Consider the following 115343-nt stretch of genomic DNA (forward strand, 5'->3'; position numbering starts at 1 on the left):
TCTAGCGGTCACTTCAGCAACAAAAAATTCAAGAAGCTTTTTCTGCAAAGATTTCTTTAATTTACAATGGGTTATCTTCATTTTTGTAGTATAGCAGTGATGCTAATCTACTACAGCCCCAAATCTAATATGTTTTTCAATGCCACATACAGCATGGTTATTAGATAGGAGAGTTAAAGATCACTACTTTAGGTGCTTCCTCCATAAACTTTTCCACTTGCACCGTTGTGGTATTTGGTGCATTACCCTGCCCGAGTTTGGAAGATCCTTCGTTACGAGTGAGTACATTCGGGTTGCCGTTTTTACATAATGGCGATTTGGTTTTGCCTAAATCTTGCGGATCATACCAGCCACCTTCGTATAAGGCAACTGTGCCTTGAATAATACCATCGGTAACGACTGCTCCTGCTAACACTTGCCCTCGTTTGTTAAAAATTCGCACAATATCACCGCTTGTAATGCCTCGTTCAGTAGCATCTTTTGTATTAATCAGCACAGGTTCTCTGCCGTTCACTTCGTAGTATTGGCGGAGTGAAGAATAGGCTAATTGGCTGTGCAAACGGTATTTAATATGTGGGGTAACTAACGCAAGGGGTTCAGCTTCGTTTGTTTTGCCTGAATATTCGTGATGTTCAAACCACGTTGGGTGCCCTTTGCAGTCATCATAGTTCATCTTCGCCACCGTTTCAGAGAAAATCTCAATTTTGCCTGATGGTGTTGCAAGCTTATGTTTAATTGGATCATCACGATAATCTTGATAGCGAACGAAAGTATTGTTTTGATTTTCTTCCTCAAAACTTAATACTTTGTTTTCTGCCCAAAATGCCTCAAAGGTTGGGAATGGCATATTGATTTTTTCCGCAGCATCGTTGGCAATTTGGTAGAACTCTCTCAGCCAATCCATTTCGCTTTTACCTTCGGTAAATTCTAGCTCTTTGCCTGCTCGTTTAGCTAGTTCAGCAAAAATATCGTAGTCGTTTTTCGCTTCAAATTGCGGTTCAACCACTTGTTTCATTGGAATAATATGCTTAACCACATAATCCCCTGCGACGGTCAAATCATTACGCTCATAGCTTGTGGTAGCTGGTAGCACAATATCTGCCATTCGAGCGGTTGGCGTCCAATAGCACTCGTTCACGATTACCGTTTCAGGCTGCTGCCACGCTTTGACCAAATAGTTGGTATCAGGGTGATGAGCAAACGGATTACCACCCGCCCAATAAACCAATTTAACATCAGGATAAACTAAAGTTTGCCCGTTATAATCGTAAGGCTGATTTGGCTTAAGCAAAGCATCAGCAATGCGTGCCACAGGGAAAAACGGCATATTTGGGTTTGGCTTGCCTGCATTTATTGCCCCTAAACGAATGCCTGAATTGGCGTTCAATCCATCAGTTGAATAACGATAATTTAAGCCAAAACCACCACCCGGCAAGCCAATTTGCCCGAGCATTGCTGCTAGGGTAACTAATGCCCAATGGCTTTGTTCGCCGTGTTGTAAGCGTTGTAATCCCCAGCCCGACATTAACATTGTACGGTTTGCCACAAATGCGTGAGCGAGTTCTTGAATAGTATTGGCTGGAATGCCACAAATTTGGCTCGCCCATTCTGCCGTTTTGGGTTGATTATCGGTTTTACCTAACACATAATCGGAAAATTGCTCGAAACCAACGGTATATTTCGCTAAAAAGTCGTTATCTTGCTTGTTTCCGCTAATTAATGTGTGAGCAATACCAAGTATTAACGCAACGTCAGTGCCTGTATTAATTGGTAACCACTCTGCCTCTAAAAATTGGCAGGTTTCGCTTTTTACAGGGTCGATACAAATAATCCGTTTGCTGCTGGCTTTGATTTTTGCCAGATAATCAATCCCTTCAGGCTCTGCTGATGTCCACGCAATGCGAAGTGTATTCAGCGGATTAGATGACCAAATCACTAATAATTCGGTATTTTCTACAATGGTATGCCAGCTGGTTTGTTGGGCGTAAACTTCGATATTGCCTAACACATAAGGCATAATCACTTGTACCGCACCTGTGGAATAATCCCCTTTGCTGTTAATAAAACCGCCTGTTACGTTTAAATAACGTTGCAATAGCGTACGAGAGGCGTGTAACGAGCCGCAACTATACCAGCCGTAAGAACCACCGAAAATCGACTCGCTGCCATATTGCTGGCGTACACGTTGAATTTCATTTGAAACCAGCTCAAAGGCTTTATTCCAAGAAATACGTACCCATTCATCACACCCACGCAAAGTGGTGTCTTTGTTGCCTTCTAAGTAGCCTTTTCTGACCATCGGATACTTCACTCGCACAGGGCTATAAAGCTGATCAGCGACTACATTTTGTAATTCGTTTTGATGGTTTTTCACTAAACTACCTTCTGATTTTACTACTCTACCGTTTTCAACCGTAACATTTAATGCTCCCCAGTGGGCAGCGGTGGTAATAGTATTTTCTGGTTTGTCGAGAAAAATAAATTTGCCTTGTTCTAATGCTGTGTTCATTTAATACGTGCCTTTTAAATATACAAAATTGAATGGAATTTACTAGATTAAGAGTGAAGTTGCAACTACAAGCGACCACAAAAAGCATTGCTTTTTGAACGTTGGCTTTACAACGGCTGCGAAGCTGTGAACAATCCTGACAAGGATTGTGAATAATTTTTATGGAAAATTTGCAAATAAGAAACCCACCTAAGAAGGTGGGCTTGTTCATCTATTAAACGGCAACTTGCACAATCACATTATCCGCTTTTTTCACATAACTATTGATTTGGTCAAAGTTCATATAGCGGTAGATGTCATCTTTCTCTTGCTGTAATCCGTTTACATAGTTTAAGTACTCTTCTGGTGTTGGTAACTTACCTAACAAGGCAGAAACGGCGGCTAATTCCGCTGAGGCCAAGTACACATTTGCCCCCTGCCCTAAACGGTTCGGGAAGTTTCGGGTAGAAGTTGAAACGACTGTAGCGTTATTTGCAACCCGTGCTTGGTTACCCATACAGAGTGAGCAGCCCGGCATTTCAACCCTTGCCCCACTTTTGCCGTAAATGCTGTAATAGCCTTCTTCGGTTAATAATGCAGCGTCCATTTTGGTTGGTGGAGCAATCCACAGTTTAGTCGGTAACTCCCCTTTCACTTGACCAAGCAATTTACCTGCTGCACGGAAGTGCCCGATATTCGTCATACAAGAACCGATAAAGACTTCGTCAATCTTATCACCTTGCACTTCTGAAAGCAGACGAGCATCATCAGGATCATTAGGCGCACAGAGAATCGGCTCTTTGATTTCATCTAGGTTGATATCAATAATTGCCGCATATTCTGCATTTTCATCCGCTTCTAATAGCTCTGGGTTATCCAACCACGCTTGCATATTAGCAATACGGCGTTCAAGGGTGCGTTTGTCATCATAACCTTCGGCAATCATCCATTTTAATAGCGTAATGTTAGAGTTTAGATACTCGATGATTGGCTCTTTATTTAGCTTGATGGTACAAGCCGCTGCTGAACGTTCTGCTGAAGCATCTGAAAGCTCAAAGGCCTGTTCAATTTTCAGATCTTCTAAACCCTCAATTTCAAGAATACGCCCTGAGAAGATGTTTTTCTTCCCTTTTTTCTCAACAGTCAGCAAGCCTTGCTGAATTGCATAATATGGAATAGCGTGGACTAAATCACGTAAGGTAATGCCCGGTTGCATTGTGCCTGAAAAACGCACTAAAACAGATTCCGGCATATCCAGCGGCATTACGCCCGTAGCGGCTGCAAAGGCAACCAAGCCTGAACCGGCAGGGAATGAAATACCGATTGGGAAACGAGTATGCGAATCGCCGCCTGTGCCTACTGTATCAGGCAATAACATACGGTTTAACCAAGAGTGGATAACGCCATCGCCAGGGCGAAGTGAAACACCACCACGATTCATAATAAAATCAGGCAAAGTATGGTGCGTTACCACATCAACAGGTTTTGGATAAGCTGCTGTGTGGCAGAATGATTGCATAACCAAATCTGCAGAGAAGCCTAAACAGGCTAAATCTTTTAACTCATCTCTCGTCATTGGGCCTGTGGTATCTTGTGAGCCAACAGAGGTCATTCTTGGTTCGCAGTATTGACCCGGACGAACCCCCTCCACGCCACAAGCTCGCCCTACCATTTTTTGTGCTAATGTATAGCCTTTATCACTATCAGAAACCGCTTGAGGTTTAATGAAAACATCACTTTCAGGCAAACCGAGAGCTACTCTGGCTTTGTGGGTTAAACCACGACCAATAATTAGCGGAATACGTCCGCCAGCTCGTACTTCATCGAGCAATACTTCCGTTTTCAGCTCAAATTCCGCTAGCACTTCATCAGAGTTATGCTTACAAATTTTGCCTTGATATGGATAGATGTCGATTATATCTCCCATATTGAGTTGGGTAACATCAACCTCAATTGGCAAAGAACCTGCATCTTCAAGAGTATTAAAGAAAATTGGGGCAATTTTACCGCCTAATACCACACCGCCAGCACGTTTATTTGGAATGTATGGAATATCGTCTCCCATAAACCAAAGTACCGAGTTTGTTGCAGATTTACGAGAAGATCCCGTGCCTACCACATCGCCCACATAAGCTAGTGGGAAGCCTTTTTCTTTCAACGCTTCTAGCTGTTTAATTGGGCCAACCTGTCCGTTTTCATCAGGGAAAATACCATCACGTTCATTTTTCAACATTGCTTGAGCGTGGAGAGGAATATCAGGACGAGACCAAGCATCTTGAGCTGGAGAAAGGTCATCAGTATTGGTTTCGCCTGTTACCTTAAATACCGTAACCGTCAGTTTTTCCGCCAGTTTCGGGCGAGAGGTAAACCAATCCGCATTTGCCCAAGATTCTAATACTTGTTGTGCAAATTCATTGCCTTGTTCTGCACGCTCTTTCACATCGTGGAAATTATCAAACATCAATAAGGTTTTAGATAAAGCTTCAACGGCAATAGGAGCAAGTTCTGGCTTATCTAAGGCGAGTAACAAGGTTTCAATATTGTAACCACCCTGCATTGTGCCTAATAATTTTACGGCATTAGCAGGCGAAATAAGCGGCGATGACGTTGCCCCTTTTACAATATCGGCAAGGAATGCCGCTTTCACATAAGCGGCTTCATCAACCCCCGCCGGAATACGATTGGTAAAAAGATCCAATAAAAAGACCGCTTGTTCAGCCAGTGGGTTTTTCAATAATTCAACCAGTTGAGCCGTTTGTTCCGCAGAAAGTGGCTGAGGCACAACACCCAGTGCCGCACGTTCATCAACCTGTTGTTGATAATTTTCTATAAAATTTTCCATCATCATTCCCTCTCCAACTTTACATATTGGCAATAATGTCTTGTGCAAACTCTGATGTTGAACGTAAGGTTGCACCTTCTAACATTTCAGCAAAATCAAAGGTTACTGTTTTATCCGCAATGGTTTTGGATACTGCTTTTACCACTAAATCAGCCGCTTCAACCCAACCCAAATGGCGTAACATCATTTCACCACTTAAAATTAATGAACCGGGATTACCTTTATTCTGCCCTGCAATTTTTGGTGCTGTGCCGTGAGTAGCTTCAAAAATAGCCGCTTCATAACCGATATTCGCCCCTGGAGAAATTCCAATTCCCCCCACTTGAGCCGCTAAAGCATCAGAAATATAGTCGCCATTTAAGTTAAGGGTTGCAATAACATCATACTCTGCTGGGTGTAATAAAATTTCTTGTAAAAACGCATCGGCAATGCTGTCTTTAATAATGATTTCTTCGCCTGTTTTTGGATTGGTTAAGCTCATCCAAGGGCCTTTATCAATAAGTTTTGCCCCAAATTCTTCTGCAACTTGATAGCCCCACTCTTTAAATGCCCCTTCGGTAAACTTCATAATGTTACCTTTATGTACAAGAGTAAGTGATTTGCGGTTATTATCAATCACATATTGTAATGCTGCACGCACCAAGCGTTGTGTACCTTGTTTAGAAACAGGTTTAATACCGATACCACAATCTTCCGTAAAGCGGATTTTCTTCACACCCATCTCTTTTTGTAAGAATTCAATCACTTTATTAGCTTCAGGCGAACCAGCTACCCACTCTACCCCTGCATAAATATCTTCCGAATTTTCACGGAAAATCACCATATCAATTAATTCAGGGTGTTTTACAGGACTTGGTGTGCCATCATAATAGCGAATTGGGCGTAAGCAGTTATATAAATCCAAACCTTGACGCATTGCCACATTTAAAGAACGAATACCGCCACCTACTGGTGTCATTAATGGGCCTTTAATCGCAACATGATATTGGCGAATAAGCTCTAAGGTTTCATCAGGCAGCCAAGTATTTTCGCCATAGAGTTTGTTTGCTTTTTCGCCTGCATAAATTTCCATCCACGCAATTTTACGCTTGCCTTGATAGGCTTTTTCAACAGCAGCGTCTAATACCGCTTTCATCGCAGGTGTTACATCAACACCGATGCCATCGCCTTCAATAAATGGAATAATAGGATGATCAGGAACTTGGAGTGAACCGTCTTGGTTCAGTTGAATGGTTTCGCCTTGTGGAATTTGGACTTGTGTTTGCATTTTCTCCCCCTTAAATCGAAAATAACGACAAAAAATGAATTTTTACGATTTAATAACAAATCAACTATAAACAGTAAATATGCAAATGTAAATAAAGAGAAACTTCTCTACATTAAGATTTGTGATCCACCGCACATTTTGTAAATGAATTATAAAAAAATATTGTTATTCTGTTAAAAATCATCTAGTTTATTTACAAACCTAAAATAAAAAAGGAGTATATATGTCAGCAGCAACATTAACGCTAGAAACAGGCGAAAAAATTGAACTCGAGATGAAAAAGGGGTCACTAGGGTATCAAAACGTTGATATCCAACCTTTTTTAAAGCATAAACTATTTGCTTACGATCCGGGCTTAGTTTCAACTGCCGTTTGCGAATCTAACATTACCTATGTAGATGGCGATGAAGGTGTTTTACTCTATCGAGGCTACCCAATCGATCAATTAGCAAAAGACTCTGATTATTTAGAAGTAAGCTATATGCTCTTATTCGGCGAACGCCCTACCAAAGAAGAATACAAAGACTTCGTTCAACTCATCAAAAAACACACCTTAGTACACGAACAACTAACCAAATTCTTCTCCGGTTTCCGTCGAGATTCACACCCAATGGCGGTAATGTGTGGGGTAAGTGGTGCGTTAGCCGCTTTCTACCACGATGCTATCGATGTAAATAACCAAGCCCACCGTGAACTTACCGCAATTCGTTTGTTAGCTAAAATCCCAACCCTTGCTGCGATGTGTTATAAATATTCCATCGGTCAGCCGTTTATGTTCCCACAAAACCACTTATCTTATGCAGGCAACTTCTTATATATGATGTTTGCAACCCCTTGTGAACCTTACGAAGTAAATCCTGTACTAGAACGTGCATTAGACCGAATTTTCATCTTACACGCAGATCACGAGCAAAATGCCTCTACCTCAACGGTGCGTACCGCTGCATCTTCTGGTGCAAACCCATTTGCGTGTATCGCAGCAGGTATTGCCTCGCTTTGGGGACCGGCACACGGTGGGGCAAATGAAGCCTGTATCAATATGTTAGAAGAAATCGGCACAGTTGATCGAATTCCTGAGTTTATCGCCCGTGCTAAAGATAAAAACGACCCATTCCGCTTAATGGGCTTCGGGCACCGTGTATATAAAAACTACGACCCACGAGCCAAAGTAATGCGTGAAACCTGCCACGAAGTATTAAAAGAGCTCAACATCGATAATCCATTATTTGAAGTTGCGTTAGAGCTAGAAAAAATTGCATTAAGCGATCCTTACTTCATTGAGCATAAACTATATCCAAACGTGGACTTCTACTCAGGCATCGTATTAAAAGCAATCGGTATTCCGACCTCAATGTTTACCGTGATGTTCGCTTTAGCAAGAACCGTTGGTTGGATTGCACACTGGAAAGAAATGTATCTACAAGGCAATATCAAAATCGTCCGCCCTCGCCAAATCTACACAGGTGAAACCAAACGTGATTTTGAACCAATGGATAAAGCATAACTTGCAAAAAATCGAAAAAATTAAACCGCTTGTTTCTACAAGCGGTTATATTTTGCATAAAATTTGCAAATTAGGCTAATTTATTTAGCAGCTGTGTTCTAACATCTTGACCATTTTCATCGCTTTTTACAGCCATAATAAATAAGCCTTTTCCTTGACTTAATTTCTCCCAAAGATTGCCAATTAAGGCTTTTTCTTTAGAATCTTCATTACTTTTTAATTGTTCCCCTTTATATTCCACAATTAGAATTCGACCATCAATAAGCTCTACAATAAAATCAGGATAAAAATTCTGATGAGCTAATGGTAAAGAAAACCCTCTTTTTACAGGATTTCTTACCCAATATTTCACTTGAGGCAATGAATCAATCGCAACGGCACAATCAAATTCTTCCCCACTTGCTTTCAACTCTTCAATTTGAGCAAAATAGTGTTTGTTGAATTTGTAACGTCCTACATAAAAAGGCGGTTGTGGTGCTAGTTTTTCTGGTGTAAAACTAAATTGATACTGCTCATTTAGGCAGATTTCTACTTCTTCATTATCACCAAATAGCGTTTGTTGATAGCAATTTTTTTGAGCTAAAGCCCGATAACGATTAATCAAATCTGAAATAGCCCGAGCCAATGCAAATTTATGTTGAACTAACTGCGTTAAAGTGATTTCTACATTTTTCAGTAAATCTGAAATCAATAATTGCAAAAATCTTAACATTATAGGTTGAGGAATATCCGTTAAACGCACTTGTTTATCTAACCAACGGATAAAATCTTGCTCGGTTAGTTCCAGCCAATCATCAGAAAAGCTAAGTTGTTGATTAAAATGGTAAGAAACCCGTTTATCTTCCACATCAATTTCAAAACTTTGGCTATTCTCTTGTAATCTAAAGCCATCAAGTTTGGCGGGGTAATCCAATAAATTCCAACTCTGGTAATCTAATAGCACTTGTGAATCAGCTAAGTCTAACTCGCCTTGAATATTCATACAAAGTTGAGGTATTACTTTAAATATTTCACCCTTTTCGGCAGGAGAAGCGAATATTTCAACTCTATTTTGGTGAATTTGTAATTGTTGCTCAATTTGTTCTTTTTTCTTACCGGTTGCAGTTTGGATCAAGGCTTTTTCTAACTTTTCACTTAAATTACCTTTTACTTGCACTAAAATGCTACCTTCTTGCTCGGTAATTTTGAGTTGAGAACGTTCTGCTTCGCTTAAATCCATCATTATAGGAAGTTGTGTTAATGCTAAAACTGTTGTCGGCGTATAGAATAAATCCCCTTCATTCTCACTAATCCAATTCTCTTGTTGTGGAATGCGGAGCATTTCAGCTACTTCTAATGCTTCAAACCCCATTCCAATCAATTTATCTTGTAAATTACGAGCCGTTTCGCCGAACGATTTAGAGGAAAGATGAGCATAAGCACGGTTTAAATCTTCAATTTGACGGCGTTTAGCATAAGGCATTCGCAATACTCGCCCTAACAACTGCTCCGCTTCCTTACTTGAGGAAACATTTTGCACCGAGCAAAAAATATAGGCAAACGGGCAATCCCACCCTTCTTTCAATGCCTCAACCGTGATGATGTAATTGATCTTACATTGTGGATTAAATAAATCGATATTATCTAATTCGTGCTGATTACCCGTAACAATGGCAATCTCTTCTTCATCAATTTTTAATTCATCAATTAAATACTGTTTTAAGACTTCTACTGTTACTTTGCCGTTTTTCGGCTCAGCTTGGAACAACACAAGCGGACGAACATAATCGCTCTCATACTGTGCTTTTTGTGCTAATGCTCCTCTGTTAATTACTGCGCCATCTATTGCTTGCTGCCAGTTGTGATGTTCGGTCAGCACAATCGGTAATTTGATCATCTCTTCTGATTTTAGATGACTTGCCGAAACGTGATACAACACATTACTCCCTGTTTTTCTATCCGTGTTTGGTGTAGCAGTAAATTCTAAAATAGCCGCCGGGGAAAGTTGAGATAACACATCAAAAGAGAGTGAGGTTCGAGCGTTATGAGCTTCATCAACAATGACCAAAGGTTGATAAGCTCGCAACAAATTTGCAAAAGAACACTTAATTTTGCCCGTTTGTTTGGAGGTTAAACCGTTCTCTTGTAGATCAGTAGTGGAAATCTTTTCTAAATTTGCCTGAATATGGGGTGGTAAACGCTCAAAATGAGCTGTTAATTTTTCATTAAAAGCATAGATTTTTCGCCCATCTTGATTTTCTACCCGAAAATTTTGAATGGTAGAAACAATTACAATCGCCTTATTACCGAAATCTTGTGGGCGAAGTAAATCAAAATCTTCAGACTCAATAACTATTACTTCTCGGTTAAAAGTTTTATCAAGTGCCGCACGGTAAGGGTGTTGTGGATTTTTCAACGCTTCTGCAGTTTGGGTTTTAATTGTGCGAGAAGGTACTAGCCATAAAGTAACAGGGAAATCGCAATCCAAATATTGCTTTGCAATACGGGCAATGCTATGCGAGGCTAACAATGTTTTACCGCCACCCGTTGGAATTCGTACACAAACATAAGGCACATCACGCAAATTACTGTGCTCACTTGGAATCTTGTAACTATATTCAGGTTGGATTTGGCTAAAAGCGGTTTTTGCATCAGATTGCAAGCAAGCCGGAAAATAGTGGCTGACACGGTTTAATGCTTCATTTTGGTAATTTTTTAATTTCATTTTTTCTCCCACTATTAACGCGCTGTTACATCATACGGAATCTGTTTAAATGTAATTTTCTTTTCAGCTAACTGTGCCTCTCCTAAACGACATGCTTCGCCATATATCACAATCTCTACTCCCTGTTGAATAAATTCAGCAAAGTATGGTAACTCCGTCATTAATTTTCGTGTCAGAACATTACCACTCTGCGGACGTTTATCACCTAAAATTCCGTTATATAACAAATAGTAGGCTTTGCCGTTGAAAGTGCCGACAAGCGGTGATTTTCCGCTGTTTTTTTGCAAAGGGAAATGATTTTCTAAATACCAAATATGGGCGGCTAAATCGTCAAAACGAATGTTCGGATTAAGTGAACCGAATGCGTCAAATACTTCCTCGCCTAACTCACAAAAGCGAAACGATCCGCCACCTTGCCAATTTACTGCTTTTGAAATACCGCCTTGCTCACCTTCAATTACTTTTTTCAACCTTGGGACAACATGGGTTTTAGCATGTTCGCCAATCTCAATACCGATATAACGACGGTTCATTTTATGAGCAACTGCTGCAGTTGTACCTGAGCCAAGAAAGCTATCGAGAACAAGATCATTTTCTGATGTGGCTATCTGCAAAACACGTTGAATTAAGAGTTCTGGCTTAGGGGTTTCAAAGAATGCTGAATTAAAAATATTTTTTATTTCATTATTTGCATCTCTTGTTGTTCCCACTTCTTTACCAAACCAGATTGTCTCAGGAATTCTTCCTTCTTGTTCTGACAAATAAATCTTTCTTAAAACTTTTGTTTCATTTTCAATGAAAGAAATTTCACCTGTTTTAACTTTTTCAAAAAATGTATCTTTACTCCAACGCCAACCTTTTTCTGGAGGCGATATAGTATTTCCATTAGGTGTAACAATATCATAACGTAAATTTTCTCTTAAATTGGGACTTCTAAAATCTCCTGAACGCCAAGCTCCTCTAGGATCATTATCTGGATTTTTATAATTAATATTATGCTCCTCTTGTCTTGGCAATAGATTACGTCGAAAACTGTCGCTTTTTCTGAACACTAATAATTGGTTATGATGGATAGATAATAATTTAGAGTCATTTTTTCCTTGAATACTATGTTGCCATACCACATTCGCCACAAAATTCTTCCGCCCGAAAATTTCATCAAGCATAATTTTCAAATAGTGGCTTTCGTTATCATCAAGCGTGATCCAAATTGAACCATCTTCGGCAAGTAACTCTCGCAGAATTTCAAGACGTGGATACATCATTGAAAGCCAAACGGAATGCTCTAAATTATCATCGTAGTGGGTAAATGCAGATTTTGTATTATAGGGAGGATCAATAAAAATACATTTGACTTGCCCGGCATAAAAGGGCAAAAGGGATTTTAGGGCTGATAAATTATCGCCTTGAATAATTAAATTTTGCTTGACATCAGATAAGGTTTCAGCAGAAGCTGAGCTGTCGGCTGTCGGCTGTCGGCTGTCGGCTGTCGGCTGTCGGCTGTCGGCTGTCGGCTGTCGGCTGTCGGGCAATATTATGCGAAAAATCCGGCAACTCACGCAATAGACAATATGGGGTTTGTTTGGCTTTTTTTACGGCTTCTTCTTTGCCGTACCAAGTAAGGGTTGTCATAAAATGCACCTGAAAGATAAAAATGCATTATTGTAACTGTAACAAGCGGTTAAAAAAATAGAAAATTTTGCAAAAAATTGAATAATTATAACCGCTTGTAAGAAAAAAGCACAGAGTTTACTCTGTGCTTTTGTTTTGTCACTATTTGCCGTTAAGCCTCTGTATATTTAGGCTCTTTAAAGACAGTTACTTCCGGCGCTTTACCGGTAAACTTCTCAACTTGTACTATCGCCGTATTTGGAGAGTTACCTTGTGCTAGTTTTGATGTGCCTTCATCACGGGTTAATACATTAGGGCAGCCAAACTTACATAATGGTTTGTCGCTTTGACCTGCGTCTGCTGGGTCATACCAAGCCCCTTCGTGAATAGCAACTGTTCCTTTGATAATGCCATCAGTTACTACTGCTCCAGCGAGAATCTGACCACGAGCGTTAAATACTCGCACAATATCACCATCAGCAATGCCACGAGCGGCTGCATCCTCTTTGTGAATTAAGACAGGTTCACGATCTTTTACCGTATATTTACTACGCAGAGAGGTATGAGCCAGCTGACTGTGTAAACGGTAGTATGGGTGCGGTGTAACTAAAGCCAACGGTGCTTCAGCGGTTACATTACCTGCATACTCTTCCGGTTCCATCCAAGTTGGATGCCCTTTACAGTCATCGTAATTCATTTTAGCAATAACATCGGAGAAGATCTCAATTTTACCTGATGGTGTGCCAAGTGGGTTGAGTAATGGATCGTTACGGAATTCTTCATAACGTACCCATTTTTTCGCTTTATCACTAACTTTAAAGGTGACAGGTTTATTTTCTGTCCAGAATTTATCGAAATTCGGCATAATCACTCGGTTTTTACGAGCTGCGTCAAAGGCGGATTGGTAGAAGCCCTTGAGCCAATCCATTTCCGATTTACCTTCGGTAAATTTATCTTCTACACCCGCACGTTTAGAAAGCTCCGCAAAAATATCATAATCGCTTTTCGCTTCAAATTGTGGTTCAACCACCTGTTTCATTGGGAAAATATTCATCATTGAATAGTCGCCCGACATTGTTAAGTCATTACGTTCGTAACTCGTTGTGGCTGGTAATAAAATATCTGCCATACGAGCAGTTGGTGTCCAATAACATTCGTTCACTATGATTAAATCTGGTTTTTGCCACGCTTTTACCATCGTATTCGTATCTTGATGATGAACTAATGGATTACCACCTGCCCAGTAAATGACTTTGATATCCGGATAAGTAATTTCTGTTCCGTTGTATTGAATGGTTTTACCCGGATTCAGTAACGCATCGGAAATACGGGCTAATGGGAAAGAAGCTTTTGAAGTATCATCTAACCACGTTTTCTCTCCCACATCTCCACTAGCATTTGCCGATATTGCACCAACAATGCCACCGGTTGCCGTTGGCACACCACCATTTGCATAATGGTAACTTAACCCAAAACCGCCTCCCGGTAATCCGATTTGTCCTAACATTGAAGCTAGAGTAACTAACATCCAGTGAGTTTGTTCACCGTGACGTTGGCGTTGCATACCCCAACCACCCATTAATATCGTACGTTTAGAGGAGAAATCAGCGGATAATTGTTTAATTTTCTCTGCCGGCACACCGCAAATTTTCGCTGCCCATTCTGCATCTTTTGGCTGATTATCACTTTTTCCTAAAAGGTATTCTTCGAATTTATCATAACCCGTAGTGTATTTTTTCAAGAATTCTTTGTCGTGCTTATCCTCACTCACTAAAGTATGTGCAACACCTAACATTAATGCAACGTCAGTGCCTGTATTTACTGGTATCCACTCTGCATTTAGATATTCAGCAGATTCATTACGTTCAGGCGTAATACAGATAATACGTTTACCTGTTTCTTTAAATTTTTTGAAGTATTCAATACCTTGTTGATCGGTTGATGTCCACGCATTACGTAGCGTTGTTAATGGGTTTGCTGACCAAAGCACGATAATATCGCTACTTTCAAGTAAAACTTCCCAGCTGGTTTGTTGCTCATAAACCTCAATAGTACCAAGTACGTGTGGCATAATAACTTGAGCTGCACCGGTCGAATAATCGCCTTTTACCCCAACAAAACCGCCGGTTAAGTTCATATAGCGATGTAATAATGTACGTGCTGCGTGTAATGAGCCTGAGCTATACCAACCATAAGAGCCTGCAAAAATACTGGTTGCACCGTGCGTATCACGGGCTGATTTTATTCCTCCGTGAACTAATTCAAAGGCTTTCTCCCAAGAAACTCGAACCCATTCATCACGTCCACGTAAGGTTGTATCTTTATTACCTTCTAAGTAGCCTTTACGCACCATCGGATATTTCACACGAGCTTCGCCGTGAACTTGATCTGCCACAACGTGCTGCAGTTCATTTGGCACAGAAATATCAATAGCCGAATCAGATTTAACCACTTTTCCGTTCTCAACCACAACGGCTAATGGTCCCCAGTGAGCGGCAGTTAGAACCGCATTCATTTCAGCAGCTTTTGCACTGGTTGATGCTAATGCACCCACTACCCCTGTGGTACCGGTTGAAAAACCTGCACCGGCAGCTAAGCTAAGTGATGATTTTTTTAGAAAACCACGACGACTTACGTCAATATTGTCTTGCTTTTTCATAATAAACCTCATTTGAAGTTAAGTTAAAAATAGACACCTTTCTGAAGTCGAGTGGATAAACCATTTCTCGCTTATCCATTGGTAAAGTTGCTAGATCTTTTTGCAAAATTTTCGCAAAAAACGACCGCTTGTTTTGCATCTTTACGGCTTGCTACCATATCCCACATAGAGACTTAGGTTCACAAGCTCGGTATCCTCTAAGTTAAAAATTAATGTGAACTACCTGCAATATCTTTAGCGTTACGTTGTAAATAAATAGTGACCGCTCTGACATCATCTGCAGACATTGATGTTCGATCTTTCATTGAATTTACTACCCCAATCCACTGATTAGCCGTGTAATGACCTGCTCCGATAGGTGCATGGCAACCACTACAATGTGTTTGATTCAAATTATCTCCAAACTGATTTAATGCCATAATATTTGCGGTTACTGCAGTTTTAGGCGCAATAATCTCAACATTAATTTCTTTCCAATTCGAGTTAGTCACATTATCAAAAACCGTGTTTACGATATTCACTTTACTTTGAGCCTCATCAGGTAATAACGCCACCATAATGCGTTTACCTAAATCCATATATACAACAGATTCTGCTCCTTCTTGTTGCCAGCCCTTAATTGTCGCTTTTACTTGCTCCCCTTCTTCTTTCCACTGATGTAATTCAGCATAAGGCAATAACCGAATTTCTCCTCCTTGTGGAAGTTGAGCCGTGGTCATCGCAAGCGTGTAAAGCGTTTTATCACTGGTAGTAAATTCTGCACCATGTTTTGATAATTCCCCTGCTGCTGCGACATTATCTAATTGAATATCTGGCATAAAATGAGCAACACCTTTATGGCAATCAATACAAGTTTGGTTAGTTTCTTGTGCAAGTTTGTGCATCTTCTGAGCAGATTCTTTTTGATCTGACAACACCATAGCATCAAAACTATGGCAACTTCTGCAAGTCATAGAATCATTTGCTTTCATCTCTTCCCACACTCGTTGAGCCATTTCCAGACGATGAGCTTCATACGCTTCCTGATCGGGTAATTTGTTAGTCACAAAAGTGTGCCACACATCTTTTAATGCTATTACTTTTGCTTTTACATAATGCAAGGTATCTTGTGGAACGTGGCAGTCTGAACATTCGGCACGAATACCTTTCCGATTGGAAAAGTGTACGCTTCCTTCCCATTCCGCTTGCGGATGGGTCATTGAATGGCAACTGACACAAAATTCTGTTGAGTTTGTAGCTTTCATTGCATATTGAGAACCACCCAATAAAATTGCCCCCAGCCCCATAACGCCAACAAAAGCCGCTATTTTTTTCATCTTAGACATAACTACCCCCACTAAAAACGCTAAAAATTAAAGACGAAAACATTCTATTAATTAATTAGAGGTATAAACAATAAGTAAAAATGCGTATTAACTCAAAAGAGTTAATGAAGTTTGATCTAAGGCAAAAAATAACAAATAAAAAAAGGAGATAACTCTCCCCCAATATCATTTATAAGAAAACCAAGCTGGTAATACGAATTGTGAATCTGCAAATAGCTCTGGCGCGATAACTGCACTTCTGCCTTGCTGAATTTGATAGATAAGCTGTGGCAAGCTAATGGATAAGTCTTTTGTTTCTGGGTAAGTTAAACCAATTTGGCTATCTGTATTAAAATAATAAGTGCCATTTACGCCATAATGTGGCTGCTGACGAATAATATTTGACACCGCTTTAAAATGGCGAGGAGATACACTTTGCTTCCAAGCATTGGCTAAAATATTGGCTTGATCATAAGCAATGCTGGCTTGTGAATAGGTCGGTTTTCGTTCAAATAACTGCTCATAACATTGACAAAATTGCCGTCCTAGATAGTTATCGCTTAGTCCACTATTAGTACTCCACAACACCCCTTCACAAGGTTGTTCGTGCGGTAAAAATGCAGAAGGTGCGTAAATACTGTAAATAATTGCATTAGTAGGGTTTTCAATAAAGGCTTGATAAAAATGAACAATATCCTCTGCAAAATAAGAGGCAAGCACAATAATCGATGGCGAGACATTATGAATTTGCGTCATCAAATGTTGATAAATCGTTGGATCTTGCTCTAGTTCTATATATTCAACATTCCAACCTTGTTTATGCAAATTGTGCGTTAAATTATCGATACCAATATCCACTTTTTGCCATTTTACGCTCACGATCATTACCGTTTTATTTTGCACAAAATCGGCATAGTAATAACGGTAATATTGTAGAAAATTTAAAATCCCCAAACTGTAAGTAACATCGCTTGCACAAACTTGGAACATATTCTCAATACGCTTATTTGACAAATTTTGTGCAAGTTTATTTGAACCACTATGAGTAGCGATATGCAAATAGGGAATGCCTTCGGTTGCAATCAGTTCGTGAATTTCAGGCAAATAACACGCATAGGCGGTAGAAATCGCATCAACTTCTTGATCTAACAACGCATTGTAAGCCTTCAAAATGCTGGATTTATCTTCTACACAAAAACCAGCTGTAGCAATTTGCACCTCTCGCCCATTAATACCACCTTGTCGATTTATATTTTCTACCGCAAGTTGAGTGCCATTTAACAGCTCTTTGGTATCAATTTGCCCAATACCTTGCTCCACATAAGGTACGCCAAAAATAATAGGACGATGGCTATAATTATTAATCGAAAAAGCGGCAGGCTTATCCATTGCAAGCGGTTGTTTTTTGTTTGCAATTTGCAAAGCGAGTTGTTCGATTTTAAAGGTAGCAAGAAAAGATTGTGCTAATTTACCTGGTGTTGGCAAGCAGATTAAATGCTCGGTTATGGCAAAAACAGCCAGTAAAGTTCGACTTTCAGTTTTCGTTTTAGAAAAAATATTTTCAATATGTTTATCAACAGTGCGCTTACTGATATTCAATTCATTTGCAATTTCTTCATTGCTAAGTCCACTACTTACTAAGGTTAATAACTCAATTTCTCGTTTACTGAGTTCAAACGGTAATTTGCTCTGCTCTGCGTGTATTAGTGCAAAATCTTGATGGCGTTTGAACAGAACTTTTAGCCAATGCTGAGTAGGCAAGCAATAGAAAAAAGATAATGAAGTTTGTTCTGAATAGAGAAATGCTCGAGCATAGAGGCAGAGTTGTTCTAACTGCGTTAAATACGCTACCCCTGCTTTATTTTCCCATTCTAGAATCTCGCCCTGCTTATTTATCAAGCAAGACCATTGATTATTTTCAGCCATTCTTTTTCCTAAGTAAAAATTGCCACGCTAAAATAACAAAATTAACTATTCCAAAAAATGATATAAATCAAACCAACCTGATTTAGTTACAACTTACTATTAAAATATACCACTATATACCCCTTGCTTAATCAGCATTCTCCCCCTACAATAAAACCAATTTTATTTAAGACTCCGAGCATTATTTCCTAACTCTAAAAATTAAAGACAAATTTTTGATATGGAACTTATGCCAGTAACAGCATTGCTGTTCAAAGGATAACTTAGAAATGGGTTGTCCTCTCGTGTTTAGAAAGGTGTCAAATGCAGTCTATTATCCCAATTAAAAACGTGGGTAATGAGATGGTTTCTGGGCTTGTTGATCGTTTTCAGCGTCAATATACCTATTTAAGGCTATCTATTACCGATGTTTGCAACTTCCGTTGTAACTATTGCTTGCCTGATGGCTATAAACCGCCTTCGCATAAGCAAACATTTCTGAGTGTTGATGAAATTCAACGCATCGCTAAAGCCTTTGCTAATCTAGGTACAGAGAAAATCCGTATTACAGGCGGAGAGCCTACCCTCCGCAAAGATTTCGTTGAAATTGCTCATACTATCTCTCAAACTACCGGCATTCGTAAAGTTGCCTTAACCACTAACGGCTACCGAATGGAGCGTGATGTCGAACTCTGGCAACAGGCAGGCATTACCGATATTAATGTAAGTGTGGATAGTTTAGATACTCGCCAATTTCAACTGATTACGGGCGAAAACAAGCTGCAATCGATTTTAAACGGTATTGATAAAGCCTTTGCAATTGGCTACAAGAAAATTAAAGTTAATGCGGTGCTGATGAAGCAGTATACCGCCCCTGAATTGGATAAATTCCTCGCTTGGATAAAAGACAAGCCGATTCAAATGCGGTTTATTGAATTGATGGAAACCGGCGAAATGGATACTTTCTTTCAAGCTCAGCATCTCTCCGGGCAATCGGTAATGACCCGCTTATTACAAGAAGGCTGGCAATTACAACCCAAAGCGATGTCTGACGGCCCGGCAAAAGTGCTTTCTCACCCTGATTTTAAAGGCGAAATCGGCTTAATTATGCCTTACGAGAAAAATTTCTGTGCCTCTTGTAACCGCTTGCGTGTTTCCGCCCTCGGTAAACTGCATCTGTGCTTATTTGGTGAAGAAGGGATTAATATTCGTGATTTACTGGCAAGCGATGAACAACAATTACAGCTTGAAACACGGCTAAAATCTGCCTTACAAGGCAAGCGAGAACACCACTATTTGCATATCGGGGATAGTGGGGTTAGGAATAATTTGGCGAGTATCGGTGGTTAAGAGTTTTATGTTACTTTCTTTGCTTGTGCAAAGAAAGTAACCAAAGAAAGCACACCCTACTTCACCGCTACCTTTGCTTTATTTGAATTTGTTTAACGAAAAAATTTAAAACTCGCCAACTCCGTTGGCTCAAACACTAAATTTTTCCTACAAATTCAAAGTCGCTCAGGCGGTTCAGAAGGGAGTAATTGGAGCGTTACAAGCGGTTATTTTTCACTGAAAACTTGTAAAAAATCTTAAATAGTGCACCTGCTCCCCCTATTTTCCTCTGTAGCGGTTGCGTCAACTTTTGAGGACAACTTTTCGTGTTTGAGCCAACAAGGTTGGCGAGTTTGAAAAGTTCGTCCCAAAAGTTAGCAATAAGCGAAGGAATAAGGAAAATCTGGGGTCGCCTTTATTTTGGTTACTTTTCTTTGGCGAAGCAAAGAAAAGTAACAAGCAAAACTCTCGATATTAATTTTTCAATCAAATTCAAAGAGACAAAATAAATGACAACATTCACCCATATCAACCAAAATGGCGAAGCTAATATGGTTGATGTTTCAATGAAACAAGAAACCGTACGAATTGCCCGTGCGGAAGCCTTTGTGCGAATGAATGCCGAAACATTACAAATGATCGTCAGTGGTAATCATCACAAAGGTGATGTATTCGCAACCGCTCGAATTGCCGGTATTCAGGCAGCGAAGAGAACTTGGGAGCTGATTCCACTCTGCCACCCGTTATTACTTTCTAAAGCCGAAGTTCAGCTTGAAGCTTTACCTGAAACCAATCAAGTGCGTATTGAAAGCCTATGTAAACTAACGGGTAAAACAGGCGTGGAAATGGAAGCTCTCACCGCAGCAAGTGTGGCAGCATTAACAATTTATGATATGTGCAAAGCGGTACAAAAAGATATGGTAATTGAAAATGTCAGACTGCTGAGTAAAAGCGGTGGAAAATCGGGAGATTTTAGCGTTGATTAAGGTATTATTTTTCGCCCAAGTGCGAGAGCTTGTGGCAACCGATATGTTAGAGGTTGAACCAACATTTGCGACTGCAGAAGAACTGCGTGAACATTTAAGCCAGCAAGGTAAAAAATGGCAATTAGCGTTAGAAAAAGGCAAACTGTTAGTTGCAATCAACCAAACCATCTGCCCGCTTGAAACAGCAATTAAAGATGGCGATGAAGTGGCATTTTTCCCACCTGTAACAGGGGGCTAAAATGCACGCTACATTGATTGAAGTACAAGAAGCTGAATTTGACCAAAACAAAATCTATCGTTGGCTCAGTGAATACAATAGTGTTGGGGCAACTACGCTTTTTATCGGCAAAGTGCGTGAAATGAATTTAGGCGATAATGTGTCGGGTTTATTTCTTGAGCACTACCCTGCAATGACGAAAAAAGCCCTGCAAGAAATTGTTGATGAAGCCCGAAACCGTTGGGATTTACAACGTGTTGCAGTGATTCACCGAATTGGACAACTCAACACAGGCGATGAGATTGTGTTAGTGGGTGTAAGCTCTGCTCACAGAGGCGATGCTTATCATGCTAATGAATTTATTATGGATTATCTCAAAACCAAGGCACCTTTTTGGAAGCGTGAGCAAACCCAAGAGGGCGAGCGTTGGATTGAAGGACGTGAGAGCGATCAACAAGCGGTCCAAAAGTGGCAATAATTTGCAAAAGGTAACCAATGGAAAATTTATATATTGATTTGCAGATCGCCTGCGAAAATACCGAAAACTTACCAAGCGAACAACAATTTTATACTTGGGTACAAAAAGCCCTTGCAGTTGAGGCAAAAACTGATGATTTCCCTGAAAGTGAGATTACCATTCGGATTGTCGATGAGGCAGAAAGCCACGAGCTAAATCTAACTTATCGTGGTAAAGACAAGCCAACCAATGTGCTATCTTTCCCGTTTGAAGTGCCTGAAGGTATAGAAATGCCCCTATTGGGCGATTTGGTTATCTGCCGACAAGTGATGGAAAAAGAAGCCAAAGAACAGCAAATTAGCGAGGAAAGCCACTGGGCTCATTTAAGCGTACACGGCACGCTCCACCTACTCGGCTACGATCACATTGAAGAAAATGAAGCGATTGAAATGGAAAGCCTTGAAACCGAAATTATGATTGCGTTGGGGTATGAAGATCCGTATTTAAGCGAGAAAATGTAGGTTGGGCATTTATGCCGAATACAGAAAAGTCGGGCAAAATTGCCCGACCTACACATTAGATTTTCACTTCGTTTGACCAAGAAAACATCAATTTATCACCAATATAAAATCGTCTTTCTGCATATAAATAACCATAAGAATCTTCATCATCTTGTAATCGTTTGGCTAAAATTTCCAAACGTTGACGAAGTTTTTTCATTCTTTCTGGCGGAATTGCATAAAAATAACGTTCATTTTCTTCACTCATTCGGAAATTGATACTTTCAATTCTACCAATAGGCGGACTACAGAACTGCCCTATATTTTGCAGCACTAGATCAATATCTGTTGGATTAGTCAATGCCTGTTGCTCTGCTTCTTGAACTTTTTTCTCTGCACGAAGATCTTTGGGCGATTTACCGTATTGATTATCGCCTTCCGTCCCTTTTGCAAACGCAAAATATAACCAGACAAATGGAATAATGACAGCCCAAGACCATACAGGATCTTTTCCCATATCTTTTAATCGACCATCGGAAAGATAGATAATGATTCCTGATTGAATAACTATCATCGTAATAGTAATACGCCATATTTGACTATTATATTCATCCCAAGAATGAAAATCATAAGGAGAAATTTCATTAAGCAATAAAGGCGTAATTATCGCAAAGAAAATCCAAGTAGTTATTGACCATAAAATATAATTTCGCCGAGATCTACGCATTATTTCCTCCCACTAATTCACCTTCAGGCGTTAGCCACATACCGTCTGCTAGATAAATATTATCAAAACCGTTTCCACCGATTTCTGCATAAATATCTAACATTTCTTCCTCAGCCAATAGAGCTTCCATTTGAGAGGTTGTCAAATCCTTATATTTAAGCCAATCATCGAAGGCATAACCAGCATCCTTTATCTCTTGAATGGTAGTAAAGCCCATTTTTTCACACAAAGATTCCAAATCGTGAATCCAAATTTTGTCATCTTTTATAAAATAAGAGCCGTTATAAGCATACTCATCGGTACATTCTTCATAATCAGCTAAGATAGCTTTTTCACAACTCTCTTTATAGTTCCATTTTTCAGCCATATAAAATCCTATAAATGTTAGTCAGTATTAATTGTTCTTCCACTGTCAAGTGGAAGAACACAGATAGTACTATCTGTTCGTGAGCAAACTTTATTCAAATGAAAAATCATCATAATGGTGGGCTATATAAAAAATACTCACCAGCGGTTGTTTTAGTAGAAAAATTTACATTCAATTTATCTGTTATTGTTTATGTAGAATTATGTATACTTACATAATTCTACATAAACAATAAAATGCTAAACCAAACGAACAATGAGAAAACTGGTTATCGTAAACAGTCAAAATGGAAAACTCATGCAATGTGTCCCTAAGTTTGTATCATCTGGAATTTATCTACCAAGTACCCCATCCCCTACCCCCGTTTCTAACGCAAAATCTCTGCTTGGCAATGAATACCCTTTTGCCATTTACGATATGCGTGCGGAAAACGGTGTGAATTTTAACCTTGAGGCATTTGCCATTCTAGCCGGTACAATTCAAGAAAATGGTACGCTCTATCTGCTCTGCCCTGATTGGGAAAATATAGAAAATCTAATCGATTTAGATAGTCTTAGGTGGAATGCTGGTAAAGCAGTTACAGCACCAAATTTTTATCATTATTTCAAGCAGTTAGTAACCCAATATCAATTTGAATGTAGGGGCGAATTACATTCGTCCTTCAATTATTGTAGTACAAAGGGCAAATGTCATTCGCCCATACAATTAACCGAAGGACAGCAAAAAATCTTAAAAAATCTACCGCTTGATCTTACTGATATCCATTTAATTACTGCCCCTCGAGGGCGTGGGAAATCCACTTTAGCGGGTTTGCTTGCGACAGAACTCACGCAGCAACACAATGTATTGATTACTGCTCGTTCCTTATCTGCTCTTCCAAGTTTTTGGCGTTCGGCTGAGCAAAAAATCCCGTTTTTCGCCCCTGATAATTTAATCGAGCAAGTCAAAAACAAAGCTATTTACCCTAACCAGTGGCTATTTATTGATGAAGCTGCAAGCCTACCTTTGCCAATTCTTCAACAACTTTGTGATTATTTTGAAAAAGTTATTTTAACTACCACTACACAAAATTACGAAGGCACAGGTCGAGGTTTTGAACTGAAATTGCCGAAGATGTTAAATAAACCATTCAAACATTGGACATTATCGCAACCACTACGCTGGGGGGAAAATGATCCGTTAGAGCATTTTATTAACGATTTACTCCTGTTAAATGGCGATACCGTAGGGGAAAATTGCAATTTTCCCCTACAATCTGTGGAAGTAGCATTAATACAACGCAGAATTGAATTTTACCGCTTACTTGCCAACGCCCATTACAAAACTACCCCAACGGATTTACGCCGTTTATTTGATGGTGAAAATCAAATTTTATTGCAAGAAATAGAGAATGACCAACTGATTGGCGGTATCTGGGCTATGCTTGAAGGCGGATTAGGCGAGGAATTAACCCACGCAATTTGGCTAGGTGAACGTCGCCCTCAAGGTAACTTAGTAGCTCAATATCTCTGCTTTCAAGGAAATTTACCAGAGGCTTGCAAACTGCATTCAGTTCGTATTTCTCGTATTGCAGTTAAGCCTGAAAAGCAAAATCAGGGCGTTGGCAAGCGGTTGATTTCTCGCTTTATTTTGCAAAATTCTTCAGCAAAACGACCGCTTGATTTTATCTCTGTTAGCTTTGGGCTAACTGCTCCACTCTACGCCTTTTGGAAATCTTGCGGTTTCCGGCTTGTGCAAATCACACCGAATAAAGAAGCAAGTAGCGGTTATCAAAGTGCAATGATGCTTTACCCAGTTTCAGAACAAGGAAAGTTATTTGCACAGCAGGCAACCCAAGCCTTTGCCAGAGATTTCGCCCTTCAGCCATTTTTCACGGAAATTTGTGAAGAATTGCAAAATTTTGAGCAATTTCGACCGCTTGCAGCAAGTAATTTAGATGAACGTGATTGGCAGAATTTAGCGGCTTTTGCTAATGGCAAGCGTACATTTTCCGCAGTGTATGTGAGTTTAAAACGGCTTTATTTATCGGATAAAGTACGCTTCTCAGGGCTAAATATATTTGAACGAGAAGGGCAAAAAATCACCAAAAATGAGGTGGAAAAATATCGAAAACTTGTTCTTCAGGTTTTAAATTAAAATAATTTATAGGTTTTATTATATTTTTTATGTTTTCCCTCTTGCTAAATTTTTCATTTAGCCGTATAAATTCACTGTTGTTTTTTTTAATTATTAAGAGGATTTCCAATGTCAATGTTCAGCCATATTCAAGCAGCACCGGCAGACCCAATTTTAGGTTTAGGCGAAGCATTTAAAGCAGATACCCGTGAAGGAAAAATCAATCTTGGAATCGGTGTTTATATGACCGATGAGGGTAAAACCCCGATCGTTAAAGCGGTAAAAGAGGCGGAAAAGCGCTTATTAGATACCGAAACCAGCAAAAACTACCTTACTATTGATGGCGTTCAAGCCTTCAATGTGGCAACACAAGCGTTATTATTTGGTGAAGGGGCTGAAGTAATTACCTCTAGTCGTGCAAAAACCGCTCAAAGCTTAGGTGGTACAGGGGCATTGCGTATTGCAGCAGAATTTATCAAACGCCATACCAATGCAAAAAATGTGTGGATTTCCACCCCAACTTGGCCAAACCACAATGGTATTTTTGATGCGGTTGGAATGAATGTAAAAGGTTATCGCTATTACAATAAAGACACCAATGGCTTAGATTGGGATAACTTAATTGCAGACTTAAGCCAAGCAGAAGCGGGCGATGTGGTTTTACTACACGGCTGCTGCCACAACCCAACAGGAATTGACCCAACTCCAGCACAATGGGAAGAATTAGCGGCATTATCAGCCGAAAAAGGTTGGTTACCATTATTTGACTTCGCTTATCAAGGCTTTGCAAATGGTTTAGAAGAAGATGCTTACGGCTTAAGAGCATTCACCCAAAACAATCGTGAATTATTAGTGGCAAGCTCATTCTCGAAAAACTTCGGCTTATATAACGAGCGTGTTGGGGCATTTACCTTAATTGCGGATAACGCAGATGATGCGAACCGTGCATTTACACAAATTAAATCAATTATTCGTGTACTCTACTCTAATCCATCAGCTCACGGTGCAAGTGCGGTTGCGGTAGCATTGGCAGATCCTGAACTTAAAGCATTATGGATTGAAGAGCTAGATGAAATGCGTAACCGTATTAAAGATATGCGTACGCAATTAGTTGAAAAACTGAAAGAGAAAGGTGCGAATAAAGACTTCTCTTTCATTACCGAACAAAACGGTATGTTCTCATTCAGTGGCTTAACCCCTGAGCAAGTAGATAAATTAAAAGATGAATTTGCGATTTATGCAGTGCGTTCAGGTCGAATTAATGTGGCAGGTATTACCAGCAAAAATATTGATGCCTTAGCTGATGCAATTGTGAAAGTGCTTTAATTAACAAGTTAAAATATAGATGGCGCAAGCGTCCACGCTTGTGCCTCTATTTTTTATCATTTTAGGGTACAAGCGTGGACGCCTGCACCATCATTTAGCTATCGTAAAACTACTTTTCCAACCACAGCATAAAATCTGCTACCGTATGGAATGAGCCAAACACTAGCACGATATCTTGTTCGGTTGCTTTTCCAAACAATGCAAGGCTTGCTTGAGCCACGTTTTCATAGCTGTAAGCGGTCGAATTTGGTAAAACTTTTACCAATTTATTCAATACCGTTTCGCCACTTTGCCCTCGCCAGCAATCTAAACCTGCACAATGCCATTCATCAATCAAATGTTCTAACGGCTCAACAATGCCAGATAAATCTTTATCTTCCAATGCACTAAATACCGCATAGATTTTTTGATTGGCTTGTTTTAACTCTGCAAGTTTGTCAGCTAAATAGCGTGCAGCGTGTGGATTATGCCCTACATCAATAATCACTTTTGCAACGGGCTTTTGCCCTGAAAATTGAGCGAAATCTTTATCTGAAAGCGTTTGGAAACGCCCTGTCATTTGAGCTTCACCAAAGGCTTCACGAATAACTTGCTCATCAATTTCAAACGGTAATTGCATTAATGCTGCAAGTGCCGTGCCAGCATTTGGGATTGGCATTAATGGCAGCGGTAAATCGTTAAAGGATTTCTGCTCAGAAGTCCAATGAAATAAGTTGTTTTTAATTTCAAACTGCCAATCTTTACCTCGATAAAAAGCGTTACAATTTAACGATATTGCCATTTCTTTAATAGAATTAGGGCAATTCGGCTCGCCAATAATCACAGGAATATGTTTACGGAAAATACCCGCTTTTTCACGCCCAATATCTTCTCGATTGTCCCCTAAAAAAGCGACGTGGTCGATGTCAATAGAAGTAATAATGGCAAGGTTTGGATCAACAATATTTGTGGCATCTAAACGCCCACCCAAGCCAACTTCTAAAATTACAATATCTAACTGATTTTGCTTAAATAATTCGAACGCAGAGAGTGTGCTAAACTCAAAATAAGTGAGTGAAGCGGTCTTTTTTTCATTAATTTTTGCAAATGACTGAACGTGATCACTATCTGGCAGCACATCACCATTAATTCTTACCCGTTCATTGTAATGAATTAAATGGGGGGAAGAATAAACCCCCACACGAAAACCGGCTTTTAATAAAGTCACTTCTAATAATCGGCAAGTTGAGCCTTTGCCATTTGTACCTGCAACGGTAATCACATAAGGGGCTGGATTGAGCAAATCCAACGCCTTTACAACTGCAGTAATACGTTCTAAACCCATATCAATCGGCTTAGAATGAGCTTGTTCTAAATAGGAAAGCCACGTTTCCAAAGAATCCGTGGCTTTAGGGGTAATTAATGTATTCATTCGTGATTATTCTACATCTTCAACAATCAATTCTGCCGTTTTAAATGGCGTTGGCTGATTGGTTAATTTTGCACAAAGGCGAGAAAGCGTATCACGCATCTCTTTACGAGGAACGATCATATCAATAGCCCCGTGTTCTAATAGAAACTCAGCACGTTGGAAACCTTCCGGCAGTTTTTCACGCACAGTTTGTTCAATAACACGAGGGCCTGCAAAGCCGATTAAGGCTTTAGGCTCGGCGATATTCACATCGCCTAACATTGCAAGACTTGCGGAAACACCACCTAATGTTGGGTCAGTTAATACAGAAATAAACGGCACGCCCTGCTCTTTCATTTTAGCAAGAATTGCACTGGTTTTTGCCATCTGCATTAATGAGAATAACGCTTCTTGCATACGAGCACCACCTGAAGCGGAGAAACAGATAAATGGAATTTTTTCTGCTAAGGCTTTTTCTGCCGCTTTTACAAATTTCGCACCAACCACAGAACCCATTGAACCACCCATAAACTCAAAGTTAAAGGAGGCAGTCACAACAGGCATATTGTGTAATGTGCCAGAGAAAACAAGGAAAGAATCTTTTTCGCCTGTTTGCTTTTGTGCGGCAGTTAAACGATCTTTATATTTTTTCAGATCTTTAAATTTAAGCACATCTTGCGGTTCTAAATCAGCCGCAAGTTCAACCGCTGAATCTTTATCTAATAAGTTCAACAAACGTGTACGAGCATCAATACGCATATGATGATCGCATTTTGGGCAAACGTGCTGATTACGTTCTAACTCCTCGCTATAAAGAACCTGCTCACAGCTTGTACATTTTGTCCAAACGCCTTCAGGGATTTTTGATTTTGCAGTACTTGATGATGAATCTCTACCTAAAATTCTGTCTAACCAGCTCATTTTTAGTCCTTCTAGATTGAGTTGTGGGATAAATAAAATTCTTGCTATTAAAGCATAAATTACCGTTTTTTGATATGTTTTATTGACATATCAGATCACTAACTGTGCGTATAAGTTCGATAAAAAAACGCAATCAGAAGAATGACGAGCATTATCACAATTTGAATTAAACGTTTTTTAGTTAATTTTTCTGCTGCCATTTCGTTCCTAATTTTGCTAAAAATTGGCTTATTATAAGCGAAAAGAGCGTTATTATGCTAGAATTTGTAAAATTTTGATAAAAATTGACCGCTTGTAAAAGGAAAAATATGGCCACTATCGAACAATTTCTTGAAGTCGTAAACCAACTTCGCCACCCTGAACACGGCTGCCCGTGGGATTTAAAACAAAATTTCGACACAATGCTCCCCCATCTGCTAGAAGAAACCTATGAAGTTGCTGAAGCTATCCATACTCAAGACCGTTCTGCTCTACGAGAAGAGTTGGGCGATTTATTACTTCAAGTGGTGTTCTTAAGCCAACTAGCGAAAGAAGAAGGCTCATTTACCTTTGATGATGTGGTAACTGATATTCACGATAAATTGATTTACCGCCACCCTCACGTTTTTGGTGATGTGAAAGCAGAAAATAGCGAAGAAGCATTAAAAAGTTGGGAAGCTCAAAAAGCCAATGATGAAAAACATAAAAATCAAGACTCTATTTTAGATGACCTCCCTTTTGCCTTACCTGCTCTAACTCGAGCCAATAAATTGCAGAAACGATGTTCGAAAGTGGGGTTCGATTGGGATAATCCAGACGATGTTTTAGAAAAAGTGGAAGAAGAACTCGATGAAGTCAAAGCAGAAATTGCCCAATATCCTAATCGTTCTGCCGAATTAGCTGAAGAATTAGGCGATTTATTATTTGCGATTGTAAATTTATGTCGCCATTATCAGACAGATGCTGAAGAAAATTTACGCAATGCTAATCTTAAATTTGAAACACGCTTTAGGAAAGTTGAACAGGCAGTTAGAGATATAGGGAAGTCTTTAAAAGAGTGTAAATTAGCCGATCTAGATGCCATTTGGCACCAAATAAAAAAAGTAGAATAATTCATTTCACTTGTTATAATAAGAAATATTCACTATTCTATCTTATCTATATTCGATATTTTATAGGGAGTGTTCTATGTCAAGAATCTTAGTAATAGATGATGATGTTGAACTAACTGACTTACTAGAAGAACTACTCTCCTTAGAGGGGTTCCAAATAAAAGTCGTTCATAATGGTCAGGAAGGGCTAAATGAGTTAGATGTCAATCAATATGATTTAGTATTACTTGATGTTATGATGCCTGTATTAAATGGCATAGAAACATTGAAAAGAATTAGACAAAAATATGTATTGCCAGTTTTAATATTAAGTGCCAGAGATGAACAAATTGACCGCATTCTAGGTCTAGAATTAGGTGCTGATGATTATTTACCAAAACCATTTAACGATAGAGAATTAGTTGCTCGAATGAAAGCAATTTTAAGACGAACTACTGTTACATCTATAAAAAATAATATTAGTACTGATAGTTCTACTGCAGAGCAAGGAACAAAACTGCTACAATTTGCCGGCGTAGAATTAAATCCTGGACATCAGCAAGCATTTTATCAAGGTAACGATTTAGATCTAACCGGTACTGAATTTGCATTATTGAAACTATTAGTATGTAATCCTGGTGAAATTTTATCAAGGGAGCTATTAAGCTTAGAAGTGCTGGGTAAACAATTAACACCTTATGATCGTGCTATTGATATGCATATATCTAATCTTCGAAAAAAATTACCTGAACGAGAAGATGGTTTATCTTGGTTCAAAACATTAAGAGGAAAAGGCTACTTATTAGTAACCGAAAAGTAATGCGAAAATCCCTAGATAGAAATTATTTTAGGGATTTTTATATTTTTAAATTATGTCAAGCTTATTAAATAAATATTTACAATTTAGAAAACGTTTAGCTTATAAACTTATTACCTATTATGGGCTATTACTTATATTATTTATCACAATTACTTTTAATTTAGATAAATTTGATTCAAGAAAATTTTCCTCTATTTCTCAAAAAGATCAAATCTATTTTAGAAATGAGAGTCGTGAAACAGAAAAAAGTCTTAACCTAGACGAAATATTTGAGAAAAACATTTCTGTTGAAACTATAAATGGCTATGATGTTATTCTGGAAGATAAAGAGACTGGGAACTTAAGTGGTGTAAACCAAAGTAATATTAAGTCATTACAATTTTTTATCTATCAATCACAGCAAACAGAGGGACCATTACAACGTCGATTCGAAAACATTGAAATATATGGACCTTTTATTATTAGGTCATCTGCACATACTTATAATCAGTATTTTATTAAAGCGGTAGATGCTCAAGAAGAATGGCTTAATGCTATTCTAGATTCCCCATTCCTAATGACATTAATCTTAATGTTTTCAGGTATGCCATTATTATTATGGCTATCTTTTAAAATTACTAGACCAGTCAAAAATCTTACTGATTCTGCAAATGAAATCGCTGTAGGAAATTTAGTAACAAACCCTAAACTAGAAAAAGAAGGAATTTATGAAATAAGAGAAGTAGGGAAAAGTTTTAATCATATGGTAAAGAGCCTAAAAGATTTAACAGAACAACAACAACGGATGATTTCTGATATTTCCCACGAATTAAAAACTCCATTAGCAAGATTACAGCTTGCTACTGCTATTCTACGCAGAAAAATAGGCGAAATTTCAGAAATTAATCGCATCGAGACTGAAATCGGGAAACTTGATCAAATGATTAAAGATTTATTAGTTATTTCTCGGCAAAAACTTAATTATCAGACTCATACTAAAATATTTAAAGTTGATGAAATATGGCAAGATGTAATTGAAGATGCAAAGTTTGAAACATCTCAAAACAATATTATTTTGATTATTAAACAGAATATTAAAAACCCACGCTTTTATTCTATTAATGGTTCAGTAACCTCCCTCTCTAGTGCATTGGAAAATCTAGTTAGAAATGCACAAAAATATGCAAATAAAATTATTTCTATTTCAATGGATATCCAAAATGGAAAGTTAATTTTAGTAGTTGAAGATGATGGAGCCGGTGTTCCTGAAAATGAATATGAGAATATTCTAAAGCCTTTTTACCGTATAGATGAAGCCAGAACACGAGAAACCGGCGGAACCGGGTTAGGTCTCTCTATCGTTTATAATGCGGTACAACAGCACCAAGGCTATATCCGCTTAACAAAAAGCAATATGGGGGGATTAAGAGTAGAATTAGAAATTCCTATTTGGACACAATTTTACTAAATTTGTAAAAGCAGCTGAAGAACATCACAAATATGAAATTAATTGAAATTGAAGGTCTAAATAAATATTTTGGCTTGGGAGAAAGCCAAGCCCATATTTTAAAAAATATTAACCTCACTATAGAACAAGGTGATTTTGTTGCAATTATCGGAGCTTCAGGCTCTGGCAAATCCACTTTGATGAATATTATCGGCTGTTTAGATACAGCTAGCTCAGGCATTTGTCGCATTGATGGCAAAGAAACCCAGCAAATGAGTGCTGATGAACTCTCCGATTTACGCCAACGCAAATTCGGCTTTATTTTCCAACGCTATAATCTATTGCCTGCCCTTACAGCCAATGAAAACGTGGCTCTTCCTGCTATTTATGCGGGAATGGATACAATCTCTCGCAAACAACGTGCCGATAACTTATTGGCTAAACTGGGATTAGATGATAAAACACGCAATCGTCCAAACGAACTTTCTGGTGGACAGCAGCAGCGTGTGAGTATTGCCCGTGCCTTAATGAACGGTGGCGAAATTATTTTAGCTGATGAACCCACAGGAGCATTAGATTCCAAAAGTGGCGAAACAGTACTAGAAATCTTGCGAGATCTGCATAGCGAAGGTCATACCATTATTATGGTAACGCACGATCCTAACATTGCTGCCCAAGCCAGCCGTGTGGTTGAAATTAAAGATGGTGAAATTATTCGAGATGAACGCCAGAAACCTTACTCAAACGAACTTAAACTTAATAAAACGCCCCACAAACCACCACGTTTTTTTGACCAATTAATTGAATCGTTCAAAATGGCAAGCAGTGCTATTTTAGCTCACAAAATGCGAGCATTACTCACAATGCTGGGGATTATTATTGGTATAGCCTCCGTTATTTCTGTAGTTGCATTAGGACAAGGTTCGCAGCAGCAAATTTTGGCAAATATCAATAACTTAGGAACAAATACAATGGATATTATGAACGGCATGGGCTTTGGCGATCGACGGGCAAATCTTACCAAAAACCTGACCATTAGCGATGCCTTAGCATTAAGCCGACAAAATTATGTTGAAAGTACCACACCATCAAGTAACGTGAATGCCACATTAATTTATGGTAATACCGCAGTAACAGGCTCGGTGCGTGGTGTTGGTGAAGAATTTATCGACGTAAAAGGGCTTAAGCTGATTTCAGGACGTTTTTTTACGGCTGGAGAAGTAAGAAATGTGGCACAAGTTATTGTTATCGACCCTAACACGCAAAAAGACTTAGGCTTACCAGCTCCAGTCGAAGGCGAAATTATTTTGGTGGATAAAAAACCGCTTCAGATTATCGGCGTAGCTCAACAAGCCAATGCTATGAACCAAACCAGCCTTACGCTTTGGTCGCCTTATACCACTATTATGCAGCGTGTTTCAGGGGCGAAGCAGATTGATTCTCTGACAGTTAAAGTGAAAGATAATATCGAAAGCCAAACCGCAGAAAAAAGTATTACGGAACTACTCACAGCCCGACACGGCAAAAAAGATTTCTTTATTATTAACAGTGATAGCATTAAACAAACCATTACCGATACCACTAATACAATGACATTGCTGATTTCTTCCATTGCACTTATCTCATTGATTGTAGGTGGCATTGGGGTAATGAATATTATGTTAGTTTCAGTTACCGAACGCACTCGTGAAATCGGTGTAAGAATGGCAATAGGTGCTAAACAACGCAACATTTTGCAACAATTTCTGATCGAAGCCATTGTAATTTGCTTGATTGGTGGCGTGATTGGGATTTTATTAGCAGGTGGCATTATTTGGGCATTTAATAGCTTAGGCTCAAGTTTTAAAATGATCCTTTCGCCAGAATCCGTTATTATCGCAGTACTCTGCTCTACTCTTATCGGCATTGTGTTTGGCTATATTCCTGCTCGCAATGCCTCAAGGCTTAATCCGATTGCTGCTCTTGCTCAAGAGTAAATCCATCTCATATATGTTACATTGTAGGGGCAAAAAATTTTTTGCCCCTACGCATATTACCACTCAATTTTAAGGAGATAAAATGACAATAACCAATTTTGAACTAGAACAAATTCTTAACACAAAACTAAACAGCTCTGCGATTAATGACTACGCTCCAAACGGCTTGCAAGTTGAAGGTAAAAAAGAGATTAAAAAAATCATCACAGGTGTAACAGCTTCACTCCCACTCATTGAAAAAGCAATCGAGAAAAATGCCGATGCAATTTTAGTCCATCACGGCTATTTTTGGAAAAGTGAAAACCCGTGCATTAGAGGTATGAAAGGTAAACGTATTAAACAACTATTAGTGAATGATATTAACTTGTTCGGTTACCATTTACCACTTGATATCCACCCAGAACTAGGGAATAACGCCCAACTAGCGAAGCATTTAGGTGTAATCAATTTACAAGGTTTAGAAGATAATCCAAACTCTATTCCAATGTATGGCGAATTAGAAACACCAATTTCTGCCGAAGAACTACAACAGAAACTTGAAAAAACGTTACAACGCACCGTTATTTTATGTAATGAGTTTACTTCATCGCCACAAAAAATGATTAAACGCATTGGTATCTGTTCAGGTGGCGGACAAGGTTATATCGATCTTGCTTTTGAAAAAGGCTGCGATGCCTTTATTAGCGGGGAAATTTCCGAACAAACCACCCACTCAGCCCGTGAGCAAGGTATTTACTACTTCGCCTGCGGACATCACGCAACAGAGCGAGACGGCGTAAAAGCTCTTGGCGAATGGCTGGCCCAACAATATGGCTTAGAAGTAGAATTTATTGATATTGATAATCCTGCATAATAAAAGCCAAGAATAGTAAAAAACAAAGGCGGACTAATATGTCCGCCTTCTTTCCATTTTTAGATAATTGCAAAAAATCAGCAAAAATTTAACCGTTTGTTTGCTTATTTTCCTTGCCTTCCACATAAGTAATATACACCGTTGCGGCAATAATAATCGCAGCGCCTAGCCATAATTTGCCCGGTGGCACCCAGTTAAAAACAAGCCAGCCAGCTAAAACATTGAGGGGTAATTTGATAAAATCGAACGGTTGAATGTAAGAGGCATCGGCTAGATTATAGGCTTTTGCTACCGCTAATTGAGCGAGAGCGGTTAAAAAACCAAGCAAAATTAGGAAACCGAAATCGCTCCACGAAGGAAAGCTAAATCCACTCGGGCTAAGATTGGTTAAAGCAATTAGTAAGTTAAATGGCGTGATTAAAATAAACAGATAAGCCACCATTGTGGTTGGGCTGTCGTAGCGAGAAAGTTTTTTCACCATCAATGAATAACCTGCCCAGAAAAAGGCGGCTGCAAGTGGTAATAATGCAATCAGGTTAAAATTATCGCTCCACGGCTCTAAAATAATCATTGCTCCCACAAAACCGAGTGCGGTGGCAATCCAGCGTCTTTTACCGACGTGTTCTTTCAAAAATAGCCCTGAGCCGATGGTAACAAAGAGCGGCGATGTCATCAGTAATGCAATGCCTTGCCAAATCGGTAATTGGTTAGCTAATGCCATTGTCCAGCATTGAATACCGATTGCCGAAAGAAAAATGCGAAAACAATGCTGCCCAAAATATGCCGTCTTTAGTGATGAGAAAAAGCCAACATTATTCATACTTGGCACAAGAAACACAAAAGCAATCAAGTATTGCACTAAGGCAATCACGCTAGAGTCAATCGGGGAAATAGAAGTCAACTTGGGAATAAGTGTATTAATACAGGCAAACAATACACCTGCAGTAATAATTGCAACTGCCCCTTTAATTGGTTGATGGTTTTTCATAGATGTAATAAATTCTATTTAGTGAGATAAAATGAATGTATATTTTGACTGATCTGCCCTGCCACCACTTTTTCTGGCAATCGCTTAATTTCCGCCAGCTTTTGGATTACGACAACGAGTTGCTGAGTAATTTCTACAGACTTAAATCCCTCGTGCTGCCAAGGGGCATCAGTTTCAATTAGTAGCCGTGATAACGGAAACTGCTGAGCCACTTTTTGCGTTTTCGGGTTAGTCAAAATATCGGGCGTAAGACTAACAAAATAAGGGGTCAAAAGCAATTTTTCCAACGTCTCATCACTTGCCTTAAACCAATGAAAATGGGCTTTTTGAATTTGATGTTTTGCTAGCAGTTCAAGGGCAATTTCTGTGTCCTCATACACAATATGCAAATTTAACGGCAAATCATACTGCTTGCTTGCCGCAATAAAACTCTCTAACAAATCAATATATGGCTGATAATCTAATGCTGGATTTTCTCGCTTCAGATAATGCGGCAACCCAACTTCTCCACAAGCGGTCAACTTTTGATGGTTTTTTGCAATAAAATCGAAGAGTTTTTCGATTTCCTTCTCCGAAGGTAATACTTGCTCTGGGTGAAAACCTGCCGCAATGTAGAGATTAGAATACTGCTCTTTTAAGCTCAATAACCGTTCACAACTAGCTAAATCCGTTGCAACAGCAAGCACACCTTGTAAATTAGGTTGCTGTAAAATTTGCTCGATTTCTTTATCCGAAAATTGATCGAGATGGATATGGGTGTCGAAAAGCATATTTCCCTCCTCCGATAACACAAATTTCTTCACAGAATAAATCTAAAATCAAGCAATAAAAACAAATTTTTCGATCTCACTCGCAAAAATCAATTTCTCCCAATTTCTCCGCTTGTACAAACCATTTTCCTCGTTATTCTATCTATACAATCAATAAATTGTTTACAAATGTAAACAGTTATGTATAATAGCTAATTAGGAACATCTATGGGAAAACACCCCAATAAACATATTCAAGCTGCATTAGATTATGCCGTGCAAAATGGCTGGGAGATTGTGAAATCAGGAAAATCTGCTCACTCATACTGCCGTTTACGCTGTGTTCTAGGGCATAGTGAACATCAAATGAGTGTATGGAGTACGCCCCGAAATCCTGAAAATCACGCCAAACAAATTATTCGTAAAGTAAACGAATGTGGAGAATAACCGATGACACTTTATCATTTTTCAATTTTGATTCGAGATGCCGACAAAAGCACCGAAAACCTTGAAGATCGTCTTTTTGACGCAGGATGTGATGATGCCTTGATCTGTTTTTACAACCAAAGTGTCTATTTGGAATTTGACAGAGAAGCCGAAACAGCACAAATCGCTATTCAATCCGCCTTTGATAATCTCCGCCAAGCAGGGTTTTCAGATTTAGTATTGCAAGAAGCTGGTGTCAGTTCGTTAAGTGAAATCGCCACCCGAACAGGCTTAACCCGTGCAGCCATTTCTAATTACGCCAATGGCAAACGAGCCAAAGATTTCCCCCGCCCTGTTTACGGCGTAGCGAGCGGTTCCGCACTCTATTCGTGGAAAGAGGTTGCAAACTGGCTTTATCAACGAAATAAACTCTCAAAAATGCAATGGGAAGTGGCTGAGTGTGGGGCTGTGAGTTAATTTGTAAAAAATGGAAGAAATCTGACCGCTTGTTAGATTAAAGAATGAGGTTGATACGATAAAACCCTTGAACAATTTATGGAAATTGATAGAATTTAATTCGTCTTTTAATTCTTATAGGAGAAAAATATGCAAAACTCTCGTTCAGCGTTTCAGCGTTAGCTTAACTGCTTGTCAAGGTGTAAATGATGTATTGAGTGCTGTGAATAACACTCTTGGTTCTGTAAATTCTGCCTTATCTTCCTCTACTGTTCCTATTGATACTCAAACTAAAACATCTGCTGTGAATGCTATTAATAGGGCAAATGCAAGTAATGATGTCAAAAAAATGTTTAATGAAGCGAAACCAACTATTGAGAAAATGGTTTCAATGACAGCTTGTACTACACAACAATCTCCTCTTAATCAATTTAGTGATCCTAATAGTGGCTTAGGTTTACCTGTCCCTCTATCAGTTAGTTATAAGCTTAAATACCACAAATCAGGTTGTTTGAAGGTGCTTAGAATAAACAATTTCAAACGACAAGCGGCTAACACATTTACCTTCACAGTTTATTATCAATCTCCTCAAAGTGAAGAAACCGACAGTTATGGCTATGCTGCTATCAAACAACCTGATGGTGAATGGTTATTTAAATGGAATTAACTCGTAGGTTGGGTTAGCGAAGCGTAACCCAACAAAATGTCTAAAAATAGTGTTGGGTTTTCGCAAGCTCAACGCAACCTACCTGTTATATTAAATTTCCAACAAATACGCCTTCAACTGCCCAATTTTATCCCTTACCGCAGCCGCTTTTTCAAATTCCAGATCTTTCGCAAAATCACGCATTTGTTGTTCCAGCGTTTTAAGTTCTTTTTCCAGTTCTTTACGGGATTTCGGCTTGTAGTCGGTTGCAGAATTTTCGGCTTTTTTGACCGCTTGTTTGCCCCGTTTTGGCTTGTCGGATTGCCCGATGTCGAGCAATTCACCGACTTTTTTGTTCAACGCTTGCGGAGTGATGCCGTGTTCTTCGTTGTATTTCATCTGCTTTTCACGGCGGCGTTCGGTCTCAGTAATTGCTTTTTGCATTGAGTTGGTAATGCGGTCGCCGTATAAAATCGCTTTGCCGTTGAGGTTTCGGGCGGCACGTCCGATGGTCTGAATTAACGAGCGTTCGGAACGTAAAAATCCCTCTTTATCGGCATCAAGAATGGCAACCAGCGACACTTCGGGCATATCCAAGCCTTCACGCAATAAGTTGATTCCCACCAGCACGTCAAACATTCCCATTCGTAAATCGTGGATAATTTCCACCCGCTCTACTGTGTCAATATCGCTATGCAGATAGCGAACTCGTACGCCGTGTTCGTCCAAATAATCGGTGAGATCTTCCGCCATTTTTTTGGTGAGTGTTGTCACCAGCACTCGTTCGTCCACCGCCACTCGCTTGTGAATTTCAGACAGCAAATCGTCCACCTGCGTGGCAACGGGGCGAACTTCGATAATCGGGTCGAGCAAGCCGGTTGGGCGAACCACTTGATCCACCACATCGGGATTTTTCTCCAATTCGTACGCACCCGGTGTGGCAGAGACATAAATCGTCTGTGGCGAAAGGCGTTCAAACTCCTCGAATTTGAGCGGGCGGTTATCGAGAGCAGACGGCAGGCGGAAGCCATATTGCACCAGCGTCTCTTTTCTCGCTCGGTCGCCCCGATACATTCCGCCGATTTGTGGCACAGTAACGTGGCTTTCATCAATAACCAAAATACCGTCTGCCGGCATATAATCAAACAGAGTTGGCGGAGCTTCTCCCTCTTTTCTGCCCGACAGATAGCGTGAATAGTTTTCAATGCCCGAACAGTAGCCCAGCTCGTTCATCATCTCAATATCAAATTGGGTGCGTTGAGCAATTCTCTGCTCTTCCAGCAATTTGTTTTCGTGAATAAAGTAGGTACGGCGTTCGGCAAGTTCTGCTTTGATCTGCTCAATCGCCTCTAAAATTCGCTCTCGTGGCGTGACATAGTGGGTTTTCGGGTAAATGGTATAGCGAGGCACCTTGCCCAAGCTATGCCCTGTAAGCGGATCAAACAGCGACAGATTTTCGATTTCATCGTCAAACAGCTCTACCCTTAACGCTACTTCATCGCTTTCGGCAGGGTAAATATCAATCACATCGCCCCGCACTCGGAAAGTCGAACGTTGGAACGCCTGATCGTTACGGGTATATTGCAATTCGGCAAGGCGAGTCAGAATTTCCCGCTGCCCGATCATCGCACCTATTTGTAAATGTAACATCATCTGCATATAGGCATCAACATCACCCAAGCCGTAAATGGCGGAAACGGAAGCGACCACAATGGTATCTCGGCGTTCGAGGAAAGATTTAGTTGCCGATAGTCGCATCTGTTCGATCTGCTCATTGATGGACGCATCTTTCTCAATAAAGGTATCACTTGCCGGCACATAGGCTTCGGGCTGGTAGTAGTCATAGTAGGAAACGAAATACTCTACCGCATTTTCAGGGAAAAAGGCTTTCATCTCCGCATAAAGCTGAGCGGCTAGGGTTTTATTCGGGGCAAGCACCATCGCAGGGCGATTGAGCTCGGCAATCACATTGGCAATCGTAAAAGTTTTGCCCGACCCCGTTACGCCGAGTAAGGTTTGGTGAGCAAGCCCGTCATTTAAGCCTTCGGTGAGTTTGGCGATTGCGGTGGGCTGATCGCCTGAGGGTTTGAATGGAGAATGGAGAATAAAGGGTTTGTGCTGTTTGCTCATAAAATAGAAATCCTGAAAACTTTTAAAGCATTTTAGCACAAGCAAGCGGTCTTTTTTCGTGAAAAATTTACAAATTAAAATGTGATTTAGATCACAAAATCCTTACTTTATTTTTGAGAATAGTTCGTAATAGTATTATCATTCTGTGCAAATATTTAATTTATGGAGACTATTATGCGTTTAACTAAACTTGCTTTTGCCTTTTCTAGCTTTTTTATCGCCGCTCACGTTTCTGCATTAGATTAAATCTTCTTATTTTATTATTACTCATTCCAATTAGCACAAGTGTGGGGGTTGCTGATTTTAGTTGGCGTGAGGTATTTAGCTCTGCCGAGCAAAGCCAGCTCTTTTTTGTTAGCCGTTTACCTAGAACGCTTGCGGTATTGTTAGTGGGAGCAACCCTTGCCGTTGCTGGAATGGTGCTGCAGATCGTTTTAAAAAATCGCTTTATTGAACCAAGTATGATTGGGGCAAGCCAAAGTGCAGCTATTGGCATTCTTATTGCGAGCTTAATGTTCCCAGCCTCTACGTTAATGCTAAAAATGTCTATTGCCACCGTTAGCACCTTAATTGGCATTAGCATTTTTATACTACTTATTCGCAACTTACCGCCTTACCAACAATTAATGTTACCTTTAGTCGGCATTGTGTTTGGTGGCGTAATTGAAGCAATTTCAACTTATATCGCTTATGAAAACGATAGCCTGCAAGTGCTAGCAGTTTGGTTCTCGGGCGATTTCTCTGGCATTTTAGCAGGGCATTATGAATTACTCTGGCTGACTGCAATTTTAGCGGTGGTTGTATATGTAATGGCAGATAAGCTAACCATTGCGGGACTAGGCGAGAACATTAGTACCAATTTAGGTATAAATTATAAACAAATGACGTGGCTGGCGTTGATTGTGGTTGCGATGATTACCTCCATCGTTGTGGTAAAGGTTGGGCAAATCCCTTTTATTGGTTTGGTTGTACCAAATATTGTTTCTCGAATTGCGGGCGATAGATTACGCCAAAATCTGCCTACTGTGGTGGTATTAGGTGCGAATTTAGTCCTTATTTGTGATATTTTAGGGCGTTCAGTTAATGCCCCTTATGAAGTGCCGATATCCACTATTTTTGGTATTGTGGGAACTATTATTTTCCTCTATTTATTAATAAGAGAAAAACGCATTTATATAATTAAAACAGCTCCCAAATCGGCTTGCACTCTTTCGGCAGTTCTAAACTTCTTCCGAGTTCAATCCAGCCTGTTGGATAGTGGAAATCAGAGCCAACCGAGCCATATAAATCAAATTCTTTCGCCCAGCGAGTGAGTAATTGGCGTTGGTCTGGCGTTTGTCCGCAGCCTGCCACTTCAATTCCATCTCCGCCTGCTAGTTTGAAATCGACAATCAAACGGCGAATCCAGCGAGAAGTCATTTTATAACGCAATGGGTGGGCAATATTAATGACCCCTCCAGCCTTGTGTGTAACCTGAACGGCTTCTTCTAAACTGCTCCATTTTGGCTTAACATAAGCGGGCTTCCCCATTCCTAAATAGCGTTTGAAAGCGTGTTCTATGTTGCGAACGTGTCCGTTTTCATATAAAAAACGACCATAATGAGCTCGGGTTATTTCACCTGTGGCAAGAGATTTTGCCCCTTCATAAGCATTAGGAATACCTGCTTTTGCTAATTTTTCACCAATTTCGACCGCTCGTTCTTCACGCAATTTAGCTTGGTTATCTAAAAATTGAATTAACTCTTCATTATTTTCATCAATATTGAGGGCAGCAAGATGAATGCTTTTGTCTTGCCATAATACGGAAATTTCCACCCCAGAAATAAATTTGATTGGCTGAGTTTGAGCAAATGCTTTGGCTTCACGAATGCCGGAAATGGTGTCGTGATCGGTTAAAGCAAGCATTTCAACGCCCTGCTCAACCGCTCTTTGGACTAATTCGGTGGGCGAAAGTACGCCATCGGAAGCCGTACTATGCGAATGTAAATCGTATTTCATTATTAATCCTTAATTAGCCCTGTTTGAATGAAAAATTGGCGATAGGCTTCAGTCTTTTTCTCCAAACTTAATGGATAAGCTCTTGAGGTAGAAGGCAACCGATATAAATAAAGCTCTCTTGATTTGGCATAAGGATACACCACCCACTCATTAGTTTTCGGGGCTTTTATTTTCTCTGGCAGAAGGTCTAATAACACATCTGTTGCCAAACCGCCTGTTGTGAATAGCCATTTCATTTTGGGTAGCTGAGTTAATAACTCGTCCATATCCACAGGCTCAACAATTTTGAGATCTTTATCTGCCGCATTACCTTTTAAACGAATTGCCGTTTTAGCCGATGAACAAAGTGCAATGCCCTTTTCTCGCAAAAAGGCTTCAATGCGAACAGGGTCAAACCGTTTTTCATCATTTACTCGGAAGTAATTCACATTATCAAAAAACACCTTGCCCATTATCCTCCACATATCATTCTGAAAGTTTGGATAATGAAATTCCATACAGCGTTTTTCGGACGTTGGTGGAAATGACCCCATCATCACAACGGTGGCGTGTTCAGGCAGAATCGGCTCAAAAGGGTGATGTTCTAATTCAAGCGTTTCCATTCTATTTGATTAATTCCTTTAATAACTTTAATTTTGCAGCTTTATCTAATGATTGCTCTGCCACTTTATTTAAATCATTCACTAATTTTTCATCATCACTTTTTGGCGAATAAACAACCGTCTGTTTTTGTGAGACTTGCTCTGCGTAAGCGGTCAAATTTTCCAATAATTTTACCATTTCTGGATTGTCGTGATGTTGTTGGAACAATTCATCAATAGATTTGGCAAACTGCTCGGCTTTTGCATCAATTTGTTGATGGCAATATTTCTGCCATTTAATCTGCTCTGCCCTTGTTAGCGTGTGTGGATAATGCCTTGCTCGATAATGGAATAAAAGTTGCTCTACTCGATGGTCTTCAAATTTCAACCCATGCTTAGCTAAACTTTCAGGCGGTAAGGTGCGTAAAATCGCCATATTGTTTTTATCCGCGGTCGAGAAAAAGCCATCATAGAGTGTGGTTTCTACATTGGCTGATGGCTCAAATGTGCGTTCGTCAGTAAAGATTTCTAGTACTTTTTCTCGCACAAGCGATTTCTGAGCTTTTAACGCTTTCAAATTTTCTAAACATAATGCTCGATCAATGCCTAGTCGTTCTGCATTTTCAGGCAACAAGGTTTTGGCAGGGGCTAAAATCGGGCATTTATTGATATGCACTAATTTCAACGGTACAGGGAGTTCATTTTCTGCTAATTCTTCACGTTTGGTATATAAACGTTGGCGTAAGGTTTCTGCATTTTCATTCAATAACCCCTGCATATCGCCCGATAAATCACACACAATTACCGCATTTCGATTAGTCGAGTGCCAAGCTAAAGGCACAACCCAAGTAGTGTTACCACGATAATTCCCAAGCATACCCGAAACGTGTACAAGTGGTGTCATCTCGCCCGTATCAATTAGTTTTTCTACTTCTTTTTTAGTACGTAAATTAAAGAAGAATTGAAACAGTTTTGGTTGCTTTTCTTTAATCAGCTTCGCCATTGCAATGGTCGCATAAACATCTGACATCGCATCATGTGCATTTTCGTGGGCAATGCCGTTCGCTTTGGTTAAATTTTCCAATTTAAAGCTCGGCATACCATTTTCATCTTTAGGCCACTCTATGCCCTCTGGACGTAACGCATAACAAGCTCGGACTAAATCCAATAAATCCCAACGAGAGTTACCATTTTTCCAGCTATATTCATAGGGATCGTAAAAATTGCGGAAAAAGGTATAACGAGTCATTTCATCATCATAGCGGATATTGTTATAGCCGATAGTACAAGTATTGGCTTGGCTAAATTCAGCGTGAATACGAGTGGCAAATTCAGGCTCAGGCAAGCCTTCAGCGTTACATTGTTGCGGTGTAATGCCTGTAACCATTACTGCTTCAGGGCTAGGTAAATAGTCTGGCGTTTGTTTGCAATAAAACATCACAGGTTCGCCGATGATATTAAAATCCTCATCAGTGCGAATACCCGCAAACTGGGCTGGTCTGTCGTGAGATGGACTTACGCCAAAACTTTCATAATCGTAAAAGAAAAAAGAAAATGATTTGCTCATTGGAATTATTGATTAGCCAAAATTAGGGGAATTGTACCACAGATAAGATAAAAGCGAGGAAGAAATGCAAGCGGTTGTTTTCACTCGCTACGCTCTATCCTTCAGATCCGTTGGCAAAGCCAACATTCAAATGCAAGCGTTTGCCATCAAAAATTTGTAAATCTTTTAGCAAAAAAAAGCCCCTAATCAAAACAGCGAAAAGGGGCGGAGGTCTTACCTAAGGAAATTAATGAAAAAAACTTGCATAAATCTGTTACATATACTCAGACTAACTAACTGAACGAAAGTTCATTAAAAATTAAAAAATTTTTAAAACTAAGCAAATTCAGATTTAACTGCTTGCAATGCTTATATAGACCAACAAATTTTCAAATAATTCCGTAAAATTATTATATTTCCCCCTATTTTCTTGTAAAATATTGAGCGTTATTTTCTTAAAAGAACTCACAAGAAAAATTTGAGGTATTAAATGTCTAAATTTCCAACAGTTTCAGAAATCCTATCTGGCAAAGTTACAGTAGGTGAAGAAGTTGCAGTGCGTGGCTGGGTGCGTACCCGTCGAGATTCAAAAGCAGGTTTATCATTCTTAGCTGTATATGACGGCTCGTGCTTTGACCCAATTCAAGCAATCATCAACAACGATTTGCCTAATTATAATGATGAAGTATTACGTTTAACTGCAGGTTGCTCTGTTATTGTTACAGGTAAAGTAGTGGAATCACCCGCTGAAGGTCAAGCAGTTGAATTACAAGCAAGCAATGTAGAAGTTGTTGGCTGGGTGGAAGATCCTGATACTTACCCGATGGCAGCAAAACGCCACTCTATTGAATATCTGCGTGAAGTCGCACACTTACGCCCTCGCACAAACTTAATCGGTGCAGTGGCTCGTGTTCGCCATTGCTTAGCACAAGCAATTCATCGTTTCTTCCACGAACAAGGCTTCTATTGGGTTGCAACACCAGTGATTACCGCTTCAGATACTGAAGGTGCAGGCGAAATGTTCCGTGTTTCTACACTTGATTTAGAAAATCTACCACGTGGTGAGAATGGCAAAGTCGATTTCAACCAAGATTTCTTTGGTAAAGAGTCATTTTTAACCGTATCAGGTCAATTAAATGCAGAAACTTACGCTTGTGCATTAAGTAAAGTGTATACATTCGGCCCGACTTTCCGTGCGGAAAATTCAAACACCACTCGCCACTTAGCCGAGTTCTGGATGATGGAGCCTGAAGTTGCATTTGCAGACTTAAACGATAACGCAAAATTAGCCGAAGATATGCTGAAATATGTTTTCCGTGCCGTACTTGCTGAACGTAAAGACGATATGGAATTCTTCGTTAAACACGTTGATAAAGATGCGATAAGTCGTTTAGAGAACTTTATTAATACCCCATTTGCTCAAGTAGATTATACTGATGCGATTGAGATTTTATTAAAATCAGGCAAAACATTTGAATTCCCTGTGGAATGGGGTATTGACCTATCATCTGAACACGAGCGTTATTTAGCAGAAGAACACTTTAAATCACCTGTGGTAGTGAAAAACTATCCGAAAGATATTAAAGCCTTCTATATGCGTTTAAACGAAGACGGCAAAACAGTAGCAGCAATGGACGTTTTAGCTCCGGGCATCGGCGAGATTATCGGTGGTTCACAACGTGAAGAGCGTTTAGATGTGTTAGATAAACGTATGGTTGAAATGGGATTAAACCCAGAAGATTACTGGTGGTATCGTGATTTACGCAAATACGGTACAGTGCCTCACTCAGGCTTCGGCTTAGGCTTTGAGCGTTTGATCGTGTATGTAACAGGCTTACAGAATATTCGTGATGTAATCCCGTTCCCTCGCGCTCCTCGCAACGCAAACTTCTAATTTGCAAGAAATGGCATAGTGGAAAAAATTGAGTCTGTAAAGTAGGTTAAAGCTAAGGTTTTACCTACTTTTTATAAAAATGCCTAAAAAATTGCATTTTCTGTCCCTCTTTTAACCTCTGTTCTGAGAGAACGATTAAAAGGCATCTTGAGAAAGTAATAAACACTTCCTCAAGTAGTAAATATTATGATGGATACTACTCACTTTAAACAATACTTTACTGTTTTCTTATCATGATGAATTATTTATCTTCTTCAAAAGCGTATTTTCGCTTTATTCCCATAGAGAAAAATCAATATTATCTTGTGTCAATCTCAGAGCTAATTGGAAAAAGGAATTAAAACTCAATCAATTACCTGTGATGGAAGAATGTTATTAAAACTCCTACACAAATATGCAACTTCCATCAAATCGGGAAAGGAATATTTTATTTAGCTAAATTACCTAAATAGCTAGGTGGGTTATGTTTTGGGGCTGTAGTAGATTAGCCCTAAATCTCACACCATTTTCGCAACGTTTTGAGCTGTTCTTTTGATGTACCAAAGTTAAACCGAAATTCACATTCCTTCAAGAATAAAGGGAAATTTTTTCGGTTAATTCCGTTATATTTTCGGAGTACTCGCTTCGCTTGATTCCAAAAATTTTCGATGCCATTGATATGGTTTTGTTTCTCCGCAAAAAGTTCGGAATGGTTGATTCGCTCGTGATGAAATTCGCTCACATCAAGGGCATCATAGCTACGATAGGTATCCGTATAAACCCAGCTGTCAGGCTTGATTTTCCTTGTAATGACCGGCATTAGCGTTTCTGATTTGGTATTTTCTACCACTACGGTAAACACCTTTCCTTGACGCTTCAACAAACCGAATACAGCGACTTTCCCAGCCGCGCCCTCGTTTTCCTTTGCGACGACCACCAAAATAGCTTTCATCTACCTCAATTTTTCCCTCAAAAATTTTATGAGCTTCAAGGGCTAAATGGTGTTCAATGACCAGCCTAATTTTGTGGTAAAACAGGGCTGCCGTATTGGGTTGAATACCTAATAAATCAGCAGCAGTTCTAGCGGTCACTTCAGCAACAAAAAATTCAAGAAGCTTTTTCTGCAAAGATTTCTTTAATTTACAATGGGTTATCTTCATTTTTGTAGTATAGCAGTGATGCTAATCTACTACAGCCCCTAAGTTTTTTATATGTTTTGTAAATGTCCAACTAGTATAAATGTTCCATAGGGTAGATAAATGCTAACATAGCTAGTAACAGTACAAATATGACAGTACAGCAACTATGCTTGCGTAACCAAATCAGTATAGATAACCCGATAATGAACACGGCCACTTTATTTTTCTTAGTATCATTCATCTTTCATCACTTGTGGTAAGGTCGCCATTTTTTCGCACCTTTCATATTATCCCCACCAATGGCCTCAAAAATTTTGCCTGTTATACTTACTAATAAAGCTCCTGGACACTCTGTGTTGGCTTCACCTTTTTCTGCACACCAACCGTAAGCCTCTCCTTGGAAAATACGCACATAACCACAGTTCAACATACGAGGATGAGTATCTTTATAACGCTGACGATATTCGTGAGCAATATTTAGAAATTCTTGATTAGTCATACAAAGCTCCTAAAACTATACATTTTAGGTATTGTGAAATATTTTGATAAAGGAAAATAGAAAACTATATTCAAATCGCTTTTAATTTCTACTAAACATTTCTCAGTATTTCCATACACTAACACAAATTTACTCAATAATATTTCATCGTGAAACCAAGCTCACTCATTCTTATCCTAAACAGTATGTAATAACAGCCTCTTATGCCTCTCCTCAATTAGGTCTAATCCACCATCCCGATTCCGAATATGTCAAATATAACTATGCTGGGCTTTGGGAAAAGGACAATGATGGTAATCTCTTCTGCAATTACCAACAATTTATGACAGAATCAGAAGCAGCTGCCGCATTATGGGAACAATTTGGGCATACAGAAATTGAAGAGAATGAGTATGATGATGGAGAAGCTGAATATGAAATTGACGTCAAGGATACCTAACGGAATATGATCGGCACCTCCTAGATTGAGAGGTAACATCACAACTGGGTTCCCAAGAGAAAAACGGATTCGGTTTTTGCTTAGATTATCGGGCAGAGATTTGGGTTTCCCTGTAAAACGGACTATTGACACTTCCCAAATTCCAGCGTAAATTTAGTACAAGTAAAAAATTTGGAGACTACAATGTTATTCAAAGAAAAAGGCTACGATGAGTTCCTTGCTCAAAAAATTGCAAAAGGCAGAGCTGAATTAGAATCTGGAAAAGGTATTCCTCTTGAACAAGCCAGATTGTTAGTTCAATCAACTATTGAAGAAACTGCTCAAGAGTTAGCAGATTTCGAGCGTACAGTAGCATATGCCTAAACCAGTAATTTTATCGCCCGAGGCAATTAATGATATAAGAACTTGTGTACGTCAAGTAATGATATATACAGGTTTTGAAAATAGTGGGATCAAACTACAAGAAGATCTTTTTTCTAAGATAGATTCTATTGGATTTATGCCTTCCGCGATTGGTAGAATCCGTGATGAAAAGACACGAGAAGCATTTATTAGGGGCTATCGAATTGTTTATGAAGAACGAGAAGATCACATTTGGATTATTGCTATCATTCACTCCAGTAGGATCTACCCTAGAACTTAAAAACAGGAGAACAATAATGTCTCTAAAATCTAAATTCTCAGCATTTACAGCGGCGTATAAATCCGCATTAAAAAATAGCAGCAGTGATAATTGGAATGAAGCAGGTAAAGATATTTCTATAAAAAATACTTTAGAAGTTATAGGTAAAGGTTCAACTTATATTGCTAAGGAAGCAGCCGAGTTTTCAGGGATTTTAACGAAAGCTACGGTTAAGGTATTAATGACCCCAACTTATTCTAAAAAGCATTATAAGGGGTATCAATACGGTCCAGAAGGATACGGTTATTACTCCAACGGTATGAAAATCCACGATTAAAAAGCAATATGGCGTATATTAATATACGCCATATTTTTTTATTTTTGGTTTAACAGCACTTATCCCGTCGTCTGTACCTTGCTGAGCATTATTTCCAGCACCATTAATAGCTCTACTCAGTCCATCTCCAGCCTTAATGCCAGCCCAACTCAAAAACGAAATCCACAATGTAGGCATAACTAGATACATTGAATTTAGAATAAAGTTCATTATAAAGCCATCATCTACATTCTTGAAAGAATCCAAGATACTATTACCATATAACGCACTATAAATTGAAGTATCTAGCCAATAGGCTATCTCCCAAATAAAGGAGAGGAAAAATACCGAAAACCAGCCGAAGGTTATTGCCATCATCGCTTTCACACTATAACCACTAAATACAATAACCAATGGCATACTGATAGTCAGAGCAAATAAAATTAATGCTTGAATATAAGGCAATGCTTGTTTCATTACATCAAATATTGGCCCTGTTGCAGCATTGCCTACTGCTGCTCCTAGTGAACCCAAAGCTCCATTCCATAAGTTCAACATTGAGGCATCATTCTCCTCAATGGTATAAGCTCGTCCAGAACCATAGCTAACACCTTTATTTTGCGTTTTGATGTTTTGCACTGAGATCAAACCACGCAAGATTTTATCATCATAATCCTTTTCGCCAGACGTTGTTGCCCACGCTGAAATTTTATCCCACGTACTAGGCTCAATCTGCCCTAACAATCTCGCACGTAGTCCATTTGTGCCATCTTGCCACCATACATTGCAATAAGGAAAACCACCACCTAAGTTACGAGCTAAGGTCGAGTCACGAGTTGGATTACAAGGGAAAAACGGATTTGGTGCTTTCGCTTGTATTCTAGGATAGAGGTTCGGATTCTCTAATAAAATCTGTGAACCAATCCAAGCCAAATCTTGTGCTTCAGCCTCGCCTAAATTGCGAATAGAGCCAAAATTCTTTAAATAGGTTCTCGCTGGGATAAAGCACTCTTGCACAAAATCACTAACTTCTTTACGTAAGAATTGATCTTTAATCTGCGTACTTTGTACTTCAAAACGAATTTGCCTTAAATCAGGTTTACACGGAATGCTGGCAATCGCTCCGTGTGTACAGCATACAAACTCCAGCGTACAACAAGCCACAATAGCCACGAACGTTCCAAAAACTGAGGAACTTCGCCAGTTCCAATACAGTATTCCAGACCAAAATGCCCTATAGCAAACATTAATAGCATTACAACCAGCAAAGTGAGTAACACTTTGCCTACAGGCGTAAATTTACGTAGCCACTTCATCATTTACCCCTTGTAATTTAGCTTTTAGTATTTCAACTAACCAATGTACATCAACACAATCCACCACACTGATAGTTAAAAAACCTGAATTCCCCTCTGTATTTGGAATATCGTTAAAACCAGATAATGAGACCGTTAAACAAAATGGAGGCAAACCATTTTCTTGATTACGTTCACCATCGAAGTGAATTTTTATATAATTAGTATTTAAAACCCGATAATAACGTTTAGCGATATTCTGCACTACACCTGTATAACGCTGAATAGTCTCAACAAGTCGAGAGAGTTGTTCGCCTTGATTTTCTCTCAGCAGCTCATCAGCTGTTTTATCTGTATCCGTTGGATTAACGGTAAAAAAAGTTAATCGACGTAATTCATTAGGTAAGTTCTTTTCTTTTTCACCATTTCTTGTTCTCATTCATTCTCTCCTTTAATGTAAAATACCCCTTGCTCGGTCAATATTTTCAGCTACTTTTAGTGCGGCATAGAGTTCAGAAATATTATATTTCCGCATTAATTCTGCACGCTCTGCTTTTTCTTCTGGCTCTGTCATTGCAAGAGCAAGGTAAATACTCGGCGGTATAACACGGAATAAAGTTTCTTGTTTACTTGATAGCAGCACACCCTCAGTATATTTACGGTTTTCTTTCCGAACAGAAGTAATGAGTTGAATTTGAGCCTTAGTAAGTTGTTTAAAGTTATCCTGTAACGCATCTGTTACCTGTGTGCGAAGTTCTCCTAAATAGTCAGAAGAACGGCCTTCTGTTGGGATCATTGTTAATTCATAGACTGCTCCAACTGAACGACATCTTCAAGCAGTAACATTTTTTGTTCATCTAAAAATTCAGTATAGGGTAACTTATCTACAAAATATGAATTAGGCTGATACTGTTTAGCGTGTTCCGCTCGAGTATAATTTCCCTGACGGTGGACAAAAGGTATATTATCTGCTAAATCTGAAGCAGCAGATTGAGCCACTAAAGTTGATTCTGGAATCTTTTAAAAGCGGTCAAATTCCCCAAAAACTTTGCAAATCCCCTCTGCACTTTGACCGCTTGCCCCTTGATCTCAATCAACTTCCCCACCGATATGTGGAAAACCACAATACCCATCTCTATCACCACAAACCTACAATACCACCATTCATTAAAATAATTGTGGGGGAAGTATGGAGTTATCCAGACGCTTGTTTTTAAAAGAATTTTCTGCTTTAACGGTGGGAGCGGCAGCGGTTCCGTTGGCTCAGGCTAAGAGGTTTATGCCTGATCGCCGTGAGGGAGACGAAGCGAAACGCTATGGAATGTTGATTGATCTACGCAAATGTATCGGCTGTCAGGCTTGCACGGTGAGCTGTTCGGTGGAGAACGCTACGCCGTTGCATAGTTTCCGCACCACTGTTCGCCAGTATGAGATCACCAATGGATCAGCTGTGGCGAATAATGTGGTGTTGCCTCGTTTGTGTAACCATTGTGACCAACCGCCGTGTGTGCCGGTCTGCCCAGTGCAGGCAACCTTCCAACGCAAAGACGGTGTGGTGGTAATTAACAACGAGCAGTGCATCGGTTGTGGTTACTGCGTGCAAGCCTGCCCGTACGATGCCCGTTTTATCAATGAAGAGACCAAAACTGCCGATAAATGCACCTTCTGCACCCACCGTTTGGAGGCAGGTCTGCTGCCGGCGTGCGTGGAAAGCTGTGTAGGCGGTGCGCGGGTAATTGGCGATTTAAACGACCCAAACAGCCAAATTTCTCAGCTTTATCAATCACATAAAGATGAACTTAAAGTATTAAAACCGGAGGCTGGCACGGTGCCGTATGTGTTCTATTTAGGCTTAGACGAGGCGTTCGTGAGCAAAGTCGAAGGTCAGCCGATGCTTTGGACAGGGGAGGCGTAAGATGGAAAATGCAGTAATCAATGAAATTTTAGTGGAACCACAACATATCGTCTGGTTGCCGTGGATTGTCAATTATTTCTTCTTTGTCGGCGTGGCGGCAACGGCGGTTTTCACAGCGGTGCTGTTTGCAAAAAAATCTCAGAAACCGACCGCTTGTGAATTGACTGCGGTTACAGTGGCGTTTATCGGCTCGATTGTCGCCCCTGTTGCTTTAACCGCCGACCTGCACCAACCAAGCCGTATTCTGCATTTCTATACCGATTTTGCGTGGTGGTCGCCGATGGCGTGGGGGGCGATTATCCTGCCCCTGTTCAGCGTGGTGGTAGCCGGTTATTTTGTGCTGGCATTGGCTCATCACTCCCAACCTAACCTGCCGAAATGGTTAGCGTGGCTACAGTTGCCGATACTGCAAAATCAAGGCTTGCTTTGGGCATTCCGCTTGTTTGCTACTCTCACCGCTGTCGGCATTATCGGCTACACCGTGCTTGAAACCTACCAAACCGGCACAAAAGCCTTGTGGCACAGTGCGTGGCTGCTGCCGATTATGCTCTTTTCTGCGTGGGCGGTGGCATTTGGCTTAACCCAATTCATTGCTGAAAAATGTGGGGGCGTATGTCATACGCCCAAGGGGCAAAATCAGGGCGTACACCGTACGCCCCTACAAATCTTGTTGATTGTAACCGCACTTTCCGTCCTCGGCTTGACTTTCCACAACGCCGACACCCAACGGAATTTCGCCCTACTGTTCAACGGCTCCATCACCGCTCATCTTGTCGGCATTTGCTGGCTAATTGCCCTGATTTGCAGTTTTTTCAACAAAAGCCACCGCTTGCAATGGCTCGGCTTAGCCACCCTACTCGCCTTCGGCTGGTTAATCCGTTGGGTACTAGTGATCCAAATCCAAACCATCGCCAAAACTAACGCCCTGCAAAATCCATATCATTTTGATTGGCTCGCCGTTGATGGCGGATTAGGCATTATGGCGATTTGGGGATTGGCGGTGTGTGTGAGTGTGGCGGTGTGGCAGGTGGTGAGCTTGATGGTGAAATCACGGTAGCTTTATAGAGCTTTTTACTTCACAAAATTATACAATGTATAACCTCAAATCAACGGAGGCGAAAATGCAATTAACGATTAAGAAATGGGGAAATAGTGTCGGCGTGCGGATTCCTGCACCGATTTTGGCAGCCTTGCAGTTGCAAGCAGAAAACTTAGTCGATATTCGGGCAGAAAACGGAAAAATTATTATTGAACCGGTCCGACAAAAGTACAGTTTAGAACAGCTTTTATCGAGCATTACCGCAGAGAATTTGCATCAGGAAATCGACACTGGCGAGCCGGTCGGTAAGGAGTGGTAATGAGCGATTATGTACCTGATGTTGGCGATATTATTTGGCTAAATTTCACGCCATAAGCCGGACACGAGCAAGCGGGGCATCGCCCTGCCGTGGTACTCACACCTGCATCTTATAATAAACTCACCGGCTTGCTGACCTACTGCCCTCTGGCGACTAAAATCAAAGGCTATCCTTTTGAAGTGCAAATTGACGGTAAGCCTGAAAATGTCGCCCTTTCCGACCAAATCAAAAGCCTTGATTGGCGGGTTCGTAAAGCTGAATTTAAAGGGAAGATTGCGGAGAGTGAATTGGTGGATATTCGGAAAAAGGTTGGGGTGTTGTTGGGGATTTAGACTTACAAGCGGTGAAATACGGTCAGAATTTTGCAAATTTTAACCGTATTTCATTAAAAACATAGCGATTTACTAAAACCGAATTTGAAAATTCAATTTGAAGAAAAATTCCCCATTTTCCTCATAAATCTCACCGAATTTATTTCTGCCGGCACTGGGGGTATCAAATTTAGTATTATGAAAAAGATAATTATCAAATTCATTTCTACTATAAATATGATAGCAAACAATTTCACCGTTTTCTTTCACAACAAGATAATCGCCTGTTGCGTCATATATACCTTGCCATACATTCGTTGGTGTCATACCTAATGCAACGATATTCAAGAAATTTTTTACTTTATAAGTATAAAACCTATGATGAAATTCTTTATCATACTGTATCGGATTGGCTTCACAAGTTTTAGCCACAATATCATTCACATTAATTGCTTGTCCTGAAAAATACACCTTTAACATTTTTGCCATTATTTCAGGAAAATGCGTATCTACCATCACTAAGTTATTTTTAAAAACAGGTTTATCAATATTTTCAAATTATAGATCATAGCCATATTCTAAAATCTTTTGAACCCGTCCTTTTACATCAGCCTTTCCACGAGCACTCATCAGACTATTAATTTCATTTGTTCTTTTATTATTCCAGTGAGGGATTTTAAAAATAAAGTTTGTACTTTGGCTGGCGTTGAATAGTATTGTGATATCCCTGTCAGCAATACCATTCTTAATCCAAACTTTACCCTTTTGCATACTTTACCTCTTAAAAATATGTCTTCTATGAAAATCCAGTAGTTCTAAATCAGGACTTAATCGCTCAGGCAAAGTGATTTCCTGATTTTCATAAGGGAGAAAAAATTTCACGGTTTCCGCTGTATTCAACAATAAAGGCGATAAAACGACTCTAAATTGCTCATCAAGTGTGATTAAACCACGATCAAAGGCTTTATCGTGTAAGGTATTTAAACATAGCCCATTTCTCGGATTAAGGCGATTATCCAGATCATCTTTCCAAGGTTTAATATGACTTGCGACAAGTAATTCCGGCATTTCTATCCCTGTAATGCAACATTTTTGATTATAGGCGGCTAGTACGCTACTACGGAAAAAATGCTGATTAGCACGAACTGCTACTTGTGAAATTTTCTCTTTACCTTCTGGAAAAGAATAGACCTGTTCATCAAGGCTGTCCGGTATTTTCTGGGAATTTTTTCGAAGTTTGGCAATAATGTGTTCAAAATCCCAATAAAGCTGTTCCCATTTTCCCTGATAGTGATTCCAAACTTGCTCATCTAATTTTGAACCATTTGATAATCCCGAGATATTTTTAATTTTTAGCGTATTATCTAAACGCCCTATATTACCAATTTTCATACCTAAGGCAGAAGGTGTTCTTTCTAATAGCTCGGCATACTCTTGAATAGTAGGATTTGATTTACTGACTTTTTGGAAAGGAATAATAAAATAGAGATATAATGCCACTGTGGTTTCTTCTCTTGTCCAGTTTCGGCGTGCCTCAGATATGAATGTAACCATAACAACTCTCTCTATGTAAAATTCGGTAAATTCTAGCATATTCACTGATTGAAAATAACCTCTAAATGCTTTTGCAAATTTCTGCCTAAACCCGACCGCTCCCCCTTGATCTCAATCAACTTTCCCCCCGATATGTGGAAAACCACAATACCTTTTTCTCTGGCTGAAAACCTACAATATCGTCATTAAAAAAGAGTTTAAACCTTTGTGGGGTGAGTGATGGATAATAAACGCAGAAATTTATTGAAAGGTGGTTTGGCTGTCGGTGGGGCGGCGGCGTTTGGAGCGGGGTATTCGCCGAAGGTGTCGGAGATTGCCAAAGGGGTGATGAATGGCACATCGGGCGAGAAAACCCGTGATGCAATTCACGGTAATTCATTAGTGCCTGAGTATCAGGTGAAAGAGGGCAAACTGCTCAGCAATCCTGATCAAATTGTGTGCAATACGCAGTGTATGGGCTGTTGGACGCAGTGTGGCATTCGGGCGAGGGTGGATTTGAACACCAACCAAGTTATTCGCATTGCGGGCAACCCCTACCACCCGCTCTCTTCCGATAAAACTCTGCCGTTCGGTATGCCGATTGCCAAAGCGGAGGTGTTACTAGCGGGCGAAAGTGGAATTGAAAACCGCTCTACCGCCTGTGCCAGAGGTGCGGCATTTTTAGAAGGCGTGAACAGCCCCTACCGCATTACTCAACCATTAAAACGGGTTGGCAAGCGGGGCGAAGGCAAGTGGCAGACCATCAGTTTTGAGCAGTTGGTGGAAGAGGTGGTGAATGGCGGTAATCTGTTCGGTGAGGGCGAAGTGGAGGGCTTGAAGGCAATACGCAACCTACAAGATCCGATCAACCCGAAACAGCCCGATTTAGGCGTGAAAGCTAACCAGCTCCTTGTGACTTTTGCTGGCCCCGAAGGTCGTCAGCCGTTGTTGCAACGCTTTGCTCAGAAGAGTTTCGGCACGATCAACTTTTCCCAACATGGGGCGTACTGCGGGGCATCTTACCGTGCCGGTTCGGGGGCGTTTATGAAGGATTTCGACAATAACCAACACGCCAAGCCGGACTGGGATCACGCTGAATTTATCCTGTTTATCGGCACTTCACCGGCTCAATCGGGCAACCAGTTCAAACGCCAAGCCCGTCAGCTTGCCAAACGCCGTCCTGATGACAATTTCAGCTATGTGGTGGTTTCGCCCCGCTTGGAGATGACTTCGTCCCTTGCCACGCAGAATAACCACTGGGTGCCGATTAAGCCCGAAGGCGATTTGGCTCTGGTGATGGGAATGTTGCGTTGGATTATCGAAAACAACCGTTTCAACGCCGATTATCTCTCCCGCCCGAGCCTGTTTGCGATGGAGAAAGCGGGCAATGTGAGCTATGCCAACGCCTCTCACCTGATTATCTGTGAGCCGAACCACCCGAAATTCGGTCAGGCATTGCGGATTAGCGATATTCAAGCGGTGGTACTCGACCCAGAAGAGAAAGTGGAAGAGAATGTTATCGTGGTCAAAGATCAGGCAACGGGTGAGCTGATTGCCGCTAAACAGTGCGAACAAGCGGTCATTTTTGTGGAACAAGTTGCAAAATTGCTCGATGGTTCGGAAGTACTGGTCAAATCTTCAATGCAGTTGCTCAAAGAGTCCGCCCAACAAAAAACACTGGCAGAATACAGCAAGATTTGTGGTGTGCCGGTGCAAACCATTGAAAACTTGGCGAAAAAATTCACCTCTCACGGGCATAAAGCCAATGCCATTACGCACGGCGGCACCATGCACAGCACGGGCTTCTACACTGCTTGGGCAATTTTGCTGTTAAATGCGATGGTCGGCAACCTCAATAAAAAAGGCGGAATGTCGGTCAGTCCCGGCAAATTTAAGGATTTCGGCGATGGCCCGAGATATGATTTAGCCAATTTCCCGAACCAAGTGAAGCCGAAAGGCACGAACCTCGCCCGCAGTAAAAAGGCGTACCAAAATTCGAGCGAGTTCAAGCAGAAAGTGGCGAAGGGCGAAAATCCGTACCCTGCACAGGGGGCGTGGTATCCGTTCACCAGCGGGCAGACCACCGAGATGATCACCTCAATGGTGCAGGGCTACCCCTACTTTGCGAAGGCGTGGATCAGCCATATGAGCAACCCGATTTACGGCTTGACGGCGATGAACCCGATTGCGTTGGAGAAACTCAAAGATCCGACCATCTTACCGCTCTTTATCGCCGTTGATGCCTTTATGAACGAAACCACCGCTCTGGCGGATTACATCGTGCCGGATACGCACAATTTCGAGAGCTGGGGCTTTTCAAGCCCGTGGGCAGGAGTGCCGACCCGTGCCAGCATCGCTCGCCACCCGATTGTCGCCTCACTGAATGCGAAAACGGCGGAGGGCGACACAATCTGTATGGAGGCCTTTGTGATTGCCGTTGCCAAGAAAATGGGCTTGCCGGGCTTTGGTGAGAATGCGATTGCCGATTTGGAGGGCAACAGCTATCCGCTCAACCGTTCGGAAGATTACTTTCTACGAGCGGCGGCAAACATCGCTTTTGTCGGCGAAAAACCGGCTCCTGATGCAAACGAGCAAGATCTACTGCTCACTGGCGTGCAACGGATTATGCCGAAAATCGAGCAGACACTCAAAGCGGAAGAACGCCTGAAAGCGGCGAATATCTATTGCAAGGGCGGGCGGTTCGCCCCACACGAGAGTGCTTGGAAAGGCGATAATATGGCGTTCCAGTGGAAAAACTGCCTGCAAATTTGGAATGAAACCGTGTATAAAGCCCAACACCACAGCAACGGCGAACACTATTGGGGCTGTCCGAGCTATATGCCGCCTCGTTTTGCGGACGGCTCAACGCTTGAACAGCACTACCCGCAAGCGGAATGGGGCTTTAAACTGATTTCGTTTAAATCGAACATTATGAGCAGTATCACTGCCCCGCTGTTACGCCTGCTCTCGATCAAGCCCGAAGGCATTGTCGCAATGAACCGCCTTGATGCCGAAGAGCGAGGAATTAAACACGGCGAACTCGTAAAACTCAGCACCCCAACCGCCAGCCTCAGCGTACAAATAATGGTGCTGGACGGCATCGCACGAGGCACGATTGGGATTGAGCACGGCTACGGCCACAAACAGCTCGGGGCAAGCTCCTACACCATTGACGGTGTGGAAGTGCAAGGCAACCCGATGATCGCCAAAGGGATTAACCTCAACGATCTTGGCATTATCGACCACACCAAAGCCGCCAAATCCCCGTGGATTGATTGGGTCTGCGGCTCGGCGGTACGCAACGGCATACCGGCGAAGGTCGAAAAAATGATTTAACGGCAGGGCAAGCGGTGGATTTTGCAACATTTTCTACAAAATTCACCGCTTGTTGCTGCATAAAATTCTCAACTTTTGAGAGAATAGCCCGCATTTTTCCGCTGAAAAGTGCGATAACACGATGGCCTAGCCATCTTTTCAACACAGGAAATCCTATTTTATGAAAAAAACCACATTAGGTCTGATCGCAGCGGCACTGTTTGCCGCTAGTGTCGCTCAAGCTGCCGATAACCAATATCAACATATTCGCAATGCGACCGCTAAAATTGAGTATGCGGGCAAAACCTTTTTGGTCGATCCGTACCTTGCCGAGAAAGATCGCTACCTACCGCCAAATGCTCAAAAGCGTAACCCGACCGTAGAGATGAATCAAAGCATTGAAGAAGTGCTGAAAGGCGTTGATGCGGTGATCGTCACCCACACCCACGCCGACCACTGGGACGATGTGGCACAACAACGTGTGCCGAAAGATCTGCCGATTTTTGTGCAGAACGCCGGCGATGCCCGTTTAATCCGCTCACAAGGCTTTACCGATGTGCGTGTGGTGGGGAAAGATACCCCGTTTGAAGGCGTAACCTTAACCCGTACTCGTGGCCAGCACGGCACCGATGCGATGTATGCGAACCCGAAAATTGCCGAAATGGTCGGCGATGCGATGGGCGTAGTGATGAAAGCCGAAGGCAAACCGACCGTCTATTTGGTGGGAGATACCATTGGAACCACGAAATCGAACATTCGTTCAACACTTACAAACCGGACTTTGTGGTGCTGAATGCCGGCTGTGCCAAACTGCCGAATTTTGAAGGCAGCCCGATTATGTGTACCGAAGATGTTTCCAAAGTACACAAAATCGCTCCACAAGCGAAAATCTTAACCGTGCATATGGACGCACTGCCGCAAACCTCTATCAGTAGCGATCAGATGCGTGACTATGTGCAAAAAGAGGGCTTAGAGCGTGTGACTGTGCCGAAAAACGGTGATGTGATTAAGTTCTAATACTGTAAATATATGGGCAGTTACATACTGCCCTGTTCTGTTCTACATTACCTATCACTTAAGCAAACAACATCCTCTACCATAGTAAGTAAAAAAACGATTAGAATAGATTGAATCATCAACTACTATGGAAAAAGTATGACTGTACACCTCAACGCTTTTCATCAGCCCATAGACAACTCTTTGCCTGATTTTATCTCAAGACAATATCCCGATATTGAGCAAATTATGGGGCCGGTGTCTATCATTGAAAAGTTGAACATTGCCAATGCGCGGTAAGGATTTATATGAAGCATTTGGCGAAAACAGTCCTTTGCATCTTTGAACTTATCTGCCAATTGAGCCGTTTAACAAGCGGCCAGATTTTATGGATTTTTTGCAATGAGGGCATTTCCCCTTATCAGCTTGTGATTGTGGAAAAACAGAGCCAGCGGGGGGAGGGGGTACTGTCGCTAATGTGCATTGCTCTTGACAACCGAGAGATAGAAATGGGCTGAATGATTTATTCGCCGCATTTGCAACGCAGTAAAATGGTAACCGAAGTGCAATATATGTATTTGAAACCTTGCAATATAGCCATTATGAATGGAAATGTGACAGCTTAAATGAGCCGTCCAAAAAAGCTGTTGAACACTTGGGCTTTCACTACGAAGGGCGTTTTCGTCAAGCGATGGTGTATAAAGGGCGTAACAGTGATACCAATTGGTATGCGATGATCAATGGCAATTGGCAACAAGACGTGTTTGAACAATCGCTCAATCCGAGCAATTTTGATGAAAATGGACAACACATCCAATCTCTACAACCAAATCATAAGCAAATATAGCAATGTATCTGTTTAATTAAAATAATTTTATGGTAAAGCTGATGTACAAAAATCTTTCTCTACTCTCTCATAATGATCCATTCAATTTAGAACTTGTTTCCGGTCTCACTCAATGTGAGAAAGGTAACTATCTTGATTCTATTGTCGATAGACAACAAGGAATGCACGGCTATATGTTGCAACTAACCACTTTTGGACATGGATCTGTTTTTGATGGTAAACACGCTTTTACCGCCCATCGAGGACAATTACTCCTGTTTACACCCGGTGCCGTTCAACACTATCACCGCCATTCGGAAAGCCAATATTGGCACTACAAATGGGTCTATTTTCTGCCAAATCCAAAGTGGAATAAATGGCTGAATTGGTCAGATATGGAAGAAAAAATAGGGCGTATTACTATTAGCGATGACCGATACTTTCAGGAAATCAGCCAACTTTTCAGTAAAATTGAATTAGAACTTAAATCCAGTAAATTTTTTAAAGAAGATATTGCAACAAGTTTGTTGGAATACTTACTTATGAAATGTATTTCCGCCGAGAAAATTGAGGTTATTCCTGTCATTGATCAACGCATTTTAACAGTTTGTGATTTAATCTTAACGAATTTGGCTAAAAATGAGAGCTTAGAAGCAATGGCAGAAAAAGTATTTTTATCGCCATCAAGGCTTTCCCATCTTTTCAAGCAATCGCTGGGGATCAGCTTAGTGCAATGGCGGGAATTACAACGCATTTCCGAATCCAAAAAATTGCTTTATTTCTCTAACATCTCTATCTCTAATATTGCCAAATCCTTAGGCTATGAGGATTCTCTCTACTTTTCCAAAATTTTCAAAAAGCATACCGGGCTGTCTCCCTCTGAGTTTAGAACCTTAGAACGGCGTAAAGACAGTGAAATGTGATCTTGATCTCACTTTACTTTGCATAGCAGAATTTTCCATATCGATAACAAAAAGTTACCTGTTTTTCTCTCATTCAAAAGCATAAGATACAAACAGCTTTAATAGTGCTGTTTCTATTAGAGAAGGGATATCAAGCTCTTTGAGCGATATTCAGTGAAATAACTTCTTATGTATGAGGGAAGAACAATGAAAAAACCAACGTTCAAGCACGCATTATTTTCAAGTATTTTAGCTTTAGCCTGTTACGGTTCGGCATTTGCCAATGATGTCGTTAATATCTCCAAAATTGACGGTATGCCGTGGTTTAATCGTATGGCAGAGGGTGTTGTGCAAGCAGGTAAAGATAACAATATCAATGCTTATCAAGTTGGTCCATCAAATACCGATGCACCACAACAAGTAAAGTTAATTGAAGATTTAATTGCGAAAAAAGTTAGTGCTATTTCCATCGTCCCTAACGATGCAAATGCCTTAGAACCGGTGCTGAAAAAAGCGAAACAGAACGGCATTGTGGTATTGACCAATGAGTCAGTCGGACAACCTAGTGCCGATTGGGATATTGAAATTATCGATAATGCACAATTTGCGGCAGACTATGTAGAAGAAGTAGCAAAAGCTATGGGAGGAAAAGGCGGCTATGTGATTTATGTAGGTGGCTTAACCGTGCCTCAACATAATCTGTGGGCTGATTTATTCGTGAAATATCAGAAAGAGCATTATCCGGATATGTTTGAAGTGACCAGCAGAATGCCTGTTGCCGAAAATATTAATGATGCACGCCGTACCACCATTGATTTAGTGAAAGCCCATTCCGATCTTAAAGCGGTCGTTTCTTTTGGTTCACAAGGTCCTATTGGTGCAGGGTTAGCAGTGAAAGAAAAACGCTTAAAAAATAAATTAAGTGTCTTCGGAATGATGATTCCTTCCCAAGCAGCCAATTTAATTAAAAGCGGTGATATTACAATGGGAATTACCTATGACCCGGCAAATGCAGGTTATGCTTTAGCTGCTGTCGCTGCCAAAGTATTAAAAGGCGAAAAAATTGAGGATGGATTAGAGATCCCAACGGTTGGTAAAGCCAAAGTAGATAGTGAGAAAAAACTACTTCAATTCCACAATGTGTTGAAAGTCACCAAGGAAAATATCGATAAATTATATTAATTTGCGCTGACATATGGGCTGATAACCAGCCCATATTTTCACCTCAGGAGGCACTTATGGCATTTATTTCGATGCGGCATATCAGTAAAACATTCCACGGCATAAAAGCATTAAATCAAGTCAATCTCTCATTAGATTATGGTGAAGCACTTTGCCTTGCCGGTCAAAATGGTTGTGGAAAATCAACCTTGATCAAAATTCTTTCCGGCGTTTATCAACCGGATAAAGGGGCTGAAATTCAAATTGGTGCAACTCAATATTCCAAGCTGACACCAGAGGAGTCTATTGATAAAGGCATTCAAGTGATTTATCAAGATTTAGCCCTCTTCCCCAATTTAACCGTGGCAGAAAATATTGCCATTAACCTGCATCGAAAATTCGGTTGGGTGAGTCAAGATCACATTCATCAGGTTGCCCTCACTGCTATTCAAAGCATTAATGCAAATCTAGACCTGAATGCAATATTAGAAGATTTACCGATCGCTCAACAACAGTTAGTCGCCATTTGTCGAGCGTTAGCACAAAATGCCAGATTATTGATTATGGACGAGCCGACAGCCTCACTTACTGCAAAAGAGGTCAAAGATCTGTTAGATGTCGTCATCAAACTTAAAAGCAAAGGCATTAGCATCATCTTTGTCAGTCATAAATTGCAAGAAGTAATGAGTGTTTCCGATAGCGTATTAGTGCTGAAAGATAGCAATATGGTTGGGCAGTATCCTATCCGTGAAATGAATGAAAAACGCCTTGGTTTCCTAATGACCGGGCTGGAAATCGATTACAAGCGGTTAGATTTGCCGGATTTTTTGCAAAGAAAAACCGTATTGGAAGTCCGCAATTTAACGCTGCCTCATCAGTATCAAGAGATTAACTTTTCGCTACGAGAAGGGGAAATTGTTGCCCTTACAGGATTGCTCGGTTCAGGGCGTACTGAGCTTTGCCTAAGTTTATTCGGCATTACTCAACCACAATCCGGCGATATTTTATTAAACGGTGAAAAAGTGATATTTAACACTAACCGTGATGCCATTGCCAAAGGGATTGCTTATGTCTCGGAAGATCGAATGCACACCGGGCTGATTATGGCAGAGTCGATTCATCACAATATTATTTCGACCATTTTTCACAAAATCACCGATAAATTACAGATTATTCAATCCTCGAAGGCTTATGCAAGTAGCCAAGCCTTGATTGATTCATTAAAGATTAAAGTATCCGATTCAGACTTGCCTGTTAATACCCTTTCCGGAGGGAACGCACAGCGGGTTTCGATTGCAAAATGGCTGGCAATCGAACCGAAAATTATGATTTTAGATGCTCCAACTATTGGGGTCGATATCGCCAATAAAGAAGGGATCTTCCAAATTATTAAATCATTGGCTCAGCAAGGCATTGCAGTTATTTTTGTGACTGATGAAGTAGAAGAAGCCTATTACAACAGCCATCGGGTAATTGTAATGAAAAAAGGCCGCATTGTTGATGAAATCTTGCCGGCATATTCCAGTGAAAAATCGATTGCGGAGGTTATTTATGAAAATCAGCAATAATCATATTCTTTCCGGTACGTTACTGATTTTAATCCTATTATTAACCCTATTTACCCGTGATTTTGCAACTATTGAGAACCTTTATGATGTTGTAAATAATTACGCAATGTTGATGATTTTAGCTTGTGGTTTATTTGTGGTATTGCTGTCTGGCGGCATTGATATTTCTTTCCCTGCTATCACTATTATTTCCCAATATGTTATGGTCACTCTGATCGGTAAATATGATGTGGGATTTGCCGGTGTTTTTGTTATTTCTTCCACCATCGGCATATTATTGGGTTTTATTAATGCTCTATTTGTTAATCGGCTTAGTGTCCCTTCCATTATTATTACGATCTCAACACTCAATATTTTTTATGGCGGACTACTCTATTTTACCAAAGGTGTATGGCTTTATGAGTATCCCGAATGGTTTACCCAAGAAATCGTGTTCTTTAAACAGATAACTGCTGAGGGAGTGGAATTTGGATTATCGTTTCAAGCATTAATGGCTATTTTGGCGGTGATATTAACCGGCTTAATTACCAATAAACTCACTATTGGTCGAAAAATTTACGCTCTTGGTGGTAATCCGGATGCAACCTCCCGTATTGGGTTTAATCTCTTATTTCTCCATCTATTTGCGTACGGTTATATGGGCTTTATGGCAGGCTTGGCAGGCATAGTGCAATCTTATACCGTACAATCTGTCGCACCGGATTCACTACTGGGTTATGAATTAACCGTCCTAGCTGCCGTTGTATTAGGCGGTGCTAGTTTATCAGGTGGTAGAGGCACCCTGCTTGGTACAGTAATGGGCGTAATGTTACTGGCGATTATTCAAAACGGGCTAAATTTAATGAATGTATCGTCTTACTGGCAAACCATTATTACCGGTATCATCATTATCTTAAGTATTAGTGCAACAGCCTTAAGTCAGCGGAAAAAACAAGGAGCATAACGATGAAAAGTAAACTGGATCCAACGATTTTCTATCTCTTAGCACTCTTCGCAGTTGCAGTTATCGCCTTTAGTATTTTCATTCCGGATATTTTTTGGTCTGTCAGTAACTTTCAATCTATGGCATCACAAATTCCAGTATTAGGTATTTTAACCCTAGCAATGGCATTACCGATGTTAACAGGTGGAATAAATCTTTCCATTATTGCCGGAATGAATGCTTGCTCATTAATTATTGCCTACTTTATTACGCAATATACCGGTATTTCTTGGTTATTTATTGCTATTTTATTAAGCCTTTGCTGTGCCTTAGCCATTGGATTACTCAACGGCACATTAATTACCATTATTCGTGTTTCACCAATTTTGGCAACCTTAGGCACAATGACTTTAATTAACGGCATTAATATTCTAGTCACTAACGGTTCAACCATTGCGAACTTTCCGGAAACAATGTTGAGTATTAATGCTTCAACCTTTTTATGGATTCCGCTACCCATTCTAATCTTTCTCTTTCTTGCTGGGCTGATTTGGTTTTTCTTAGAAAAAACTGCAATGGGTAAAGCAGTTTATTTCATCGGCAATAATGAAAAAGCCACCTATTATTCGGGTATTAATACCAAAAAAGTGCTGATTTGGGTTTATGTTATCTCCTCAATTCTCTGTGTATTTGCAGCTATTTTGATGATGTCTAAACTCAATTCTGCAAAAGCCTCTTATGGTGATTCCTATTTATTGATCTCTATTTTAGCCACAGTATTAGGTGGCATTAATCCTGATGGCGGTAAAGGGAAACTATTAGGGATTATGCTCGCCTTAGTTTTATTACAAGTGATTGAAAGTGGCTTAAATATGCTCGGCATCAGCAGTTACATTACAATGATTTTATGGGGAAGCTTATTGTTATTCTTTATCTTCCTCCAAAAAAATCGCCTTTTCCGACTAACACAGTAATGGTGGTAGATTATGCAAAATGAAAAACAACTTATTGAACAAGGTAATACTGTTATTGGTATTGAATTGGGTTCAACCCGAATTAAAGCGGTGTTAATTAGCTCAGATGGGACGATTTTAGCAACCGGTGGGGCGGATTGGGAAAATCGACTGATTGACGGTATTTGGACCTATCATCAAAATGAAATATGGGAAAAACTACAAGCTGCTTATATGGATTTAAGCAAGACAGTCAAAGAAAAATATCACACAACCATTCGCATAGCCAAAGCATTCGGAATTAGTGCGATGATGCATGGCTACTTACCTTTCGATAAACACGGAAATCAGCTGGTTGCCTTCAGAACTTGGCGAAACAACATTACCTTAACCTCATCGGAAAAATTGACCGCACTCTTTCAATACCCAATTCCGCAACGTTGGAGCATTGCTCATTTACACCAAGCATTGCTTAACCAAGAGCCTCACTTGCCGGAAATTGATTACCTGACAACCCTCTCAGGTTATGTGCATTGGCAACTGACCGATCACAAAGTGTTAGGGATTGGCGATGCTTCCGGTATGTTCCCGATAGATACTGAGTTGAAATCCTACAATCCAACAATGCTGGCTCAATTTGATCGAGCCATTGCCGACTACCGTATGCCTTGGAAATTGGAGGCGATTTTGCCACAAGTTCGTGTTGCTGGTGAACAAGCGGGCAAATTAACCGAAAAAGGTGCAAAATTGTTAGATCCAACCGGTAATTTGCAAGCTGGCATTCCACTTTGTCCTCCGGAGGGTGATGCCGGAACAGGTATGATTGCAACCAACTGTATCAAAGAAAAAACCGGTAATATTTCTGCCGGCACCTCCGCATTTGCAATGATTGTGTTAGAAAAAGCCCTATCCAAAGCCTATTCAGAGCTGGATATTGTGACGACCCCGGCAGGTAAATTAGTGGCAATGGCTCACGCTAATAATTGCACCTCTGATATTAATGCGTGGGTGAATTTATTCGGCGAATGCTTATCGGTTTTTGGCGTAAATATCTGCACCGAAGAACTTTATGAAATGTTATTTCTCCACGCCTTACAAGGCGATGCAGATTGCGGAGGGCTATTATCCTACGGCTTCCACTCCGGTGAACATAATGTCGGTTTATCCGAAGGCTGTCCGGTTTTCTTGCACCCAACGAATGCCCATTTTAACTTAGCAAACTTTATGCGAACCCATCTCTACACCGCTTTCGGTGCAATGAAATTAGGAATGGACATTCTCATTAACCAAGAAAAAGTGGAAATTTCCCGCATTCTCGGTCACGGTGGTATATTTAAAACAGAAGGTGTTGCACAAAAAATTCTGTCTTCCGCACTGAATATTCCATTGGCTACCGCAAGTACTGCTTCAAATGGCGGAGCTTGGGGAATTGCACTACTGGCAGACTTTCTCAGAGTATCAGACCGTTACAGTTTAGAAGAATATTTAGATAATTGCATTTTCAACACCACCAAACTCAATCTGGTTCAACCGGATAAAACCATGAGTGAAGGTTATGAACGCTTTATGCAACGTTATAAGCAAGGCATTCCTGTGGTAGAAAAAGCGCTGTTTTTAAATGCAGATTAAATAATTTAAGTATCACAAGCGGTTATTTTTTGCAAAAAATTAATCGCTTATTCTCTTTACTCCACAATCTCCACAGTCGAATTAATACTCAACCCTCTTACAAGTTGTGAACCTTTTCTAGCACGCTCGCCTCGGTAGTTGTCGATGTCAGTCGGTTTTAACGTAATCTTACGTTTGCCCGAAACAAACACGAGAGAGTTCGTTGGTTTGATGACCAATAAACGGGCGAGATATTCATCACCTGATTTTGCTGCGGCTGCAGAAATGTTGATGATTTTATTGCCTTTTCCTTTAGATAATTCAGGAAGTTCGCTTACTGGGAAAACAAGCATTCTGCCAACATTACTCATTGCGACAAGTGATAAATTTTCATCATTTTCAAGTAGTTGCGGCGGTAGCACTTTTGCATTTTCTGTTAAAGAAATGACCGCTTTCCCTGCTTTGTTGCGTGAAACCAAGTCTTCAAAGGTACAAATAAAGCCATAGCCTGAATCAGACGCCATTAACACTTTAGTGTCTGAATTTGCCATTAATACCTGTTGCACCGTTGCCCCTTCAGGTAAAGTAATTTTCCCTGTAAGCGGTTCGCCTTGAGAGCGGGCTGAAGGGAGTGAAGTTGGCTCTAAGGCATAAGCTCGCCCTGTGCTATCTAAGAACACCACTGGTTGATTGCTTCTACCTCGTGCGTGGGCAAGGTAGCCGTCGCCTGCTCGGTAGCTTAGTGCTTGTACATCAATATCGTGCCCTTTTGCACAGCGTACCCAGCCCTTTTCAGACAGGATAACGGTTACATCTTCCGTTGGCGTTAAGTCACTTTCTGCAATCGCTTTAGACTCTGCACGCTCCACCAATGGCGAACGGCGTGGGCTGGCAAAGGTTTTAGCGTCTGCTTGAATTTCTTTCTTAATTAATGTGTTTAAACGGCGTTCCGAACCTAAAATAAGCTGTAATTCATCACGCTCATTTTCAAGATCTGATTTTTCCGCCTGTAATTGATACTCTTCTAATTTTGCCAAGTGGCGTAAACGTAAGTTCAGAATAGCTTCGGCTTGTAGTTCGCTTAAATTGAAACGAGCCATTAACTCTGCTTTTGGATCGTCTTCGTTACGAATGATCTCAATCACTTCATCGATGTTTAAGAAAGCAATCATCAAACCGTCTAAAATATGCAAGCGGTTTAAAATTTTGTCTAATCGGTAATTTAAACGGCGAGTTACTGTCGTACGGCGGAATGTCAGCCATTCGGTTAAAATCGTAAGTAGATTTTTTACCGCTGGTTTGCCATCTAAACCAATCATATTCATATTTACACGATAACTTTTTTCCAGATCTGTCGTTGCAAACAAGTGATCCATCAAAGCATCAAAATCAATACGATTCGAGCGAGGCACAATCACAATGCGAATTGGGTTTTCGTGGTCAGATTCATCACGAATATCGTCCACCATCGGCAATTTTTTATTTCTCATTTGAGTGGCGATTTGCTCAATAATTTTTGACGGCGATGCTTGATGTGGCAAAGCTGAAATCACAATTTCGCCCTCTTCTTTTTTCCACACCGCACGCATTTTTATCGAACCACGCCCTTGCTCATACATTTTCGCAATTTCCGCTTTTGGCGTGATAATCTCTGCTTCCGTTGGGTAATCAGGGCCTTGCACGACGGTCAGAATATCGTCTAAAGTCGCTTTAGGATTATCCAATAGCATCACGCTTGCATCAGCTAGTTCATTAATATTATGAGGCGGAATATCGGTTGCCATACCCACCGCAATCCCCATTGTGCCGTTTAATAAAATATGCGGTAAACGGGCTGGTAGATATTTCGGCTCTTCGAGTGAACCATCAAAGTTTAGTTGATAATCAACGGTGCCTTGACCTAACTCGCCTAATAGCACCTCAGCAATTTTAGAAAGTTTAGATTCGGTATAACGCATTGCGGCAAAGGATTTCGGGTCATCGGGTGCTCCCCAGTTACCTTGTCCATCAACGAGTGGATAGCGGTAAGAAAACGGCTGAGCCATTAATACCATTGCTTCATAACAGGCACTGTCGCCGTGCGGGTGGAATTTACCTAACACATCACCCACCGTACGAGCCGATTTTTTATATTTCGCAGAGGCATTTAAGCCCAGTTCAGACATCGCATAAATAATACGGCGTTGTACAGGTTTTAAGCCATCGCCAATAAACGGCAATGCCCTATCCATAATCACATACATTGAATAGTTGAGGTAAGCGTCTTCGGTAAAACGCTTAATCGGCATTTGTTCAATGCCTTCATAATTGATTTCTGTGGTCATTTCTATTTTATTCTTATGGGAAAATGAGCGTTATTTTCTACGATTTAGCGATTTTAGTCTAGCTCGAAACGCAAGCGGTCATTTTTGTTGATCATTTTGCAAAAAATCATCAAAAAATAACCGCTTGCATAAGTAAAAAATAGGCGATTTTTTATGAAAACTTCTGTACAATAGACAAGTTTTATTTTTTATATTGAGAGGCGGCTATCAAAAATTCTTTTAATGTTTGAGAGTTTTTTTGCTAGTCGCAATTTAGAGAAATAAAACGAAAATAATAGTAAATTCTTTAAAAGGAAAAAAACAGAATGACTCCAATTGTAAAACAATTTAAATACGGTCAGCACACCGTAACCTTAGAAACCGGTGCTATCGCACGTCAAGCTACGGCTGCAGTAATGGCAAGTATGGACGACACCACAGTTTTCGTGACTGTGGTTGCGAAAAAAGATGTTAAGGAAGGGCAAGATTTCTTCCCATTAACCGTGGATTATCAAGAGCGTACTTACGCAGCCGGTCGTATTCCAGGTGGTTTCTTCAAACGTGAAGGTCGCCCATCTGAAGGCGAAACGTTAGTTGCACGCCTGATCGACCGTCCAGTTCGTCCATTATTCCCTGAAGGTTTCTTCAACGAAATTCAAGTAATTGCAACTGTGGTTTCTGTAAACCCACAAATTAGTCCTGATCTGGTTGCAATGATCGGTGCATCGGCTGCCCTTTCATTATCCGGCGTGCCGTTTAACGGCCCAATCGGTGCGGCTCGTGTTGGCTTCATCAACGATCAATTCGTTTTAAACCCAACCACCAGCGAGCAAAAAATCAGCCGTTTAGACTTAGTGGTTGCCGGTACGGATAAAGCGGTATTGATGGTGGAATCCGAAGCGGACATCTTAACCGAAGAGCAAATGTTAGCTGCGGTGGTGTTCGGTCACGAGCAACAACAAATTGTGATTGAAAACATCAAAGAGTTTGTGAAAGAGGCAGACAAACCTCGTTGGGATTGGGTTGCTCCAGAGCCAAATACCGATTTAATCAACAAAGTAAAAGCGTTAGCAGAAGCTCGTTTAGGTGATGCGTACCGTATCGTTGAAAAACAAGTTCGCTATGAGCAAATTGATGCGATCAAAGCAGAAGTGATTGCTCAAATCACCGGCGAAGATGAAACCGTTTCAGAAGGTGCTATCATCGACATCATCACCGCATTAGAAAGCCAAATCGTGCGTAGCCGTATTATTGCAGGCGAGCCTCGTATTGATGGTCGTACTGTAGATACCGTGCGTGCGTTAGATATCTGCACTGGTGTATTACCAAGAACTCACGGTTCTGCACTATTCACCCGTGGTGAAACCCAAGCATTAGCGGTGGCAACTTTAGGTACTGAGCGTGATGCACAAATCATTGATGAATTAACCGGCGAGAAATCAGATCGCTTCTTATTCCACTACAACTTCCCTCCATATTCTGTAGGCGAAACAGGTCGTATCGGCTCGCCAAAACGTCGTGAAATTGGTCACGGTCGTTTAGCAAAACGGGGCGTATTAGCGGTAATGCCAACCGCCGAAGAGTTCCCGTATGTGGTGCGTGTGGTATCTGAAATCACAGAATCTAACGGTTCTTCTTCAATGGCGTCTGTATGTGGTGCCTCATTAGCGTTAATGGACGCTGGCGTGCCAATTAAAGCAGCGGTTGCGGGTATTGCAATGGGCTTAGTGAAAGAAGACGAGAAATTCGTGGTACTTTCAGACATCTTAGGCGATGAAGATCACTTAGGTGATATGGACTTTAAAGTAGCAGGTACGCGTACCGGTGTTACCGCTCTTCAAATGGATATCAAAATTGAAGGTATCACACCAGAAATTATGCGTATTGCGTTAAACCAAGCAAAAGGTGCTCGTATGCATATTTTAAGCGTGATGGAGCAAGCAATTCCTGCACCTCGTTCAGATATTTCTGACTACGCTCCACGCATTCACACAATGAAGATTGATCCGAAGAAAATCAAAGATGTGATTGGTAAAGGCGGTGCAACCATTCGTGCCTTAACCGAAGAGACCAATACTTCAATCGACATCGATGATGACGGCACAGTGAAAATTGCTGCAACTGACGGTAATGCAACGAAAGCAGTAATGGCTCGTATCGAAGAAATCGTGGCTGAAGTAGAAGTAAACCAAATCTATAATGGTAAAGTAACTCGTGTGGTAGATTTCGGTGCATTCGTATCAATCTTAGGTGGTAAAGAAGGCTTAGTTCACATTTCGCAAATTACTAACGAGCGTGTAGAACGTGTGGCTGATTACCTACAAGTAGGTCAAGAAGTACAAGTGAAAGTGGTAGAAATCGATCGACAAGGTCGTATCCGCTTAACGATGAAAGATCTTAATAACACCAATTCCGTAGAAGATACAGAAACTGTAGCTGAAGCTGAAGAAGTTATTACTGTAGAACAAGAAAATATCTAGTTCTAAAAGTAAAGGGGAATAGTCAGGTATTAAACGCCTGCTATTCCGTTTTTATGTCTATAATTAAAGGCAATGTAAAAATGGCACAACTGTTTAAGTTGTTTCGAATTCGTTTCTTTTTACTTAGTTTAATTTCTGTTCTTGTGCTAACGGGTTGTACAGGGCGTTACTCTGACCTCGTTTCTATTAAGAATTTAGCATTAGCAGAACTTAATCCTCAACTTCGTTTTGAACAAGAGGCAATGATGGTAAGGCTGAGCCAAGTATTGGAAGAAGCACCATTAACGCCTTCTGAACAAGCAGATCTCTATTTTGGAAGAGGGGTCATTTACGATAGTTTAGGGCTTTGGTCTTTAGCTCGTTATGATTTTGCTCAAGCGATTTCGATTAATCAGCGAATGGCAGCGGCTTATAACTATATGGGATTATACCTTCTACTAGAAGGCGATTATGATAGCTCAATTGATGCCTTTAATGCTGTATTGGAGCTAGATAACGAATATAGCTATACTTATCTAAATCGTGGTTTAGCATTTTACTATAGTGGTCGCTATTCTGAAGCTCAGCGTGACTTATTGCATTTTTACGAGGAGGATAAAAAAGACCCTTATCGTGTGTTATGGCTCTATTTTAATGAACTAGAATTTACACCTTCGGAGGCTAAAAATAATTTACAACAAAGAGCCAAAGCTCTTTCGCCCGATTATTGGGGGACTAATATCGTAAATTATTTTTTAGGCAAGCTAAATTTAGCCGAACTTCGTGCTATAATAGATAATGAAGCTAAAGAAAATAGCTCACAATATGCTGAAATACTGACAGAAACGTATTTCTACTTAGCAAAACAACAACTCAAATTAGATCGTAAAGATGAGGCAATCAGCCTCTTCCGCCTTGCTTTAGCAAATCAAGTGTTTAACTTCGTTGAGTATCGTTTTGCCCTGTTTGAACTATCACAAATTCGTGGTATGACTCAAACATCTCCCATTGTTGATAAAGAATAGGGAAAATTAGGACAGACAAGCGGTCAAATTTTGTAAATTTTTTACAAAAACCGACCGCTTATACTCAGGGGATTTTTAGAGCATTACGCTTTTTTATTTCATCTTTTCTACCTACATTTCAACAATATAATTTTCATTGAATGATTAGCTTTTATTCTGTTTAATCATTCCTCAAACTATGGTTTTTTATGACAACTGAATCTTTAACTTTTGCCGACTTAGGCTTACCTCAATCTATTCTTGATGCTGTAAACGATATGGGCTTTGTAAAGCCATCGCCAATACAACAAGAATGTATTCCTCATTTATTAGCTGGTCAAGATGTGCTAGGTATGGCACAAACAGGAAGTGGAAAAACAGCAGCGTTCTCTCTGCCCCTATTAGCTCAAATCGATCCAACGCAACGCCATCCACAAATGTTAGTAATGGCTCCTACTCGTGAGTTAGCAATTCAAGTGGCAGATGCCTGTGAACAATTTGCGAAAAATCTTAAGGGTACTCGTGTTGTTACTATTTACGGTGGACAGCGTTACGATATTCAACTCCGTGCTTTAAAACAAGGTTCACAAGTTGTGGTAGGAACGCCAGGTCGTATTCTTGACCATATTCGTCGTGGTACTTTAGATTTATCTGAATTGAAATTTATCGTATTAGATGAAGCTGATGAAATGCTTCGTATGGGCTTTATTGATGATGTTGAAACCGTAATGGCTGAATTACCTGAAGATCATCAAACTGCTCTTTTCTCTGCAACAATGCCAGAGCCAATTCGCCGTATTACCCGCCGCTTTATGAAAGATCCGCAAGAGGTCAAAATTAAAGCGACTGAACGTTCTGCGCCGGATATTGAACAAAGCTATTGGTTAGTAAACGGTTTCCGTAAAAATGATGCATTATTGCGTTTCTTAGAAGTTGAAGAATTTGATGCTGCAATTATCTTTACTCGCACCAAAACTGGCACTATTGATATTACCGAACTGTGTGAACGTAACGGCTACCGTACCGCTGCATTAAATGGCGATATGACTCAACAAGCTCGTGAGCAAACATTAGAAAAACTGCGCTCAGGTCGTTTAGATATTTTAGTTGCAACCGATGTTGCTGCTCGTGGTATTGATATTGAACGAATCAGCCTTGTGGTGAACTACGATATTCCACTTGAAGAAGAATCTTATGTACACCGTATCGGTCGTACAGGGCGTGCAGGTCGTTCAGGTCGTGCCTTATTATTTGTTGAGCCTCGTGAACGCCGCTTATTACGCAATATTGAAAACTTGATCAAAAAACCAATTAATGAAGTGGCAATTCCAAACCACGAAGTATTAATGGAAAAACGCCGTGAGAAATTCAAAGCCCGTATTTCTAAGCAATTAGAACATCACGATTTAGAGAAATATCGTGAGTTACTGGAAGATTTATTTACCGCAGACCAAGACCACGAAGAGTTAGCGGCTGCGATGATGATGTTATTACAAGAAAAACAAAAATTAATTCTTCCGCCAGATCCTGTTATTCGTGCCACTCGTTCAGAACGTGGTCGTGATCGTAATGATAGAAATGACCGCCGTAACAACCGTGAACAGCGTGAAAATAATAGTATTGCAATGGACTTATATCGCATTGAGCTTGGCCGTGAAGATGGCGTGGAAGTACGTCATATCGTGGGAGCAATTGCAAATGAAGGTGATATCAGCAGCCGTTATATCGGACATATCAAATTACACGACACCTACTCAACGATTGAATTGCCTCAAGGTATGCCAAAACATTTAGTGCAGCATTTTGCTAGCAAAGCACGTGTATTAAGCAAGCCGATGCAAATGAGCTTGTTAGGCCCTGCAAATGCAGCAAGTAATGCGAATCCGTTCGAAGGTCGTGGCAGAGGTGATCGCCGTGATCGTAACGATAGAGGCGGCCGCCGTGATGGTGGTTTTAATAAAGACCGTAAAGGCGGCTTTAAAGAAAAGCGTTTCAGCGAAAAACGTGGTCGCCGTGATTAATTAACAAAATGCCCTAGTCAATAGGGCATTTTTCATATTACACTACTTACAAGCGGTCTTTTTCTTATATTTTTTACAACTATGTTTATCAAACCTAACCAAATTTCTTGCTCAACCATAACTTCCGAACAAGATATTGCCTTTATGCAATATGCTCTAGATTTAGCTGATTTAGCTGAAGCAAAAGGTGAAATTCCTGTGGGTGCGGTATTAGTCGATAAAAATCAAAATATTATTGGCAAAGGTTGGAATCAAACCATCCAATTATCTGACCCATCCGCCCACGCTGAAATGCAAGCAATCCGACAAGCAGGGCAAACCATTGGTAATTATCGCTTATTAGATTGCACGCTCTATGTAACACTTGAGCCTTGCCCGATGTGTGCGGGAGCTATTTTACATAGCCGGATTAGCCGCTTAGTGTTTGGAGCGGGCGATTATAAAACAGGGGCAGTAGGTTCACGTTATCATCTGTTTGAAGATTATAAAATGAACCATTTTTTAGAAATACAAGGTAATATATTAGGAAAGGCGTGTAGCCAAAAAATCAGCGATTTCTTTAAACGAAGACGTGAAGAACATAAAGCTCAAAAAAAAGCATAGTAGAGCGCTCTGCTATGCTTTTTAACTTATTGACTAACTGAAGCTAAAATTCTATCCGCAAATTTGCCGATACTAATACCAAAGTTATTTGATCTGTTCCAATCCATCAATGTGCGGAAATTGCTAGACACTAAAAATGCTCTACCTGCTTCTTGATCTGGGCGAATTAACCAAACTTTTTTCCCATTTAAGCGAGCCATTTTCGCTACTTCCTGGTCATTCGGATAAGCTAAATAGACACCTAATGACTGCCATTCTGCCAGCGTTCTTGCTTTGTTAGCTTCAATGCCGGAGAAACTTAAATCCATCGGAGCAGATAATTTTACCTCAACGCCCCAAGGTAATTGGTTATCCCAGCCCACGGTTGAGAGATAATTTGCAATAGAAGCAAAAGCATCAGCTTCATTATCCCAAATATCTTTTTTACCATCATTGTTGCCATCAGCCGCATAGGTTAAATAGGAAGTTGGTATAAATTGGGTTTGTCCCATTGCCCCAGCCCAAGAACCCAACAATTCATAGCGTCTAATTGTGCCATTATCAAGCATTTTCATTGCATTAACGAATTCTTGCGTGAACAATTTCTCACGGCGACCATCAAACGCAAGTGTGGCTAATACGGAAAGTACATCAAAATCGCCTTGATTACGCCCGAAGCTGCTCTCCATTCCCCAAAGGGCTAAAATATACTCTTTTTGCACACCATATTTTTGGCTCGCACGAGTTAAATCTGCACTATATTCATACCAACGTTCCACCGCTTGATTGACTTTGGTTTGATTTAATACTTTATTCAAGTAATTCGTTACACCATTTCGATTTGGCGGTGGAGGCGGAGTGTTTGGATCACGCTTACGAGCCGCTTGCTGCTGGTCTAATTGCACTGCTCTCGCATTATAATTAATGAATTTCTGCTCATTTAATGTTTTTGCAGAAACACCTGCACCGGCTGCTTTCTGCTTCAAAAAATGCACATAGTCATTAAAATTGCTCACTGAGCGTGATTTCGTATATTGAGCATCTAAGTTTAAGCGAGAATAATGTTCAGAATTATCGCTTGAGCAACCTGCCAGAGCTAAGGTAATAATTGTTAAAGGTAAGATAAAAATTTTCTTTTTCATTCTATGTCTATCAAATTAACCATTCTATTTGGGCGAATTACGTTATCTATTGTAATTTCTGCCACACCTAAAAATTGTGCATTATCGGAGTATAAACGCACTAAACCATAAATGTGATTAAGATTGTCAAACCTAACTCTTTGACCAAAGCCAACCGCTTTAGTTTGCTGTTCGGTTAAATTTATTTTTGGCAATGAAGAAACAGCAGTATCCATTGCTAATAAATGCTTATCTAGCTCTACAAGCGGTTGATTTTCTGCTAAATTTTGCAAATCAGTATAGCTCATCATTTTTTCAATAGGGTAATTAGCCACCGCAGTGCGGCGTAACATAGTAACGTGAGCACCACAGCCCAGCACTTCGCCTAAATCATCAATAAGGGTACGAATGTAAGTCCCTTTTGAACAATGCACTTCTAAGGTTAGAAATGGTGCGTTGTACTCAATAAAATTCAGCTCAAAAATCGTAATCGGGCGAGCTTCACGCTCTACCGTAATCCCTGCTCTGGCATATTCATATAACGGTTTTCCGTTATGTTTTAATGCGGAAAACATTGTTGGCACTTGCAGAATATCGCCTCGAAATTGGTGTAAATTCGCTAAAATATCTGCTTCTGTTACATTCACGTCTCGAGTTCCAACCACTTCCCCTTCAGCATCAGAAGTATCGGTTCTTTCTCCTAGTTTCGCAGTAACCAGATAACGTTTATCTGAGTCCAATAAAAACTGGGAAAATTTCGTTGCTTCGCCCAAACAAATCGGCAACATACCTGTAGCAAGTGGATCTAACGCTCCTGTATGCCCTGCTTTATTTGCTTGGAAAATCCGTTTTACCTTTTGCAGAATATCGTTTGAAGACATTCCTTGTGGTTTATCTAATAAGAAAACGCCGTGAATATCACGGCCACGCTTACGAGGTCTAGACACAATTAGTCCTCTTTATGCTTTTCTTCGTCATTTTTGATCACACTAGATACAAGGTTAGACATACGCATACCTTCTACTAATGATTCATCATAGATAAAACGCAATTCAGGCACAATGCGTAAACGCATTGCTTTGCCTAATAGAGTGCGGATATATGGGCTGGCTTTTTCTAAGCCTTTCATTCCTTGTGCAATAGCTTCACGATCATTATCAAATAAGAAAGTAACAAAGATTTTCGCATAGGCTAAATCTCTAGACACTTCCACATCAGACACCGTTACCATACCGATACGAGGATCTTTCACTTCTCGTTGTAAAATCACTGCCACCTCTTTTTGTAACTCTTGAGCTACACGGTCGCTACGTTTAAATTCTCTGGACATATTTTCCCCTTTTGTAGGGGCGTGATGCTCACGCCCTAAAAATACAAAGGGCGTATGCAATACGCCCCTACTCAAAATTAGGTTAGATTGAGCGTTTCACTTCAACGATTTCAAACACTTCGATTTGATCGCCAACTTTTACGTCGTTGTAGTTTTTAACGCCGATACCACATTCCATACCGTTACGCACCTCAGATACGTCATCTTTGAAACGACGTAGAGATTCTAGTTCGCCTTCAAAGATTACAACGTTATCACGCAATACACGGATTGGGTTGTTACGTTTAACCACACCTTCAGTTACCATACAACCTGCGATTGCACCAAATTTCGGGTGGCGGAATACATCACGCACTTCTGCTAAGCCGATAATTTCTTGTTTGAATTCAGGCTGTAACATACCGCTCATAGCCGCTTTCACGTCATTTAATAGTTCATAAATGATTGAGTAGTAACGTAAATCGATGTTTTCTGCTTCAATCACACGGCGAGCTGACGCATCTGCACGCACGTTAAAGCCAACCATAATCGCATTAGAAGCCGCAGCTAAGGTTGCATCCGTTTCTGTGATACCACCCACGCCCGAACCGATAATTTTCACTTTCACTTCGTCTGTTGAAAGCTCCATTAATGATTGGCTGATAGCCTCTACAGAACCTTGTACGTCTGCTTTTACAATGATGTTCAACTCTGCCACATCGCCTGCTGCCATATTGCTGAACATATTTTCCAGTTTCGCTTTTTGCTGACGAGCAAGTTTCACTTCACGGAATTTACCTTGACGATATAATGCCACTTCACGAGCTTTCTTCTCATCACGCACAACGGTCGCTTCATCACCTGCTGCCGGTACGCCTGAAAGACCTAACACCTCAACCGGAATTGATGGGCCTGCGGATTCAATGTCTTTACCATTTTCATCACGCATTGCACGCACACGTCCGTATTCAAAACCACAAAGTACGATATCACCTTTGTTTAACGTACCTGATTGAACAAGGATAGTTGCAACAGGTCCACGACCTTTATCTAAGTAAGATTCGATTACCACACCGCTTGCCATACCGTCTTTCACAGCGGTTAATTCAAGCACTTCAGATTGAAGAATAATAGCTTCTAATAAGTCATCGATCCCCATACCTTTTTTCGCCGAAACAGGTACGAATTGTACATCACCACCAAATTTCTCAGAAATAACCTCGTGTTGTAGTAGCTCTTGCTCAACACGATCTGGATTTGCTTCCGGCTTATCGATTTTGTTTACCGCAACCACTAATGGTGCACCTGCTGCTTTTGCGTGTTGGATAGCTTCGATTGTTTGAGGCATCACACCATCATCAGCGGCAACTACAAGTACTACGATATCCGTTGCTTTCGCACCACGAGCACGCATTGAGGTAAATGCTGCGTGCCCCGGTGTGTCTAAGAAGGTAATCATTTTACCGTCATCAGTTTCAACGTGGTATGCACCGATGTGCTGAGTAATACCACCTGCTTCACCTGCTGCCACTTTTGCTTTACGAATGTAGTCAAGCAATGAGGTTTTACCGTGGTCAACGTGTCCCATAATGGTTACTACCGGTGCACGAGTTACTTTTTCTGCATTAGTATCACGATCTTCTAAAACCGCTTCTTCTAACTCATTTTCTTTACGCAGAATAACTTTATGACCTAACTCTTCCGCCACTAATTGTGCTGTTTCTTGATCGATAACTTGGTTGATGGTTACCATTTCGCCCATTTTCATCATCATTCTGATGATTTCTGTCGCTTTAACCGCCATTTTATTCGCAAGTTCAGCCACAGTAATGGTTTCGCCAATCACAACATCAGCCTTCACTACTTGAGCAGGTTTAGTGAATGCTTGTTGCAACGCAGCACCTTTCTTACCGTGTTTGCGTTTACCTTTCACTTCTTTTTGGTTACGGCGATCTGCACTGCGTTCGTTTTTATCATCTTCACGCCCGCCTTTCTTCGCTTTAGCCACTGCACCTTTATTATTGCGACCACGACTATTTTCGCTACGGCGATCATTATCACGATCAGCTTCACGGGCGTAAGAAGAGGTAAAACGTTCATCGTCAAAATCTTCGCTACCGTTATCTTCTGCTTCTTCACGCGCAATTTCAGCTAAACGGCGGGCATTTTCTGCTGCACGTTTCGCTTCCATTTCCGCTTTTTGCTGTGCAAGCTCTTCTTGCTTACGGCGTAATTCTGCTTCTTCTTTACGCTTCGCTTCTTTTTCAGGATCAAGGGCTTTTTCTTGCTTCACTTGAGCTGGAGCTTTTGGTTTTTCTTCTTTTGCTTTGCTGTTTGGCATTACAGGGGCAGCTGGTGTTTTACTAGTGGTCTGTTCTGTCGCTTTTTTTGCAGCTGCTTCTTTAGCCGCTTTTTCTTTGGCTTCCGCTTCTGCTTTTTCACAAGCTAATCTCTCAGCTGCCTCTTTTTCTGCTTTCGCTTTTGCAGCAGCCGCTTCTTTAGCCGCTCTCTCTTGCAATGCTTTTGCATCAATTTTTGGTTTTTTCTCGATTACTTCAACCGCTTTTACTTTACCGCTCGTGGTTGTTGTATTCACTTTACTTGCTTTGCGAGCACCGCCAAGCGAAAGTGTTTTTTTCTCTTCAGTCATTTTTTATCCTCTTTGCTTAGCTTAGTTGAACCAACAAATTTGACGTGCAGCCATAATTAACTCGCCCGCTTTCTCTTCTGAAAGCTCTTCAATATCGGCTAAATCATCAATACCTTGCTCTGCAAGTTCTTCAAGTGTCGTGATCTGTTTTTCCGCTAATTTGAATGCGATATGACGATCCATACCTTCAAGCGTTAATAATTTATCTTCAATTTGAGCTGATTTTAATAATTGCTCTTCTTCTAACGCTTTTTTCGTAATCGCATTCTTCGCACGAGATTGAAGCTCTTCAACTAAATCTTCATCTTCTAAACCATCAATCGCCGTTAAGGTATCAACTGGTACATAGGCAATCGCTTCTAATGAAGTAAAGCCTTCTTCAATTAAAACTTGAGCAAACTCTTCATCAATTTCCAATGCAGAGGTTAATAAGTTGATAATTTTACCGTCTTCTTCTGCATTTTTCTGAGTTAATTCTTCGTTTGTCATCACATTTAACGCCCAACCTGTTAATTGGGTTGCTAAACGCACGTTTTGACCGTTACGACCAATAGCTTGAGCTAAATTTTTCGCTTCAACCGCAATATCCATTGAGTGAGCGTCATCGTTAATCACAATAGAGCTTACATCTGCTGGAGCCATTGCATTAATCACGAATTGAGCCGGGTTTTCGTCCCATAAAACAATATCAACACGCTCGCCACCAAGTTCATTGCTAATAGCTTGAACACGAGCACCACGCATACCCACGCATGCACCTACTGGATCAATACGTTTATCGTGCGTTTTCACCGCAATTTTCGCACGAGAACCTGCATCACGAGCTGAACCTTTGATTTCAATGACACCTTCGCCAATTTCAGGTACTTCAAGTTTAAATAACTCCTCAAGCATTACTGGTTTTGCACGAGTAACGAAAAGCTGAGGGCCTTTTGATTCAGGTTTGATTTCATATAACACACCACGCACACGGTCGCCCGGACGGAAGTTTTCACGAGGAATCATATCTTCACGCACAATAACCGCTTCGCCTTTGATGTCTTCAGTTTTGCCAGCTAACTCAAGGAAAATATTATCACGAGTTACTTTCTTAACCGTTGCGATAATAATCTTGCCTAAATCAGAACGGAATTCATCAATAATTTTGGTTTTCTCTGCTTCACGGATTTTCGTTTTCACGACTTGACCGAAAGTTTGAATAGCCACACGACCAAACTCAATAGACTCCACTTCATCTTCGATGAAATCGCCTAGTTGTACGTTTGGATCTTCAAATTGAGCCGCTTCTAAGCTGATTTCACGCGTCATATTGCTCACGCTCTCAACAACTGCCCAACGGCGGAAAGTTTGGAAATCGCCCGTTTTGCGATCAACGACCACACGCACATCAATATCTAAATCACGGCTTTTCTTCGTTGCAATGGTTAAAGCGGTTTCTAACGCTTCAAAAATCGCTTCTTTTGGTAATTGCTTTTCGTTTGATACTGCTTCTGCAGCTAATAAAATCTCTTTACTCATTTTGTCAGTTTGCCTTCATCTTAAAAATTAAAAACGGGAACTAAATTTGCTTTTTGAATGTTACCAAATGCGAATTGACGATCTTCGTTATCTACGGTTAGGGTAATAAAATCACCCTCAACTGCTTTGATTTGACCTTGCCATTTACGGCGATCGAACATTGGAATACGCAAATGAATAACCACATCACGACCGATAAAACGCTCATAGTGAGCAATGGTAAAGAGCGGTCTATCTAAACCCGGCGAAGAAACTTCTAGGTTATATTTATCTGCAATCGGATCTTCAACATCAAAAATCGCACTCACTTGACGACTCACATCACTGCAATCATCAATGGTTACACCGCCTTCTTTATCAATATATAAGCGAACCGTTAAAAAACGCCCCGCACGTTGGCATTCAATGCCGACTAATTCAAAGCCTAATGCTTCAATAGAATCCAGCACAAGCTCTTCTAATTTTTGTTCTAAGGTTGCCAAGTTAATCTCCAAAATAAAAAAGCTGGATAACACCAGCTTTGATACGTTAATTCCTGTACCAATTTCCGTAAAAAAACCCCAGACGGGAAACCGTGGGGCTTTAAGCGGTTTGTTTTATGATGTAACAACCACAAGCGGTCATTTTTTACTAATTTTTTGCAAAATTAATTTTAAAACATCATATAAAACAAAACTCACAACTTTAACCAAAGCTGTGAGCTTAAAACTGGTTGCGGGGGCCGGATTTGAACCAACGACCTTCGGGTTATGAGCCCGACGAGCTACCAAGCTGCTCCACCCCGCGTCTGATGGGTCTTATTATAGGCTTTTAATGTAAAAATGCAAGCCTTTTTTAATATTTTCGCTCTAATTCCGCTTGATAGAACATTTTTAATCCATCTTTTGCTTTTATATCACCATACAATGTTTGGTAATAGTAGTCATAAGCCAACACATTCTGCACATAACCTCTCGTTTCATAAAACGGAATACTTGCGATAAATTCATCCATTACTAAAGTGCCATTACTGCGTTTGAGCCACTGCTCTACACGCCCAGCACCTGCATTATACGCCGATGAAATCAAAATACGGTTATTTGGATATTTTTCATTAAGCTCCATTAAATGCGTTGTGCCAAGCATAATATTGTTGAATGGTCTAAATAAATCTCGCTCGCCTCTAAAAGGTAATCCGTTATCTTTTGCCGTTTTTTCTGCAGTAGCGGGCAACATCTGCATTAGCCCTCTCGCATTAGCGTGTGATTGAGCTTGTGGATTCCAAGCACTCTCTTGGCGTGCAATAGCTTGGGCAAATGATTTGCTCACATTTTTACCTTGCAAGTTGAGCTCAAACCAATCTGAATAGGCATTTGGCAAGCGTAAATCAATATGATCAAAGGCTTTTATCTGAATTGTACCTTCCACCGCTAAATCATACCAATTTTGCTCTTTTGCATATTTAATAATAGCAAGTTGCGTTTTAACAGGCGAATTTTCTCCTGTTTCAGGTTTCACATTATTGATTAAATTAATCCAAGCTCGCTTAGCCTGATCAGCTTGCCCTATCTCACGTAATTCTTGAATACGCTCAAATTGCTTTTCATATAATTCACGTTGTGGTCGAGTTAAATCCGCCACTTCGATAACAGGTAATTGATAAGCCATACCTAATTGTTGTGCCGCCAGCATTGGATAGAAACCTCGCTCTTTGACTAATTCCTCAAATGCGGATTTACGTTTAGCTTCATTCTTTTCAATTTTTGCCGACCAATAACGCCATTCCGCCTTATTTTTAGCCTCATTTGACAGAAGATTTAACCACTCATTTAAATCTGAGCGTTGCCAAATTGCCATACGCAATCTGCGTTCTAATAGATTATCAGCCCCTAAGGTTTTAATCTGCTCATCACGCCAGAATTGGAACGTTGGCTCTTCATTATCAAAATGTCGGCTGATAAATGCAATTTTTAACGCTTTAAGCTCATCTTCACTAAATTGATATTTCTCAGCCCATAATTGGTATTGTTCAAATGTCGGATTCTCCAGTTTCTCTGGCTGAGTACGGATATATTTTGGCAATAATTCCATAATAATTACTTTATTTTCCGTTTTAAATACCGAATCAAGCGGTTGATTTTCAATAAAACTTTGCAACTCTTTCGGATTAGCCGATACTTTCTCAACTGAACTTAACCACGTTTTCAGATTTTCATCAGTTGCATTAAGTGCTAGATTAGCAATTTCCGCATTTGCATTTTGTTTGACTAATTCAACCGCTTTCAAACGTACTTTTTCATCTGTTTTTAAGCCCTGATCTCGCCAAAAACTTTCTAAATTCGCACAGTCAGGCGTTAATTTAGGATTAGCCAACCAGAAATCATCAAACTCTTTCACTAAGGCGGATAATTCTGCATTTTCTACTTTTTGCTCAACCATCGGATTTATTTGAGCTTTGCTTGCTGCAATTTCATAACGAGCTGAAAATAAACGACATTGATCCACTAACTGCATAGGCTTAACGACTTTTGCATATTCAACCAATTCTTCAAATTTCTGCTCACGATAAAGCAGCTCAAACAGAAAATTCTGCAACTGCCGTTGATATAAAGATTCTGGATATTTTGCTACAAAGGCTTTAACTTCTTGCTCTGTTGCTTGCTTCGATGTCATTTTAGCATTCAGCAGCTTCCATTCGGCTTCCATTTCTAACGGATAGCCCGATAAAGTCGCCAATAAACGTTGGATAACTTGCTCTGTTGTAGGCGATAAATTTTTCTGACTGACTGCCGCATCAACTAAATAATTAATCTGCTGAAAATTTTCTCTCTGCTTTAAACGTAAATTTTCTGCGTGCTGCAACTCTTTCTGATAAATCGCTAACCAATCATTTTTTAATTGTTTTAATTCTGTTTCAGTATAACTTTTTGATGGCTCTTGCCCAGCTCCTGCCGCAAAGGTATATTGGCTCGCTAAAAACAGGGCAAGCAAAGTTTTCTTCCACATAGTTTTCTCCTTAGTCGTGGGTTTTAGGCAGAAAAAGGCAAATAAAGTTCAATATGAATATTTCAAGAAAATATTGAATTAAAGTGAGAAATGATGAAGTTTAATGGAGGCGTGTCCCGGAGTCGAACCGAGCTACATGGATTTGCAATCCAGTGCATAACCGCTTTGCTAACACGCCACAAGATTTGAAAAATTGGAGCGGGAAACGAGGCTCGAACTCGCGACCCCGACCTTGGCAAGGTCGTGCTCTACCAACTGAGCTATTCCCGCATTTGAATGTTCCGTGAAAGAACAATGTGCATTTTACGGATTTATGATTTTATGTCAATGACAAAATGAAACTTCTGCTGCCAAATGCTGAAAAAAACTTCACTCAACTTCATTAATGTTTTAAAAATAATCAAGCGGTTGAATTTTGCAAAAAATTTACAAAAAACAACCGCTTGCTAGAACTTATCAATTAGCGTTTTTTCGCTTTCGCATTTGGCAAGTCTGTAATAGAACCTTCAAATACTTCAGCTGCTAAACCTACTGATTCGTGTAGGGTTGGGTGAGCGTGAATGGTTAATGCGATGTCTTCTGCATCACAGCCCATTTCGATAGCTAAGCCGATTTCGCCTAATAATTCGCCACCGTTGCTACCTACAATCGCACCACCTAATACACGGTGAGTGTCTTTATCGAAGATTAACTTCGTCATACCTTCTGAACATTCAGACGCAATCGCACGACCTGAAGCAGCCCAAGGGAATTTAGCCACTTCGTAGTTTAAGCCTTCTTGCTTACACTCTTTCTCTGTTTTACCTACCCAAGCCACTTCTGGCTCAGTATAAGCGATAGATGGGATCACTTTCGGGTCGAAGTAATGTTTCATTCCAGCAATAACTTCTGCCGCAACGTGTCCTTCGTGTACGCCTTTGTGAGCTAGCATTGGCTGACCAACGATATCACCGATTGCGAAGATATGTGGCACATTAGTACGAAGTTGTTTATCTACTGGAATAAAACCACGCTCGTCTACATGTACGCCTGCTTTACCTGCATCAATTAACTTGCCGTTTGGTACACGGCCGATTGCTACTAATACCGCATCGTAACGCTTAGTGTCGTTGCACGCTTTGCCTTCCATTGAAACATAGATACCGTCATCTTTTGCTTCAACTGCAGTTACTTTAGTTTCAAGCATTAACTTGAATTTTTTCTCGATTTGTTTGGTGTAAATCGCAACAATATCTTTATCTGCAGCAGGAATCACTTGGTCAAACATTTCAACCACTTCCACTTCTGAGCCTAAAGCGTTATAAACTGTCCCCATTTCTAATCCGATGATACCACCGCCCATAATTAATAGTTTTTTAGGTACTTCTTTTAATTTAAGTGCATCGGTTGAATCCCAAACACGTGGATCTTCGTGTGGAATGAATGGTAATTGAATTGGGCGTGAACCTGCTGCAATAATCGCATTATCAAAGTTAATTGTTGTTGGGTTACCATCACGGTCACGAGCCACTAATGTGTTCGGGCCAGTGAATGCAGCTAAACCTTCCACTACAGTAACTTTACGTGCTTTAGCCATACCAGCCAAACCGCCTGTTAATTTTGACACAACTGCTTCTTTACCGGCACGCACTTTATCTAAATCAATAGTTGGCTCACCAAAAGTAATACCATTGTGTTCAGCGTGTTTTGCTTCTTCGATTACTTTTGCAACGTGTAATAATGCTTTAGATGGGATACAACCTACGTTTAAACATACACCACCTAACGTTGAATAGCGTTCAACGATTACAGTTTCTAAACCTAAGTCTGCACAGCGGAATGCTGCAGAATAACCTGCAGGACCTGCACCAAGTACCACAACTTGCGTTTTAATTTCTTTACTCATATTTGCCTCAATTTGCTATACAAGCGGTCGATTTTGCAAAAAATTTTGTAAAAACAACCGCTTGTTAAAATTACATTACTAAACGACGAATATCTGCTAATACCGAATTGATATAAGATAAGAATCTCGCACCATCAGCACCATCGATTACACGGTGGTCAAATGATAATGACAATGGAAGCATTAAGCGAGGTTCAAATTCTTTACCATTCCAAATTGGCTGCATTTCAGACTTAGACACGCCTAAAATTGCTACTTCAGGGGCATTTACAATCGGAGTAAAGTGGGTTGTACCGATACCACCTAAGCTTGAAATCGTGAAACAGCCGCCTTGCATATCAGATGCCGTTAATTTACCTTCACGCGCTTTTTTCGATACTTCCATTAATTCACGAGAAAGCTCGATAATCCCTTTTTTGTTTACATTTTTAAATACTGGAACAACTAAGCCGTTTGGTGTATCTACCGCAACGCCGATGTTAATGTATTTTTTCAATGTTAAACGTTGTGCATCTTCAGAAATTGAGCTGTTGAAACGAGGGAACGCTTCTAATGCGCTTGCAACCGCTTTCATAATGAATACTACTGGCGTGATCTTCACATCTAACTTACGTTTTTCAGCTTCTTTGTTTTGCTCTTTACGGAAGTTCTCTAACTCTGTGATGTCTGTACGATCAAAGTGTGTAACGTGAGGAATCATTACCCAGTTACGGTGTAAGTTCGCACCAGAAATCTTATTGATACGGCTTAATTCAACTTCTTCAACTTCACCAAACTTGCTGAAATCAACTTTCGGCCACGGTAGTAAACCTAAACCAGCACCGTTTGCCGCACCAGTTGCTGCCGCTGCTGTTCCGCCTTGTTTTTCAAATACTTGAACAGCCGTTTTAACGTATGCTTGAATATCTTCTTTAACAATACGACCTTTACGACCTGTACCTTTTACTTTATCTAGGTTTACACCAAACTCACGAGCTAAACGGCGAATAACTGGTGTTGCGTGTGCATAACCTGCCGCAGAAACCACTTGCTCTTGGTTTAAACCAGATTGGTTTTGACCTGCAGGAGCTGCATCAGTTTTCGTAGGAGCTACTGCTTGTGGAGCTGGTGCTGAAGCTGTTTGAGTTACTGCTGGAGCTGGTGCAGCACCCGCTACTTCAAATTTCATAATTAATGAACCAGTTGAAACTTTATCGCCTGATTTCACTAAAATTTCTTTTACCACACCTGCAAATGGAGCTGGTACTTCCATTGAGGCTTTATCGCCTTCAACAGTAATTAAAGATTGCTCTTCTGATACAGAATCCCCTACTTTAACCATAATTTCAGTTACGTTTACTTCATCGCCACCGATATCTGGCACATTCACATCTTTAATTGCAGATGCTGATGCTTGAGCTGGTGCTGTATCAGGAACTGATTGTGCTGGAGCAGCTGATGCTGTTTCAAACTTCATAATTAATTTGCCCGTTGAAACTTTATCGCCCACGTTGATTAAAATCTCTTTTACTACACCCGCAATTGGTGCCGGCACTTCCATTGAAGCCTTATCGCCTTCAACGTTAATAATTGATTGATCAACTTCAACGCTGTCGCCTACCTTAACCATAATTTCAGTGACGTTTACTTCGTCTGAACCGATATCTGGCACATTCACTTCAACAACTGCAGATGTCGCTGCTGCCGGTGCTGCCGGTGCTGCCGCAGGAGCAGATTCTGCTTTTGGTGCTTCAGCCACTGGTGCTGCATCAGCTGATTCTAATACTAACATCGGAGAACCAGTTGAAACTTTATCACCTACTTTTACTAATACTTCTTTTACCACACCTGCTTCTGGTGCTGGTACTTCCATAGAAGCCTTGTCGCCTTCTACGTTAATAATTGATTGGTCTACCGAAATAGTATCGCCAACTTTTACCATCACTTCAGTAACGCTTACTTCATCTGAACCGATATCTGGTACATTAATTTGTTTTGACATTTTAAAATCCTTCTTAAGTTACCGCCTCTCCCCTTGTAGGAGAGGGACAGATTTTTCTTCGTTCAGAAAAAAATCAGGGAGAGGGGAATACAAGCGGTTAATTTTCTCAACATTTTTGCAAATAAACCTAACACCCTCTCTCTGCCAAAAGTTTCTCAACGAAACTTTTAGCTGTCTCTCTCCCATCAAGGGAGAGAGTATTAGAAATTACGCATATAATGGATTAATACGATCCACATTTAAGCCAAATTTAGCAATAGCATCAGCAACCACTTTAGTTTCTACTGTGCCTTCTTTCGCTAATTGAGAAAGAGCTGCAACTACCACATAACGCTCATCAACTTCGAAGTGTTCACGTAAGTTCGCACGGCTGTCTGAACGACCGAAACCATCTGTACCTAAAACGTGATAGTGTTTGCTTGGTACATATGCACGGATTTGTTCTGCATAAAGTTTCATATAGTCAGTTGCTGCAACGGTTGGAACATCATCTAACACTTGTGCTACATAAGGAACACGTTGTTCTGCTGTTGGGTGTAATAAATTCCAACGAGCTGCATCTGCACCATCACGACCTAATTCGTTGAATGATGGCGCTGAGAATACATCTGCTGTTACGCCATAGTCATTTGCAAGAATTTGTGCCGCTAAGCGAACGTGACGCATAATTGCACCCGAGCTTAATAATTGAACACGACCTTTACCTTTACCTTCAACGGTTTCAAATTTATATAAGCCTTTACGGATACCTTCTTCAGCACCTGCTGGCATCGCTGGTTGGTCTGTAATTTCGTTTAAAGTTGTGATGTAGTAGAAGACATTTTCTTGATCTTCACCATACATACGGCGAATACCGTCTTGAACGATTACTGCCACTTCAAATGCAAATGCTGGGTCGTAAGTTACACAGTTCGGGATTACACCTGCTTGGATATGGCTATGTCCATCTTCGTGTTGTAAACCTTCGCCGTTTAATGTTGTACGACCTGATGTACCACCGATCATAAAGCCACGAGCTAATTGGTCGCCAGCTAACCACATCATATCGCCTACACGTTGGAAACCGAACATTGAGTAGTAAATGAAGAATGGAATCATCGGTAAGTTGCTTACAGAGTATGATGTTGCTGCAGCAACCCAAGATGCTGTTGCACCTAACTCATTGATACCTTCTTGTAATACTTGACCATCTTTCGCTTCACGATAGTAAGCCACTAAATCACGGTCTGATGGTATATAGTTTTGACCGAATGGATTGTAAATACCAATTTGACGGAACAAGCCTTCCATACCGAAAGTACGAGCTTCGTCCGCAATGATTGGTACAATTTGCTTACCGATATTTTTATCTTTTAATAACGTATTTAATACACGAGAAAATGCCATCGTGGTTGAAATACCTCGCGGCTGCTCATCTAATAGAGCTTGGAACTCTGATAATTCAGGCACTTTAAACTCAACAGTAAATTTCGGTTTACGAACCGGAACATAGCCGTTTAAGTCTTTACGTTTACCGTGTAAGTAGTTGTATTCTTCTGAGCCTTCAGCAAATTTGATGTAGTCTAAGTTTTCAACTTGCTCATCGGTTAATGGTAATTCAAAGTAATCACGGAAACCTTTTAAGCTCTCTAATGACATTTTTTTCGACTGGTGCGCGGTATTTTTACTTTCCGCTTCAGGAATACGGTAGCCTTTTACTTGTTGAGCTAAAATCACAACAGGTTTGTCTGATTTTTGTGCTTTTGCGTAAGCTGCATACAATTTTTCAGAATCGTGTGCACCACGGCGTAATGCCCAGATTTCATCATCTGTCATATCAGCAACTAATGCTGCAGTTTCCGGGTAACGACCGAAGAAATGTTCACGAACGTAAGCACCGTTTTTTGATTTGAAGGTTAAGTAGTCACCATCAACTACCTCCATCATTAATTGTGCTAATTTACCTGATGTATCTTTAGCGAATAATTTATCCCACTCGCTACCCCATAATACTTTAATGACTTCCCAACCTGCACCTGTAAATACGCCCTCTAATTCTTGAACGATTTTGCCATTACCATTTACCGGACCATCTAAACGTTGTAAGTTACAGCTAACGGTGAAGATTAAATTGTTTAATTTCTCACGGCCTGCGAATGATAATGCACCTTTAGACTCAATTTCATCCATCTCGCCATCACCTAAGAAAGCATATACTTTTTGATCAGCCGTATCTTTTAAACCACGGTGTTCTAAATATTTTAAGAAACGAGCTTGGTAGATAGCATTAACAGGACCTAAACCCATTGATACGGTTGAGAATTGCCAGAACTCAGGCATTAATTTAGGATGTGGATAAGAGGACAAGCCATCAGTAAAGGCTTCTTGGCGGAAGTTATCCATTTGCTCTTCAGTAATACGACCTTCTAAAAATGCACGTCCATACATACCTGGCGCAGCGTGCCCTTGGAAGAAGATTAAATCACCACCGTTTTTCTCAGTTGGCGCTTTAAAGAAATGGTTATAGCAAACTTCATACATTGTCGCTGCTGATTGGAATGTTGAGATGTGCCCACCTAAGTCAAGATCTTTTTTCTGGCTACGCAAAACCGCTGCAATCGCATTCCAACGTACCGCAGAACGAATACGACGCTCGATTTTATGATCACCTGGATAAGCTGGTTGCTCAGAAACAGGAATCGTGTTCACATAATCTGTTGTTGTCCCTGTTGGTAATGGTACGCCTCCAGCACGGGCTTGGCTGATAACCTGTTCAACAATAAATTGAGCACGCTCTAAACCTTCTTCACGAATTAACGAATCAAGTGATGCTAACCAATCTTGAGTTTCGATTGGATCTACGTCATTTCTTAAGTTCTCTGACATAGTATTCTTCCTTATTAAAATTAATGATTGAAGTAATAAATAACAAAATTTTAACAAATTTTGCTTATTTGATGGTTTTTAGACCAATTTTTACTGAAAAAATTCATTTCAAATCGCTATTTTGAATTTCTTCTTCATTGAAATTTAAGACTAAAAACCACAAGTAAATCTATTATCTATTTGATTTTAAACACTTTTTATAAAAAACTATAAAATTTGTTTAAATTTTATAGATAAATTTGTAGTGCAAGATAGCAAAAATCGCTGATTTTGTCCAATTTTCAAGGGGTAGGCTTACACCTCACTTTGTGCAAAATAAAGCAACGTTACACACTATTTTGATTTAAGCAAACTTTCGCCACATTTTGAATAAGAGATGGACCTTGATAAATCATCGCAGAATAAAGCTGAAGTAAACTCGCACCAGCATCAATTTTCTCTTGTCCACTTGCTAGCGAGTGAATTCCCCCACTTCCAATGATAGGTACACGCCCTTTGAGTTCTGTAGATAGCCTTGAAATCAATCGAGTACTTAATTGATGTAGTGGCTTACCGCTTAATCCCCCTTGCAGTTCAGCGTGCGTTAAACCCGCCACACTTTCACGAGAAAGCGTGGTATTACCGGCAATGACACCATCAATTTGATGTCGAACTAGGCTATCTGCAACAGAAGCAATTTCTTCATCGGTTAAATCAGGAGCTATTTTTAATACAAGCGGTCGATATTTGCCAATTTTTTGAAAAAGTTGTGCTTGTTCTTGCTTAAGGTTCGCCAGTAAATCATCTAAGGCTTCACCATACTGTAAGCTACGCAAATTTTTAGTATTGGGTGATGAAATATTCACTGTTACATAATCGGCATATTCATATACTTTACGTAAGCAAATCAAATAATCATCTAGGCTACGCTCAATCGGTGTGATGGCATTTTTTCCTATATTAATCCCTAGAATGCCATCATATTTCGCTTTTTTCACATTCTCAATAAGAGCATCCACTCCTTTATTGTTAAAGCCATTGCGGTTAATAATACCTTCAGCTTCCAACACTCGAAACTGCCTTGGCTTAGGATTACCATCTTGTGCTAATGGAGTAACAGTTCCTACTTCAATAAAACCGAATCCTAATTTACCAAAACCATCGATAGCCTCACCATTTTTATCCGCTCCTGCTGCTAGCCCAATAGGATTCTTAAATTTAAGCCCCATTACTTCAGTAGGATTATAAGGAATAGGCAAAAGTGAACAAGGCAGCTTACCAATAAGTGATAAACTTTGGATAGAGAACTGATGGGCTTTTTCTGCATCAAGAGAAAATAGAACTTTACGGATTAAGGAATACATAGTCATTATCTTAATAAATACAAAATGTAAAAAACCCAATCTTTCGATTGGGTTTTTATCTCAAATAAATTATGCATCAAACATCGCAGAGATCGATTCTTCATTGCTAATGCGACGAATCGCTTCAGCAAGCATTCCTGATAAAGTTAAAACACGCACTTTATTAAGTGCTTTGATTTCATTGCTTAATGGAATAGTATCTGTTACCACAATTTCATCTAATGCAGGATTTGCTAAGTTTTGAGCCGCAGAACCAGAGAATACGGCGTGTGTTGCATAAGCAAATACACGGCGAGCACCACGCTCTTTTAATGCTTCCGCAGCTTTTACTAAAGTACCACCTGTATCAATCATATCATCAACCAAGATACAATCACGATCTGCAACATCACCGATAATGTGCATTACTTGAGAAACATTTGCTTTAGGGCGGCGTTTGTCGATAATCGCCATATCGGTATCATTTAATAACTTAGCAACTGCTCTTGCACGAACTACCCCGCCAATATCTGGAGATACCACGATTGGATTGACTAAATCTGATTTTTTCAAAATGTCATCAATTAACACCGGCGAACCAAATACGTTATCAACAGGTACATCAAAGAAACCTTGAATTTGCTCTGCGTGTAAGTCACAGGTTAATACTCTATCAACCCCCACGCTTGAAAGGAAGTCTGCTACCACTTTTGCGGTAATAGGCACACGAGCTGAACGCACACGTCTATCTTGGCGAGCATAACCGAAATATGGGATAACTGCGGTAATACGCCCTGCCGATGCACGGCGTAACGCATCAACCATAACAATCAATTCCATTAGATTATCATTCGTTGGTGCACAAGTTGATTGCACGATGAAAATATCGCCTCCACGCACATTTTCATTGATTTGCACTTGAATTTCACCATCACTAAAACGACCAACAGTTGCATTACCTAATGATGTATAAAGTTGTTTTGCAATACGATTAGCAAGTTCCGGCGTTGCGTTGCCCGCAAACAGTTTAATATCAGTCATCGAATGATCCTTTGGTTATCGGTGGTTAGTTTGGAATAATGTTTGATGTAATGGCGAAATATTTTTCCCTTTCGCCACAAAGCCAAATGTCTCTTTTGGCTTATGTGCAAAAACCTGTTCGGCTTCCGCTTTGGTATTAAATTCGGCGAAAATACAAGCACCTGTACCCGTCAGCCTAAACATTGCATATTGTAACAATTCTTGCATAAGATCTTCAACTACAGAATACCTTTCTCGTACAACTTTTTCGCAATCGTTTGCCCATTTTGAAGATAATAATTCTGATAAAGTGCGTTTTGGTGTGTTTCTCGGTAAATGTGGATCGTTAAAAACCACCGCTGTTGAAATTGAAACATCAGGCTTTAATACTACATACCATTTTTCTTCTGGCTCACAAGGTGTTAAAACCTCCCCGACCCCTTCAGCAAAGGCGGCAACACCTCTCACAAAAATGGGAACATCAGCCCCTAAACTTAGTCCTAATTCCGCTAACTGCTCAAGTGAAAGTCCTGTTTGCCATAAGTGATTTAACCCAACCAACACCGTTGCTGCATTTGATGAACCACCGCCAACACCACCGCCCATCGGCAAATTTTTAGTAATACTAATTCTCGCTCCTTTGCTACAAGCAGTCGTTTTTTGCAAAAGTTTTGCAGCTCGATAAATTAAGTTATCTTCAACTGCTACACCTTCAACTTGATTGAGTAGCTCAATTTCAGGACTATTTGTGATTTCAATCTCAATTTCATCGCCAAAATCCAAAAATTGAAAGAGCGTTTGTAACTCGTGATAACCATCTGCCCGTTTATTGGTAATATACAAAAACAGATTTAATTTAGCAGGGCTGGGTAAAGTGACTTTTTCCATTAGTAAGTCCATCTATCAATACGGATCTTCAATGTTTGAGTACCGTTCTCGAGCACAATTAATTTTGGTAAGTTCGGTACAAGATCTTCGTGGTATTCCACATAGCTCGCTTTCCAAACCGTTCCATTTAACGGATAGCTAAATTGTGAGAGCTGACGTTTTTCATTCACAACATAATTACTGCCTTTTTCAGGCTGACCTTTTACCCAATAAGCAAATTGATCTATAGGGAATGAAACCCCAATAATCTCTTCCATCAACGCATTCACATCACGATCAGAACGAGAATGACCCTCGCTATCCGACACCGTCAAACCTCGTTGATTACGCACTAATTTAAGTGATTTTGAGGAAAGATTAGAAGAAAGTTCTAAACCAAAATTCGTTGGCGTATTGTATTGCCAGTTGAAATGAGAAGAAAAACGCTCTTCTGGTGAAATATAACCAAATTGCCCTGTTGCTTTATAGCCCTGAATTTTAGCTAATTGAGCCAAATGCTGCTGCCATTGCGGATCGTTATGTGGAATTTCTACCGTTGGCTTTTGCACTTCGGTTGGTGCATTTAACACCGAGTTACAACCAGTTAGGACGATTAACGCCCCAAGTGATAAAAGTTTTGTCAGTTTTTTCATAATACTCTTAAATTGTTATGGAACGAAAATTTTCCGCCCCACAAATAATATGGAAATGATTTTGCAAATTTTCAGCCAAAATCAACCGCTTGTTACGCTCCAAATTGTAAACTATGCAGCTGTTTATAAGCCCCACCTTGAGCCAGAAGTTCTGTATGACTTCCTCGTTCAATGATATTTCCGTGATCGATCACCAAAATTTCATCAGCTTTTTCAATCGTGGATAAGCGATGAGCAATAACCAGCACGGTGCGATCTTTTTGCAATACTTCAAGTGCTGACTGAATAGCTCTTTCTGATTCCGTATCTAGTGCTGAAGTGGCTTCATCAAGCACTAAGACAGGCGAGTTTCGTAACAAGGCACGAGCAATCGCTAAACGCTGGCGTTGCCCGCCCGATAAACTCGCTCCATTTTCGCCAATCACGGTATCTAGTCCATTATCCAGTTTTTCAATAAACTCCATTGCGTGAGCTGCTTTTGCAGAAGCAATGATTTCTTCTCGGCTGTATTTATCCGTTGCGGCATAAGCAATGTTATTGGCAATCGTATCGTTAAATAAGTGAACTTGTTGTGAAACCACCGAACATTGTTCACGCAAATTCTTCAAGGTGTAATCTTGAATGTTGATGCCATCCAGTAAGATCTCACCATCATCAACATCATAAAAACGAGTTAATAAATTCGCAATGGTTGATTTGCCCGAACCTGAACGCCCAACTAAAGCAACTGTTTTTCCTTTAGGGATCTCAAACGAAATATTGTTCAAGGCTTTTTCCTCTTTGCCCACATAAGTAAAACTGACATTTTTAAATTCAACATTACCTTCAGCTTTTTCCACTCGCACCGAGCCGTTATCTTTCTCGGTTTTTAAATCTAAAAATTCAAATAATGTTTGGCACGCTGCCATACCACGTTGGAACTGTGAGTTCACATTCGTTAAAGATTTTAACGGACGTAACATTGCCATCATAGAAGAAAAGACAACGGTAAATGAACCTGCAGTAAGATTTTCGCTCATTACCTCTGGGAAAGTTGCCACATAAAGCACGGCTGAAAGAGCAAAGGAAGCAATAAGCTGCACCACGCCATCAGAAATACCATCAGCCGAAACTACTTTCATTCCTTTGCGACGCATATCATTACTCACACGTTCAAAGCGATCTTTCTCTACTTTATGCCCACCAAAGGAAAGTACCTCTTTATGCCCTTTGAGCATTTGCTCGGTGGTAATGGTCAGCTCTCCCATTGAGTTTTGAATATTACGGCTTAATTTGCGGAAATATTTGGAAACAAAGCCAATCAGCATACCGATAATCGGTGCCATAATAAATAGCACAATCGAAAGTTGCCAGCTGGTATAGATCATCACAACGAATAAGGAGATCAAATACGCCCCTTCACGCACAATAGTCACTAATGAATGTGAAGCGGAACTTGCCACCATTTCTGTGTCATAGGTAACACGAGAAAGCAAACGCCCTGTTGGGTTATTATCAAAATAACTGACAGGCATATACATTAAATGTTGGAAAATTTGACGGCGTAAGTTCATTACCACCTTGCCTGATACCCACGCTAGGCAATAGCTCGCAATATAGTTAGTTATGCCACGCACTAAAATAAAGACCACAACAAGCACAGCCATTAGCTTAAGAAAATCGTGATTAGCTTGCCCAAAGCCTTCATCTAACAGGGGTTTAAGTAAATAAATAAGGCCGGAATCAACCAACGCATTGAATACCAACGCAATAGCCCCTGCAATCAAGCCTGCTTTAAAAGGGCTAATCGTTGGCCATAACCGTTTAAAAGTCTTTATCGTTGAAAGATCTTTTTCTGAATTAATTTGTTCTTTCATAATTCGTTCTTTTTATTGAAAAATCGCGCTATTGTACCTTGATTTTTAGGTCTAACCAAATTGGTTTGATTTCTGATTAACATTTAATCAACACTAGTAGAATAACACCACTACAACTTTAAATACGAGCGGTGCAAATATTGAAGAAAGTACACCGCAGGCAACTAAGGCAATAGAGCTATAACTCCCTGCTTTCATACTATGTTCTAAGCACCGACCTGTACCTAATGCGTGTGAAGCCGCTCCTATACTTAATCCTATCGCCATAATATTTCTTACTCTGGCAAATCGCAGTAGCATAAATCCTAAAATAGATCCGACCACACCTGCAATCATCACCCCCACGGCAGCTATTGCGACATTGCCGTTAATTTCATTGGTAATAATAATTGCCATCGGCATTGAAACTGATTTAGGCAGGGCTGCTGCTAACATCTCTTGGTTTGCGCCAAACAATAGCCCAAAACCAATACCTGTTAGCATTGTTACTATTGTACTAAAGAGCAGAACTACCGAGATCTGACGCCATTTTTTGCGGATATAAGGCAGTTGCTCGTAAAACGGATAAGCCAATGCCACAACCGATACACCTAACAAATTATTCAATACCGCATTACCTTGATAATAGTCTTGGTAAGGAATATCAAAAACGACTAGCACCCCAATGATTAAAGAGAGTGCAATGAGGAAAGGATTTAGCAAACTAATATTCAGCTTTTGGCTGATTTTTAGCCCTAAAAAGAACATCAATACGGTCAAAATAGAATATAAATAGATCACTTTACCCCCTTTTGCGATGGAAAAGCCATTGAGCAAAAATACCAATCAGTATAATGGAAACTAAGGTGCTTAATGCCGTTGCCAGCACAAAGGTATTCAAGTTTTGATGGAGTAAATCAAAATGCTCCATTAAGCCTGCACAAATCGGTAGAAAAAAGAGCGTCATATAACGGGTTAAAGACTTAGCACTGGGTGTAACCCATTCTATTTTGATAATACCAAGCACCAAGCAACCAAATAAAAGCAACATCCCTAAAATGCTATCGGGAATGCCGATTGGGAAAAATGAAGTAATTAGCTTGCCTAAATAGAGCATTACAAAAAGTAAGGCAAAAGAGGCTAGCATACGAAAGATCTGTATAAACATATTGCTCCAAACAAGCGGTTCTTTTTTATCTATAATTTGCAAAATTATAGGAAAATATGACCGCTTGTATCTCTAACTATGCGTTTAAAAATTGAATAACAGCGTTCAAATCTCTGGTTCGCTTCGAGGGCGGTAAACTTTTCAAGAAGGTTTGTCCATAATTCCTCATTACCAAACGGGAATCGCAGATAATCACTACTCCTCTGTCTGTTACATCTCGAATTAAACGCCCAGCACCTTGTTTTAAGGTAATCACCGCTTCGGGGATCTGAATATCATTAAACGGATCACCTCCTTGCAATCGACAATCTTCCATTCGGGCTTTGAGCAGCGGTTCATCAGGCGAGGTAAAGGGCAGTTTATCAATAATCACAAGGGAAAGATCATCGCCTCGTACATCTATTCCCTCCCAGAAACTTTGGGTTGCCACCAGCACGGAATTTTCTTCTTTTACAAATTTTTCCAACAAACGGCCTTTGCTGGTTTCGCCTTGTAATAACACATTAAGCGAGCTATGTTCCCGTAAAAAATCAGCCAAGCCCCGCATCATATAATAGGAAGTGCAAAGTAAAAAACAACGTCCTTTGTTTGCTTCAATCACAGGTTTTAATAGCTGCCCTAATGCGGTAAGCGTGTGAGCTTTATTGGTATCAGGCAAATAGCGAGGCACACAAAGTAACGATTGGTTTTGGTAATCAAAAGGGCTTTGCAACACCAATTGCTCGGCATTTTCAATGCCTAGCCGCTGGCAAAAATGGTCAAAAGTGCCGCCCACTTCAAGGGTGGCAGAGGTAAACACCCAGCCAATTTGCTGATTTTTCAACTGCTCGCCAAATTTATCGGCGACAGTGAGAGGCGTAATATGTAACCCAAAAGATCGTCCATTCGCTTCATACCAATAGCAATAACCTGTTACAGTGGTATCCATCAACTTTTTAAGACGAACTTTCACTTCTGCTAATCGCTCAAAAATTTTATCTAAGGTTTCAGAACGACCGAGTGATTTCTTCACCACTTCACTTAAAAAATCGATGTTCTCAGCCACTTTTACCAAGCCATCAACCACTTTTTTATCCCGAAATAGATCTCGCAAATTGCCTCGAATCTGCCCTTCTCCGCCCATTAATAAGCGAAAATCTTGCACCACTTTCATTAGATGATCAGAGGCTTTGCCTAATTGAGCTACATCTTTTAATTCAGTACGGTAAACGATGTTGGTATCTTTACAGATATCGAATAATTGACGAGAAGAGAGCGATTGCCCGAAGTATTGGCTGGCAGTATCGGGGAGTTGATGTGCCTCATCGAAGATCACCAATTCTGCCTCTGGGATCAGCTCCCCAAAACCCGTTTCTTTTACTGCCATATCGGCACAAAATAAGTGATGATTAACCACCACCAGATCCGCTTCCATCGCTTTACGGCGAGCCTGTACCACATAGCAATCTTTGAAATGTGGACAATCTGAACCTAAACAACTTTCGGTGGTACTCACCAGCTGCGGTAAAATCGGGCTATCTTCAGCGATGGTAATACATTCGCTTAAATCCCCTGTTTTAGTGGAATTTTGCCATTTGCTGATTTTTTTCAAATCCGCCAACACCGATTTATCGCCCAATACGCCCATTGCGGTAACTTGATCTAATCTATCTAAACAGAGATAGTTTGCCCTGCCTTTAAGTAAGGCAATTTTGCCTTTGTATTTAAGGGCTTTTTGAATGGTGGGAAGATCTCGATTAAAGAGCTGATCTTGCAGATTTTTCGAGCCAGTAGAAACAATGGTTTTCTTACCTGAAAGCAAAGCAGGTACTAAATAAGCAAAGGTTTTCCCCGTTCCGGTCCCCGCCTCCACCACCACAGGCGTTGCAAATTTTACCGCTTTTCCAACCGCTTGAGCCATTTCAAGCTGAGCTTGGCGTGGGCGAAAGCCATTGATATTTTGGCTGAGTAAACCATCATCGCTAAAAGCGTGGATAATTTTATCGTCGTATTTTGTCATTTAGAAATGAGTAAGCGGTTGAATTTGCAAATTTTTTTGTAAATTCAACCGCTTGTAAAAGTAAAAAATTAGGGCTTTTTAGATAATTGTTCTTTCGATATTTTATTAATTACATAGAGCCAACTAAATGCAAATAGATTTAAGATTAGTAAGCCTATCGTTAAATTCCAGCCTAATTCCATCACAAAATCTCCTTTAGTTGTCGTAACTTTCTGCCGAGCGTTAGAAAAACGTAAATGCTTAATACTAATAATGTAGAATTAATTAACTTAGCTAACGTCGGTTCTTTTCCAAAGAGTATAACAGGAATTGCCAAAATCGCAACTTTAGCCACATCAACTGAGATCTTCGTCCAATCATCTAAAGTTTCTTTTTCCACTGGGGTTTTAAATATACTTAGCATAAAAATGCTCCTTTTGAGAATATTATTGAAGATTTCAATCTATTTCACAAAAAGAGAATTTCATTTTTTCGATCTGTGTCGAAAAATTAATTGCCTAATAGTAGTCCATCATCGCTTAGTTGTTCGTGGCGATTTTGTTGGAACAGTCGCAGTAAATCTGGCACGTCCATTTTTTGCCGTTGCTCGCCCGAAACATCAAACGCTACTTGCCCTTGATGAAGCATTACGGTTCTATCGCCATAATCTAGGGCTTGTCGCATTGAGTGCGTGACCATTAGCGTAGTTAATTTTTGCTCTCGAACAATTTTATTTGTGAGTTCCATTACAAAATCGGTAGTTTTCGGATCAAGGGCTGCGGTATGTTCATCGAGTAATAAAATGTTAGATGGCTTAAGCGATGCCATTAAAAGGCTAACGGCTTGGCGTTGTCCGCCCGATAATCGCCCCATTTGGTCGGTTAAACGATTTTCTAAACCCAGTCCTAAAAGAGATAGCTTTTCTTTGAATAACTCTCGCATTTGGCGTTTAATCGCAAAGCCTAAACCACGTTTACCGCCACGTTGATAAGCCAACGCCATATTTTCTTCAATGGTTAAACTTTCACAAGTGCCTGCCATTGGGTCTTGGAATACACGAGCCACTTGGTTAGCTCGCTGCCACGTTGTAGTGTTATTAACTTTATTACCTTGAATGATAATCTCACCACTATCAACCAAGCAATCTCCACTAATCGCATTAAGCATTGTGGACTTCCCTGCTCCGTTACTGCCAATCACAGACACAAATTCGCCTTGCTCTACTTTAAGCGATAAGCCTCGTAACACCGGGTTTTCAATCGCCGTGCCTTTATTGAAGGTAATGAATAAGTTATTTAATTCAATCATCTTAACCTCTTTTACCTGCCAATTTTTGCTTAATTCTTGGTACAGCTAACACAATCACAACCAATAAGGCGGTAATTAAATTCAGATCTTGCGGCCCAAAGCCAATGCCGTTTAATGTGTCGTTATTCAATGCAAGGGCAATGAAGAAACGGTAAAGCACCGAGCCAATAATCACCGCAAAAGTCAGCCAAATAATGCGTTTAACTGAGAAAATAGCCTCACCAATAATCACCGCTGCCAAGCCGATCACTATCGTTCCCACGCCGATGGAAATATCCACCCCACCGTTACTTTGCACATACAATGCACCACCTAACGCAATAAGAGCGTTAGAAATCGCCATACCTAAAATAGTCATTTTATTAATTGCGATACCTTGTGCTTTCGCCATACGGCTATTTGTGCCTGTTGCTCGAATGGCTAAGCCTGTTTCGGTTGCAAAAAATAGATCAAAGAGGCATTTCACAATCACAACCACCAGCAATGCCATTACAAGGCGAACTAAGGCTAATTGCAGATCACTTTCGATAGGCATTACATCATAAATTGTCGTTTCGCCTAGAATTGCAATGTTCGGCATTCCCATAATACGTAAATTAATGGAATAGAGGGCGATCATCATTAAGATACTTGCCAGTAATTTCTCAATTTTGAAACCGATATGCAGGCTTGCCGTAATCATACCAGCCACAGCCCCCGCTAAAGTGCCGTATAAGGTTGCTAGCCAAGGATCGACTTGATTTAAAATGCTAATCACACAAACTGCCCCACCGAGTGGAAAGCTACCGTCTGCCGTTAAATCAGGGAAATCTAGAATTTTGTAAGAAATTAATACACCAAGTGCGACAAGGGCATAAATTAAACCTAGCTCTAATGCCCCAATCCAAGTGATATTGGTTAAAAAGGAACTTAAAAAATGAATAAGACTGTCCATTTGTTTAGTATAGTTAATGAAATCACAACAAATGCACTACTATAGTAGTACAAATTAAAGTGGCATTTTACGCTATTTTAAAGATAAAATCAGCTAATTATTTACATTTGCAAATTTTTCACCTAAAACAACCGCTTGTATCTAATATATTTACCCTTTCCTGCTTTTTATTGCGTTAGCTCAAATTTAATTTTATTCATTGCAGTAAAATAAGCGAAAAACTTTCTTCTCTCAAACATACTATGTTAAACAAATGATTTTTAGCAAAAAATACATTGCTCGCAGTAAAACCTTTTAGTGCGTTAAAAGATGCTTTCAAGCAGGCTATACCCCAAAACATCTCATACGGGATATTATCTCTGGCTTAACCGTTGGGGTCATTGCTATTCCACTTTCAATGACATTGGCTATTGCTAGTGGCGTACCGCCTCAACACGGGTTATATACTGCCATTGTAGCAGGTATTGTGATCGCTTTAGCAGGCGGCTCTCGCTTTAATATTTCTGGCCCAACTGCCGCTTTTGTGGTAATTTTATACCCCGTAACGCAACAATTTGGCTTAAGCGGATTATTAATGGCAACAATGATTTCCGGTATTCTTTTAATATTAATGGCGTTACTCCGATTAGGTCGTTTAATCGAATATATTCCTCTACCAGTAACGCTCGGTTTTACCTGTGGGATTGGCATTGTGATCGCCACACTCCAAATCAAAGATTTCTTAGGATTAACGATTGAAAAAATGCCGGAGCATTATTTAGGAAAAGTTGAGTCTATTTTCTCTGCTCTGCCAACTATCAGTTGGGCGGATACTCTAGTTGGCATTACTACGTTATTGGTTCTCACCCTTTGGCATAAGCTGCGTTTACCCGTTCCGGGTCATTTACCCGCAGTACTTATCGGCACATTATTATCGCTATTGCTCATTCATTTTGGTCAGAATGTTGCGGCCATTGGCTCAGCCTTCCAATATACGTTACCTGATGGCACAACAGGCTACGGTATTCCAAATGCGTTACCTGAGTTTATCCTGCCTTGGAATATTCCCAATGCCGATGGTAACATCGTTAATTGGAATTTAACCACAATCCAAATGCTCTTACCGGCTGCTTTTTCTATGGCAATGCTTGGGACGATAGAATCGCTTCTGTGTGCGGTGATTTGCGATAATATGACAGATACCAAACACCATTCCAACAATGAATTATTGGCTCAAGACTTCGGCAATATTGCATCACCATTTTTAGGAGGAATTACTGCTACCGCTGCGATTGCTCGTTCAGCAGCGAATGTACGTTCGGGTGCTGTTTCCCCTATTTCTAGTGTTGTTCACGCATTACTCGTGCTTTTTGCATTACTCTTTTTTGCCAAAGCACTCTCTTATTTACCTCTTTCTTCAATGGCAGCGTTATTGCTTGTTGTTGCTTGGAATATGACAGATCTGCTGCAAATCATTCAATTAACTCGCCGTTCAGGTAAAAATGAGATTGCCGTATTACTCACTTGCATTACCTTAACCGTATTATTTGATATGGTCATTGCCATCACTGTGGGCGTATTACTGGCAAGCCTACTTTTTATTCGAACTATTGCGGAAATGACAAAATCTTTTGAAATGGCTCACCCAAGTGATTTAGATGATGTATTAGTTTATCGTATTAGCGGCCCTCTGTTCTTTGCTGCGGCAGATAATCTATTTGCCGATTTACACGAGAAAACGGTTCATACTGATCACGAAATCAAGCATATTATTTTACAATGTGATGCAGTAACAGTATTGGATACAGGGGGCATTCACGCCTTAACCCGTTTTGTACAACATATGTTGCCACATCAAAATCTGCATCTTTGCAACGTACAATTTCAACCTATGCGAATGTTGGTTCGCTCACAAAAAACAGTAAATGAAATTCAACAAATTCATTTTAGTAGCTATTTAGACTCTGCTTTTGAGAAAATTAGAACTGAATTACGGTAGGGCTAAATAAAAACAAGCGGTCATATTTCCTTAATTTAGGGGATAATGGACAAATTTTTAACCGATTTTGACCGCTTGTTATTTGGTTTTAAGATTAAGCTAAAATATTTTTCGCGATAACATCACCCATTTCTGAGGTTGAAAGCGGTTTGCTGTCATCGGCTAAATCAGCGGTACGATAGCCATCTGCTAAGGCTTTTTGAATTGCGGCTTCGATTGCATCTGCTGCTTCGCCTAAGTTGAAACTGTAACGTAACATCATCGCTGCTGATAGAATTTGAGCAATCGGGTTAGCAATATTTTTGCCAGCGATATCAGGGGCTGAACCACCAGCCGGCTCATATAAACCAAAACCTTTTTCATTGAGGCTTGCCGAAGGTAACATACCCATTGAGCCTGTAATCATCGCTGCTTCGTCTGAAATAATATCGCCGAAAATGTTTGAGCATAATAAGATATCAAATGACTCAGGGGCTTTGATAAGCTGCATTGTCGCATTGTCAATATACATATGCTCAAGCGTAACTTCTGGGTACTCTTTTGCAATTTCCGTGACGGTTTCACGCCATAAAATTGAGCTTTGTAACACATTCGCTTTATCCACAGAAGTAACGTGTTTTTTGCGTTTCATTGCGGATTCAAACGCTACACGAGCAATACGTTCAATTTCATATTTGTAATAAACTTCAGTATCAAAGGCTCTGGTTTGCGAGCCTTCGCCATCTCTGCCTTTTGGCTGACCAAAGTAAATCCCGCCCGTTAATTCACGCACAACCACCATATCGAACCCTTTTGCCGCAATATCTGCACGCAGTGGGCAGAATTTTTCTAAGCCTTTATACAGTGCTGCGGGGCGTAAGTTGCAAAATAGTGAGAAATGTTTACGCAGAGGTAATAAAGAGCCACGCTCAGGTTGTTCATCAGGTGGTAAATGTGTCCATTTTGGCCCACCTACTGATCCGAATAAAATCGCATCAGCTTCTTCACAGCCTTTTAAGGTGTTTTCTGGAAGAGCTTTGCCCTGTGCATCAATGGCTGCACCACCAATGTTGTATTCGTTGAAGTTTAATTTAAATCCGAATTTTTGTTGTGTTGCGTCAAGCACTTTGATGGCTTGAGCCATTACTTCAGGCCCGATTCCGTCGCCTGCTAATACCGCAATATTGTAAGTTTGCATATAGTTCCTCTTAAAATTATCAGTATAAAATTCCGTTACATTCTGCCTGAAAACGACATTTTTTTAAATGCAATTTTAGTGAAATAGCGTAAAATAACCGCCTATTTGGAGATTTTTTGATGAAATTGACCGCTTTTAAAATACTCGCCCTACTCTATTTGGTACTGAACTTAAGTGCCTGTGGCACGATGATCAGCTTGGTTGAGCAAGACTATAGCGTTTATGCAGGTGTAACCCGAGATTTCCAAGCAATGCAGCAAGGCGGTATTTTGGCGGTGCTGGCGGTGATTGATTTGCCGCTAAGCTTTGTATTAGATACGCTGATGTTGCCCGTTACTCTTAGTCAATAATCAGCCAATAACAAGCGGTCGTTTTTTCACTATTTTTTGCAATTCTCTTTATTCTTTTTCGCTCAATTCTGCCACCACAAAAGGCGTATTTTCGACTTTATTTTTCAACAAATTCTGCTCTTTGAAATTAATCGGAAAATGGCAAGCAAATTCGTGCTGTTTCACTTTGACTAACGGCGGTTTGTTTATGCACTTTTTCTGAGCAAAAGGACAGCGTGGCCCTAAACGGCAGCCAATCGGCATTTCATTTAACATCGGCACAGAGCCTCGTAGCGTATTCAAACTGCTTTTAAATGCCAGCGGTTGAGAAAAATCGGGCGATCTGTTGAGCAACACTCTGGTGTATGGGTGATAAGAAGATTCCAAAATGCTCTCTTTATCCGCAATTTCCACCGTTTGCCCACAGTAAAGCACATTATAAGAATCCACCCAATTTTGAATGCTTTTCATATCATTGCTCACCAGCAAAATTGATGTGCCTAGATTTTGGTTCATACTAGAAAGCAGGCGATAAATTTGTAGTTGCGTGGTGGATTCCATAATATTCGTTGGCTCATCAGCCACTAATAAACGAGGTTGGTTAGCCACCGCCATCGCAATCATTACTTTCTGTGCTTCACCTTCGGTAATATCGACTGGGTAACTGTTCATAATATCTTGATGATCCCGAACCCCGACACGGTGTAGTAGTTCAATCGCTTTTTTCTTTTTCCAACCAAACCATTGCCACCATTTACCTTTAAAATTGATCGCTTGCATCAGCTGTTTGCCGACAAGTTGGCTAGGATCCAGGCTGGCTAGTGGATCTTGGAATACCATTGAGATATGATCGCCCACTAATTTTCGGCGTTCATTCGGGGTTAGTTTGAGTAATTCTATATCATCAAAACGAAAACGATCAGCGGTAACAATCCATTCATCTTTAACAATACCGCAGATCACTTTTGCAATCAGGCTTTTACCTGAACCAGACTCCCCTACTAATCCGCAAATTTCGCCTTCATCAACAGTTAAATTGATGTTATCCACCATTTTTACTCGCCCTTTTGGCGTGTTGATTTCAATGCTTAAATGGCGAATATCCAGTAATGCCATAGTGTTCCTTAATATGTAAAATTTTTCTCAAAAAATGACCGCTTGTTGTAGCTACGCATTGTGATATTTTTCAAACACATCGCTTAATCGAGTACCAAGCATAGTGATAGTAAAAATAGTAAAAATAATCGCAAGCCCTGGCAGAATAACCGTCCAAGGAGCAACATAGATAAGCTCCATTGATTCCCGAATCATTGTTCCCCATTCTGGGGTTGGGCTTTGAGCTCCAAGCATAATAAAACTCAATGCACTAATATCTAGTACAGCAATCACAAAAATATGGGAAAGTTCTTTAATTGCCACGCCTGTTAAATTAGGAATAATCACTTCTTTGATTAAATACCAACGGGTTGCTCCATCTAGCCTAAGGGTAACAATGTACTCTTTTTTCAGTTGTTGCTCAGTGGCTTGATAAATTTTATGGATAAAATGCGGCAACATTGCCAAGAAAATGGCTAACATCGCATTCATTAAACTGGCATCCATTAGCGTGGCGATAATAATTGCAATCAGCAAAATCGGCATAAATAAGAAAGTATCGAACAAATGGCTGATAAACCAAACCGATTTCCCTTTTTTTAACCCTGCGAAAATGCCGATAACCCCGCCAATAAGAGCAATCAATACCGTAATAATCAAGGCTGAGCCAACGGTATAATAAAATCCGTACATAATTCGACTAAGAATATCTCGCCCTAAATCATCTGTTCCGAGAAAATAGCGAATTAGCCCTCTGTCGTCCCAAGAAGGAGGCATTAACTCTAAGCCAACAAACTGTTCATTATAATTATACGGAGCGAGTAAACTGCCGAGAAAAACAAGCGTAAGTAGCACTAAAAACAGATAAAAACTGCCAAGAGCGATTTTATCTTGTCGGAAATATCGCCAAAATTTTTTAAACGGTTCAGTTTCCCTAAACTGCTCAGGTTCTTTAATAAGAGCCATACCAATCCTTTTTCTCTGAAGGGTCTAACACTACCCGAATAAAGCCTGTAAACATATCTACCAATAGTACAAATGCACCAATCGCTACCACACCGGCTGAAATCGCATTGTAATCTTGAATAGCAAGTGCATTAATTAACCAACGCCCAATGCCACTCCAGCTAAAAATATTTTCAATTAACATACCGAACGCAAAAATCAGGATAAAGGTTCGGGCAATCATCGGCACGAGCGAGGGCAAGGTGTTACGAATAATGTGAGTTGTCCAAATTCTAAAGGGAGTCCAGCCTCGTGTTTTGGCAATTTTGATGTAATTTTGTTTCATTACATAAGCAGCTCTCGCTTGAGTAACGTGCATAATTTCAAGAGTAGCAGGAATTGCTAACACTAAGGTTGGTAATACTAAATGATGCAACGCACTTTGTAGCATTTTTAATTTATAAGGGCTGTTTGATAGCCAAATATCCAGTAACAGAAAACCTGTGATACTCTGTTTAGAGTAAATCGGATGAATTTCCCCAATTGTAGAAATCGCCCATTGATTGAGAGATGCATAATACATCAGCACCAATGCTAACCAAAATACAGGTACGGCTAAACTGAGTGTGCCGAAAATATTTAATATCTTTCCAATCATATTTTTCTGCTGAGTTGCGGCAAAAAATCCTAACGGTACACCCACAATCAGCGAGAGTATGAGTGCCGATAAGCAAAGTGTAATGGTTGCAGGGAATACTTGTAAAATCTGCTCGGTTAAGGGCTGCCCATTGCTAAAACTAATGCCGAAATCTCCATTCAATAAGGATTTCAGATAGTTAAAATATGCCCCAAACCAATTAACATCAGTAAGATGATTTAGCGGATCTCTTAATAAAATAAGAAAGCTGATAATGGATAAAAAAATCAGCGTAATCAAGGTTAAAAATACTTTCCGGATAAAAGCTGTCAGCATATTAATTCCTTTCTTTATTATCCGAACTCAAACGCAGCTCCGATAATTTCACCTGTCCGAAAGGCGAGATTTCTGCTTGTTGAATGCCATTTTTAATTACCAATACCCGATTTGCATTGATCAAAGGTAAAATCGGCAACTGTTCTTCCAGTAATTTTTGTGAAAAAGCATACAGCAAATTAGTTGATGCCGTATCATCGCTTAAGCGAGCTGTTTCTAGCCAAAAATCAAAATCTTCATTACACCAATTTGATAAATTAGTAACGGTATCTGCCGTTTTGCAACTTAATAAAGCCGAGAGAAAACTGTTTGGATCAAGATCGGAAGCAAGCCAACCACCTAAAATGAGATCATAATCAGCGGTTTTGCTTTCAAGTTGCTGTACTAAATAGGCACGGCTTACTTGGCGAATTTCTACCTCTAAATCTTGAGCGGCTAAATCTGAACGGATCATCTCTGCCATTTTAATTGGGTGTGGGTTATAAACCCGTTTTTCATCAATTACCCATAAGATCAAGCGGTTCTCTTTTGCAAATTTTTTACCATTTTCGACCGCTTGTTCTCTTGGTTTAGGAAAGGTGTAAGGGTAACTCTCACTGTTTTTTTCTGCCCATAATGCGCTAGGCAGCACATTATCCGCCACTTCGCCTGTGCCATAAAATAGCTTTTCGGCTATGCGTTTTCGATTAATACTATTCGCAACCTGTTGGCGTAAGGCTAAGTTTTGCCCGATCGCTTTTTGCATATTAAAGGCTAAATAAACTAAATTCGCCCCTTTCCTTTCAATAAGTTGTTCATCAGTTAAAACTGAGAGTTGACTCGGTTTAGGAAAAGCAACTATATTGCATTCGTTATTCAAAAACTTCGCCATTCTACCCGTTGCTTCTGTAGAAAAATCCACAATCATATTTTGAATATGAGCTTTCTTGCCCCAATAGTCTGTATTCGGTTTTAATCTCACATAGTTGTTGTTTTCATAACTTTCGAGTTGGTAAACACCTGTCCCAACAGGGAGAAGATCGAGCTGCATTAAGTTTTTATCAGCATTAAGTTGCAAGGCATACTCTTTAGAAAGAATAACTGCATATTGACTGGCTAAATGAGCCAATAGCGAAGAGTCTGGCTTAGTTAATTCAATTTTCACAATATGGCTGGAAGGCGAACTAACATTGGCAATTTTGCTGGCTAACCCTACACTCTCAAAATAAGGGAAATAAATCTGGCTTGTTGCCTTTTGATAAATATAATTCTGACGTTGATGGTGCAAAGCACGTTCCGCTGCTATCTCAACTTCGGGTAAATCACTTTCTTTGCCAATCATTCTCTTAAGCGAAAAAACCACATCTTCCGCATTTAATTTACGGGTTGGCGTAAACCAACTTGTGGTGTGGAATGCCACATTTTTTCTTAACCGTAGTGTAATGACTAAACCATCTTCACTAATGGAATAGCTTTCCGCTAAGGCTGGCTCAAGGCGATTTTTCTTTGGGTTAAATTCAAATAGCTTATCGTAGATTTGCTCTGTTACCACATTCATATTGGAACTTACATCCGATTTTTGCGGATTAAACGAAAAGCCCGAAGAGGTAGTACAATACACCAAGCTATTTTCCAATAACGGTTTAGGAATGCTCGGTGCAGCACAAGCGCTCGAATTTAACCAAAAATTTGCAAAAAACGCTGAAAAAACAACCGCTAATTTATTCATCTTTATGTTCATTTTTAGTTAAGCCATATTGACGTAATTTGTTCGCCACCGCCGTATGGGAAAGACCAAGCCTTTGGGCTAATTTGCGTGTGCTTGGATATTCGGCATAAAATTTTCGCAGTAGCTGTGCTTCGTATTGGTTCATCATTTCTTCCAGCGTAGCATTTTCCAACTCAAGATTGCTATGCTCTATCTCATCAGGTAAATTCAAATCTTTTACCGTCAAACGATAACTTGGGGAAAGTGAGCAAGCCCGATAAATCACATTATAGAGTTCACGTAAATTGCCCGACCAGCGATAATTTTGCAAGGCTTGTAAGAAGTATTCATCATATTCTAATTTACTCACGCCAAGCTGTTCACTCACTTGAGCAATAAAATAATCTGCCAGTAAGGGAATATCTTCTTTACGCTCACGCAATGGGGGCAAATCTAGGATTAGTATGTTTAATCGGTGGTAAAGATCTTCTCTCACTTTGCCTTCTACAACAAGCTGAGATAATGGCTTTTGCGAGGTGCAAATTACCCTAACATCAACTTGAATTTCTTTATCTTCCCCTACTCGGCGAAAAGAGCCATCATTTAAAAAACGCAGTAATTTTGCCTGCATTTCAAGTGATAATTCTGAAATCGAGTCCAGCAAAACCGTGCCGCCATTTGCATATTCAAAAAAACCGACCGCTTCACTACCATTACCACGATGCCCAAACATTTCCGTTTCAGCCTCTTCTTCCGGCAATCCTGCACAATTTACCGCAATAAATTTTTGCATTCTACGAGAGCTAAAATTATGGCAAGCCTTTGCAAATAAATCTTTACCTGTACCTGTTTCACCTTGAATTAGCAAAGGGGCATTCAGATTAGCAAATTTTTTTGCTTGAATAATCACTTCTTGGATTTTTGCAGATTTTCCAATAATCTTCTCAAAGCATTCTAGCTGTGCGGTCATACATTTTCCTTTAGTCGCAATGGCAAAATTTTGCTGATCATACCGCTATTTTTACTTTTTGGAAACTTTTGTTTACAACAAAAAGCAGGATTGTTTGATCCAAGCCGATTTACAATATCAGTTCTATCTTCTAAACTTATTGCACTTTTGGCTGAACAAGCGGTCTTAGTAATGATATTTTTTGCAAAAGGAGCAAACAATGTATTTAGAGCAAATTAAAGCTGAACTCCAAGAAGCGGCTGATGTGTTAGACAAATTTATGTCTGATGAAAATAATATTCAACTCATTCAAGAAGCTGCATTGCTTATTTCAAATAGCTTTAAACAAGGCGGAAAAGTGATTTCTTGCGGTAATGGGGGTTCTCATTGTGATGCAATGCACTTTGCGGAGGAATTAACAGGGCGTTATCGTGAAAATCGCCCGGGCTACCCTGCAATTGCGATTTCTGATGTAAGTCATTTAAGCTGTGTCAGTAACGATTTTGGTTACGAGTTTGTGTTCTCTCGCTACTTAGAAGCCGTTGGGCAAAAAGGCGATGTGTTATTCGGCTTATCCACCTCAGGCAACTCTAAAAATGTGCTGAATGCAATTAAGGTAGCGAAAGAGAAAGGAATGAAAGTGATTGCAATGACGGGTAAAGACGGCGGCGAAATGGCAGGGCTTGCCGATGTAGAAATTCGTGTACCGCATTTCCGTTATGCCGATCGCATTCAAGAGATCCACATTAAAGTGATTCATATTTTGATGATGCTCATTGAGTTTGAAATGGCAAAATCTGAATAATTGCAAAAACAAAAGGCGTTTTAATAAACGCCTTTTTAATCAAACCTCATCAATCACAAATTCAAACCAATCAATGACATCTTTCTCGTGAATACCGTTCGTAATTAAGATATCTGCCTTTTTTACCGAATCAGGATCTTTTGATATCAATGGGTGCCAATCATATAAAGGCTTTCCTTCATATAGCAAGCGATAAGCACAAGTTTTTGGCAACCAGCCAAAATCAGGCAAATTCTTTTTGGTTAACTTAGTGCAATCTTTCTCAATTTTGAATCGTTCAGAGTAATTCGTACAATGCCCCGTGTTTACATCTAACAAATTGCAGGCAACAGAGGTGTAGTAAAGCCGCTCTCGCTTACCTCTCCCTTGAATATATTTTCGATAACAGCATTTACCACAACCATCGCAAAGTGCTTCCCACTCTGCCTCATTCATTTCCAGTAATGATTTTTCTTGCCAAAAATAAGGGGCTAATTCTTGTTGAGGCGAAAACATAGTTAGTGAAGAACAACCGCCGTGCCTGTTGCAACCACAATAAACATTCCCTTATCACCGCCCATCGATTGATATTCCATTGAAACGCCCACTACGGCATTTGCTCCCACTTTTTTCGCTTCTTTTTCTAATTCGGCTAATGCTTGCTTACGAGAACTGTTCAACTTGCTTTCATAAGCCCCTGCACGTCCGCCAATTACATCTGTGATACCGGCTAAAAAATCACGCACAAAGTTTGCACCAGAGACAACTTCGCCAAATACTAAGCCTTTATATTCAACGATTTGTTTTCCTTCAACGATAGGGGTTGTGGTAATAATCATTATTTGTTTCCTCTTAATTGCTGTTTTAAATGTGCTAATGCAATAGCACGGTGTGAAATTGCTTTTTTCTCTTTGGTTTCTAATTCCGCAAAGCTCAGATTTTTAGATGGATAGAAAAAGAGTGAATCATAGCCAAAGCCATTCCCCCCTCTTTCTTCGGTTAAAATTTCGCCAGCACATTCGCCTAATGCAATGTATGGCGTTGGGTCTGTTTCGTGTTTTAGAAATACAATACAACTTACAAATTTCGCAAGACGATTTTCTTTATCTGCCATCGCAGCTAACAACTTGTTGCGATTATCGGCATCTGTTGCTTGATCTCCAGCATAACGAGAGGAATATAACCCTGGTTCTCCACTTAGTGCTTCAACGGCTAAACCAGAATCATCAGCAATGGCTGGTAGCCCTGTTATTTTAGAGGCAAATCGAGCCTTAATTAACGCATTCTCAACAAAAGTTAAGCCTGTTTCTTCGGGCGATTCAATGCCAAATTCACTTTGGGCGATAACCTCAAATCCAAATTCAGCTAATACGTCCGCCATTTCTTTCACTTTACCTGCATTGCTGGTTGCAAGTACGATTTTTGTTTTTTCCATATCTTCCTTTTTGTAAAAAATTGCTTAAAAGTAACCGCTTGTTATTCGATCCCTTTTTGGTAAGACATCATCAGTAGTGTTCGCCATTTATCATTATTTTGTTCATCTTTTCCCATATTCGCAATATGCGGAAAACGCCCCCATTGCTCGAAGCCGTGTTTTCTCATTAGATTTTGACTAACTGTATTAAGTTCAAATACATACGCCATTAACGTGTGAATATTATGATTTAGCATTTCTGCTTGCATAAATTCAATAATCTTCGAGCCGTAGCCTTTACCTTTGGCATTACCATCTAAATAAATACTAATTTCAGAGGTATGCACAAAAGCGGATCTTTCATAAAATGGCGAAAAGCTAAACCAGCCCGCAATACCCGTTTCATCTT

The 115343-nt window shown here is 40.3% G+C and carries 95 protein-coding genes, 3 tRNA genes, 8 pseudogenes and 2 riboswitches (1 of these 108 running past the window's edge); of the genes and pseudogenes, 42 read left to right on the forward strand and 64 right to left on the reverse strand.

The window, feature by feature from the left end:
• The 4 genes and pseudogenes from ACERCG_RS04570 to icd all read right to left on the reverse strand — a co-directional run.
• Positions 1-81, reverse strand: a pseudogene (locus ACERCG_RS04570) (IS1595 family transposase); the annotation flags it as partial.
• A gap of 79 nt (positions 82-160) precedes the next feature.
• Positions 161-2509, reverse strand: coding sequence for a molybdopterin guanine dinucleotide-containing S/N-oxide reductase (locus ACERCG_RS04575; RefSeq protein ID WP_373610887.1), 2349 nt, complete (start codon positions 2507-2509; stop codon positions 161-163).
• Between the two features lie 214 nt (positions 2510-2723).
• On the reverse strand, positions 2724-5330 hold the full coding sequence (acnB, locus tag ACERCG_RS04580; RefSeq protein WP_373611006.1) for a bifunctional aconitate hydratase 2/2-methylisocitrate dehydratase: 2607 nt from the start codon (positions 5328-5330) through the stop codon (positions 2724-2726).
• A 19-nt stretch (positions 5331-5349) separates the two neighbouring features.
• Entirely contained in the window at positions 5350-6597 is a 1248-nt protein-coding gene (gene icd, locus ACERCG_RS04585) for an NADP-dependent isocitrate dehydrogenase (RefSeq protein ID WP_373610888.1), read from the reverse strand.
• Positions 6598-6820: 223 nt separating this feature from the next.
• Here icd and ACERCG_RS04590 point away from each other — a divergent pair, with 223 nt between their 5' ends.
• Entirely contained in the window at positions 6821-8101 is a 1281-nt protein-coding gene (locus ACERCG_RS04590) for a citrate synthase (protein WP_373610889.1), read from the forward strand.
• A 70-nt stretch (positions 8102-8171) separates the two neighbouring features.
• Here the strand turns inward: ACERCG_RS04590 and ACERCG_RS04595 are convergent, their stop codons facing one another.
• The 6 genes from ACERCG_RS04595 to ACERCG_RS04620 all read right to left on the reverse strand — a co-directional run bounded on the left by ACERCG_RS04595 (position 8172) and on the right by ACERCG_RS04620 (position 18305).
• Positions 8172-10805, reverse strand: a complete 2634-nt coding sequence (locus tag ACERCG_RS04595) for a DEAD/DEAH box helicase (protein ID WP_373610890.1) — start codon at positions 10803-10805, stop codon at positions 8172-8174.
• 14 nt (positions 10806-10819) lie between these two features.
• On the reverse strand, positions 10820-12337 hold the full coding sequence (locus ACERCG_RS04600; protein ID WP_373610891.1) for a site-specific DNA-methyltransferase: 1518 nt from the start codon (positions 12335-12337) through the stop codon (positions 10820-10822).
• Positions 12249-12437: a hypothetical protein gene (locus tag ACERCG_RS04605; RefSeq protein ID WP_006253436.1), complete on the reverse strand. Its 189-nt coding sequence runs from the start codon at positions 12435-12437 to the stop codon at positions 12249-12251. Before ACERCG_RS04605 ends, ACERCG_RS04600 begins: the two co-directional genes overlap by 89 nt.
• A gap of 151 nt (positions 12438-12588) precedes the next feature.
• Positions 12589-15075 (reverse strand): trimethylamine-N-oxide reductase TorA, encoded by a 2487-nt coding sequence (gene torA / locus ACERCG_RS04610; protein ID WP_373610892.1) that lies wholly within the window; start codon positions 15073-15075, stop codon positions 12589-12591.
• An 18-nt stretch (positions 15076-15093) separates the two neighbouring features.
• A riboswitch (molybdenum cofactor riboswitch) is annotated at positions 15094-15280 on the reverse strand.
• A gap of 4 nt (positions 15281-15284) precedes the next feature.
• The gene (locus tag ACERCG_RS04615) at positions 15285-16400 is read right to left on the reverse strand and encodes a NapC/NirT family cytochrome c (RefSeq protein ID WP_373610893.1); all 1116 of its coding nucleotides are present in this window, start codon (positions 16398-16400) and stop codon (positions 15285-15287) included.
• A gap of 165 nt (positions 16401-16565) precedes the next feature.
• On the reverse strand, positions 16566-18305 hold the full coding sequence (locus ACERCG_RS04620; RefSeq protein WP_373610894.1) for a LuxR C-terminal-related transcriptional regulator: 1740 nt from the start codon (positions 18303-18305) through the stop codon (positions 16566-16568).
• Positions 18306-18465: 160 nt separating this feature from the next.
• Positions 18466-18620, forward strand: a riboswitch (molybdenum cofactor riboswitch).
• Between ACERCG_RS04620 and moaA the strand changes: the two genes are divergently transcribed.
• The 5 genes from moaA (at position 18609) to ybeY (ending at position 21794) form a co-directional block, all read left to right on the forward strand.
• The gene (gene moaA / locus ACERCG_RS04625) at positions 18609-19634 is read left to right on the forward strand and encodes a GTP 3',8-cyclase MoaA (RefSeq protein WP_373610895.1); all 1026 of its coding nucleotides are present in this window, start codon (positions 18609-18611) and stop codon (positions 19632-19634) included. Its footprint overlaps the riboswitch before it by 12 nt.
• A 488-nt stretch (positions 19635-20122) precedes the next feature.
• Positions 20123-20599 carry a cyclic pyranopterin monophosphate synthase MoaC gene (moaC, locus tag ACERCG_RS04630; protein ID WP_373610896.1) on the forward strand — a complete coding sequence of 159 codons (477 nt, stop codon included), beginning with the start codon at positions 20123-20125 and terminating at the stop codon, positions 20597-20599.
• The gene (moaD, locus tag ACERCG_RS04635) at positions 20592-20837 is read left to right on the forward strand and encodes a molybdopterin synthase sulfur carrier subunit (protein ID WP_373610897.1); all 246 of its coding nucleotides are present in this window, start codon (positions 20592-20594) and stop codon (positions 20835-20837) included. The genes moaC and moaD overlap by 8 nt, the downstream gene beginning before the upstream one ends.
• A gap of 1 nt (position 20838) precedes the next feature.
• Positions 20839-21294 carry a molybdopterin synthase catalytic subunit MoaE gene (gene moaE, locus ACERCG_RS04640; RefSeq protein ID WP_176808533.1) on the forward strand — a complete coding sequence of 152 codons (456 nt, stop codon included), beginning with the start codon at positions 20839-20841 and terminating at the stop codon, positions 21292-21294.
• A gap of 17 nt (positions 21295-21311) precedes the next feature.
• Positions 21312-21794, forward strand: coding sequence for an rRNA maturation RNase YbeY (gene ybeY, locus ACERCG_RS04645; protein ID WP_373610898.1), 483 nt, complete (start codon positions 21312-21314; stop codon positions 21792-21794).
• A gap of 55 nt (positions 21795-21849) precedes the next feature.
• On the opposite strand, the gene ACERCG_RS04650 is transcribed toward ybeY, so the two are convergent.
• A complete protein-coding gene (locus ACERCG_RS04650) occupies positions 21850-22500 on the reverse strand; it encodes a DUF805 domain-containing protein (RefSeq protein ID WP_373610899.1) in 651 nt (216 codons plus the stop codon).
• Positions 22493-22867, reverse strand: coding sequence for a hypothetical protein (locus ACERCG_RS04655; protein WP_373610900.1), 375 nt, complete (start codon positions 22865-22867; stop codon positions 22493-22495). Before ACERCG_RS04655 ends, ACERCG_RS04650 begins: the two co-directional genes overlap by 8 nt.
• A gap of 255 nt (positions 22868-23122) precedes the next feature.
• On the opposite strand from ACERCG_RS04655, the gene ACERCG_RS04660 reads away from it, so the two are divergent.
• Together ACERCG_RS04660 and ACERCG_RS04665 are read left to right on the forward strand one after the other, a co-directional pair.
• On the forward strand, positions 23123-25003 hold the full coding sequence (locus tag ACERCG_RS04660; protein ID WP_373610901.1) for a GNAT family N-acetyltransferase: 1881 nt from the start codon (positions 23123-23125) through the stop codon (positions 25001-25003).
• 108 nt (positions 25004-25111) lie between these two features.
• Positions 25112-26308 (forward strand): amino acid aminotransferase, encoded by a 1197-nt coding sequence (locus ACERCG_RS04665; protein ID WP_373610903.1) that lies wholly within the window; start codon positions 25112-25114, stop codon positions 26306-26308.
• A gap of 109 nt (positions 26309-26417) precedes the next feature.
• Here the strand turns inward: ACERCG_RS04665 and folC are convergent, their stop codons facing one another.
• Both folC and accD read right to left on the reverse strand, forming a co-directional pair.
• Positions 26418-27719: a bifunctional tetrahydrofolate synthase/dihydrofolate synthase gene (gene folC / locus ACERCG_RS04670; protein ID WP_373610904.1), complete on the reverse strand. Its 1302-nt coding sequence runs from the start codon at positions 27717-27719 to the stop codon at positions 26418-26420.
• A 6-nt stretch (positions 27720-27725) separates the two neighbouring features.
• Entirely contained in the window at positions 27726-28619 is an 894-nt protein-coding gene (gene accD / locus ACERCG_RS04675) for an acetyl-CoA carboxylase, carboxyltransferase subunit beta (RefSeq protein WP_373610905.1), read from the reverse strand.
• Positions 28620-28927: 308 nt separating this feature from the next.
• Here accD and mazG point away from each other — a divergent pair, with 308 nt between their 5' ends.
• From mazG to ACERCG_RS04700, 5 genes are all read left to right on the forward strand, one after another.
• On the forward strand, positions 28928-29710 hold the full coding sequence (mazG, locus tag ACERCG_RS04680; protein ID WP_373610906.1) for a nucleoside triphosphate pyrophosphohydrolase: 783 nt from the start codon (positions 28928-28930) through the stop codon (positions 29708-29710).
• A 76-nt stretch (positions 29711-29786) separates the two neighbouring features.
• The gene (locus ACERCG_RS04685; RefSeq protein WP_373610907.1) at positions 29787-30509 is read left to right on the forward strand and encodes a response regulator; all 723 of its coding nucleotides are present in this window, start codon (positions 29787-29789) and stop codon (positions 30507-30509) included.
• Positions 30510-30561: 52 nt separating this feature from the next.
• Positions 30562-31956 (forward strand): envelope stress sensor histidine kinase CpxA, encoded by a 1395-nt coding sequence (cpxA, locus tag ACERCG_RS04690; RefSeq protein WP_373610908.1) that lies wholly within the window; start codon positions 30562-30564, stop codon positions 31954-31956.
• 32 nt (positions 31957-31988) lie between these two features.
• Positions 31989-33911: a MacB family efflux pump subunit gene (locus ACERCG_RS04695; protein WP_373610909.1), complete on the forward strand. Its 1923-nt coding sequence runs from the start codon at positions 31989-31991 to the stop codon at positions 33909-33911.
• Between the two features lie 82 nt (positions 33912-33993).
• Positions 33994-34764, forward strand: coding sequence for a Nif3-like dinuclear metal center hexameric protein (locus ACERCG_RS04700; protein ID WP_373610910.1), 771 nt, complete (start codon positions 33994-33996; stop codon positions 34762-34764).
• Between the two features lie 88 nt (positions 34765-34852).
• Here the strand turns inward: ACERCG_RS04700 and ACERCG_RS04705 are convergent, their stop codons facing one another.
• Together ACERCG_RS04705 and ACERCG_RS04710 are read right to left on the reverse strand one after the other, a co-directional pair.
• Complete coding sequence (locus ACERCG_RS04705; RefSeq protein WP_373610911.1) at positions 34853-35752, reverse strand: DMT family transporter; 900 nt, start codon at positions 35750-35752, stop codon at positions 34853-34855.
• A 14-nt stretch (positions 35753-35766) separates the two neighbouring features.
• On the reverse strand, positions 35767-36522 hold the full coding sequence (locus ACERCG_RS04710) for a TatD family hydrolase (RefSeq protein WP_373610912.1): 756 nt from the start codon (positions 36520-36522) through the stop codon (positions 35767-35769).
• A gap of 207 nt (positions 36523-36729) precedes the next feature.
• Here ACERCG_RS04710 and ACERCG_RS04715 point away from each other — a divergent pair, with 207 nt between their 5' ends.
• The 3 genes from ACERCG_RS04715 to ACERCG_RS04725 all read left to right on the forward strand — a co-directional run bounded on the left by ACERCG_RS04715 (position 36730) and on the right by ACERCG_RS04725 (position 38050).
• Positions 36730-36948, forward strand: a complete 219-nt coding sequence (locus tag ACERCG_RS04715; protein WP_373610913.1) for a hypothetical protein — start codon at positions 36730-36732, stop codon at positions 36946-36948.
• A gap of 3 nt (positions 36949-36951) precedes the next feature.
• Positions 36952-37404, forward strand: coding sequence for a hypothetical protein (locus tag ACERCG_RS04720; protein ID WP_373610914.1), 453 nt, complete (start codon positions 36952-36954; stop codon positions 37402-37404).
• An 85-nt stretch (positions 37405-37489) separates the two neighbouring features.
• Positions 37490-38050: a hypothetical protein gene (locus tag ACERCG_RS04725; RefSeq protein ID WP_373610915.1), complete on the forward strand. Its 561-nt coding sequence runs from the start codon at positions 37490-37492 to the stop codon at positions 38048-38050.
• 90 nt (positions 38051-38140) lie between these two features.
• Here ACERCG_RS04725 and uvrB read toward each other — a convergent pair whose 3' ends face one another.
• Positions 38141-40159, reverse strand: a complete 2019-nt coding sequence (gene uvrB / locus ACERCG_RS04730; RefSeq protein ID WP_373610916.1) for an excinuclease ABC subunit UvrB — start codon at positions 40157-40159, stop codon at positions 38141-38143.
• 236 nt (positions 40160-40395) lie between these two features.
• Between uvrB and ACERCG_RS04735 the strand changes: the two are divergent.
• A pseudogene (locus tag ACERCG_RS04735) lies at positions 40396-41328 on the forward strand (ABC transporter permease); the annotation flags it as partial.
• A gap of 10 nt (positions 41329-41338) precedes the next feature.
• On the opposite strand, the gene ACERCG_RS04740 reads toward ACERCG_RS04735, so the two are convergent.
• Genes ACERCG_RS04740 through sbcB form a run of 3 tightly spaced genes read right to left on the reverse strand, consistent with a single transcriptional unit; the run spans position 41339 to position 44305 of the window.
• The gene (locus ACERCG_RS04740) at positions 41339-42157 is read right to left on the reverse strand and encodes a PHP domain-containing protein (RefSeq protein ID WP_373610917.1); all 819 of its coding nucleotides are present in this window, start codon (positions 42155-42157) and stop codon (positions 41339-41341) included.
• A 2-nt stretch (positions 42158-42159) separates the two neighbouring features.
• Positions 42160-42759, reverse strand: a complete 600-nt coding sequence (locus ACERCG_RS04745) for a DNA glycosylase (RefSeq protein WP_373610918.1) — start codon at positions 42757-42759, stop codon at positions 42160-42162.
• 1 nt (position 42760) lies between these two features.
• Complete coding sequence (gene sbcB, locus ACERCG_RS04750; protein ID WP_373610919.1) at positions 42761-44305, reverse strand: exodeoxyribonuclease I; 1545 nt, start codon at positions 44303-44305, stop codon at positions 42761-42763.
• A gap of 469 nt (positions 44306-44774) precedes the next feature.
• Between sbcB and asnS the strand changes: the two genes are divergently transcribed.
• Positions 44775-46178 (forward strand): asparagine--tRNA ligase, encoded by a 1404-nt coding sequence (asnS, locus tag ACERCG_RS04755; protein ID WP_373610920.1) that lies wholly within the window; start codon positions 44775-44777, stop codon positions 46176-46178.
• A 490-nt stretch (positions 46179-46668) separates the two neighbouring features.
• Here the strand turns inward: asnS and ACERCG_RS04760 are convergent.
• Both ACERCG_RS04760 and ACERCG_RS04765 read right to left on the reverse strand, forming a co-directional pair.
• Positions 46669-47317, reverse strand: a pseudogene (locus tag ACERCG_RS04760) (IS1595 family transposase).
• Between the two features lie 226 nt (positions 47318-47543).
• Positions 47544-47795 carry a hypothetical protein gene (locus ACERCG_RS04765; protein WP_373610921.1) on the reverse strand — a complete coding sequence of 84 codons (252 nt, stop codon included), beginning with the start codon at positions 47793-47795 and terminating at the stop codon, positions 47544-47546.
• 622 nt (positions 47796-48417) lie between these two features.
• Here ACERCG_RS04765 and ACERCG_RS04770 point away from each other — a divergent pair.
• Genes ACERCG_RS04770 through ACERCG_RS04780 form a run of 3 tightly spaced genes read left to right on the forward strand, consistent with a single transcriptional unit; the run spans position 48418 to position 49193 of the window.
• Positions 48418-48597 carry a hypothetical protein gene (locus ACERCG_RS04770; RefSeq protein WP_373610922.1) on the forward strand — a complete coding sequence of 60 codons (180 nt, stop codon included), beginning with the start codon at positions 48418-48420 and terminating at the stop codon, positions 48595-48597.
• Positions 48590-48877, forward strand: a complete 288-nt coding sequence (locus ACERCG_RS04775) for a type II toxin-antitoxin system RelE/ParE family toxin (protein ID WP_373610923.1) — start codon at positions 48590-48592, stop codon at positions 48875-48877. Before ACERCG_RS04770 ends, ACERCG_RS04775 begins: the two co-directional genes overlap by 8 nt.
• 16 nt (positions 48878-48893) lie before the next feature.
• Positions 48894-49193: a hypothetical protein gene (locus ACERCG_RS04780; protein ID WP_373610924.1), complete on the forward strand. Its 300-nt coding sequence runs from the start codon at positions 48894-48896 to the stop codon at positions 49191-49193.
• 18 nt (positions 49194-49211) lie between these two features.
• On the opposite strand, the gene ACERCG_RS04785 is transcribed toward ACERCG_RS04780, so the two are convergent.
• The 5 genes and pseudogenes from ACERCG_RS04785 to ACERCG_RS04805 all read right to left on the reverse strand — a co-directional run bounded on the left by ACERCG_RS04785 (position 49212) and on the right by ACERCG_RS04805 (position 51466).
• Entirely contained in the window at positions 49212-50345 is a 1134-nt protein-coding gene (locus ACERCG_RS04785) for a conjugal transfer protein TraG N-terminal domain-containing protein (RefSeq protein ID WP_373610925.1), read from the reverse strand.
• Positions 50261-50491, reverse strand: coding sequence for a hypothetical protein (locus ACERCG_RS04790; protein ID WP_373610926.1), 231 nt, complete (start codon positions 50489-50491; stop codon positions 50261-50263). The genes ACERCG_RS04785 and ACERCG_RS04790 overlap by 85 nt, the downstream gene beginning before the upstream one ends.
• Positions 50472-50906, reverse strand: a complete 435-nt coding sequence (locus ACERCG_RS04795) for a hypothetical protein (protein WP_373610927.1) — start codon at positions 50904-50906, stop codon at positions 50472-50474. Before ACERCG_RS04795 ends, ACERCG_RS04790 begins: the two co-directional genes overlap by 20 nt.
• Positions 50907-50918: 12 nt before the next feature.
• Positions 50919-51185 (reverse strand): annotated as a pseudogene (locus tag ACERCG_RS04800) (hypothetical protein); the annotation flags it as partial.
• Between the two features lie 80 nt (positions 51186-51265).
• A complete protein-coding gene (locus ACERCG_RS04805) occupies positions 51266-51466 on the reverse strand; it encodes a hypothetical protein (RefSeq protein WP_373610928.1) in 201 nt (66 codons plus the stop codon).
• 190 nt (positions 51467-51656) lie between these two features.
• On the opposite strand from ACERCG_RS04805, the gene ttrB reads away from it, so the two are divergent.
• From ttrB to ACERCG_RS04825, 4 genes and pseudogenes are all read left to right on the forward strand, one after another.
• Positions 51657-52382, forward strand: coding sequence for a tetrathionate reductase subunit TtrB (gene ttrB / locus ACERCG_RS04810; RefSeq protein WP_373610929.1), 726 nt, complete (start codon positions 51657-51659; stop codon positions 52380-52382).
• A 1-nt stretch (position 52383) separates the two neighbouring features.
• Entirely contained in the window at positions 52384-53439 is a 1056-nt protein-coding gene (nrfD, locus tag ACERCG_RS04815; protein ID WP_373610930.1) for an NrfD/PsrC family molybdoenzyme membrane anchor subunit, read from the forward strand.
• 64 nt (positions 53440-53503) lie between these two features.
• Positions 53504-53740 (forward strand): AbrB/MazE/SpoVT family DNA-binding domain-containing protein, encoded by a 237-nt coding sequence (locus tag ACERCG_RS04820; protein WP_373610931.1) that lies wholly within the window; start codon positions 53504-53506, stop codon positions 53738-53740.
• Between the two features lie 68 nt (positions 53741-53808).
• Positions 53809-54072 (forward strand): annotated as a pseudogene (locus ACERCG_RS04825) (type II toxin-antitoxin system PemK/MazF family toxin); the annotation flags it as partial.
• Positions 54073-54144: 72 nt separating this feature from the next.
• Here the strand turns inward: ACERCG_RS04825 and ACERCG_RS04830 are convergent.
• Positions 54145-54822: pseudogene (locus ACERCG_RS04830) on the reverse strand (HpaII family restriction endonuclease).
• Between the two features lie 3 nt (positions 54823-54825).
• The gene (locus tag ACERCG_RS04835) at positions 54826-55605 is read right to left on the reverse strand and encodes an HNH endonuclease (RefSeq protein ID WP_373610932.1); all 780 of its coding nucleotides are present in this window, start codon (positions 55603-55605) and stop codon (positions 54826-54828) included.
• A gap of 219 nt (positions 55606-55824) precedes the next feature.
• Here ACERCG_RS04835 and ACERCG_RS04840 point away from each other — a divergent pair, with 219 nt between their 5' ends.
• The 10 genes and pseudogenes from ACERCG_RS04840 to ACERCG_RS04885 all read left to right on the forward strand — a co-directional run bounded on the left by ACERCG_RS04840 (position 55825) and on the right by ACERCG_RS04885 (position 67856).
• Positions 55825-58920 carry a tetrathionate reductase subunit A gene (locus ACERCG_RS04840; protein WP_373610933.1) on the forward strand — a complete coding sequence of 1032 codons (3096 nt, stop codon included), beginning with the start codon at positions 55825-55827 and terminating at the stop codon, positions 58918-58920.
• Between the two features lie 160 nt (positions 58921-59080).
• Positions 59081-59916, forward strand: a pseudogene (locus ACERCG_RS04845) (MBL fold metallo-hydrolase).
• A 138-nt stretch (positions 59917-60054) separates the two neighbouring features.
• Complete coding sequence (locus ACERCG_RS04850; RefSeq protein WP_373610934.1) at positions 60055-60195, forward strand: hypothetical protein; 141 nt, start codon at positions 60055-60057, stop codon at positions 60193-60195.
• 286 nt (positions 60196-60481) lie between these two features.
• On the forward strand, positions 60482-60742 hold the full coding sequence (locus ACERCG_RS04855; protein ID WP_373610935.1) for a GNAT family N-acetyltransferase: 261 nt from the start codon (positions 60482-60484) through the stop codon (positions 60740-60742).
• A 41-nt stretch (positions 60743-60783) separates the two neighbouring features.
• Positions 60784-61644: an arabinose operon transcriptional regulator AraC gene (araC, locus tag ACERCG_RS04860; protein WP_373610936.1), complete on the forward strand. Its 861-nt coding sequence runs from the start codon at positions 60784-60786 to the stop codon at positions 61642-61644.
• A gap of 186 nt (positions 61645-61830) precedes the next feature.
• A complete protein-coding gene (locus ACERCG_RS04865; protein WP_006250926.1) occupies positions 61831-62805 on the forward strand; it encodes a substrate-binding domain-containing protein in 975 nt (324 codons plus the stop codon).
• Between the two features lie 56 nt (positions 62806-62861).
• Positions 62862-64352, forward strand: coding sequence for a sugar ABC transporter ATP-binding protein (locus ACERCG_RS04870; RefSeq protein WP_373610937.1), 1491 nt, complete (start codon positions 62862-62864; stop codon positions 64350-64352).
• Positions 64336-65295, forward strand: coding sequence for an ABC transporter permease (locus tag ACERCG_RS04875; protein WP_064318717.1), 960 nt, complete (start codon positions 64336-64338; stop codon positions 65293-65295). The genes ACERCG_RS04870 and ACERCG_RS04875 overlap by 17 nt, the downstream gene beginning before the upstream one ends.
• Positions 65296-65297: 2 nt before the next feature.
• A complete protein-coding gene (locus ACERCG_RS04880; protein ID WP_373610938.1) occupies positions 65298-66248 on the forward strand; it encodes an ABC transporter permease in 951 nt (316 codons plus the stop codon).
• 12 nt (positions 66249-66260) lie between these two features.
• Positions 66261-67856 carry a xylulokinase gene (locus ACERCG_RS04885; protein ID WP_373610939.1) on the forward strand — a complete coding sequence of 532 codons (1596 nt, stop codon included), beginning with the start codon at positions 66261-66263 and terminating at the stop codon, positions 67854-67856.
• A gap of 56 nt (positions 67857-67912) precedes the next feature.
• On the opposite strand, the gene parC is transcribed toward ACERCG_RS04885, so the two are convergent.
• Positions 67913-70159 (reverse strand): DNA topoisomerase IV subunit A, encoded by a 2247-nt coding sequence (gene parC / locus ACERCG_RS04890; RefSeq protein WP_373610940.1) that lies wholly within the window; start codon positions 70157-70159, stop codon positions 67913-67915.
• Between the two features lie 305 nt (positions 70160-70464).
• Between parC and pnp the strand changes: the two genes are divergently transcribed.
• The 4 genes from pnp to tadA all read left to right on the forward strand — a co-directional run bounded on the left by pnp (position 70465) and on the right by tadA (position 76225).
• A complete protein-coding gene (gene pnp, locus ACERCG_RS04895) occupies positions 70465-72618 on the forward strand; it encodes a polyribonucleotide nucleotidyltransferase (RefSeq protein ID WP_373610941.1) in 2154 nt (717 codons plus the stop codon).
• 80 nt (positions 72619-72698) lie between these two features.
• Positions 72699-73622 (forward strand): lipoprotein NlpI, encoded by a 924-nt coding sequence (gene nlpI / locus ACERCG_RS04900; RefSeq protein ID WP_373610943.1) that lies wholly within the window; start codon positions 72699-72701, stop codon positions 73620-73622.
• Positions 73623-73810: 188 nt separating this feature from the next.
• A complete protein-coding gene (locus ACERCG_RS04905; RefSeq protein ID WP_373610945.1) occupies positions 73811-75622 on the forward strand; it encodes a DEAD/DEAH box helicase in 1812 nt (603 codons plus the stop codon).
• Between the two features lie 81 nt (positions 75623-75703).
• Positions 75704-76225, forward strand: a complete 522-nt coding sequence (gene tadA / locus ACERCG_RS04910) for a tRNA adenosine(34) deaminase TadA (RefSeq protein ID WP_373610946.1) — start codon at positions 75704-75706, stop codon at positions 76223-76225.
• Between the two features lie 26 nt (positions 76226-76251).
• Here tadA and ACERCG_RS04915 read toward each other — a convergent pair whose 3' ends face one another.
• The 24 genes from ACERCG_RS04915 to ACERCG_RS05030 form a co-directional block, all read right to left on the reverse strand.
• Complete coding sequence (locus ACERCG_RS04915) at positions 76252-77346, reverse strand: lytic transglycosylase domain-containing protein (RefSeq protein WP_373610947.1); 1095 nt, start codon at positions 77344-77346, stop codon at positions 76252-76254.
• Positions 77343-78272: a tRNA pseudouridine(55) synthase TruB gene (gene truB, locus ACERCG_RS04920; protein ID WP_373610948.1), complete on the reverse strand. Its 930-nt coding sequence runs from the start codon at positions 78270-78272 to the stop codon at positions 77343-77345. Before truB ends, ACERCG_RS04915 begins: the two co-directional genes overlap by 4 nt.
• A 2-nt stretch (positions 78273-78274) precedes the next feature.
• On the reverse strand, positions 78275-78655 hold the full coding sequence (gene rbfA / locus ACERCG_RS04925; RefSeq protein ID WP_373610949.1) for a 30S ribosome-binding factor RbfA: 381 nt from the start codon (positions 78653-78655) through the stop codon (positions 78275-78277).
• A gap of 82 nt (positions 78656-78737) precedes the next feature.
• Positions 78738-81284 (reverse strand): translation initiation factor IF-2, encoded by a 2547-nt coding sequence (infB, locus tag ACERCG_RS04930; protein WP_373610950.1) that lies wholly within the window; start codon positions 81282-81284, stop codon positions 78738-78740.
• A 21-nt stretch (positions 81285-81305) separates the two neighbouring features.
• The gene (nusA, locus tag ACERCG_RS04935) at positions 81306-82802 is read right to left on the reverse strand and encodes a transcription termination factor NusA (protein ID WP_373610951.1); all 1497 of its coding nucleotides are present in this window, start codon (positions 82800-82802) and stop codon (positions 81306-81308) included.
• 20 nt (positions 82803-82822) lie between these two features.
• On the reverse strand, positions 82823-83284 hold the full coding sequence (gene rimP / locus ACERCG_RS04940; RefSeq protein ID WP_025236139.1) for a ribosome maturation factor RimP: 462 nt from the start codon (positions 83282-83284) through the stop codon (positions 82823-82825).
• Positions 83285-83511: 227 nt separating this feature from the next.
• A tRNA-Met gene (locus ACERCG_RS04945) sits at positions 83512-83588 on the reverse strand.
• Positions 83589-83636: 48 nt separating this feature from the next.
• Entirely contained in the window at positions 83637-85787 is a 2151-nt protein-coding gene (locus ACERCG_RS04950; RefSeq protein WP_373610952.1) for a transglycosylase SLT domain-containing protein, read from the reverse strand.
• A 104-nt stretch (positions 85788-85891) separates the two neighbouring features.
• Positions 85892-85965: transfer RNA gene (locus ACERCG_RS04955), tRNA-Cys, on the reverse strand.
• 16 nt (positions 85966-85981) lie between these two features.
• Positions 85982-86057 (reverse strand) — tRNA-Gly (locus ACERCG_RS04960).
• Positions 86058-86247: 190 nt separating this feature from the next.
• Positions 86248-87672, reverse strand: a complete 1425-nt coding sequence (lpdA, locus tag ACERCG_RS04965) for a dihydrolipoyl dehydrogenase (protein WP_373610953.1) — start codon at positions 87670-87672, stop codon at positions 86248-86250.
• 70 nt (positions 87673-87742) lie between these two features.
• Complete coding sequence (gene aceF / locus ACERCG_RS04970) at positions 87743-89653, reverse strand: pyruvate dehydrogenase complex dihydrolipoyllysine-residue acetyltransferase (protein WP_373610954.1); 1911 nt, start codon at positions 89651-89653, stop codon at positions 87743-87745.
• A 207-nt stretch (positions 89654-89860) separates the two neighbouring features.
• Positions 89861-92518 carry a pyruvate dehydrogenase (acetyl-transferring), homodimeric type gene (gene aceE / locus ACERCG_RS04975; RefSeq protein WP_373610955.1) on the reverse strand — a complete coding sequence of 886 codons (2658 nt, stop codon included), beginning with the start codon at positions 92516-92518 and terminating at the stop codon, positions 89861-89863.
• Between the two features lie 326 nt (positions 92519-92844).
• Entirely contained in the window at positions 92845-93861 is a 1017-nt protein-coding gene (pyrD, locus tag ACERCG_RS04980) for a quinone-dependent dihydroorotate dehydrogenase (protein ID WP_373610956.1), read from the reverse strand.
• Between the two features lie 69 nt (positions 93862-93930).
• Positions 93931-94881, reverse strand: a complete 951-nt coding sequence (locus tag ACERCG_RS04985; RefSeq protein WP_373610957.1) for a ribose-phosphate pyrophosphokinase — start codon at positions 94879-94881, stop codon at positions 93931-93933.
• Positions 94882-94896: 15 nt separating this feature from the next.
• Complete coding sequence (gene ispE / locus ACERCG_RS04990; RefSeq protein WP_373610958.1) at positions 94897-95760, reverse strand: 4-(cytidine 5'-diphospho)-2-C-methyl-D-erythritol kinase; 864 nt, start codon at positions 95758-95760, stop codon at positions 94897-94899.
• On the reverse strand, positions 95748-96380 hold the full coding sequence (lolB, locus tag ACERCG_RS04995) for a lipoprotein insertase outer membrane protein LolB (RefSeq protein WP_373610959.1): 633 nt from the start codon (positions 96378-96380) through the stop codon (positions 95748-95750). The genes ispE and lolB overlap by 13 nt, the downstream gene beginning before the upstream one ends.
• 92 nt (positions 96381-96472) lie before the next feature.
• Positions 96473-98236 carry a lipid A ABC transporter ATP-binding protein/permease MsbA gene (gene msbA, locus ACERCG_RS05000; protein ID WP_373610960.1) on the reverse strand — a complete coding sequence of 588 codons (1764 nt, stop codon included), beginning with the start codon at positions 98234-98236 and terminating at the stop codon, positions 96473-96475.
• A gap of 93 nt (positions 98237-98329) precedes the next feature.
• Positions 98330-99016: an LrgB family protein gene (locus ACERCG_RS05005; RefSeq protein ID WP_373610961.1), complete on the reverse strand. Its 687-nt coding sequence runs from the start codon at positions 99014-99016 to the stop codon at positions 98330-98332.
• Between the two features lies 1 nt (position 99017).
• Positions 99018-99383, reverse strand: a complete 366-nt coding sequence (locus ACERCG_RS05010; protein WP_373610962.1) for a CidA/LrgA family protein — start codon at positions 99381-99383, stop codon at positions 99018-99020.
• 76 nt (positions 99384-99459) lie between these two features.
• Positions 99460-101382, reverse strand: coding sequence for an ATP-dependent DNA helicase (locus ACERCG_RS05015; RefSeq protein ID WP_373610963.1), 1923 nt, complete (start codon positions 101380-101382; stop codon positions 99460-99462).
• 181 nt (positions 101383-101563) lie between these two features.
• The gene (locus ACERCG_RS05020) at positions 101564-101785 is read right to left on the reverse strand and encodes a hypothetical protein (RefSeq protein WP_373610964.1); all 222 of its coding nucleotides are present in this window, start codon (positions 101783-101785) and stop codon (positions 101564-101566) included.
• Between the two features lie 86 nt (positions 101786-101871).
• Positions 101872-102669, reverse strand: coding sequence for an ABC transporter ATP-binding protein (locus tag ACERCG_RS05025; protein WP_373610965.1), 798 nt, complete (start codon positions 102667-102669; stop codon positions 101872-101874).
• Between the two features lies 1 nt (position 102670).
• On the reverse strand, positions 102671-103603 hold the full coding sequence (locus ACERCG_RS05030; RefSeq protein WP_373610966.1) for an ABC transporter permease: 933 nt from the start codon (positions 103601-103603) through the stop codon (positions 102671-102673).
• A 275-nt stretch (positions 103604-103878) separates the two neighbouring features.
• Here ACERCG_RS05030 and dauA point away from each other — a divergent pair.
• Positions 103879-105581: pseudogene (gene dauA, locus ACERCG_RS05035) on the forward strand (C4-dicarboxylic acid transporter DauA).
• Between the two features lie 94 nt (positions 105582-105675).
• Here the strand turns inward: dauA and leuB are convergent.
• Entirely contained in the window at positions 105676-106758 is a 1083-nt protein-coding gene (leuB, locus tag ACERCG_RS05040) for a 3-isopropylmalate dehydrogenase (protein ID WP_373610967.1), read from the reverse strand.
• A gap of 119 nt (positions 106759-106877) precedes the next feature.
• Here leuB and ACERCG_RS05045 point away from each other — a divergent pair, with 119 nt between their 5' ends.
• Positions 106878-107108, forward strand: coding sequence for a YceK/YidQ family lipoprotein (locus tag ACERCG_RS05045; RefSeq protein WP_373610968.1), 231 nt, complete (start codon positions 106878-106880; stop codon positions 107106-107108).
• A gap of 48 nt (positions 107109-107156) precedes the next feature.
• On the opposite strand, the gene ACERCG_RS05050 is transcribed toward ACERCG_RS05045, so the two are convergent.
• From ACERCG_RS05050 to ACERCG_RS05070, 5 genes are read right to left on the reverse strand one after another with little or no spacing between them, the layout of a single operon-like run.
• Positions 107157-108203 (reverse strand): oligopeptide/dipeptide ABC transporter ATP-binding protein, encoded by a 1047-nt coding sequence (locus tag ACERCG_RS05050; RefSeq protein ID WP_373610969.1) that lies wholly within the window; start codon positions 108201-108203, stop codon positions 107157-107159.
• 51 nt (positions 108204-108254) lie between these two features.
• Complete coding sequence (locus ACERCG_RS05055; RefSeq protein WP_373610970.1) at positions 108255-109148, reverse strand: ABC transporter permease subunit; 894 nt, start codon at positions 109146-109148, stop codon at positions 108255-108257.
• Positions 109135-110100, reverse strand: a complete 966-nt coding sequence (locus ACERCG_RS05060) for an ABC transporter permease (protein WP_373610971.1) — start codon at positions 110098-110100, stop codon at positions 109135-109137. The genes ACERCG_RS05055 and ACERCG_RS05060 overlap by 14 nt, the downstream gene beginning before the upstream one ends.
• 1 nt (position 110101) lies before the next feature.
• Positions 110102-111808 carry an ABC transporter substrate-binding protein gene (locus ACERCG_RS05065; RefSeq protein ID WP_373610972.1) on the reverse strand — a complete coding sequence of 569 codons (1707 nt, stop codon included), beginning with the start codon at positions 111806-111808 and terminating at the stop codon, positions 110102-110104.
• Entirely contained in the window at positions 111801-112757 is a 957-nt protein-coding gene (locus ACERCG_RS05070; protein ID WP_373610973.1) for a sigma 54-interacting transcriptional regulator, read from the reverse strand. Before ACERCG_RS05070 ends, ACERCG_RS05065 begins: the two co-directional genes overlap by 8 nt.
• A 199-nt stretch (positions 112758-112956) precedes the next feature.
• Here ACERCG_RS05070 and lpcA point away from each other — a divergent pair, with 199 nt between their 5' ends.
• Complete coding sequence (gene lpcA, locus ACERCG_RS05075) at positions 112957-113541, forward strand: D-sedoheptulose 7-phosphate isomerase (RefSeq protein WP_373610974.1); 585 nt, start codon at positions 112957-112959, stop codon at positions 113539-113541.
• Between the two features lie 39 nt (positions 113542-113580).
• On the opposite strand, the gene ACERCG_RS05080 is transcribed toward lpcA, so the two are convergent.
• The 4 genes in view from ACERCG_RS05080 to ACERCG_RS05095 are tightly spaced (at most 41 nt apart) and all read right to left on the reverse strand, a layout consistent with a single transcriptional unit that may run on beyond the window.
• Positions 113581-114036: a YcgN family cysteine cluster protein gene (locus ACERCG_RS05080; RefSeq protein WP_373610975.1), complete on the reverse strand. Its 456-nt coding sequence runs from the start codon at positions 114034-114036 to the stop codon at positions 113581-113583.
• A gap of 2 nt (positions 114037-114038) precedes the next feature.
• Positions 114039-114359 carry a YbjQ family protein gene (locus ACERCG_RS05085; protein WP_373610976.1) on the reverse strand — a complete coding sequence of 107 codons (321 nt, stop codon included), beginning with the start codon at positions 114357-114359 and terminating at the stop codon, positions 114039-114041.
• Positions 114359-114955: an RdgB/HAM1 family non-canonical purine NTP pyrophosphatase gene (gene rdgB, locus ACERCG_RS05090; protein ID WP_373610977.1), complete on the reverse strand. Its 597-nt coding sequence runs from the start codon at positions 114953-114955 to the stop codon at positions 114359-114361. The genes ACERCG_RS05085 and rdgB overlap by 1 nt, the downstream gene beginning before the upstream one ends.
• Positions 114956-114996: 41 nt before the next feature.
• Positions 114997-115343 carry the 3' portion of an N-acetyltransferase family protein gene (locus tag ACERCG_RS05095; protein ID WP_373610978.1) on the reverse strand. The gene runs 172 nt beyond the window's last position, so the window shows 347 of its 519 coding nt (coding positions 173-519); its start codon lies off the right edge, out of view; its stop codon occupies positions 114997-114999.

Origin of the sequence: Mannheimia sp. E30BD (assembly GCF_041807785.1) — a bacterium.
Lineage (GTDB): Bacteria > Pseudomonadota > Gammaproteobacteria > Enterobacterales > Pasteurellaceae > Mannheimia.

Coding starts and splice junctions, on each gene's coding strand:
- ACERCG_RS04575 (WP_373610887.1), bottom strand. CDS start 2,509: ATGAACACAGCATTAGAACAAGGCAAATTTATTTTTCTCGACAAACCA.
- acnB (WP_373611006.1), bottom strand. CDS start 5,330: ATGGAAAATTTTATAGAAAATTATCAACAACAGGTTGATGAACGTGCG.
- icd (WP_373610888.1), bottom strand. CDS start 6,597: ATGCAAACACAAGTCCAAATTCCACAAGGCGAAACCATTCAACTGAAC.
- ACERCG_RS04590 (WP_373610889.1), top strand. CDS start 6,821: ATGTCAGCAGCAACATTAACGCTAGAAACAGGCGAAAAAATTGAACTC.
- ACERCG_RS04595 (WP_373610890.1), bottom strand. CDS start 10,805: ATGAAATTAAAAAATTACCAAAATGAAGCATTAAACCGTGTCAGCCAC.
- ACERCG_RS04605 (WP_006253436.1), bottom strand. CDS start 12,437: ATGACAACCCTTACTTGGTACGGCAAAGAAGAAGCCGTAAAAAAAGCC.
- torA (WP_373610892.1), bottom strand. CDS start 15,075: ATGAAAAAGCAAGACAATATTGACGTAAGTCGTCGTGGTTTTCTAAAA.
- ACERCG_RS04615 (WP_373610893.1), bottom strand. CDS start 16,400: ATGTCTAAGATGAAAAAAATAGCGGCTTTTGTTGGCGTTATGGGGCTG.
- ACERCG_RS04620 (WP_373610894.1), bottom strand. CDS start 18,305: ATGGCTGAAAATAATCAATGGTCTTGCTTGATAAATAAGCAGGGCGAG.
- moaA (WP_373610895.1), top strand. CDS start 18,609: ATGCAGTCTATTATCCCAATTAAAAACGTGGGTAATGAGATGGTTTCT.
- moaC (WP_373610896.1), top strand. CDS start 20,123: ATGACAACATTCACCCATATCAACCAAAATGGCGAAGCTAATATGGTT.
- moaE (WP_176808533.1), top strand. CDS start 20,839: ATGCACGCTACATTGATTGAAGTACAAGAAGCTGAATTTGACCAAAAC.
- ybeY (WP_373610898.1), top strand. CDS start 21,312: ATGGAAAATTTATATATTGATTTGCAGATCGCCTGCGAAAATACCGAA.
- ACERCG_RS04650 (WP_373610899.1), bottom strand. CDS start 22,500: ATGCGTAGATCTCGGCGAAATTATATTTTATGGTCAATAACTACTTGG.
- ACERCG_RS04655 (WP_373610900.1), bottom strand. CDS start 22,867: ATGGCTGAAAAATGGAACTATAAAGAGAGTTGTGAAAAAGCTATCTTA.
- ACERCG_RS04660 (WP_373610901.1), top strand. CDS start 23,123: ATGAGAAAACTGGTTATCGTAAACAGTCAAAATGGAAAACTCATGCAA.
- ACERCG_RS04665 (WP_373610903.1), top strand. CDS start 25,112: ATGTCAATGTTCAGCCATATTCAAGCAGCACCGGCAGACCCAATTTTA.
- folC (WP_373610904.1), bottom strand. CDS start 27,719: ATGAATACATTAATTACCCCTAAAGCCACGGATTCTTTGGAAACGTGG.
- accD (WP_373610905.1), bottom strand. CDS start 28,619: ATGAGCTGGTTAGACAGAATTTTAGGTAGAGATTCATCATCAAGTACT.
- mazG (WP_373610906.1), top strand. CDS start 28,928: ATGGCCACTATCGAACAATTTCTTGAAGTCGTAAACCAACTTCGCCAC.
- ACERCG_RS04685 (WP_373610907.1), top strand. CDS start 29,787: ATGTCAAGAATCTTAGTAATAGATGATGATGTTGAACTAACTGACTTA.
- cpxA (WP_373610908.1), top strand. CDS start 30,562: ATGTCAAGCTTATTAAATAAATATTTACAATTTAGAAAACGTTTAGCT.
- ACERCG_RS04695 (WP_373610909.1), top strand. CDS start 31,989: ATGAAATTAATTGAAATTGAAGGTCTAAATAAATATTTTGGCTTGGGA.
- ACERCG_RS04700 (WP_373610910.1), top strand. CDS start 33,994: ATGACAATAACCAATTTTGAACTAGAACAAATTCTTAACACAAAACTA.
- ACERCG_RS04705 (WP_373610911.1), bottom strand. CDS start 35,752: ATGAAAAACCATCAACCAATTAAAGGGGCAGTTGCAATTATTACTGCA.
- ACERCG_RS04710 (WP_373610912.1), bottom strand. CDS start 36,522: ATGCTTTTCGACACCCATATCCATCTCGATCAATTTTCGGATAAAGAA.
- ACERCG_RS04715 (WP_373610913.1), top strand. CDS start 36,730: ATGGGAAAACACCCCAATAAACATATTCAAGCTGCATTAGATTATGCC.
- ACERCG_RS04720 (WP_373610914.1), top strand. CDS start 36,952: ATGACACTTTATCATTTTTCAATTTTGATTCGAGATGCCGACAAAAGC.
- uvrB (WP_373610916.1), bottom strand. CDS start 40,159: ATGAGCAAACAGCACAAACCCTTTATTCTCCATTCTCCATTCAAACCC.
- ACERCG_RS04740 (WP_373610917.1), bottom strand. CDS start 42,157: ATGAAATACGATTTACATTCGCATAGTACGGCTTCCGATGGCGTACTT.
- ACERCG_RS04745 (WP_373610918.1), bottom strand. CDS start 42,759: ATGGAAACGCTTGAATTAGAACATCACCCTTTTGAGCCGATTCTGCCT.
- sbcB (WP_373610919.1), bottom strand. CDS start 44,305: ATGAGCAAATCATTTTCTTTTTTCTTTTACGATTATGAAAGTTTTGGC.
- asnS (WP_373610920.1), top strand. CDS start 44,775: ATGTCTAAATTTCCAACAGTTTCAGAAATCCTATCTGGCAAAGTTACA.
- ACERCG_RS04765 (WP_373610921.1), bottom strand. CDS start 47,795: ATGACTAATCAAGAATTTCTAAATATTGCTCACGAATATCGTCAGCGT.
- ACERCG_RS04770 (WP_373610922.1), top strand. CDS start 48,418: ATGTTATTCAAAGAAAAAGGCTACGATGAGTTCCTTGCTCAAAAAATT.
- ACERCG_RS04775 (WP_373610923.1), top strand. CDS start 48,590: ATGCCTAAACCAGTAATTTTATCGCCCGAGGCAATTAATGATATAAGA.
- ACERCG_RS04780 (WP_373610924.1), top strand. CDS start 48,894: ATGTCTCTAAAATCTAAATTCTCAGCATTTACAGCGGCGTATAAATCC.
- ACERCG_RS04790 (WP_373610926.1), bottom strand. CDS start 50,491: ATGATGAAGTGGCTACGTAAATTTACGCCTGTAGGCAAAGTGTTACTC.
- ACERCG_RS04795 (WP_373610927.1), bottom strand. CDS start 50,906: ATGAGAACAAGAAATGGTGAAAAAGAAAAGAACTTACCTAATGAATTA.
- ttrB (WP_373610929.1), top strand. CDS start 51,657: ATGGAGTTATCCAGACGCTTGTTTTTAAAAGAATTTTCTGCTTTAACG.
- nrfD (WP_373610930.1), top strand. CDS start 52,384: ATGGAAAATGCAGTAATCAATGAAATTTTAGTGGAACCACAACATATC.
- ACERCG_RS04820 (WP_373610931.1), top strand. CDS start 53,504: ATGCAATTAACGATTAAGAAATGGGGAAATAGTGTCGGCGTGCGGATT.
- ACERCG_RS04835 (WP_373610932.1), bottom strand. CDS start 55,605: ATGGTTACATTCATATCTGAGGCACGCCGAAACTGGACAAGAGAAGAA.
- ACERCG_RS04840 (WP_373610933.1), top strand. CDS start 55,825: ATGGATAATAAACGCAGAAATTTATTGAAAGGTGGTTTGGCTGTCGGT.
- ACERCG_RS04850 (WP_373610934.1), top strand. CDS start 60,055: ATGACTGTACACCTCAACGCTTTTCATCAGCCCATAGACAACTCTTTG.
- araC (WP_373610936.1), top strand. CDS start 60,784: ATGTACAAAAATCTTTCTCTACTCTCTCATAATGATCCATTCAATTTA.
- ACERCG_RS04865 (WP_006250926.1), top strand. CDS start 61,831: ATGAAAAAACCAACGTTCAAGCACGCATTATTTTCAAGTATTTTAGCT.
- ACERCG_RS04870 (WP_373610937.1), top strand. CDS start 62,862: ATGGCATTTATTTCGATGCGGCATATCAGTAAAACATTCCACGGCATA.
- ACERCG_RS04875 (WP_064318717.1), top strand. CDS start 64,336: ATGAAAATCAGCAATAATCATATTCTTTCCGGTACGTTACTGATTTTA.
- ACERCG_RS04880 (WP_373610938.1), top strand. CDS start 65,298: ATGAAAAGTAAACTGGATCCAACGATTTTCTATCTCTTAGCACTCTTC.
- ACERCG_RS04885 (WP_373610939.1), top strand. CDS start 66,261: ATGCAAAATGAAAAACAACTTATTGAACAAGGTAATACTGTTATTGGT.
- parC (WP_373610940.1), bottom strand. CDS start 70,159: ATGACCACAGAAATCAATTATGAAGGCATTGAACAAATGCCGATTAAG.
- pnp (WP_373610941.1), top strand. CDS start 70,465: ATGACTCCAATTGTAAAACAATTTAAATACGGTCAGCACACCGTAACC.
- nlpI (WP_373610943.1), top strand. CDS start 72,699: ATGGCACAACTGTTTAAGTTGTTTCGAATTCGTTTCTTTTTACTTAGT.
- ACERCG_RS04905 (WP_373610945.1), top strand. CDS start 73,811: ATGACAACTGAATCTTTAACTTTTGCCGACTTAGGCTTACCTCAATCT.
- tadA (WP_373610946.1), top strand. CDS start 75,704: ATGTTTATCAAACCTAACCAAATTTCTTGCTCAACCATAACTTCCGAA.
- ACERCG_RS04915 (WP_373610947.1), bottom strand. CDS start 77,346: ATGAAAAAGAAAATTTTTATCTTACCTTTAACAATTATTACCTTAGCT.
- rbfA (WP_373610949.1), bottom strand. CDS start 78,655: ATGTCCAGAGAATTTAAACGTAGCGACCGTGTAGCTCAAGAGTTACAA.
- infB (WP_373610950.1), bottom strand. CDS start 81,284: ATGACTGAAGAGAAAAAAACACTTTCGCTTGGCGGTGCTCGCAAAGCA.
- nusA (WP_373610951.1), bottom strand. CDS start 82,802: ATGAGTAAAGAGATTTTATTAGCTGCAGAAGCAGTATCAAACGAAAAG.
- ACERCG_RS04950 (WP_373610952.1), bottom strand. CDS start 85,787: ATGTGGAAGAAAACTTTGCTTGCCCTGTTTTTAGCGAGCCAATATACC.
- lpdA (WP_373610953.1), bottom strand. CDS start 87,672: ATGAGTAAAGAAATTAAAACGCAAGTTGTGGTACTTGGTGCAGGTCCT.
- aceF (WP_373610954.1), bottom strand. CDS start 89,653: ATGTCAAAACAAATTAATGTACCAGATATCGGTTCAGATGAAGTAAGC.
- aceE (WP_373610955.1), bottom strand. CDS start 92,518: ATGTCAGAGAACTTAAGAAATGACGTAGATCCAATCGAAACTCAAGAT.
- pyrD (WP_373610956.1), bottom strand. CDS start 93,861: ATGTATTCCTTAATCCGTAAAGTTCTATTTTCTCTTGATGCAGAAAAA.
- ACERCG_RS04985 (WP_373610957.1), bottom strand. CDS start 94,881: ATGACTGATATTAAACTGTTTGCGGGCAACGCAACGCCGGAACTTGCT.
- ispE (WP_373610958.1), bottom strand. CDS start 95,760: ATGGACTTACTAATGGAAAAAGTCACTTTACCCAGCCCTGCTAAATTA.
- lolB (WP_373610959.1), bottom strand. CDS start 96,380: ATGAAAAAACTGACAAAACTTTTATCACTTGGGGCGTTAATCGTCCTA.
- msbA (WP_373610960.1), bottom strand. CDS start 98,236: ATGAAAGAACAAATTAATTCAGAAAAAGATCTTTCAACGATAAAGACT.
- ACERCG_RS05010 (WP_373610962.1), bottom strand. CDS start 99,383: ATGTTTATACAGATCTTTCGTATGCTAGCCTCTTTTGCCTTACTTTTT.
- ACERCG_RS05015 (WP_373610963.1), bottom strand. CDS start 101,382: ATGACAAAATACGACGATAAAATTATCCACGCTTTTAGCGATGATGGT.
- ACERCG_RS05020 (WP_373610964.1), bottom strand. CDS start 101,785: ATGCTAAGTATATTTAAAACCCCAGTGGAAAAAGAAACTTTAGATGAT.
- ACERCG_RS05025 (WP_373610965.1), bottom strand. CDS start 102,669: ATGATTGAATTAAATAACTTATTCATTACCTTCAATAAAGGCACGGCG.
- ACERCG_RS05030 (WP_373610966.1), bottom strand. CDS start 103,603: ATGGACAGTCTTATTCATTTTTTAAGTTCCTTTTTAACCAATATCACT.
- leuB (WP_373610967.1), bottom strand. CDS start 106,758: ATGCAAACTTACAATATTGCGGTATTAGCAGGCGACGGAATCGGGCCT.
- ACERCG_RS05045 (WP_373610968.1), top strand. CDS start 106,878: ATGAAATTGACCGCTTTTAAAATACTCGCCCTACTCTATTTGGTACTG.
- ACERCG_RS05050 (WP_373610969.1), bottom strand. CDS start 108,203: ATGGCATTACTGGATATTCGCCATTTAAGCATTGAAATCAACACGCCA.
- ACERCG_RS05055 (WP_373610970.1), bottom strand. CDS start 109,148: ATGGCTCTTATTAAAGAACCTGAGCAGTTTAGGGAAACTGAACCGTTT.
- ACERCG_RS05060 (WP_373610971.1), bottom strand. CDS start 110,100: ATGCTGACAGCTTTTATCCGGAAAGTATTTTTAACCTTGATTACGCTG.
- ACERCG_RS05065 (WP_373610972.1), bottom strand. CDS start 111,808: ATGAATAAATTAGCGGTTGTTTTTTCAGCGTTTTTTGCAAATTTTTGG.
- ACERCG_RS05070 (WP_373610973.1), bottom strand. CDS start 112,757: ATGACCGCACAGCTAGAATGCTTTGAGAAGATTATTGGAAAATCTGCA.
- lpcA (WP_373610974.1), top strand. CDS start 112,957: ATGTATTTAGAGCAAATTAAAGCTGAACTCCAAGAAGCGGCTGATGTG.
- ACERCG_RS05080 (WP_373610975.1), bottom strand. CDS start 114,036: ATGTTTTCGCCTCAACAAGAATTAGCCCCTTATTTTTGGCAAGAAAAA.
- ACERCG_RS05085 (WP_373610976.1), bottom strand. CDS start 114,359: ATGATTATTACCACAACCCCTATCGTTGAAGGAAAACAAATCGTTGAA.
- rdgB (WP_373610977.1), bottom strand. CDS start 114,955: ATGGAAAAAACAAAAATCGTACTTGCAACCAGCAATGCAGGTAAAGTG.